Below are 88,782 nucleotides of genomic sequence, written 5' to 3' on the forward strand. Positions count from 1 at the left end.
GTGGTGACAAACTACCACCAGCGCTGCCTGACGCACTATTTTGACACCAAAGCCTATCCGCAGACGTGGGAATATTTCAGTAGACTGGATGAGAACATGGCGTCTGCTGCGATGGTGCTGGCCTCGACGGGGTCAGCGGCAACGGCACAGGGCATGGTGGCGAGCAATGAAGACAGGGTTCCTTCTTCGGCGTGGTACGTTACGGGCGAAATCAATGGCCGGCAGTTTTCAGGGTGGCTGGGCGCGCCCTATTGCCGGGAAGGTGAGGAAGTGGAACTGATTGCCGCGCCGGCGGGAGAGGAGTACCTGGTATATGCCCTTGTCCGGCCGCATGCACGCTCGCTGACCATGCCGCCGTGGTGTTACCAGGGAATACGACGGGCACGAATAGACGCGATGAAAGTCCCCATTTCGGTCGTTATTTTGTTAATTATTACGATGTTGGTAGTGTTTATTTACCAGGACGGCTGGGTTGTTACTGAAAAAATAGTGAGCGGGGTAACGATGTTCCTGACCATGGGGACCTTTCTGTATATCCTGCCCGCAATATGGACGATCTGGCGACGACATCCTTTTCCGAAAGAACAGTTGACGGAAGAGATATTGACTGTTGCTGGCTGGGATAATGTGACCAATATTGACCTTCTGAAACACGACAAGAAAAAGATAAAAGAATTTAAGAAACAAGGACGATCTATTCGATTACTTAAATCAGGATGGTGGTTTTATTACTATTAGACGAATTTTATTTGCGGGTTTAATTTTAAAGCTAATATTTATTGCCAGGTAGGATGTTATTATCTGATCTTTATCTGATTATATAGATGTGTTGGATAATCTTTTGTTTTTTTCAAAGGATTATATCTGAATGGTTATATTTTTATAGTGAGGATTTATGTTTCTAGGCTTAGTCAGACTCAATGATCCATTAAGTAGTGGTGGTAAAGTAATTTCAGTTTCGTCAACGATAATTGTCGATGGTTTAGGTGTCGCATTGCTTGGTGATACTGTTATATGTCCAATTCCATTTCATGGAGTAAATAAGATAATCCAGGGGGCTACAGAGTGGATCTCAGATGGAAAACCAGTAGCTGTGCATAAATGCATGTGTCAATGCGGTTGTTACGTCATCTCAACTCTTCCCTGTAGCGGGATTTGGTAAGTTAAAATGAGTTGGAATATCCCAGGTAAGAAGAAAACACAACCCGTGCCTTCTATAAGGTGGGGGCGTGATAGTGGTGTTTTTATCTTATTGCTAATAACTATTGTTCTGCTATTCACTCTGTTCTATTATATTACTCATAATAGTGATTTTCTTTATTATGCTTTTGCAATATCGCTAAGTGTTTTTTTAATATTCATTATATACTTAGGAATTAGGTTATTTCAACTCGGTGTATCCCTTGAAAAAAATGAAATGATATCAACGGAAAGTTCTAATATTGATTGTGAGTGGTCTGAATGGGCATCTGATTATATAAGTATTGTAGATTACAGCTATCTCTTTCCAGAAGAATCGCAGATACCTCATTTACTTGAAGTCAATGAGTTCAATGCCATTGGAGCCAGGGCGTTACATTTTCCAGAATCGATTAATTCTACTGTTTTATTCCATGAGTTATTGGCTCCCATGAGAGCTAGATTAATTGATATTACTTCTGAAAAAGGTCTGGTTATTAGCTTTATTGTTGGTCAGATGTCAGGGACTTCAGCATGGCAGTCTTTTTTATTGGCCTGGAAACGACTTGGGCTCTCTGATGATATAATTAAAAATAGTGAATTTATCTTGCATGATTATGTATTAAATATTAATGAATGGCTAAGTGTTACAGAGGATAAATTCAGATTAATTATTGTAGGGGAAAAATCAACGGAAATCAAAGATAATCACCATGGAACGGGTGATGGGATGTGTGCTTTTCTTTTTGCTCCGCCGATGTTAGTTAATCAGAATAATATTTTCGAGAAAGCAAGGTTGTATAGGTCTATCTCTACGAATGGAGGTGAACTGCTCAAAGACCTTAACGATCTTATTTTTTATCAGGCCAGGGTTGGGATAATAGACAATTTATTGATAGGCAAACATAGCGATAAAAAAGATGTGGCTAAGGTGGCAGTTCTTCTTAATGAGCATAATAACAACCTTGAGCAATATTATGCAGAGTTATATATCGGCATTCACGGAGAGTTTGATATATGGATGATGTTAATGTTCTCTTTGTTAAATGGACAAAACGTGAGTGCTGTTGATCTAATATTATCGGAATCGGATGAAAGAATTATATTGTCGAGGGTTAAAAAAATTAGAAATCAGGAATAGATATATGAAGAAGTCCACCTTGTTGCTGCTATTTGGTCGGTTATGTATTTTAGTTGTCGTTGGTTTGATATGCTATGTAGTTCTTTTTTACTACGGAGAGTATTTGGGGGTGAGGACCCAATCAACAAGGATAATAGTCGTTACAACTGTTTTAATAGCACTATGTTATATTTTTAAATTATGGCAGTTGAATGCGCTGAAATCAGTATTGATATCGTATGTTCCATTGTTAAAATATAAATCAATTGTTTATTCTTTTTTGCCATGGAAATCAGCTGATAAGACAAATGTTGGAAATAATATAACTACCACATTGGATAGTAATATATTCATTAACTTCCATACTACACTTAAAGATAACTATGGCCGCCTCTGGCGCGCCAAAACGCGTATCCTGCTGGTGATGGGGGATGCCTCCCAGGTTGATCAATTAGTACCTAAACTCACCTCTCAACGCTGGGTTGAAGGGGATGGCGTGGTGTTAATGTGGGGAGGTACGCTCACTGAAGCGCCAGATGCCTCGTTGTTTGATGCGATACGCAAGCTGCATCGGCGTCCGCTGGATGGGATTGTATGGGTAACCCCCACTTTTCAGCACCAGGATACACTGGTTCAATCGGCACCTGTTGTCTCTTTAACCGCAGAACAAATAGATAATGCCGCCCGCCATCTTCAGGCTGTTTTTACCACGCTCCGCTGGCGAGTACCGTTATACCTTTGGTCGCTGAATGGCGCTCAATTCGTCCGGGATGACGTAACCCTGCACTCTGCGACATGTTTGTTCCCTGCAGGATGCACCACGGCTTTATGTCGTTCGCAGTTGACCTCGTTGGCAATGCAGATGGCGGAGCAGGGTACGCAGCAGGTTACGCGCAATATCCGCGATAATTTCTTACTGAAAATGGCTAATTTGCTGATGCCTGGCGCAGAAGCCATCAGCGAATCGTTGTCCACTTTTTTCAGCCCGCATCGGCCTCTGCCGCTGGCGGCGGTAATCATGAGCCTGTATGCGGAAGATACTTCATCGCTCATCGCGCATGCCTGGATGCGTGATGAGCGCTGGCGTGCGCTGCTTGATTCACTCCCTGCGTTACCTGCTGAACTAAAGGCACAGCGTACAGGCCGTTCAGGGATGCGCGTGTTGGCCGTCTGTACAGCCGGTTTGATGCTGCTATGGGGGGCGGGAATGGTGGTATCTTTTCTGGCTAATCGCAATCTGATTGGCGAAAGTCTGGACCAGGCGAGCCTGGCAGGCGGTGCGGATAAACCGCTCGCCGAGCGTCTTACGGCGCTGTCTGCTCTGCAGCAAACGCCAGGCATGCTTCGCTGGCGTCAGCAGAATGGGACGCCGTGGTACTACCGTTTCGGCTTAAGCCAAAATGATGCTCTGCTGGATGCACTATGGCCGCGCTATACGCGTATCGCTATTCCGCTCCTGCGTGATGAAGCCGCCCAACATCTTACCCAGGAATTAACGGCTTTAACCCGACTGGCTCCAGACAGCCCGCAGTTTGCCGCCCAGGCAAAGATCGCCTACAACCAGTTGAAAATGTATCTGATGCTTTCGCGGCCTGAGCAGATGGAGGCGTCATTTTTTAGTCAGGCGCTGATGCAAGACTGGCCGGAGCGAGCGGGTATTTCGCGCGCATCATGGCAGGGCGTTGGCCCTGGGCTCTGGCAATTCTGGGGAGAGAACCTTCAGGCGCATCCTGAATGGAAGATAGCAGCCGATAAAAATCTTATTAGCCAGGTGCGAACGCTGTTAATTCGTCAGATGGGGATCCGCAATGGCGAAGCCGCCCTGTATCAGAAAATCATTGAACAGGTAACGCCGCATTACACCGATCTTCGTCTGGAAGACATGACCGGCGATACCCGGGCAGAGCACGTATTTTATACCCACAGTTCGGTTGCTGGCGTGTATACCCGCAAAGCCTGGGAAGAGGAGGTTTTGCCCGCCATTGAGAAAATCGTAAACAACCGTCGGGAAGAAATGGATCAGGTGCTGGGAGATGATACGCATTCTGCAAGTGACCCTCTCTCTCCACAGGCCTTAAAGGTGCGTCTTAGCGAGCGTTACTTCACGGATTTTGCCGACAACTGGCTGGATTTTCTCAACAGTATTCGCTGGAAGCGCACCCAGACGCTAAGTGATGCTATCGATCAACTCACGTTGATTGCAGATATCCGTCAGTCTCCTCTGGTTGCGTTAATGAATACGCTCGCCGTTCAGGGACGAACAGGGTTAACCGGAGAAGCGCTGTCGGACTCACTGGTGAAGTCGGCAAAGGATCTATTTAACACCAAAGAAAATCAAATCATTGACCAACATGCGCGGGAAGAAGGCCCTATGGCGAGTACCTTCTCGCCAATCCTGGCATTGATGGATGAACAATCGGCTGGGCAGGATATCAGTCATCTGAGTCTGCAAACCTACCTGACCCGGGTAACGCAGGTCAGGCTGAAACTCCAGCAGATTACTAACGCAGCCGATCCGCAAGGCATGAGCCAGGCCTTGGCGCAAACGGTGTTTCAGGGTAAAACCATCGATCTCACCACCACGCGTGACTATGGCAATCTGGTGGCTGCCAGTCTGGGGCAAGCATGGAGTGGATTTGGTCAAACTATGTTTGTTCAGCCACTGGAGCAGTCATGGCAGCAGGTGTTGCAACCCACCGCGGCGGGCCTGAATGCGCAATGGAAGGCGCTGATTGTGAATGACTGGAACACCGCGTTCGGCGGACGTTATCCGTTTCGCGATGTTGGCAGCGAGGCTTCTCTGCCGCTGCTGGCGCAATATCTGCGAAGCGATAATGGCCGAATCCCGCATTTTCTCGAAAGTCATTTAAGCGGTGTGCTGCATAAACAGGGAAGTCACTGGGTTGCCGACACGGTGAATGCTCAGGGGCTGGAGTTTAATCCGGCGTTTCTCGAGGCGATGGACCAACTCAGTCAAATTGCGGATGTCGCATTTATTCGTGGAGAAGCCGGGATGCGTTTTGAACTGCGTCCCGGAACGGCGCGGGACGTGATGCAGACTGACCTCGTGCTGGATGGGCAGAAACTCACTTACGTTAATCAGATGCCAGCGTGGAAAAACGTTGTCTGGCCTGCTGATACGCAAGCGTCAGGGGCAACCCTAAGCTGGGTGAGCACCAATTCGGGAACCCGAATCTACTCAGATAACCCCGGTACCTGGGGGTGGATCCGACTGCTTGAGAAAGCGGAGATAACCGATAACGCTGGCGTGAGTAGCGGTTTTAACCTGCGCTGGACTGCGCAGGATGGATTGCCGCTGAACTACACCCTGCGAACTGAAGCCGGTGAAGGTCCGCTCGCATTACTCAAACTCCGCGACTTTGAACTACCAGAAGCAATTTTTGTTGTTAGCGGCAAGATTTCCTCAGAGGAAGAAGAATGAGCGCTCTGAAACGTCTATTGGCTGCCAGCACGGCTTCGCCAGATGAACAACAGCAACTAATGGAACAGGCGCAAACGCAGACTGCGCTATGGCAAAACTGGCTATTGCCCATTTCAGCTGCCAACCCCGGTGGTGAAGATCCAGGCTATGACGATGATTTTCAGCATATGCGAGAGGAGGTGAATAAACTTTCTGGCGCACAAACGGATCTCATCATTGAGCTTGCGGAAAAAATCCTGATCCACACCTGTAAGGATGTCCGTGTTGTCACGTACTACACATGGGCGCGTTTGCATCAGGATGGTGAGTCCGGCCTGGCGGATGGTCTGATTTTGCTGGCTGGCCTGATGCAGCAATATGGCGATTCTCTCCATCCTTTAAGAGCCAACAGCCATAAGGCCGCCCTTGAATGGCTGGCAGGCGGGAGGATGCTGGATAGTCTGGCGCGTTTTCCCGAAGTTTCACGACCTGACGCGCAACGGATCGCCGGTGCGCTGATGCTGCTTGAGCAGCAGTTTAGCCAGCGAGAGGAGAGTATTCGTCCTGGGCTTGGGGGGCTGTATAGCGCGCTGGAGAACCGTCTGGTCCAATCTGGCGGGGCTCAGGCATTGGTGCCGCAAAATATCAGTGCTCAACCCAGTCGGCACAGCGCAGAAACCCCCGTCCTCAAAGGTATTGCCTCTGGCCGTGAGCTGCTGGAGCAGGCGCGGGTGTTGGCGAAATACTTAAGCGATCAGCCGGATGGTTGGCTGGCGGCGCATCATTTGATGAAAAGCGTGCGGCTCGATACGGTCAGCCAGCTTCCACCGCCAGATGGCGCCGGACGTACGCGCCTGGTACCGCCCAAGAGTGATTATCGCGCGCAGCTCAAACGTCTGTATTTGCAGCAAAGTTGGACTGAACTGATTGAGTTAACGGACAGCTTATTTGTTGAGGGAGTGAATCATTTCTGGCTGGACGTGCAATGGTACCTTCATCAGGCATTAATGAGGGCGGGATCGCCTTGGGATAAAAATGCCGGGATTATTATCAGCGATCTGAAAATGCTGCTACATCGGATGCCGGGTCTGGAAACGCTGGCGTTTAACGATGGGACTCCCTTTGCCGATGATGTCACGCGTGAGTGGATAGCCCGTGACGTGCTACAGGAAAGTGACTGGCATACTGAAAAAGTCGCTGCGGCTAGTGCAGGAACGGACGACGATATTCTGCTTCTTGAAAGCGAAGCTTTGACGTTAGCGGATAGCGAAGGCGTTGAAGCCGCGCTCGCCTGGGTTCAGGCACGACCAGGTATTGTTTCACGTCGACAGCGTTGGTTACGCCAGCTGTTGATGGCCCGTCTGACAGAACAATGTGGGCGCAACGATCTCGCGCTGCATTTGCTTGGGGAATTGAATACTACAGCACACTCTCTCACTCTCAAACAATGGGAGCCTGAGCTGCTGTTTGAAGTTAAAGCGCGACGGCTGAAACTTTTGCGTTTAAAAGCCAGCCGCAGTGAAAGTGACAAAGCGCGTCTGGCACCAGAGATGGACTCACTGTTGTCCGGTTTGGTCGCCATTGATCCCGCCAGAGCCGCCGTTTTGTGCGGTTAAAACAAAATAAGCGAACTGTAAAATGGAAGATTTAACTCTGCGTTATTATGACGCGGAAATGCGTTATTTAAGGGAAGCGGCAAAAGAGTTTGCGCAGGCGCATCCGGATCGTGCAGCGATGCTGGATCTGGATAAAGCCGGCATTCCCGATCCCTATGTGGAACGGTTATTTGAAGGTTTTGCATTTTCGATGGGGCGATTGCGCGCCAAAATAGACGATCATCTCCCTGAATTTACCGAAGGGTTGATGAGTCTGCTGTGGCCACATTATTTACGTACCATTCCCTCCTTAAGTATTGTCGAGCTTTTACCAGATATTGATGTGCTAAAAATGAGTGAGCGGATTAACGCGAAGTTTGGCGTATTGTCACAGCCCGTTGGCCCTAAAAAAACGGTATGTCAGTATCGTACTACTCAGCCCGTCACACTTAATCCGCTGTCTGTCGCGGCGGTGAAAATCGATGCCGAACCTGATGGGCGCTCGGTCATCCGTATGCGAATAAAGTGCAATCCACAGATGGACTGGTCGCAAACCGATCTGACGCACCTCAGCCTTTACCTCAGCGGTGACGCGCCGGTGACCCACGCGCTGCACCTTGCTTTGACAAAGCGTCTGGCTTCTCTTTATTTGAGACTCCCCAACAGCGTAGAACGTATTCGACTGGAGGGTTACTTTTCCCCGGGCGGATTTGCCGATGAAGACAGTTTGTGGCCAAAAGGCGATACGGCGTTTGGCGGCTGGCAATTGTTGCTTGAGTATTTTACGTTCCGCGAAAAATTTATGTTTGTCCATCTTAACGGTCTGGAAGAAATATCGTTTCCTGAGGGGATAGACTGCTTTGAAATAGAAGCGATACTGACTCAACAGTGGGATTCTGAGCTTCCTGTGGGGAGTGAAAACATTCGTCTTCATTGTGTTCCGGTTATTAATCTTTTCACTATCGAAGCCGATCCGCTGGTAGTTAATGGTCTGGAAAGCGAATATTTGCTGCGTCCGCGAAGGTTGCAAGATGGCCACACGGAAATTTTTGCAGTCGATGCGGTTTCAGGATCACAGCGAACGCGTAACGCCGTTTATGCCCCTTTCACCAGTTTTCGCCACAAGGGAGGCATGATGCGCCGTAATGCACCTGAGCGTTATTACCATACTCGTGTCAGACGCGGCGTATCCGGATTATATGATACATGGCTGATCCTCGGGGGAGATGCCTGGGAGCGGGATCGCCTTGCTGAGTATGAAACCTTGTCTTTGAAAGTGACCGGAACAAACGGTCAGCTACCGCGGCGAGCTTTGCAAAGTACATTGCTCAATCGTTGTGAGCAGATACTCCAGACGCCGCTTGCCGTTCGCAATCTGTCTAAACCGACGCTACCTGCTTACCCTCCCGCTGAGGATCGTTTTCACTGGCGAGTGTTGAGTCACCTGGGATCCAGCTTTCTGAATATGATGGCCAGCGCTGAAGTGCTTAAAGGAACGTTGTCTCTCTATAACTGGCAGGATGATGAACTTAATTATCGTCGTCTGGATGCGATCATGGATGTTCAACAACATGAAATACAGCGCTTTGAAAAAGGATTTCTACTCCGTGGTGTGGACATCGAAGTAACGCTTGATGAAAACGGATTTACAGGCGAAGGCGATATTCATCTGTTTGGTGAAATGCTTAACCGCTTTTTTGCATTGTATGCGGATATTCATTTGTTTAATCAGCTTACTTTAATCATACAGCCGGCAGGGAAAAGCTTGCGATGGAAAGAGAATCACAATCAGCGACTACCCGGTTGCTAACGAGCCTTGGCGAACACCTACCCCGTACTAATTTTTATCGTTTCTGTCAGTTGCTGGAACAGTGGGATCCACAAGCGCCCTGTCCCGGAAGCCAACAAAGCCCACGTTTCGATACCATTCGTTTTCGCCCTCATCCGGGGATGGGATTCCCGGCGGGTGAAATAAAAAGTGCAGAATATGATCCGCAGCAACCCACACTTCCACCAACGGTTCGTGTCACTTTTATGGGGCTGTATGGCGTGGAATCGCCGCTGCCGACAACCTATCAGGATGATATTGCCCAGCGTCAGGAAGGTGCGGACGTTGCCGCTGAGTTTCTGGATATTTTTAACCATCGCTTAATTACGCAGTTTTATCGAATCTGGCGTAAATACAGCTATCCAGCGACTTTTCGACCAGGCGGAACAGATGAAACATCACAATATTTGCTGGGGTTGACTGGGCTGGGAATTCAGGGGTGCGCCATACAAACAGCTACCCCGATATCGCGCTTTTTGGCGCTGCTGGGAATAATGAGAATGCCAACGCGTACGGCAGAAGGTATATCCGCGCTGGTTTCTTTATTATCGCCAACAACAAATACCACCGTGGCCCCTCATGATAAACGCTTAATCCTGCTGGATAAGGCGTTAAAAATGAGTGTGCGGCAACCCGTTAGCCTCCATTCTCGTCCGGTGATGGGAAGTAGCGCCGTAGATATTAACAGTCAGGTGCTAATTACGCTTACAACGGACGTTCCTGATGAAGCTCGCGAATGGTTACCGGGTGGCCAGCTTTACCATGATTTTCTCGCGCTGATGCATGTTTATTTAGGTGCCAGAGTGAATGCGAGACTGCAATTACGCATTCCTCGATCGGTGCTTCCGGATGCTCATCTTACCAGTAATAAAAGCGAGCACGCAGTTCAGCTTGGCCGCACGGCTGTGATGCGTCTGGATAACCAGGAAGCTAAGAATCAATTTATAACAATTAAGCTTGGGCTTTGGCAGAGCCTTACTCAACATGTTCAACGGAGGGAAGCCGATGAGACTGGCGATTATCGCTATTAATTTTGCCGTAATAACCGGAATGGTCAGTTTAGTTACTGGGTGTGGTCTGACACAAAAAGTATCTGAAGGTACCGTGTCATTAACGAAGTCGATTTTTTATAAGGAAATTAAAACCCTGCATTTGGATCTTTCCGCCAGAGAAGCCGCAAATAAAAATGCGCAGGGCATAGCGCTTTCGACGGTCGTGCGTATTTACCAACTCAAAGATCGAAAAGCATTTGACTCGGCTAATTATCAGTCCTTATTTGCGCAAGATAGTACGGTGGTGAAAGCAGATTTATTGGCTCAGAAAGATGTTAGGGTACGACCAGGTGAAAGCGTAGCTGTCGATATTCCATTCGAAAACGAAGCGCAATATGTTGCCGTGGCGGGAATGTTTATTTCTCCCGATCAGTCTGAAGATTCATGGCGTGTGGTATTACGTCGTGAAGATCTCGATCCTGATAAGGCGCGAGTGATTGAATTAAATTCTCAGGCTCTGGTTCTCCTGATGCCGGAGGATGAGTAATGATTAAACAGCCTTCTCTTTATGACATCTTGCTGGGTAATTTTTCCGGTGGTTTTCCTTTGCTCGCAGTCAGCGAAAATACGCAGGTCATCTTGTCCGTCCTCGATAATATGCAGCGCATTTTGAATACTCGTGCCGGTAGCCTCAAACATTTACCCGATTATGGTCTGCCGGATATGACCAAAATCCTCCAGGGTATGCCGGGAACAGCACATCAGCTTATCAGCACGCTTTCTCAGGTTTTGTTGAAGTATGAACCGCGGCTAAAAGGAATTCAGGTAACGATGCAGGAGCAGGAAACACCGGGACATTTGCGTTATTCCATTGATGCTGAACTGCAAGACCTGGGCATTGTTCGCTATGGCACTGATTTTACCCCTGAGGGGCGGGTTCTGATTCGGCACCTCAAGAGGCAGGGTTGGCTTGAGACTGGAGTGTACTGACATGGAAAAGAATCGCATCAGCACCGGGGGAGATCCACGTGCTTTCATGGAGTTTGGGCAATTACGCGATGAAATTAGCAAGCTGACTCACCCTGCGCGTCCGGACGTTGACTGGCAAAAGGTTGAACAGTTAAGCCTGGCGCTGTTTCGTCATAACGGAGTCGAACTGCAAACACTTGCCTGGTACACCGTCGCCAGAATACGTAATGCGGGACTGGAGGGACTTGCCGAAAGCACGGAACTTCTGGAAGCATTACTGACGCATCACTGGAGTGCAATATGGCCACAGCAAACCCATGCCCGCGTTGAGATCCTGGCATGGTTGTCTGTCCGCTTACAGCAAGAATTGCGTACCCTAACGCTGTCATATGCTGATTTATCAAAAGTGTATCGGGTTGAACAAAGTTTAAAACATGCCTGCGCAGTGCTGCAACGGCTTGAATTGAAAGCGCTTAGTAAAATGGAGGCTGTCGTTACCTGGATGCATAACGCAGCTTTACGCCTGGAGAAGTCTGAAGCGGATTCGGGATCCACCGCTGTGATGATACCGGCTTCAGGTACGACTAATCACGCTGAGAAGTCTTTGCCACAGTTGGTCTTTGTGGTTAATGAAGCATCGTCGCCCGATCAATCAAGCGCAGCGGAGTTTGCTACTCAAAGCGTTCATCGACCCCGGCGAATGTGGTTGGGATTCGCCATCGGTGTCATGGCTACGGCAGTGGTGAGTACAGGCACTTTTCTTGGTATCAGCCCTATGTGGGACGACAGATTTGAACTGGTTCAGCCATTGCCACGGGGGCTGACACCTGAACAATTGTCCACATTGAAACATTCCTCAGATTTGAAAGAGAAGAAACAGGAATTAATCGCCGCAACGCAAGGGCAATTGGACGTTTTACATCGCCTGTCACCTTTGTGGTCAAGAGAATATGCCGCATCATTAGCACAGCAATTAGTCATCCTGTGGCCGGAAGAATCGCAGACTACGGTATTCGCCAGCGGATTACAGAAACAGTTAAACACGGAAGCGTTGCCGGAAAGTGCTCTGCAAAACTGGCATCATGCCCAGCAGGGGCTGGAGGCGTTAACTGCCCAGCTAAATTCGCTTGATGAACGTAAAGGTAAATATCTGACGGGTTCGGAGCTGAAATCAGCCATTTTCACTATCCGCCGCCAGCTTGACCAATCGCCGCCGACAGAAGAGTTATTGCGTCAAATTGATGAGGAGTTAAAAAAGCAGGGAAGTGTATCACCCGCTTTGTATCAGCAACTTGATATGCGGATTAATCAGCTTCTTAATCGTTATGCGCTGTTGAAACAAAGTTCGGTGAGGAGAGAATAGTGACTATTCTCCAAAAGCAAAAACCCGCCTTTTGGGCGGGTTCTTTAAATAGTGATGCCCGAACTCGGACTAACGCTGTAAGCGTTGAACAGCGCGCTTGTCGCGCTGGCCCCGAAGGGGTGAGCCGCTGGCGGCGAATAATCGAACGAAGTTCGATGAAGAGTCCGTTTCGCCAAAAGCAAAAACCCGCCTTTTGGGCGGGTTCTTTAAATAGTGGTGCCCGGACTCGGAATCGAACCAAGGACACGGGGATTTTCAATCCCCTGCTCTACCGACTGAGCTATCCGGGCAACGAGGCGCATTAAAACCGATTCGCTTCGTTTCGTCAACGAAATTTCTTCAAATCAACGCAGACTGCACAATCTATCACCACATTGTTGCTATTGCACGCATTCTCAGGCAAAAAATGCCGTCCACGCGGCGGAAAGCGGCATTGCCAGCAGAAGGGCAGGAAGCATATTCACAACCGCAAACATTTTGATTCCACAAATACGTAAACCGGTTGCCAACAACAGCAGTCCACCTACGGCGCTGAAATCGGCCATCATGGCTGGCGTCGTCAGGGGCAAAATAAGTGCTGCGCAGGTGGCAAGCGTTAGCTGGATTGCCAGCATTGGTACACAAATTGCCGATACCGCGATACCTAATGAACAGGCAAAAATGATGGCCGTGAAGAAATCAAGAAACGACTTCGCGATTAAAATATTCGGGTCGCCGGTCATCCCTTCATGTATCGCCCCGAAGATCCCGGTACCACTGGCGCAAAATAGCACGATGATGGCCACATAGCTCTGGATGAAGGATTCGTGTGTGGTGTTGGCATCCGACCGGGTGAAAAGCTGCTGCGCTTTGGCAACCGCGGTATTGATCCCTTTTTCCAGATAACAGAACTCGCCAATTAATGCACCGACTAACGTAGCCAGGACCATCACCGGTAGGTTAGCGCACTTGATAACCAGCAAAATACCAATTCCCAAAGAGCACAGTCCGAATATGGAGGTCATGGAGGCACGAATGCGTTCCGGTAAATGCTGGCTGAGTAGTGCGCCGAGAACACCACCAAATAAAATGGCGCCAGCATTAATAAAGGGTCCAATTACCACGTTTGCTCCTGCATACCCATTATCGTCTTGATGCTAAAGGCAATTCTCTGGGTAAAATATGTTTTCAGATTGCATTATTATGCCGCGATTGACAGGCGAAATGCTTGTTTATCTGTGAGGTTCAGGCTCCGGATTTTATCTTGCGCCTGAAAGTGAAAGGTGCCATGATTGCGCGAATTTTCTCCTGTCTGAATGGGGCTGCCTGGGATGATATTACTCCCCCTACATCGCCTTCAACATCGCCTTTTTGCGCGACGTTTGCCCCTTCCTGCGACTTATCTTTACGCTCCCACCATGCGGTGAGGGCAGCGCACGCTCACTGCAGGATAACAGTAAAATCAGAGGCTATCTGCTTTTACTGATGTCTGGCGGTCGGGGCTGGTAACCAGTTTGACCTGTCATTTCGTGGGCAAAGCAATGTGGCTTTGTCCGGGACTTTTGATTTTCCCGAAACGGGTTATTGCGCTTATGAAATCAATGAAAATTGCCGCCAGTGGAGAACTGGTTTCTCGTCTGTCCAGCCATCGTCAGGTGGTGTCGCTGGACAGTACTGATTTTACTGACGTTGCGGCAGTCGTCATTACCGTTGCGGATAGCCGCAGCGGGATCCTTGCTTTGCTGAAACGCACCGGTTTTCATATACCCGTGTTTCTGTTCGCAGAGTCGGATGTTGATCTGCCGGCGGGCGTGAATGCGGTCATTCGCGGTCAGGCGCAGGACTGGCTGGAGCTGGAGTCTGCTGCCTGTCAGTATGAAGAAGATTTGCTGCCGCCGTTCTATGACACGTTGACTCAGTATGTCGAGATGGGGAACAGCACATTTGCCTGCCCAGGACATCAACACGGTGAGTTCTTTAAAAAGCATCCCGCGGGGCGCCATTTCTACGAGTTCTTTGGTGAGAATCTGTTTCGCGCGGATATGTGCAACGCCGACGTTAAGCTTGGCGATCTGCTGATTCATGAAGGCTCGGCGAAACATGCGCAGAAATTTGCTGCGAAAGTTTTCCACGCGGATAAAACCTACTTTGTGCTGAACGGGACCTCTGCGGCCAATAAAGTAGTAACCAATGCGCTGCTGACGCGCGGCGATCTGGTGCTATTTGACCGTAATAACCATAAGTCGAACCACCACGGTGCGCTGATCCAGGCGGGTGCGACGCCGGTGTATCTGGAAGCGGCGCGTAATCCGTTTGGCTTTATTGGCGGCATTGACGAGCACTGCTTTGATGAGGAGTATCTGCGCCAGCAACTTCGTGATATTTCGCCGCAAAAGGCAGAACAACCGCGCCCGTTCCGTCTGGCGATCATTCAGCTCGGCACTTATGACGGTACGATCTACAATGCCCGGCAGGTGATCGACAAGATCGGTCATCTGTGTGATTACATCCTGTTTGACTCTGCATGGGTCGGTTACGAGCAATTTATTCCGATGATGGCCGATGGGTCACCGCTGCTGTTGGATCTCGATGCTAACGATCCGGGGATCTTTGTCACCCAGTCGGTACACAAACAGCAGGCCGGATTCTCGCAAACTTCGCAGATCCACAAAAAGGATAACCATATTCGCGGTCAGGCGCGGTTCTGCCCGCATAAGCGTCTGAATAATGCATTTATGCTGCATGCTTCCACCAGTCCGTTTTACCCGCTGTTTGCGGCGCTGGACATTAACGCCAAAATCCATGAAGGCGAGAGCGGCCGTCGGCTATGGGCGGAGTGTGTGACGCTGGGCATTGAGGCCCGTAAAGCGATTCTTACCCGCTGCAAGATGATTCAGCCGTTTATTCCCCCGGTAGTTGATGGCAAACCGTGGGAAAGCTATCCGACGCAGGTGATTGCCAGCGAGCGCCGCTTCTTTAGCTTCGAACCAGGTGCTAAATGGCATGGTTTTTCCGGCTACGCGCGCGACCAGTATTTCGTCGATCCTTGCAAACTGCTGTTAACCACTCCGGGCATTGACTCACAAACCGGGCAATATACCGAGTTTGGTATTCCGGCGACGATTCTGGCGCATTACCTGCGTGAAAACGGCATCGTGCCGGAGAAATGCGACCTTAACTCGATTCTGTTCCTGCTGACCCCGGCAGAAAGCGCAGAGAAACTGGCGCAACTGGTGGCGATGCTGGCGCAGTTTGAGCAGCATATTGAAGACGATACGCCGCTGGCAGATGTGCTGCCCACTATCTTCAACAAGTATCCGGTACGCTATCGGGATTACACGCTGCGTGAACTGTGCCAGGAGATGCACTCACTGTACGTCAGCTTTGATGTGAAAGATCTGCAAAAAGCGATGTTCCGTCAGGAAAGTTTACCTGCCGTGGCGATGAACCCACAGGATGCGAACAGCGCTTTTATCCGTGGTGATGTTGAACTGGTGCGGATTAGTGAAGCAGCTGGCCGCATTGCGGCGGAAGGTGCGCTGCCTTATCCTCCGGGCGTGCTGTGCGTGGTACCGGGCGAAGTATGGGGTGGGGCGGTACAGCAATATTTCCTGGCGCTGGAAGAGGGCGTAAACCTGCTGCCAGGCTTCTCGCCGGAGCTGCAAGGAGTTTACAGTGAAACGGATGCAGACGGTATTAAGCGTCTGTATGGATATGTGGTGAAGTAAGTGCAAAAAAAGCGGGTTACCTTTTGGCAACCCGCTTTTCTCTGCGTAAACGTTAGTGCGCGATAGTCTGGGTGCCTGCTGGAACGCGTACGTGTTTGTATTTAAACAGCGCAACGAAGGCAAAAGCCAGAACCAGCGAGTAACCTGCGAAGATCAACCACACGGTCTGCCAGTCGGTAATACCGTTCAGCGTATAGTGTTCAACGACTTTACCGCTCACCAGTCCGCCCAGAATACAACCGAAGCCGTTGGTCATCATCAGGAACATACCCTGTGCGCTGGCGCGGATTTCAGGGCGTACTTCTTTCTCCACGAACACAGAACCAGAGATGTTGAAGAAGTCGAAGGCGCAGCCGTAAACAATCATCGACAGAACCAGCAGCACGGTACCGAACGGCGTTGGATCGCCGTAGGCAAACAGGCCGAAGCGCAGCATCCACGCCACAATACTGATAAGCATCACGTTCTTAATACCGTAACGGCTTAAGAAGAACGGGATGGTCAGGATAAACAGCGTCTCGGAAATCTGTGAAATCGACATCATCACCGATGCGTGTTCCACGATAAAGCTACCGGAGAACAGCGGGTTGTTATCGAAGCTGTGCAGGAAGGTGTTACCAAACATATTGGTAATCTGCAGCTCTGCGCCCAGCATCATTGAGAAGATGAAGAAAATCGCCATACGCTTGTTTTTAAACAGCGCGAAAGCATCCAGACCGAGCATTGATGTCCAGCTCTGGTTTTTCTGCTGATTGGCAACCGGAATATGCGGCAGCGTCAGGGTGAACAGTACCAGTACCAGGGACAATGTCGCACCGATGTACAGCTGCATATGGCTCAGTTCAAAGCCGGAGAAGCTCACTGCCCACATCGCCAGAATAAAGCCGATGGTGCCCCAGATACGAATTGGCGGGAAGTCAGTAACGATATCCATCCCGGCAGATTGCAGGCGATAGTAGGAGATGGTGTTGATTAGCCCCAGTGTTGGCATATAGGCCAGGGAGTTAAGCAAGATCACAAAGAACATGGCCCCTGGCGTGGTGACTTCGGCTGCGGCAAACAGCGTTCCTGCGCCGACCAGGTGGCAAAGGGCGTAAACCCACTTCGCACTGATCCATTTATCGGCCACGATCCCTAACAGCGTTGGCATAAACACGGCGGCGATCCCCAGCGAGCTATACACCGCGCCAATGGATGCACCATCGAATTTAAGGGTGACAAACATATAGGAGCCGAGGGTAGTGAGCCAACTACCCCATAAGCAGAACTGCAGAAACGAGAGAACTTTCAGCTGCAGCTTAAGATTCATGTTAATTTCCTCACACCGTAATGCGGATGAATGTTTTAAAAGGCACATTTGCCGTGGCTATATGATGTGATTCTATCAATGAGAGGCACTCTTTTTTTGTTACCTGTGACAAATATTTGCAAACAATTTCTGATTGCAAAGCAAAAGAGTGATGGAGTTAACATTTTTGGTGCTTCAGGCCCCCGTTTTAGGGGGCTGAAGAGGAATACATTAGCGGCGTCGATAGGATTTTTGTGCGGAATTGACCTTGTAAAGGTATCGGCGTGATTCAGCAGAGGGATGTCGGGTGGTCAGCGTTTGATAAACGTCACCTGGAGACATGCTGTTAATGATATTCGCGGCCTGAATTTTATCGTTCGAGAACACGCGCAGCACGCTGCCCGCGCCGCCGTTATACGCGGTGATTACCGCATAGCGACGTGAGGTCGGATTATCGATACCACCCAAATAGACATTGTTGAGCATTGCCAGATAGGCCGTACCGGTATCAATGTTGCTGGCCGGGTCAAACAAGAAGCTACGGCTTGGTGTGCCTGAGCGCCCTTGCGAGCGGAACACATCTTTCCCGGCGCTGTGCTGTACCACCTGCATCAGTCCCAGCGCATCGGCATGGCTCACCGCATACGGGTTAAACGAGGATTCGGTTTGCATGATAGCCAGAATCAGCGACTCGTCGACGCCGTACTTACGTGAAGCCTGACGCACCATACCGACGTATTTATGCGCGCGCTTATCAAGGTGGTTCGGCACCAGATTGATCGTCACGCTATAGATGATACGCAGGCCATTGCTGCGGCTTTTAAGTCGTGTTTGCAGCAGGTAGTTGGCAAAGTTGGTGGCACGCCCCTCCCAACGAATGGGCTGGCCGGTATTATCAACCACCTGTCCGTACAGGAATGGCTCTTTGGAAATCTTAATGTCGTCGACATCGGAATAGAGGTCGATAGAACCCGGATCATCGCCCATCAGCAATGTCTTGATAATCGCTCGACGCAGGTGTCCAGCGGGATCTGTCCCGGCAATGGTCTCGACGGTTATCGTACCGTCATCAAAGTTGATGTGGCTGCGGGTTTGATACTGATCGGTATACTTGACGTAGTCCTTCGGACCCGCAATCAGCACTTCCTTAAATCCCCACAAATTCTCAATATTATGGGCAAATTGCCCCATCAGAATATCAAAACCGTTGGTATCCTTGACCCAGGCTTCGTTATAGGAATCGCCTTTTTTGGTCGAACTGGAACAGGAGATGAGCAACGGCGCAATAACGGCAAGCGCGAGAAATTTTTTCATCATTCCGGGAGTGCGTGTTGTGTTTGTTGTTTGCAAGGACCAGATTAAAACGTAGGCCGGATAAGCGCAGCGCCATCCGGCAACGGTTCTTATGATTCTGGCGTATAGCCTTCAATATGCACATCCTTACCTTCAAACAGGAAGTTAATCATCTCCTGTTCCAGTAACTTACGGTGTTCGACGTTCATCATATTGAGTTTTTTCTCGTTAATCAGCATGGTCTGTTTATGCTGCCATTGCGCCCATGCTTCTTTAGAAATCTCGTTATAAATGCGTTTTCCCAGATCGCCCGGGTACAGCTGAAAATCCTGGCCTTCTGCTTCGCGTTGCAGGAAAGTGCAAAAAATCGTTCTGCTCATAAAAAGTCCTCTCTATCGTCCGGTACGTTAAACGTGTGTACCGGCACGTAATTGCTGTAACAAACGCTCCACGGGAGCCGCCAGTCCGACCGACGGCGGTTGCGCTAAGTTATACCAGAGCGCGTTGCCTTCATCCATGCATGAGGTGAATGAAGACACGGGAAGCCACATAGGCACAATATCTAAGTGGAAATGGCTAAAGGTATGGCGAAACGCATTAAGTTGAGTCAGATTATCTGCGTTAATTTGTCGTTGCGCCAGCCAGTTGCGCAGTCCATCTTCGTCGTCAAACTGCGGAAAACAGTATAAACCACCCCATAAGCCGCTGGGCGGTCGCTGTGTAAGCAGCACTTCGTCATCATGCTGCATCAGTAAAAAATAGCCCGTTCGTTCCGGTAGCGTCTGTTTGGGCTTTTTACCGGGATACAGCGCCCAACTTGCATTGGCGCTCGCCACACAGCCATTTTCCAACGGACACAGGGAACATTTAGGTTTTGAGCGCGTACAGACCATGGCGCCTAAATCCATCATCGCCTGATTAAAACGCTCAACACCCTGGGCCGGCGTAACTTGCTCACTCAGCTCCCACAGCTTCTTTTCGACCTCTTTTTTACCCGGCCAGTCGCTTACAGCATAACAGCGAGCCAGCACGCGTTTGACGTTACCGTCGAGAATCGGAAAATGCTGACCCAGAGAGAGAGAAAGGATCGCGCCTGCGGTTGAACGTCCGACGCCAGGTAGGGCGGCTACTTCATCAAAGGTTTGCGGAAATATACCGCTATGCAGCGTCACAACCTGCTGCGCGGCTTTATGCAGATTACGCGCACGGGCGTAATAACCCAGCCCGGTCCACAAATGCAGAACTTCATCCAGCGGCGCATGGGCTAAATCCGTTACCGTTGGGAAGCGCGCCATAAAGCGCTCAAAATAAGGGATAACGGTCGCAACCTGAGTTTGTTGCAGCATTACCTCAGAGAGCCATACTTTGTAAGGCGTCTTGTCAATTTGCCAGGGCAGCGTTTTCCGCCCGTATTTGTCGTACCAGCTCAAAACCTGAGCCGAAAATTGAGACGCTTGCATGATTACCGTTTCATTATTGCCGGGGGCAAGATTGCAGCACAGCGGCAACGGGGTGTAAACCGGAACTTTCCGCTGCTCACTTTCTTCCTTTACTTGCATCCGGCAACTAACTTTGGATAATGCCCGTTTTCAGAACTCAAACACAGCAGACTAAACTTTTATGAAGAACGACGTCATTTCACCGGAATTTGATGAAAACGGCCGCCCTCTGCGCCGGATTCGTAGTTTTGTTCGTCGCCAGGGGCGACTGACGAAAGGGCAGGAACACGCGCTGGAAAACTACTGGCCGGTGATGGGCGTTGAGTTCAGCGAAGAGCCTGTAGATTTCGCAGAACTGTTTGGCCGTGACGCGCCAGTCACGCTGGAAATCGGTTTTGGTATGGGAGCGTCGCTGGTTGCAATGGCGAAAGCGCGTCCGGAACAGAATTTCCTCGGCATTGAGGTTCACTCACCGGGCGTTGGTGCGTGTCTGGCTTCAGCCCATGAAGAGGGTGTCGAGAACCTGCGCGTCATGTGCCATGATGCCGTTGAAGTCCTGCATAAAATGATTCCTGACAATTCTTTATCTATGGTTCAGCTGTTTTTCCCTGACCCGTGGCATAAAGCACGTCATAATAAACGCCGTATCGTTCAGGTACCGTTTGCTGAGCATATCTTAAGTAAGCTGAAGCTGGGCGGCGTGTTCCATATGGCGACCGACTGGGAAGCGTATGCGGAGCACATGCTTGAAGTGATGTCCTCGATTGACGGGTATAAAAACCAGTCAGAGAGTAACGATTATGTACCGCGCCCGGAATCGCGCCCGGTAACCAAATTTGAACAACGTGGTCATCGTCTTGGCCACGGCGTATGGGACTTAATGTTCGAGAGGGTGAAATAATGGCAAAGAACCGTAGCCGTCGTCTGCGTAAAAAGATGCACATCGAAGAATTCCAGGAAGTAGGATTTTCGGTTGCATGGCGTTTCCCGGAAGGTACATCTGGAGAGCAGGTCGATCAAATCGTTGATGACTTTATCAATGAAGTCATCGAACCGAACAAGCTGGCTTTTGACGGCAGCGGCTATCTGGCCTGGGAAGGTCTGATCTGTCTGCAGGAAATCGGCAAATGCACCGAAGAACACCAGGCAATCGTGCGTAAGTGGCTGGAAGAGCACAAACTCGAAGAAGTGCGTACCAGCGAACTTTTCGATATTTGGTGGGACTAAGTAGCACAGGGTCGGCAAATGCCGACCCGATTTGTATTGAGGAAAAGATATGATGCGCAAAACGCTGCTGGCGGCAGTCCTAACGTTCACGGCGATGGCCGCACATGCAGATTACCAGTGCAGCGTCACCCCGCGTGACGATGTGATTTTGAGCCCACAAACGGTGCAGGTGAAGGGCGAGAATGGCGACCTGGTTATTACCCAGGCTGGCGATGTCACCTTCAACGGTAAACAGTACAACCTGAACGCCGCACAGCGTGAGCAGGCCAAAGATTATCAGGCGGCGTTGCGTAGCAGCCTGCCGTGGATCGACGAAGGTGCCAGAGCGCGCGTAGAGAAAGGTCGCGTGGCGCTGGACAAAATCATCGCCAAAGAGGTCGGTGAAAGCAGCAACATGCGTGGCCGCTTAACCAAGCTGGATGCGCAATTGAAAGAGCAGATGAACCGCATCATCGAGCATCGAACTGATGGCCTGACTTTCCATTATAAGGCGATTGATCAGGTCCGCGCGGACGGACAACAGCTGGTGAATCAGGCGATGGGCGGCATTTTGCAGGACAGCATCAACGAGATGGGAGCTAAAGCCGTGCTCAAAGGCGGTGGTAATCCACTGCAGGGCGTACTCGGAAGCCTCGGTGGTTTGCAGACCTCAATTCAGAACGAATGGAAGAATCAGGAACAAGACTTCCAGCAGTTTGGCAAAGATGTCTGTTCCCGCGTTGTGACGCTGGAAAACGATCGTAAAACGCTGGTTAGCACTCTGAAATAATCTTCACCTCTTATTAACGGCACAGAAACATTCTGTGCCGTTTTATTTTGTATATTTCTGTTTTTTTGATATCCATCTCTAAGAACGGCAATTTGGTGGAGATATAAATCTGGTTAATTGGAACTCGTCACATTATTCATCTGTAGGATAGACATAATGCTGCAAATTCAAGTAACTGGAGAAATAACATGGAGTTTTTCAAGAAAACGGCACTTGCCGCACTGGTTATGGGTTTCAGCGGCGCGGCGCTTGCACTGCCAAACATCACCATTTTAGCGACCGGTGGGACGATTGCCGGCGGCGGTGATTCCGCGACAAAATCTAACTACACGGCAGGCAAGGTTGGCGTAGAAAATCTGGTTGAGGCCGTACCTCAATTGAAAGATATCGCTGTCGTTAAAGGCGAGCAGGTGGTGAATATCGGCTCCCAGGATATGAATGACGAAGTCTGGTTAACGCTGGCGAAAAAGATTAATACCGAGTGTGATAAAACCGACGGCTTCGTGGTAACACATGGTACGGATACCATGGAAGAAACCGCCTATTTCCTCGACCTGACCGTCAAGTGCAACAAGCCGGTGGTGCTGGTCGGCGCAATGCGTCCGTCTACGGGTATGAGCGCTGATGGCCCGTTCAACTTGTATAACGCGGTAGTAACTGCCGCAGACAAAGCCTCTGCCAACCGCGGAGTGCTGGTGGTGATGAACGACACCGTTATGGATGGTCGTGACGTGACTAAAACCAACACTACCGACGTCGCTACCTTCAAATCCGTTAACTACGGCCCGCTGGGTTACATCCATAACGGTAAAATCGACTACCAGCGTACGCCTGCGCGTAAGCACACCACGTCTACTCCGTTCGATGTGTCTAAGCTGACCGAACTGCCGAAAGTTGGGATTGTTTATAACTACGCTAATGCCTCCGATCTGCCGGCAAAAGCGCTGGTGGATGCGGGTTACGCCGGGATCGTCAGTGCGGGTGTAGGTAACGGTAACCTGTATAAAACCATTTTCGATACGCTGGCAACCGCCGCGCATAAAGGTACCGTTGTAGTGCGTTCATCTCGTGTACCAACGGGCGCCACTACACAGGATGCAGAAGTTGATGATGCAAAATACGGATTTGTGGCTTCAGGTTCCCTGAACCCGCAAAAAGCACGTGTTCTGCTGCAGCTTGCGCTGACTCAAACCAAGGATCCTAAGCAGATCCAGGAAATGTTTAATCAGTATTAATCGATGAAGGTGGCTGCGCTTACCGCCCTAACCCTGTAGGCCGGATAAGACGCAGCCGCCATCCGGCAATTTTCCTGATGGCGCTACGCTTATCAGGCCTACGTTCACCAGCCATCACTCCGCCAGAAACAGCTCCAGCAGCGAGTTCAAGAACAGCTTACCGTGTTGGGTAATCTGCCAGTACTCATCGCATTCACTCAGGTAGCCCTGGGAAATAGCCTCATCGATCTGTCGACGAATAACGTCTTCGGTAAGACCGGTATATTGCGTAAACTCCGCGCGAGGCGCGGCTTCCAGCAGCCGGAAACGATTCATGAAGAACTCGAACGGCTTATCGGCTTCGGCAACATCGCGCTGGCTTTCGAGATAACGCCCTTGCATATACCCACGCGGATGCCGTGTTTTGGTGGTGCGCAGGATGCGTCCGTCAGGGAATGTGATCTTACCGTGTGCGCCGCAGCCAATGCCAAGATAGTCGCCAAAACGCCAGTAGTTAAGGTTGTGCTGACACTGATAACCCGGTCTGGCGTAGGCTGAGGTTTCGTACTGCTGATATCCCGCGGCGGTCAGTAGCTGGTGGCCTTGCTCAAAAATATCCCACAGCGCGTCATCGTCCGGTAAAACCGGCGGTCGGGAACCGAACAGCGTGTTGGGTTCGATGGTCAACTGATACCAGGAAAGATGCGGTGGGTTGAGCGCGATTGCCTGCTGTAAATCACCCAGCGCCTCTTCCAGCGTCTGATCCGGCAAACCATGCATCAGGTCGAGATTAAAGCTGCGTAGCCCCAGACCGCTCGCCAGGTGTGCTGCTCGTTTGGCTTCTTCCGGCCCGTGAATACGTCCCAGACGTTCGAGTTTGGTGGAGCTAAAGCTCTGTACGCCAATCGAGATACGGTTGACGCCAGCGCGTTGATAATCCACAAAGCGATCGGCTTCCACCGTCCCGGGATTCGCCTCCATGGTGATTTCTGCATCTTCGGCCAGATTCAGCCGTGCTCGCACGCCGTCGAGCAGCGTTTGCATCGCCGGGCCAGAAAGCAGGCTCGGCGTGCCACCACCGATAAAAATCGTCTTTACTTCACGGCCCTGGGCATGGGCCACCTCAGTATCCAGATCGCTCAGCAGATGCTGCACATAGTCATCATGAGGGACTTCGCCCTTTAGCGCATGCGAGTTGAAGTCGCAGTACGGGCATTTCTGCACGCACCACGGAATGTGAATATAAAGACTTAGCGGCGGAAGCTTAACCATTACGCAGGGCATCCAGCAGCAGCTTTAGCGCCTGTCCGCGGTGAGAAATTGCACTCTTTTCTTCACGGGTCAGTTCGGCTGCGGTTTTCCCTTCAGACGGCACAAAGAAGATCGGGTCGTAGCCAAAACCACCGTTTCCGGCAGGTTCACGGGTAATCACGCCCGGCCAGCTTCCGTGGCAAACAACAGGCGTTGGATCGTCTGCATGGCGCATATACACCAGCACGCAGTGGAACTGCGCCTGGCGCTTGTCATCAGGAATATCCTGCAGGGTGTGAAGCAGTTTTTCCAGGTTCTGCTGATCGGTCGCATCTTCGCCGGAATAGCGGGCTGAATAGATACCCGGCGCGCCGCCAAGGGCATTTACTGCCAGACCTGAGTCATCAGCAATGGCCGGTAAGCCGGTAATTTGCGCGGCATGACGCGCCTTCAGAATGGCGTTCTCAATAAACGTCAGCCCGGTCTCGTCTGCAGAATCAACACCCAGTTCCGTTTGGGCAACAACATCAAGACCGAAATCACTCAGAAGAGAGGCTAGTTCACGCACTTTACCGGCATTGCCGGTCGCGAGGACAACTTTTTGCATGGGATACCTAATCAGTTAACGCCGCAATTTCGGGCGGGATCTGTTGCGGATGAATGATTTTAACCTGTTTGTGACGACCAAGCTCGCCCTTCTCAATGACGACCTGGCTTTTTGCAACACGGAACTGTTTGCCGAGAAACTTCACCAGATGGCTATTGGCCTGGCCATCTACCGGTGGGGCGGTAATGGCGACTTTAACTTCGTCGCCATGTAAACCCACAATACTGTCACGGCTGGCTTTAGGCTGAATGTAGAGCCGTAAAACCAGACCGTCGTCGCAGGGTGTAACGGCACTCATAGCGCCATCCACAGCCCCGGCAGCAGCATGTTGCCTGTCGCCTGTAACACTTCCGCGATGCCCATGTTAATAACGTAGAGCAGCAGAACCAGAATCATTGGGGAGAAATCGATCCCGCCCATGCCTGGAAGTATGCGACGGATAGGACGTAGCAGCGGATCTGCCAGTTGAATCAGCACGTACTCTACAGGACTGCGGCCCTGGCTGACCCAGCTCATAATCGCCATCACAAGCAGCACCCAGAAAATCAGCAGCCCGATAGTCTTCAGGACAATCAGTACGGCGGCGATCCAGATGATCGGCTGGAACGTGACCACCTTAAACAGCACGATTGCTTTGATAAAGCTGAGAACGAGCGCAACTAATGCCGAGGCGCTGTCGATCGGTCCCATCGGGGGAATAATGCGGCGTAACGGCCCAATGATGGGCTGAGTGATTTTCACTATAAACTGCGAGAACGGGTTGTAAAAATCGCAGCGAGACCATTGCATCCACACGCGCAGCAGCAGCGCCATGGTATACAGCTCAATTACCGTTGAGAGCAGGAAGGTCAACGTATTCATGGTGTTCCTTAGTTTTCCTTATTTTTTAGTGTAATCACGAGCACCAAAAATGGCAGTGCCAATGCGCACCATCGTGCTACCCGCCGCGATGGCGGCATCCATATCATCAGACATTCCCAGTGAGAGAGTGTCGATGCCTGGGTAGCGTGTTTTCAACCCGGCAAATGCTACCGCCATTTGCTGTGCAACTTCAAACTGCCTTACATAATCTGACTCTGGAGCCGGAATCGCCATCAGACCACGCAGGGTAATGCGCGGCAGTGCAGCGACTTCAGCGGCCAGTGCATCAAGCTCTGCCAGCGGAATGCCTGACTTACTGTTCTCATCGCTGATATTAATTTGAATCAGTACATTGAGCGGCGGCAATTCCGCCGGGCGCTGTTCGCTCAGACGGGCAGCGATACGCAGACGGTCGATCGTATGGCACCAGTCAAAGTGCTCGGCGACCAGACGACTTTTGTTGGACTGCAGCGGGCCGATAAAGTGCCACTGCAGATCGTTGACGCCTTTTTCCTGGAAGTAGCGGATTTTATCCACCCCTTCCTGCACATAGTTTTCACCGAAGGCACGCTGCCCTGCGGTAATGGCTTCTTCGATGGCGCTCGCAGGTTTGGTTTTACTGACTGCAAGCAACGTAACTTCTTCTGAAGACCGCCCGCAACTCGTCGCGGCGGCTGAGATTTTGTCCCGGACATGTGCCAGGTTATGCGCGATATCGTTCATTTTCCGAGGATGTTCATATGAATATGGAAGAAATAGTGGCCCTTAGTGTAAAGCATAACGTGTCGGATCTACACCTGTGCAATGCATGGCCTGCGCGCTGGCGCATACGTGGAAAAGTCGAAATCGCACCCTTTACTACGCCTGACGTGGAGAATCTGCTGATGTGCTGGCTCAATGAGCAACAACAGGTACAGTGGCAGGAACAGGGGCAGCTGGATTTTGCTATTGCGCTGGCAGGTTCCCAGCGGCTGCGCGCCAGTGCTTTTGTTCATCAACAGGGAACCTCGCTGGCGCTAAGATTGCTCCCGCTTGATTGTCCACGTTTAGACGATCTCCAGACCCCTGACGTCATACCTGAACTGCTGCGCAGTGAAAATGGGTTAATTCTGGTGACAGGCGCTACCGGTAGCGGTAAATCAACGACCCTGGCGGCGATGGTGGCATATCTTAACCAGCACGTTGCGGGACATATTTTGACGCTGGAAGATCCCATTGAATATCGCTACACCAGCCAGCGTTGTCTTATTCACCAACGGGAGGTGGGCGTACACTGCGCTTCTTTTGCCGCCGGTTTACGCGGCGCGCTGCGTGAAGATCCCGACGTCATTTTGCTGGGCGAACTGCGCGACGCGGAAACTATTCGCCTGGCGTTAACGGCAGCGGAGACCGGGCATCTGGTGCTGGCAACGTTACATACGCGAGGGGCGGCGCAGGCCATCGCGCGGCTGGTGGATACCTTTCCCGCACAGGAGAAAGATCCGGTGCGTAATCAGCTGGCAGACAGCCTACGGGCGGTACTTTCGCAAAAGCTGGAGGAAGATAAGTTGGGAGGACGCGTGGCGCTATTTGAGCTGCTCGTCAACACGCCAGCCGTGGGCAATTTGATTCGTGAAGGGAAAACGCATCAGCTACCCGGCGTAATTCAAACCGGGCAACAGACAGGTATGCAGACGTTTACGCAGAGCCAGCAGCAGCGCCAGGCGCAGGGTCGGCTTTAGTAGCCCTGCTCGAAATAGCTTTCGAGAATAATAACGGCAGAAGCGGAGTCCACTTTGCCTTTATTCAACGCCCGGTATCCGCCTTGTTCGAACAGGCCGGAGCGGGCCTCGACGGTGCTCAAGCGTTCATCGTGCAGCGTTACGGTTACGCCAAAGCGACCGTGAATACGGTTAGCGAACTTACGCGCGCGTGCGGTAAGGGGCTGTTCTGTGCCATCCATGTTGAGTGGTAGGCCGACAATGATTTCATCCGGCTGCCATTCTTTCAGCAGGCGTTCAATCAAACTCCAGTCTGGCGTACCGTCCTGCGCCTTAATGGCGGGCAACGGTCTGGCCGTACCGGTAATGCGCTGACCAACAGCAACACCAATACTTTTCGTACCAAAATCAAAAGAGAGTAATGTTCCGCTCATCAGGCATGTCCCGCCACGCCAGGCATGGTCTGAATATCTATCCCGATAAGCTTCGCCGCATCGCGCCAGCGGTCGGCAATCGGCGTTTTGAATAAGATGTTGAGGTCTGCGGGCGCCGTGAGCCAGGCGTTATCCAGTAGCTCTTGTTCCAGTTGACCTTTTTCCCATGATGAATAACCCAGAGCAACCAGCACTTCGGACGGTTGTTCTTGCGTGCCCAGGGTTTCTAGTACATCGCGGGAGGTTGTGATGATGGTGTTATCTGAGATGCGAATACTGGAGGCAAAGCGTGACGGTGGAGTGTGGAGAATAAATCCACGGTCTTCCGCCAGCGGGCCGCCGAGCATCACTGGTTTATCCAGACGAATGGCCGGATCGCGTTCTTCTGGGGTAATCTTCAGCTTTTCCAGAATCCCTTCAATTTGTAAGTTTTCCAGAGGCTTATTGACGATAATCCCCATTGCTCCGTTCTCATTATGTTCACAGATGTACACCACGGAACGGCGGAAAATCGGATCCTGGAGAGCAGGCATGGCAATCAGAAAGTGATGCTGTAAATTCATTGTCAGAGGTTCTGTTTCCTGGTTCAAAAAAGCAACAGAGCCCAGTATGTGGGCAAAGCTCGAAGATGTCACCCTCTGAAGATAGCATTGCCGGATGACGGCTTCGCCTAATCCGGCCTGCGGGGTGCAATTCCAGGCCGGATAAGACGCGATAGCGTCGCTATCCGGCAACGTATTTATTTCTGTAAACGCGCCTCAATGGCATCCATCAGCATACCGGTAATCGAAACCGGGAACTCCGCTTCAATTTCACGAATACAGGTTGGGCTGGTAACGTTAATTTCCGTCAGACGATCGCCAATGATATCCAGACCGACAAAAATCAAACCTTTCGCTTTCAGCGTTGGTCCAATGCGACGTGCAATTTCCCAGTCGCTGTCGGTCAATGGACGCGGCTCGCCACGACCGCCAGCGGCCAGGTTACCACGGGTTTCGCCGCCTTGCGGAATACGCGCCAGGCAATAAGGAACGGGTTCGCCATCGACCACCAGGACGCGTTTATCGCCATCTTTAATTGCTGGCAGATAGTTCTGCGCCATGCAGTAGCGGGTACCGTGCTCGGTCAGCGTTTCAGCAATGACGCCAAGGTTCGGGTCGCCTTCCTTCACACGGAAAATAGATGCGCCGCCCATACCATCCAGCGGTTTGAGAATGATGTCGCTGTGTTTTTGCCAGAAGGCTTTCAGCTGCGCTTTGTTACGCGTGACCAGCGTTTCCGGCGTCAGGTCGGCAAACCATGCGGTGAACAGCTTTTCGTTGCAGTCGCGCAGGCTCTGCGGTTTGTTGACGATCAGCGTCCCTTTTTCTTCTGCACGTTCCAGAATATAGGTTGCGTAGATGAACTCGGTATCAAATGGCGGATCCTTACGCATCAGAATAACGTCCAGGTCTGCCAGCGGGAGATCCTGCTCGCTCTTGAACTCATACCATTTGTCGTAGTTCTGCTCTACGCTCAGGGTACGCGTATGGGCGCGGGCTTCACCGTTGATCAGATAAAGATCGGCCATCTCCATATAATGAATTTCGTAACCGCGACGTTGCGCTTCCAGCAGCATAGCGAAGCTGGAATCTTTCTTGATGTTGATGCTTGCGATGGGATCCATCACGATGCCGAGCTTGATCATTTTCTTCTCCGTTTATGCCTTAGCCCAGATCGCCAAAACGCACCTGTAGCGCAGTAATGGCGGTGAGCGCGGTTGTCTCAGTACGCAGAACGCGAGGTCCTAACAGAATATCAGTAAACTGATAACGTGCGGTCATGGCAATTTCATCTGCCGACAACCCGCCTTCCGGGCCAATCAGCAAGCGGATGCGTTCCACCGGCAGCGGCAGCGTATTGATGCTGGCGCTGGCGCGCGGATGCAGGTTCAGTTTCAGACCTTCGTCCTGTTCCGCGCACCATGCTTCCAAATCCATTGCCGGGCGAATTTCGGGCACCCGGTTACGACCGCACTGTTCGCAGGCGGCAATGGCGATTTTCTGCCACTGCTGGAGCTTCTTGTTCAGGCGTTCACTGTCCAGTTTAACGCCGCAGCGCTCAGAAAAAAGTGGCGTAATGAGGCTTACACCCAGTTCGATCGATTTCTGGATAGTGAATTCCATTTTTTCACCGCGCGACATCACCTGACCCAGGTGGATGTGCAACGGCGACTCACGATCGTCGAGTTCAGCGTTAAGTACCTTCACGTCCACGCTTTTTTTACTGGCGTGGGTGATTTCAGCGTCGAATACCTGATTGCTGCCATCAAACAGCTGTAGCGCCTGGCCCGGTCCCATACGCAGCACGCGGCCGATATGGTTGGCTGCATCTTCACACAGTGAAATTTGGCTGCCGGAAGTGATTGGCTCAGGGTGATAAATGCGAGGAATGCGCATAGTTAAACATCCGCGTCATGGCCCTGGGCTGCGAAAGGCCAGGGCATGGTTAAAAATATTGACGCTAGTGTAGGTTAGCTCTTTTGCGCCTGGCAAGCGCGTTGCACATATGGGTTATGGTTCCCCTGTACCTTTGCAATGCGTTCGTCGCGCTCACACTCCCAGTCGGTGACCGGATATTGCTTATTCCAGGCGTTAAAAAGCTGAGTTTGCTGGCGGGAGAGCGTCAGATCGTACTGGTCGCGCATGTAAAAATAGGTACGAGCAATGGCACCGCGGGCGCGGGCCGGCGGCTCGGCAACTTTCTCTTTGAAGTCGACCTTCATGGCGCATTGCCCATACTGACCCTCGCCACCGTTCCACTGGCTGTACATGAAGTTAGCGCGATCGCCATTTACCTCACCCACCGCAGGTTGCAGGTTATGCATGTCGCTTTCCATCTTACGATAGACCGGATCTTTGGCGCAGTTTTTACGCCCTCCGTCCTGCCAGCACTGACGCTGATGACCAAATTGCCAGGCGGGGACAACGTGCTCCCATTCAATTCGACTGGCGCGGTTTTCATTTTTTCGCACTTTATAGCCGCAGGATTCGAGGTCAACGACCCCTTTTTTGCCTTGCCAGTTAATTTTACAACCGCAGTAGAAATCGCCCGGCGCATCGGCGTTAACCTTGACGCCTGCTGCTTTTGCCTGAGAAAAACTGTTGATGCCTTCGGCTAAAACCGGGCCTGAAAACGCAGCGGCTAACAGGGCCGCAGCAAAAGAAAAATGACGGTACATCACAAACTCCGTGTCAAAACGAGCCCGCAACGTAGCGAAAGTTATTCCAGTATGCAATCAGTTAGGTCAGAAAAGTTCCTGATAATTCTGAAGATTATTCTGCAACCAGTGGCTCGCCGCAGTGAACACAGCGGTAGGTGGCCTCACCGCGCACAACGCGGTTATGGCGGCGGACGGTCAGTTGGTGCTCCTGACACTTACAGCGGTAAGTAAAGGTCTTGCGCTGCACCGATTGCAGTTCGAACTGATGCGTGCGCCGGGCCGGTACGCCCAGCACGCTTTCCATCATCCATTTCCATTCTTTCCCGTGTGGCGGCACGCGCCCAAAGTGCTTCCACACCAGTAAATGCGCCAGTTCATGGGGCACCACTTCGTTAATGAATGCGTCGACGTTTTCCATCAGCAGGACGGGATTAAGGCGAATTTCATAGGTTTGTAGCCACGCAGTGCCCGCGGCGGTGCCGCGCTGTTGGTAAACCAGCTTTGGCTCCGGATATTGGCGTTCGAGCTTGAGATTGGCCTGGGCGAGTTTTTCCCGCAGGCTACGCATAACGGCTTGCTGGATGGCGATAGGGAGACGGGAGGTTTTCATAACGCCAGAGGATAGTGCGACAGGGAAGGGACTGCAAGAGGAAGGCTTCCTCCCACTGAGGGAGGAAGCCTTTGGTGATTAGTCGTGTGCGCCAATTTCGCGCAGTTTACGACCTTTCATCAGGTTACGCTCAATGTGTTCCAGAGAGACGTTTTTAGTTTCAGGGATCAGCCACAGAGTCAGGAAGATGAACAGTACGTTCAGGCCGCCGTAGACCCAGAAGGTGTTGGCGCTGCCCAGCGAGTTCAGCATCGTCAGGAAGGTTGCGCCGACGATCATGTTGGCAATCCAGTTGGTTGCAGTAGAGCAGGTGATGCCGAAATCGCGGCCTTTCAGCGGCTGGATTTCAGAGCACAGTACCCAAATCAGCGGACCGGCGCTCATGGCAAAGCCAACGATAAACATCAGCAGCATCAGTACTGCGAAGTATTGTGCGGATGCCGAGTGAATCCCCACGTGCATCATTGTACCCAGCACGCCCATACCAACGGCCATCACGATAAAGCCAAGGATCAGCGTAGGCTTGCGGCCCCAACGGTCAACCAGGCCAATGGCGATAAAGGTTGCCAGCACGTTGGTCAGACCGACGATAACAGTCCCCCACATCTGCTCGGTGGTGTTGGTGTAGCCCGCCAGCTCAAAGATTTTCGGTGCGTAATACATGATGACGTTCATCCCGGTGAACTGCTGCATCACCTGCAACAGAACGCCAAGGAATACCGCACGACGGAAGTTGCTGTTTTCTTTAAACAGCGCCCAGCCGCTCTGCTTCACCTGCAGACTTTCACGGATTTCATCCAGCTCGCGTTTGGCTTCTGCGCTGGTGTCACGCAGACGCAACAGGACGCGTTCGGCATCAACAAAACGACGTTTAGCTGCAAACCAACGTGGGCTGTCCGGCAGGAAGATAACGCCAACCAGCAGCAGCAGGGCAGGGATGATGATTACACCCAGCATCCAGCGCCATGCGCCGCTGTAGCTAAACGCTGTATCGGAAAGATACGCGCCCAAAATACCGATGGTGATCATCAGCTGATACATGGAGATCATGCTGCCACGAATCTTTTCCGGGGCAATTTCAGACAGGTACAGCGGCGCGGTATAAGACGCAACACCTACAGCCAGACCGAGCAGCACGCGGGAAACCAGCAGGACTTCAACGTTTGGCGCAGCGGCGGAGAACAGTGAACCCGCAACAAACAAGATCGCACCGATCATCAGGCTTTTTTTGCGTCCCAGTTTGAAGGAGAGCCAACCGCTGCCGACAGCACCTACCGCCGCACCAAACATCATGGAACTCACCACCCATTCCTGAGTGTGCGGGGTAATTTGAAACTCGTCGGTGATGAACGGTAAAGCACCGGCAATAACACCGATATCCAGGCCAAAAAGTAATCCAGCCAGGGCTGCCAGAAAGCAGACAAAAAATGTCATGGCTTTGTTGGAACGCCCCGTTTTTTTATTGTCAGGCATGATGCCCTCCGGTTGGGTAGCTAGTTTTGTTGATGTTAAGGGTAGGTGAGTACGGCGTAAAAAAATGCGAATCACATCACATTAGTGTAATCGCTTACACTGTCATTCATGCGGGTTATTAGTTAATTCATTGAAAGTTAACGTTATTTACTGGGGTTAAATAATGTTTGTCGTCTGAATTTAAGACAATGATGAAAGATAATGTAACAGTGATGCAAGTGTGCTGGCTAAGAGATGTTAATTCAAGGTAGAGGGAAATATTGTGTGATGTAATCGCTTTCATTTTCATTTAAAGCAATAGTAATCAGCGCGGTTTGGTGATGGATGTGGGAGAGGAAATAGGTATAAAAAAAGACCAGCGCGAGGCTGGTCTTCATAAGCGTTAAGTCTGGTTTAAATTACTTCAGACCGGCAGCGTCGCGCAGCAACTGTGCTTTGTCGGTTTTTTCCCATGGGAAATGTTCGCGACCAAAGTGACCGTAAGCAGCGGTTTCTTTGTAAATCGGGTGCAGCAGATCCAGCATCTGAATCAGGCCATACGGGCGCAAGTCGAAGAACTCACGCACCAAAAGGGTCAGCTGCTCTGAAGGCACTTTTTCAGTACCGAACGTTTCCACCATGATAGATGTCGGTTCCGCCACGCCGATTGCGTAGGAAACCTGAATCTCACAACGGTCAGCCAGGCCTGCGGCAACGATGTTTTTCGCTACGTAACGGGCTGCATAGGCTGCGGAACGGTCAACTTTAGACGGATCTTTACCAGAGAATGCACCGCCGCCGTGACGCGCCATGCCGCCGTAGGTATCAACGATGATTTTACGACCGGTCAGACCGCAGTCGCCCATCGGGCCGCCGATAACGAAACGACCAGTTGGGTTGATGAAGAATTTGGTCGAAGCGGTCAGCCATTCAGTCGGCAGTACCGGCTTGATGATCTCTTCCATAACGGCTTCTTGCAGCGATTTCTGGTCGATATCTTCAGAGTGCTGAGTAGACAGAACAACCGCATCAATACCGACGATTTTGCCGTCGTCATACTGGAAGGTTACCTGGCTTTTTGCATCCGGACGCAGCCAGGATAAGGTGCCGTTTTTACGCACTTCAGCCTGACGCTGCACCAGACGGTGAGCATAGGTAATAGGTGCTGGCATCAGCACGTCGGTTTCGTTGGTTGCATAACCAAACATCAGGCCCTGGTCGCCTGCGCCCTGTTCCAGCGGATCGGCACGGTCAACACCCTGGTTGATGTCCGGAGACTGTTTACCAATCGCGCTCAGTACCGCGCAAGAGTTGGCGTCAAAGCCCATGTCGGAATGCACATAGCCAATTTCGCGAACCGTGTTACGGGTGATCTCTTCGATATCAACCCATGCGCTGGTGGTGATCTCACCGCCAACTAAAACCATACCGGTTTTGACGTAGGTTTCGCAGGCAACGCGTGCTTTTGGATCCTGTTCCAGGATTGCATCCAGCACAGCATCAGAGATTTGGTCAGCGATTTTGTCAGGATGCCCTTCTGATACGGACTCGGACGTAAAAAGGTGTTTTGCCATATTTAATTTCACCTAAGGAGAATTTGGTTAGCTCAAACTGTCGAGTGGAATAGCCATGTGTAGAAGATTCTACCATGAGTCTGCAGATGACGGACACTGGCAGTCTGAGTGTTAATCGGTATAGATGGATTAACATCTGGACGGCTATTTTAGGACAGTTCTTCGCCTGATTTCCAGCTTTTTTTGATTGAGGTCGCATTGTACTGAAAATGTAACTGGAAATTTTTCCTGACGGTGCTGGCAATGTGCATATTTATCTTTTGCTTTTTGACTTTCTTATCGGTATAAAACGCGGCGCGCGGCTCATATCCGTCATACTTCAAGTTGCATGTGCGTTGGCAATACTCGCCCCGTCCCAGTCACTTACTCATGTAAGCTCCCGGGGACTCTCTGCGTTGCCGCCTTCCCACAACTCGAATTATTTAGGATAGATAAAAGCACACGACGTTTTCATCGTGTTGCCACTTCCAGCCGGGTTAAAACTTTAGCTTTGGCTTGTGGGTTCGTTCCGTAAGGAGCAACCGTGGAGGTGATACGAGATAATGAACCGTTGTATTCTGCAGAATCTGTCGCACCGTTCTGGTGTACATATGTCCCCCGCAATCTGCATCTCTGCTTTGCATACCTGTCGATGTTATATACACAAAATCATTTATGCTGCGTCGAGGCGGCAAGTGAATGAGTCCCCTGAACGTACGAGTAGTACGTGACTGGGGCGAATGAGCGTAGCCAACAAAGAGGCTGCATGAAGGATGAAGTGTATACCCATCTCGGCGTATCTCAGGACTCAAGAGCCGGTAACGGTCACTAAGAACTGAACAAGGGCGCTCTTGGTAAACAAGAGTTTTCTCGTGGTTTCGCCGAACCGTCAGCATTAAGTTCGGTTACGTGTTTACATTGATATGAAAAAGAAACCGGTCGCACAGTCGGAGCGTCAGCACTATCTGCTGCAAATTCTGCCTGTATTTGGGTTGTTATCGCGTCTTCGGATTGCGATAGTAGTCAACTGTTTTACACTTGTTAATAAAATTTGAGGTTCGCTATGTCTGACGACATTTCTTTGGGTTCGCCTTCGTCAGCAGGCGAACACGGTGTACTACGCTCCATGCAGGAGGTTGCAATGAGTTCCCAGGAAGCCAGCAAGATGCTGCGTACTTACAATATTGCCTGGTGGGGTAATAACTACTACGACGTCAATGAACTGGGTCACATCAGCGTGTGCCCGGATCCGGACGTACCCGAAGCGCGCGTTGACCTTGCTGAGTTGGTGAAAGCCCGTGAAGCGCAGGGCCAGCGTTTGCCTGCATTGTTCTGCTTCCCGCAGATCCTGCAACACCGTCTGCGTTCGATTAACGCCGCGTTTAAACGTGCCCGTGAATCTTACGGTTACAACGGTGACTATTTTCTCGTTTACCCGATCAAGGTCAACCAGCACCGTCGCGTGATTGAATCGCTGATCCACTCTGGCGAACCGCTGGGGCTGGAAGCGGGTTCCAAAGCTGAACTGATGGCCGTTCTGGCCCATGCCGGAATGACCCGTAGCGTGATCGTGTGTAACGGTTATAAAGACCGCGAATATATCCGTCTGGCGCTGATTGGCGAGAAGATGGGCCATAAGGTCTATCTGGTCATCGAGAAGATGTCTGAAATCGCTATCGTGCTGGATGAAGCTGAACGCCTGAATGTCGTTCCGCGTCTGGGCGTGCGTGCGCGTCTGGCGTCGCAGGGCTCTGGCAAGTGGCAGTCCTCCGGCGGGGAAAAATCGAAATTCGGCCTGGCGGCAAACCAGGTGCTGCAACTGGTCGAAATTCTGCGCGAGCGCGGTCGTCTGGACAGCATTCAGTTGCTGCACTTCCACCTTGGCTCGCAGATGGCGAATATTCGTGATATCGCCACCGGCGTACGTGAATCGGCGCGTTTCTACGTTGAGCTGCACAAGCTTGGCGTCAATATCCAGTGCTTCGACGTGGGCGGTGGTCTGGGCGTGGATTACGAAGGTACCCGTTCGCAGTCTGACTGTTCTGTAAACTACGGCCTGAACGAATATGCCAACAACATCATCTGGGCTATTGGCGACGCCTGTGAAGAACACGGCCTGCCTCATCCGACGGTAATCACCGAGTCTGGCCGCGCGGTTACCGCGCACCATACCGTGCTGGTATCTAACATTATCGGCGTTGAGCGTAGTGAACACACAGAAGCAACGCCTCCGGCTGACGATGCGCCGCGTGCTCTGCAAAGCATGTGGGAAACCTGGCAAGAAATGCATGAACCGGGAACTCGCCGTTCGCTGCGTGAATGGCTGCACGACAGCCAGATGGATCTGCACGATATTCACGTTGGTTACTCTTCAGGTACCTTTAGCCTGCAAGAGCGCGCGTGGGCTGAGCAGCTTTATCTGAACATGTGCCATGAAGTGCAGAAACAACTCGACCCGAGCAACCGCGCGCATCGCCCGATTATCGACGAGCTGCAGGAGCGTATGGCGGATAAGATTTACGTCAACTTCTCGCTGTTCCAGTCGATGCCGGATGCGTGGGGGATCGATCAATTGTTCCCGGTAATGCCGCTGGAAGGACTGAACCAGGTACCTGAGCGCCGTGCGGTGCTGTTGGATATCACCTGTGACTCTGATGGCGCTATCGACCACTATGTTGACGGTGATGGCATTGCGACCACTATGCCGATGCCGGAATACGACCCGGAGAACCCGCCGATGCTGGGCTTCTTTATGGTGGGGGCGTACCAGGAGATCCTCGGCAACATGCACAACCTTTTTGGTGATACCGAAGCGGTTGACGTGTTCGTCTTCCCTGACGGCAGTGTGGAAGTTGAGCTGTCTGATGAAGGGGATACCGTGGCGGATATGTTGCAGTACGTGCAACTGGATCCGAACACCCTGCTGACGCAGTTCCGTGACCAGGTGAAAAACACCGATCTGGATACCGAGCTGCAGCAACAGTTCCTCGAAGAGTTTGAGGCCGGTCTGTACGGTTATACTTATCTGGAAGATGAGTAACGATAAATGCCTGCTGGCGCTACGCTTACCGGGCCTACGAAAGTAGGTCGGATAAGGCGAAGCCGCATTTGTGGCACTTACTTGAATCCGTACAAAATAACGGCGATAATTTGCCGTAAATATGCAGCTACCAAATCAATCCCTTCCTCGTCGGGCTTAACGACGCGGAGGGGATTTTTTTTCATCGATTTTTAAAGAGGTCAGTACATGAGCACCTTAGGTCATCAATACGACAACTCCCTGGTTTCTAACGCCTTTGGTTTTTTACGTCTGCCGATGAACTTCATGCCATACGAAAGCGACGCCGATTGGGTGATCACCGGCGTACCGTTTGATATGGCAACGTCTGGTCGTGCGGGCGGGCGTCATGGTCCGGCGGCAATCCGTCAGGTTTCCACTAACCTGGCGTGGGAACACAACCGCTTCCCGTGGAACTTCGATATGCGCGAGCGCCTGAACGTGGTGGACTGCGGCGATCTGGTTTATGCCTTCGGTGATGCGCGTGAAATGAGTGAAAAACTGCAGGCTCATGCTGAGAAGCTGCTTTCTGCCGGTAAGCGGATGCTCTCCTTCGGCGGCGACCACTTCGTCACGCTGCCGCTGTTGCGCGCGCACGCTAAGCATTTTGGTAAAATGGCGCTGGTGCACTTTGATGCCCACACAGATACCTACGCGAACGGCTGCGAATTCGACCACGGCACCATGTTCTACACGGCGCCGAACGAAGGGCTGATCGATCCGAATCACTCTGTGCAGATTGGTATTCGTACCGAATTCGACAAAGACAACGGCTTTACCGTGCTGGATGCCTGCCAGGTGAACGATCGCAGCGTAGATGACATCATCGCCCAGGTTAAGCAGATTGTCGGTGATATGCCGGTGTATCTGACCTTTGATATCGACTGTCTGGATCCAGCGTTTGCGCCGGGTACCGGTACGCCAGTGATTGGCGGTCTGACTTCCGATCGCGCGATCAAGCTGGTACGTGGTCTGAAAGATCTGAACATCGTCGGGATGGACGTTGTTGAAGTGGCTCCGGCTTACGATCAGTCAGAGATCACCGCGCTGGCAGCGGCTACGCTGGCTCTGGAAATGCTGTACATCCAGGCAGCGAAAAAAGGCGAATAAGTTGTTTTGCCGGATGGCGCTAACGCTTATCCGGCCTACAGCTGGTTGATGTTTGTAGGCCGGATAAGGCGTTCACGCCGCATCCGGCACGATTAACGGTTATTTGATCCCGTCAGCGCTCATGCGATCGCGAATATGTTGCGCACGTTCTGCGGATGCCGGGTGATCGTCAAACATTGAGCTTTGACGTCCAGCTTCCAGTTTGGCCAGTTTCTCAAAGCTGGTGGCTAAACCTGCCGGATTGATCCCGCGTTTGCGCAACAAATCATACGAGTAATCATCCGCCTCGGATTCCTGACGCTGGGAGAACTGCGAGTTCACCAGTTTCTCGCCAAGATCGCCCAATTGCGACTGCGACAGGCTGCCGACAATGCCGCCAGCGGATGCCGCCGCTGCACGTACGGCGTTAGTACCCAGCGCAACCTGCATACCTTTTTTCACGTGACCCAGCGCGACGTGGCCCATTTCATGGCCGATTACCGCTTCGACTTCGTTGTCGGTCATCATATCCATCAGGCCGCTGTACACGCGGATACAGCCGTTTGCCATGGCAAAGGCATTCACATCTTTCGCCATATAGACTTTGTAGTTCACCGGCTGGCCGTTTATGTTATCGCCAAGCGCGGCGGCGATTTTGCCAAGACGCGTTGCGTACTCGCTGCTGGCCGGAGCGATAGTAGCCTTGCTGTCCATATCTTTACAGGCCTGATCGCTCAGCGCTTTTACCTGAGCATCGCTCAGACTGTAGGCCTGAAAAGCCTCCGCGCCAGAAGAAAGCAGTCCGTTGGAGTCCATGTTCTGGCAGCCGGTCAATGCCGCAGCCATGCTCGTAGCAAGCAGTAAAGCGCGAATTTTCATTTTTTCTCTTCCGCACAAAGTCAGGATTATTCTAAAAATTACGTCGTTTGCAGGTGAACCGACGCTCGGCCTAAGTATAAAGAAAAGAACAATACGCGGGCGAGAAGATTGCGCAACTTGCGCGCATGATCCAGAGATTTCTGAAGCGGCAAAAGGATGCTCCATGTACATGACACGCGGCTTGGGTTACATTGTTGGCACTTTTTTCCGGCGTAGCCCAAAACGCGCTGTCGTCAAGTCGTTAAGGGCTCAGCCTTCATTATCCGATCTGGAGTCAAAATGTCCTCACGTAAAGAGCTTGCCAATGCTATTCGTGCGCTGAGCATGGACGCAGTACAGAAAGCCAAATCCGGTCACCCGGGTGCCCCGATGGGTATGGCTGACATTGCCGAAGTCCTGTGGCGTGATTTCCTGAACCACAACCCGACTAACCCGTCCTGGGCTGACCGTGACCGCTTCGTGCTGTCCAACGGCCACGGCTCCATGCTGATTTATAGCCTGCTGCACCTCACCGGCTACGATCTGCCGATGTCCGAGCTGCAGAACTTCCGTCAGCTGCACTCCAAAACTCCGGGTCACCCGGAAGTGGGTTACACCGCGGGTGTTGAAACCACTACAGGTCCTCTGGGTCAGGGCATTGCGAATGCAGTGGGTATGGCTATCGCTGAAAAAACGCTGGCGGCGCAGTTTAACCGTCCAGGTCACGACATCGTTGACCACTTCACCTATGCTTTCATGGGCGACGGCTGCATGATGGAAGGTATCTCTCACGAGGTATGTTCCCTGGCTGGTACGCTGAAGCTGGGTAAACTGGTTGCGTTCTACGATGACAACGGCATCTCTATCGATGGCCACGTTGAAGGCTGGTTCACCGATGACACCGCGAAGCGTTTTGAAGCTTACGGCTGGCATGTGGTTCGTGGCGTTGATGGCCACGATGCTGACGCCATTAAACGTGCAGTAGAAGAAGCACGCGCAGTGACCGACAAACCGTCCCTGCTGATGTGCAAAACCATCATCGGTTTCGGTTCTCCGAACAAAGCGGGTACTCACGACTCTCACGGTGCACCGCTGGGCGATGCAGAAATCGCACTGACCCGTGAACAGCTGGGCTGGAAATACGCACCGTTCGAAATCCCGTCTGAAATCTACGCGCAGTGGGATGCGAAAGAAGCCGGTCAGGCAAAAGAAGCTGCATGGAACGAGAAGTTCGCTGCTTATGCGAAAGCCTACCCGCAGGAAGCGGCTGAATTTACCCGTCGTATGAAAGGTGAAATGCCGTCTGACTTCGACGCAAAAGCGAACGAGTTCATTGCTAAGCTGCAAGCTAATCCGGCGAAAATCGCCAGCCGTAAAGCTTCTCAGAACGCGATTGAAGCCTTCGGTCCTCTGCTGCCTGAATTCCTCGGCGGCTCCGCTGACCTGGCACCGTCTAACCTGACGCTGTGGTCTGGTTCGAAAGCGATTAACGAAGATACTGCCGGTAACTACATCCATTACGGCGTGCGTGAATTTGGTATGACCGCGATTGCCAACGGTATCTCGCTGCACGGTGGTTTCCTGCCGTATACCTCCACCTTCCTGATGTTCGTGGAATATGCCCGTAACGCGGTGCGTATGGCTGCGCTGATGAAACAGCGTCAGGTCATGGTCTACACCCACGACTCCATCGGTCTGGGCGAAGACGGCCCGACTCACCAGCCGGTAGAGCAGGTTGCTTCTCTGCGTGTGACCCCGAACATGAGCACATGGCGTCCGTGTGACCAGGTTGAATCCGCCGTTGCGTGGAAATACGGCGTTGAGCGTCAGGACGGCCCGACCGCGCTGATCCTCTCCCGCCAGAACCTGGCACAGCAGGAGCGTACCGAAGAGCAGCTGGCAAACATCGCTCGCGGTGGTTACGTGCTTAAAGACTGCGACGGTCAGCCGGAACTGATCTTCATCGCTACCGGTTCTGAAGTTGAGCTGGCTGTGGCTGCGTGGGACAAACTGACTGCCGAAGGCGTGAAGGCTCGCGTGGTTTCCATGCCGTCTACCGACGCGTTCGACAAACAGGATGCCGCTTACCGTGAGTCTGTGCTGCCGAAAGCGGTTTCCGCTCGCGTTGCAGTGGAAGCAGGTATCGCTGACTACTGGTTCAAATACGTGGGCCTGAACGGCGCAATCGTCGGTATGACCACCTTTGGTGAGTCTGCTCCGGCAGAGTTGCTGTTTGAAGAGTTCGGCTTCACCGTAGACAACGTTGTCGCGAAAGCAAAAGAACTGCTGTAATTTCGATTACAGGTGAAAACGGGTCGCTCAGGCGGCCCGTTTTTTTTTGCTTTTCCGGAACGCGCCGCGCGTTGCGCAATCGCACGGCGCAGTCTGCTATCCAGACCGTCTGCGGCATCGTTGAAGGGCTCCGGGACTCGGACCTCGCGCTGGTGATTAGATGTAGGTTAGGGGGCTTTCTGATTTAAATCAGGGTGTGTAACACGACAACGAAATAATTTTGCTACGGTTATTCGTCATTCTGGAATATGGAATAAATTTAGCGTTGAAGGGCGTTAAAATGTGACGCAAGTCAGATAACTGTGTTCTGTTGCTGGACAATCATTCCTTTTATTCCGCGTTTCGCTTATTCTAGCTGAAGCGTTTCAGTCGATTAAATGTTCGACAATTAACCAATTAGTCGCAGTTTGCGACAGGTAAGGTTTCCCTGAGCGATTTGCTGCATTACTCTGTCTGCCACATCGTTTCTGAGAAATCCTTGCAGGAGACCTATGACCGTACGCGTAGCGATTAATGGTTTCGGTCGCATCGGACGCAACGTGGTTCGTGCTTTGTATGAATCCGGGCGTCGGGCGGAAATCACCGTGGTGGCAATCAACGAACTTGCGGATGCTGCAGGCATGGCGCATTTGTTGAAATATGACACCAGCCATGGACGTTTTGCCTGGGATGTTCGTCAGGAACGTGACCAGCTCATGGTTGGCGATGACGCTATCCGCATTCTGCATGAGCGAACACTCGATGCACTTCCATGGCGCGAACTGGGTGTCGACATCGTGCTGGATTGTACGGGGGTCTTCGGCAATCGCGAACACGGCGAGGCGCATATTGCCGCTGGTGCAAAAAAAGTGCTCTTTTCACATCCTGGTAGTCACGACATCGACGCAACCGTTGTGTATGGCGTTAATCAGGATCAGCTGCGCGCTGAGCACCGGATCGTTTCCAACGCTTCCTGCACCACGAATTGCATAATACCCGTCATTAAATTGCTGGATGATGCTTACGGCATTGAGTCTGGTACCGTCACCACGATCCACTCTGCGATGCACGATCAGCAGGTTATTGATGCTTATCATCCTGACCTGCGTCGCACGCGAGCGGCCAGCCAGTCGATTATTCCGGTTGATACCAAACTGGCGGCGGGCATCACGCGAATTTTCCCGCAGTTTAACGATCGTTTTGAAGCGATAGCGGTGCGTGTACCAACCATAAATGTGACGGCGATCGACTTAAGCGTGACGGTGAAAAAACCAGTAAAAGCCAGTGAAGTCAACCAGTTGCTGCAAAAAGCAGCACAAGGTGCATTTCATGGTATAGTTGACTATACGGAATTACCGTTGGTCTCTGTAGATTTTAACCACGACCCGCACAGCGCCATCGTTGATGGTACGCAAACGCGTGTGAGTGGCGCTCACCTGATCAAAACGCTGGTCTGGTGTGATAATGAATGGGGCTTTGCTAACCGTATGCTCGACACTACGTTAGCGATGGCTGCTATTGGTTTCAGGCTCGACGCTTGAGCGTCGACAAAACTTTATGAATCAACGAGAGGATTCACCATGTCTGTAATTAAGATGACCGATCTGGATCTGGCTGGTAAACGCGTTTTTATCCGTGCGGACCTGAACGTACCAGTTAAAGAAGGGAAAGTAACCAGCGATGCGCGTATCCGTGCTTCTCTGCCGACCATCGAACTGGCCCTGAAACAGGGTGCGAAAGTGATGGTAACTTCCCACCTGGGTCGTCCTACCGAAGGCGAGTACAACGAAGAATTCTCTCTGCTGCCGGTTGTTAACTACCTGAAAGACAAACTGTCTGCTCCGGTTCGCCTGGTAAAAGATTACCTGGACGGCGTTGAAGTCGCTGCCGGTGAACTGGTAGTTCTGGAAAACGTTCGCTTCAACAAAGGCGAGAAGAAAGACGACGAAGCACTGTCCAAAAAATATGCTGCGCTGTGCGACGTATTCGTAATGGACGCTTTCGGTACAGCTCACCGTGCACAGGCTTCTACTCACGGTATCGGTAAATTCGCTGATGTAGCTTGCGCAGGCCCGCTGCTGGCTGCTGAGCTGGATGCGCTGGGTAAAGCACTGAAAGAACCTGCTCGTCCGATGGTTGCTATCGTTGGCGGTTCTAAAGTTTCCACCAAACTGACCGTTCTGGATTCTCTGTCAAAAATCGCTGACCAGCTGATCGTTGGCGGTGGTATCGCGAACACCTTCGTTGCCGCTCAAGGCCACAACGTGGGTAAATCCCTGTACGAAGCTGACCTGGTTGACGAAGCTAAGCGTCTGCTGACCACTTGTGACATCCCGGTCCCGACCGACGTTCGCGTAGCGACTGAATTCTCTGAAACTGCACCGGCTACTCTGAAGTCCGTTAGCGATGTGAAAGAAGACGAGCAGATCCTGGACATCGGCGACGCTTCTGCACAGCAGCTGGCTGACATCCTGAAGAATGCGAAAACCATTCTGTGGAACGGCCCGGTTGGCGTGTTCGAGTTCCCGAACTTCCGCAAAGGTACTGAAATCGTTGCTAACGCTATCGCAGACAGCGAAGCGTTCTCTATCGCAGGCGGCGGTGACACCCTGGCAGCAATCGACTTGTTCGGCATTGCTGACAAAATCTCCTACATCTCCACTGGCGGCGGCGCTTTCCTCGAATTCGTGGAAGGTAAAGTATTGCCAGCAGTAGCGATGCTCGAAGAGCGCGCTAAAAAGTAAGCATTTAATGGGCAGGGAAACCTGCCCAATTATTAGCGCGCTTTAGAGCGCGCGCCCTTTCCAAGGCCGAAGATACAGGATTCGTAATATGTCTAAAATTTTTGATTTCGTAAAACCAGGCGTAATCACTGGTGATGACGTACAGAAAGTTTTCCAGGTAGCAAAAGAAAACAACTTTGCTCTGCCAGCTGTTAACTGCGTGGGTACCGACTCCATCAACGCCGTTCTGGAAACCGCTGCAAAAGTTAAAGCGCCGGTAATCGTACAGTTCTCCAACGGTGGTGCTTCTTTCATCGCGGGTAAAGGCGTGAAGTCTGACGTTCCTCAGGGCGCTGCAATCCTGGGTGCTATCTCTGGCGCGCATCACGTTCACCAGATGGCTGAACACTACGGTGTTCCGGTTATCCTGCACACTGACCACTGCGCGAAGAAACTGCTGCCGTGGATCGACGGTCTGCTGGACGCGGGTGAAAAACACTTCGCAGCAACCGGCAAACCGCTGTTCTCTTCTCACATGATCGACCTGTCTGAAGAGTCTCTGGAAGAGAACATCGAAATCTGCTCCAAATACCTGGCGCGCATGTCCAAAATGGGCATGACCCTGGAAATCGAACTGGGTTGCACCGGTGGCGAAGAAGACGGCGTGGACAACAGCCACATGGACGCTTCTGCACTGTACACCCAGCCGGAAGACGTTGATTACGCATACACCGAGCTGAGCAAAATCAGCCCGCGTTTCACCATCGCAGCTTCCTTCGGTAACGTTCACGGCGTTTACAAGCCGGGTAACGTTGTTCTGACCCCGACCATCCTGCGCGACTCTCAGGACTATGTTTCTAAGAAACATAACCTGCCGCACAACAGCCTGAACTTCGTCTTCCACGGCGGTTCCGGTTCTACTGCTCAGGAAATCAAAGACTCCGTAAGCTACGGCGTAGTGAAAATGAACATCGACACCGATACCCAATGGGCTACCTGGGAAGGCGTTCTGAACTACTACAAAGCGAACGAAGCTTACCTGCAGGGCCAGCTGGGCAACCCGAAAGGCGAAGATCAGCCGAACAAGAAATACTACGATCCGCGCGTATGGCTGCGTGCTGGTCAGGCAACCATGATCACCCGTCTGGAACAGGCTTTCAAAGAACTGAACGCGGTTGATGTTCTGTAATTTACGCCGTTCTACGTGACATGAGGCCCGCAAATGCGGGCCTTTTTTATTGCCATTTCAATATGCTGCTGGCAGAGAATTCTGTGATCTGTTTGGCAAAATCCAGGTTTATTGTTTACCCTTGTCAGATTGCCAGTCCCGTTGGGACGGCTTTATTTTTCCCATTTGGGTAAGCAAAAAAGGAATATTGAATGGAAGATTTGAATGTTGTCGACAGCATAAATGGTGCGGGCACCTGGCTGGTCCGCAATCAGGAGCTGCTGTTAAGCTATGCCGTCAACATCGTTGCGGCCATCGCCATTGTCATTATCGGTATGATTGTGGCGCGCATCGTATCAAACACCGTTAACCGCCTGATGGTGGCACGTAAAATTGATGCAACCGTTGCTGACTTCCTCTCTGCACTGGTGCGTTACGGTATTATCGCGTTCACGCTGATTGCCGCTCTGGGCCGAGTTGGGGTACAAACCGCTTCTGTGATTGCCGTTCTCGGTGCCGCAGGTTTAGCCGTTGGTCTGGCGCTGCAAGGTTCGCTGTCCAACCTCGCTGCTGGCGTGCTGCTGGTGATGTTCCGTCCGTTCCGCGCAGGTGAGTATGTAGACCTCGGAGGCGTAGCGGGAACCGTACTCAACGTGCAGATTTTCTCCACGACTATGCGTACCGTAGACGGTAAGATTGTGGTGATCCCAAACGGTAAAATCATTGCCGGGAACATCATTAACTTCTCTCGTGAGCCGGTTCGTCGTAACGAATTTATCATCGGCGTGGCTTACGACTCCGATATCGATCAGGTGAAAAAAATCCTCACCGATATCATTCAGTCTGACGAGCGTATCCTTAAAGATCGTGAAATGACGGTGCGCCTGAATGAGCTGGGCGCTTCCTCGATTAATTTTGTGGTACGCGTCTGGAGCAACAGTAGCGATCTGCAAAGCGTTTACTGGGACGTACTGGAGCGTATTAAACGCGAGTTTGACGCCAATGGTATCAGCTTCCCGTACCCGCAGATGGATGTGAACTTCAAGCGTGTGAAAGAGAGCGCGGCAGAGTAATCGCGTGCCCGGTGGCGCTATCGCTTACCGGGCCCACAGGTTTTATAGGCCGGATAAGGCGTCAGCCGTCATCCGGCATTTCCCCCTCCCCCCGTGGTATTAATTCTTCTTATCCCTGATTAAAATTATCCATTTCCGCTAATGTTTTCCCCGCGCTATAGTCTGCTCCTAAGAGAAACAGTTCGGGATGATTAACGTGTTATCGTATTATTTTCAAGGGCTTGCACTTGGTGCGGCTATGATACTTCCTCTCGGTCCGCAAAACGCCTTCGTGATGAATCAGGGGATCCGTCGCCAGTATCACATCATGATTGCTTTACTCTGCGCTATCAGCGACTTAGTGCTGATTTGCGCGGGGATCTTTGGCGGTAGCGCCTTGCTGATGCAGTCACCATGGCTGATGGCGCTTGTCACTTGGGGTGGGGTGGCATTTTTACTCTGGTACGGTTTCGGGGCGTTAAAAACGGCGATGAGCAGTAACCTGGAACTGGCCAGCGCCGAGGTGATGAAGCAGGGCCGCTGGAAAATTATCGCTACTATGCTGGCGGTGACATGGCTCAACCCCCATGTTTACCTGGATACCTTTGTGGTGCTGGGGAGTCTGGGAGGCCAACTGGACGTTGAGCCTAAGCGCTGGTTTGCGCTGGGTACCGTCAGCGCTTCGTTCCTGTGGTTCTTCGGCCTGGCATTGCTGGCGGCCTGGCTCGCTCCGCGTTTGCGCACTGCTAAAGCACAGCGGATCATCAATACCCTGGTAGGATTGGTGATGTGGTTTATCGCTTTTCAGTTGGCAAAAGAAGGTGTTGCGCACGTTCATGCGTTGTTCAACTAAGTGTTGTCTGATGGACAACGCAGCGAGATCGGCTAAGCTTGCCTGCATGTGCCCTGAGTTTCGGGGTAATTAATGAAACATGGAGGAACGACCGTGAAGTTCAAAATAATGGCCCTGGCGGCATTAGTCGGATTCAGCGCACTATCGGTACAGGCAAATGAGTTGCCAAATGGACCGCACATCGTGACTTCCGGAACGGCAAGCGTGGATGCGACACCAGACATCGCTACTCTGGCGATTGAAGTGAACGTAGCTGCAAAGGATGCGGCTTCAGCGAAGAAACAGGCTGATGAGCGCGTGGCACAATATCTGTCCTTCCTTGAACAGAACCAGATAGCGAAGAAAGATATTAGCGCGGCAAACCTGCGCACCCAGCCGGACTACGACTACCAGAATGGTAAAAGCGTCCTTAAAGGCTATCGTGCGGTACGTACCGTTGAGGTCACGCTGCGTCAGTTGGACAAACTCAATGCGCTGCTCGATGGTGCACTGAAGGCCGGTCTGAATGAGATCCGTTCGGTATCGCTTGGCGTTGCCCAGCCGGATACTTACAAAGATAAAGCGCGTAAAGCAGCAATTGATGATGCTATTCATCAGGCTGAGCAGTTAGCTGCGGGCTTTAACAGCAAATTGGGGCCCGTTTACAGCGTGCGTTACCATGTTTCCAATTATCAACCGAGCCCGATGGTACGGATGATGAAAGCAGATGCAGCGCCTGCGACATCCGCTCAGGAAACCTACGAACAGCCGGTTATTCAGTTTGACGATCAGGTTGATGTGGTCTTCCAGATTGAGCCGACGGCGGGGCAACCAGCAGCAACGCCAGCCAAAACCCAGTAATCATTGCAGACCCGGCTTTCCAGCCGGGTTTTTTCTGTGAGCAACTGTAAAAATGAGACCCCACATCCAGTCTTTTTTTTCGCCGTAATGAGGATAGGCCATAGCGATTTTTAAGGGGACGCTATGGATATTTTTATCTCGAAAAAGATGCGTAATTTCATTCTGCTGGCGCAAACCAATAACATCGCCAGAGCGGCAGAAAAAATACATATGACCGCATCGCCTTTCGGTAAAAGCATTGCCGCACTGGAGGATCAAATCGGCTATACGCTGTTTACCCGCAAAGATAACAACATCAGCCTGAATAAAGCCGGACAGGAACTGTATCAGAAGCTGTTTCCCGTTTATCAGCGCCTTTCTGCCATTGATAACGAAATCCATAACGCCTCTCGCCGCTCGCGGGAAATCGTCATCGGGATCGACAATACCTACCCAACGATTATTTTTGACCAGTTGATTAGCCTTGGTGACAAGTATGACGGCGTGACGGCTCAGGCCGTTGAATTCAGCGAGAATGGGGTTATTGATAACCTGTTCGATCGCAAACTGGATTTTATTATCTCGCCGCAGCACGTTTCCCCCCGCGTCCAGGAACTGGAGAATCTGGCGATTAGCGAGCTGCCTCCGCTGCGTCTGGGGTTTCTCGTTTCCCGGCGCTACGAAGAAAAACAGCCGCAGGATCTGCTGCGCGAGCTGCCCTGGCTGCAAATGCGCTTCCAGAATCGCGCCAACTTTGAGGCGATGCTGGATGCATACATGCGACCCTGCGGGATCAACCCGACGATTATCTACCGTCCGTACAGCTTTATGGCCAAGATCAGCGCGGTAGAGCGCGGGCAGTTTTTGACGGTGATTCCTCACTTCGCCTGGCGGCTGGTGAACCCGTCGACGCTAAAGTATTTCGATGCGCCCGGCAGCCCCATGTATATGCAGGAGTTTCTCTATTCGCTGAAAAACCATCGTTATACCGCCACCATGCTTCAGCATATTGCTGAAGATCGTGACGGTGGCGCAAGTTAACCGAGCATCGATCCTGTTTCGAGAAGATTACGATGCAGATCGAACGCATGGCTGAGATCGTGATGGATATGTCCGCCGGGTGCTTTCTCCAGATAGCGGTGCAGATAATCCCGGTAAAGAGGGTGCGCACAGTTATCGATAATCGTGTGCGCCCGCTGCATCGGAGATAGCCCACGCAGATCGGCAATCCCTTGTTCGGTCACGATCACTTTAACGCTATGTTCGCTGTGGTCGACATGGCTGCACATCGGTACGATGGTGGAGATTTTCCCGCCTTTGGCAATCGACGGCGCCATAAAGATAGACAGGTAGGCATTGCGCTCGAAATCCCCGCTGCCGCCGATGCCATTCATCAGGTTCACCCCCGCAACGTGCGTGGAATTGGCATGGCCGTAGATATCAAACTCCAGACCGACGTTGAGCGCAATAACCCCCAGCCGACGGATGATCTCTGGGTTATTGGAGATCTCCTGCGGGCGCAGCACAATCCGGCTGGCGAAGAAGTCCATGTTGTCGTAAATCTTCTGTAGCGACGGGGCTGAAATGGTCAGGCTGGAGGCGCTGGCACCTGTTATCTTGCCCGTTTCCAGCAGATGCACCACCGACTCCTGCAACACCTCCGAATACATCATAAAGGGCGGGATATCCGGGTTCTCGCCCAGTCGCGCCATTACCGCGTTGTTGATATTGCCCACGCCGCTTTGTAAGGGTAGAAACTCAGCTGGAATACGTTTGTGAGCCATTTCTGCCAGCAGGAAAGTGACGACGTTATCGGCAATTTGCTGGCTGACCGGATTGGTTTTATCCGCCGCATTTCCGGCATCGGGCAGCTCGGTATCCACCACCGCAACCACCTTTTTGGGGTCTATCTGTACGCACTGACTGCCTACGCGATCCATGGTATGAAAAATGGGTACGCTGTTACGCCGTGGTGGCGCACCGGGTATCACGATGTCGGCAAACTCCGCCACACGCGGATTATGGTAATGATTCAGCTCGATTATCACCTTTTTCGCCCGCAGCAGCCAGGTGGGTGCATTGCCAATACCGCTGGAAAGCCAAATCCGGCCATCTGGCGCGATAGCGGAGGCTTCAATGACGGCAACATCGATTTCGCCAAAAAAACCGTAATTAACCATTTGCGCCACTTCACTCAAATGGAGATCGACAAACCTCACCTGGCCCTGATTAATTTTCTCGCGCAGGCCCGATGACGTTTGATAAGGCGCACGCCAGGAAACGGCATCCGCCGCGGATAGAACATCATCAGCGGCGGCACCAATTGATGCTCCGGTCAGCAGGCGGATCTGAAAAGGCTGCCCGTTCTGATGCTGTTCGCAGGCGCGTTGGGCAATTGCGCTGGGTAACGCTTTGGGTGAACCCGCAGGGGTAAAGCCGCTAAACGCCACCATATCATCGTGCTGGATAATTTCTGCCGCCTGTTCGGCGCTCATCCGTTTCATGGCCGTCTCCTTCCTCGGACGTGATTAATGGCCAACAAAATTAGGTTTACGTTTTTCCATAAACGCGTTCATCCCTTCCTGATAATCCTCGCTGTCGTACACCGCGCGGCGCATGCCCTGAATACGCTCGAACTCATCGGAATTCATGGTGTGCGCTTCACCCAGCACGCGAAGTTCTTCTTTGATGACGGCGATGGCCAGCGGTGCTTTTTCCGAGATGTGGTGCGCCATTTGCAGAGTGAAATCTTCCAGTTCCTCGACGGGCACGACATGGTTAAGGATCCCGACCGCCATGGCGCGTTGAGCGGTGATGGGTGAAGCGGTAAAAATCAGCTCTTTAACGATGTGAAAACCAGCGTCGCGGGTCAGGTTGTGGATGCCCACCAGGTTATACGGTACGCCAAGGTTGACTGGGGTCATTGAGAAGGTGGACGTTTCAGCGGCGATGATGAGATCGGAACTCATGATCATTTCAAACGCGCCGCCCCAGACGCTGCCTTCGACCATGGAGATCACCGGTTTCGGATATTTTTGGATCATACGGGTTATCTGACGCAGCGGATCGTCATAGGAGAGCGGATCGCGACGTCCGGTCGGGAGTTCATGAATATCATGCCCGGCAGAAAACACTTTGGCCCCGCTCGGGGCGCGCAGAATGATGCAGCGAATGTCCGCACGATTGAGATCGCTCAGCGCCTGCATCAGATCGTCAATAAACACTTTACTCAGGGCATTGAGCTTGCGGGCGTAATTGAACTCAATAACCGCGACTTTCTGGATGATGACCACGTTGACGTATTGATAAGACATAATGTTCTCTTTATTGAAAGTAATGATGCTGAATAAATTCGCTGATGTGCCGCAGACCGGTGCGTGGCGAAAGATCATTGTTTTTGACGGCCTGTAGCGTCTGCTGGAAATAGCGGTCGAAATCAGTGCGGGCAAACAACAGATGCAGGGCTTCTTCTTCAGCCTGCTGGTGTAACCAGTCCACCGCCTGCTGCTGGCGAACTTTTCCCAGTTTACCGCTGGCGGTCAGGCACGTTTTAAAATCGGTTATTGCTTGCCAGACCTCCTCAATGCCGCGTTTTTCCAGGGCGCTACAGGTTAATACCCGCGGCTGCCACTCGTCATATTTACGACGCAGAATATGCAGGGCGGATTCGTACATATGGCGGGCGATGGCCACGCTGGTATGGTTATCACCGTCGTCCTTATTGATGACGACCAGATCCGCCATTTCCATCAGGCCTTTTTTGATGCCCTGTAAATCGTCGCCACCGCCAGCGATTTGCAGTGAGATAAAGCAATCCACCATGCCTGCGACTTCGGTTTCTGACTGCCCTACGCCGACGGTTTCTACAATCACCACGTCAAAGCCAGCCGCTTCGCACAGCAGCATTAATTCCCGGGCGCGCTGACTGGCACCGCCTAAATGACCGCTGGAAGGGACCGGTCGAATAAACGCAGATTCGGCGCGGGCCAGCTCCGTCATGCGGGTTTTATCGCCAAGAATGCTGCCGCCGCTGACCGGGCTGCTGGGATCGACGGCGATCACCGCTACCCGTAATCCGTGGCGGATAAGCAACATGCCGAATGCTTCCAGGAAAGTGCTTTTGCCCGCGCCCGGCGTACCGGTGATCCCTAAGCGCAGGGCGTTACCGGTGAACGGCATAATCGCGTCCAGCAATTGCGTACTCAGCGGCTGGTGGCGCGGGTGGTTGCTTTCGACCAGCGTCATCGCCTGGGCGAGCGTAGCCCGTTCACCGAGTCGCAAACGACGGACGGTATCTTCAAGCGTGGCGGCGTTAATCATGATGCTGACTGATACGGGTTAACACATCGCGGACGCTGTCGAGCATTGGCGTGCCGGGGCCATAAATGGCTGCCACGCCATGTTCGTGCAGGAAAGCGTAATCCTGCGGCGGAATAACACCTCCTGCTACCACGCAGATATCTTCACGCCCCCATTTTTTGAGTGCGGTAACCAGTTCCGGGATCAGCGTTTTATGGCCGGCGGCCAGCGATGAGGCACCAATCACATGCACATCGTTTTCTACCGCCAGGCGGGCGATCTCTTCCGGTGTGGAGAACATCGGGCTGAGATCGACATCAAAGCCGAGATCGGAGTAGGCGCTGGCGATCACCTTCGCGCCGCGATCGTGGCCGTCCTGACCCATCTTGGCGATCAGAATACGCGGGCGGCGGCCATTTTCCGCGAGGAACTGTTCGGTTTGCGCAACGATGGTATCGAACTCATCGGCGGATTTATCAGACTGATGATAGCTTTGCGCAATCACTCCGGTGACGCACTGGCTGGGAACCAGATACCGATCAAAAGCGACTTCCAGCGCATCGGAGATTTCACCCAGCGTGGCGCGAACGCGGGCGGCGTTGACGGCAGCAGCCAGCAGGTTTTCATTATGTTGCGCGGCGTGGGTCAGCGCGGATAGCGCGGTCTTGACGGCATCGTTGTTGCGGGTGGTGCGGATATGTTTCAGCGAGGCAATCTGCTCGTTGCGCACCTTCACGTTGTCGATCTCCAGTACCGACGTCTCGTCTTCTTTATCCAGCTTGTACTTATTGACGCCGACGATAACGCGCTTACCCTGGTCGATCAGCGACTGTTCACGCGCGGAAGCTTCTTCGATCATCCGTTTAGGGAGCCCGGCTTCGATCGCTTTCGCCATGCCGCCTGCCTCATCAATCTGTTTGATGATCGTGCGTGCCTGCTTCACGATTTGATCGGTGAGTGACTCGACGTAATACGATCCGGCCAGCGGATCGACGGTGCGGCAGATCTCTGATTCTTCCTGAATGATGATTTGCGTATTACGCGCAATACGGGCGGAGAAATCGGTGGGCAGACCGAGCGCTTCATCAAAGGCGTTGGTATGCAGCGACTGGGTACCGCCAAGCGTAGCGCCGAGTGCTTCAATGGTAGTACGCACCACGTTGTTGTACGGGTCCTGCTCGGTCAGGCTCCAGCCGGACGTCTGGCAGTGGGTACGCAGAGCGAGAGATTTCGGGTTGGTCGCACCAAAGCTACTGACCGCTTCACTCCACAAATAGCGCGCTGCGCGCAGCATGGCGACGTTCATAAACAGATCCATGCCGATACCGAAGAAGAACGACAGGCGCGGGGCGAAGTCATCAATTTTTAGTCCGGCGGAGAGTGCGGCTTTGATGTATTCAATACCGTCTGCCAGCGTAAACGCTACCTGCTGCACGCAGTTCGCTCCGGCTTCACCCATGTGATAGCCGCTGATGCTGATGGTGTTAAAGCGCGGCATGTTGCCGGAGCACCAGGCGATGATGTCGGCGATAATGCGCATGGACGGTTTTGGTGGATAAATGTAGGTGTTGCGGCACAGGTACTCTTTCAGAATATCGTTCTGAATGGTTCCGGTGAGTTGTTCCGGCGTTACGCCTTGTTCTTCTGCAGCGACGATATAAAACGCCAGCACCGGTAGAACCGCGCCGTTCATGGTCATCGATACCGACATCTTATCCAGCGGGATCTGGTCGAACAGTATCTTCATATCTTCGACGGTATCGATCGCCACGCCCGCTTTGCCGACGTCACCCGCCACGCGCGGGTTGTCAGAGTCATATCCGCGATGGGTGGCAAGGTCAAAGGCGACGGAAAGCCCTTTTTGCCCGGCGGCGAGGTTGCGGCGGTAAAAGGCGTTGGACTCTTTGGCGGTAGAGAAACCAGCGTATTGACGAATGGTCCACGGCTGCGCGGTATACATGGTGGCGCGCGGGCCACGCACATAAGGCGGCAGACCGGGAAGGGTGCCCGTGACTTCCAGATTATCGAGGTCTTCTTCGGTGTACAGCGGCTTGATGGCAATCCCTTCCGCCGTCTGTCTTTCCAGCGACTCGACGGTTTTTTCCCGTCGACTGAGTTCTTTATTGGCGAGTGTTTGCCACTCCTGCACGTTTGCCATTTTTTGCTCCGTATTACGCAATAAGTTGAATCTTTGCGAATACGGTGAGCTTTTTCATTTGGCTTGTCGCCAGCAAAAAATAGCCAACAGGGCGTCGTTTTTTGCCGCGTGGCGTGTTTGATTTTGTGATTTATTTCAAAGACGTGGCGGGAATAGCATGAAAAGAGGGTAAAAGACTTGTCGGCCGGATAGGGCGTTACGCCACCATCCGGCACTCAGAGGTTATGAGCGGTTTAATCCTGACGCAGTACGTTGTGACCATAGGCCAGCAGCGCATCGGTGACGTTGCGCATCATGCGGCTTTCCGGCGCAAAACGGTGCCAGTACAGCATCCGGCGCTGGAACAGGCCCGGCGTTAAGTCGATAAGTTCGCCGCTTTCCAGTTCTTTCTCAATCTGCAAGTGGGGGATCATGCAGCAGGTCGTTCCCTGACGCGCCAATTGAACAAAGGCTTCAGACGAGTTAACGATATGGCACGGCACGCTGCCCGGCGGCAGGTCGAAGTTTTGTTGCAGGAACGCCTGGTGCATATCATCAAGATGGTCAAACGCTACCGCTGGGGCTTTCAGCAGGGCAGAGCGGGTGACGCCGTTAGGGAAATAACGCTCGGCGAAAGGTTTAGAGCCAACAAACAGGTAGTCCAGCGCGCCGAGTTTATCCACCAGACAGCTTGGCAGCGCCTGATGTTGAATACTCACCGCACCGACCACTTCACCACGACGCAGACGTTCCTGAGTTCGGGTTTCATCCTCAACCTGCAGGTTCAGCCGAATCGGCGAATTTGCCAGTACCGGAGCCAGCGCCGGAAGCAACCAGGTCGCCAGACTGTCGGCGTTCACCGCCAGTGAGAGCAGCAGCGGCGTCGAACCGGTTTGTTCATCACCCAGCCACTCGTCTTCCAGCAGTTCAACCTGACGCAAAAGCGCCAGTAGTTTTTGCCCCTGTTCGGTTGGGCGTGGTGGTACGGTACGCACCAGCAGCGGTTGTCCGAACATATTCTCAAGCTGTTTTATGCGCTGTGAAACCGCGGATTGCGTGATGCACAGCTTTTGCGCCGCGCGTTCAAATCCTCGTTCACGAATAACCGCATCCAGTGCTTGTAGTGTTCTGTAGTCCGGACGTTTCATTGCTTTGACGCACTCCTGAAAATTTTGCTTGTTCTGCACTATGACACAAATTTAGGTTGGGTAAAGACGAAATCCGCCGCTTGCGAGCGGGTGTGGGGACATTTTTCTGCACAATGTTCTATAATGCGCGTGAATTTTCCCACCATATTCACACCACAGGCGAAACGATCATGACGCAGGATGAACTGAAAAAAGCAGTAGGATGGGCGGCACTTCAGTATGTACAGCCCGGTACCATTGTGGGCGTAGGTACAGGTTCAACAGCCGCACACTTTATTGATGCGCTGGGCACAATGAAAGGTCAGATTGAAGGTGCGGTATCCAGTTCGGACGCTTCAACCGAAAAACTCAAAAGCCTCGGTATCCACGTGTTCGATCTTAACGAAGTGGACAGCCTCGGCGTATACGTTGACGGCGCGGATGAAATCAACGGCCACATGCAGATGATCAAGGGCGGCGGCGCAGCGTTGACCCGTGAAAAAATTATTGCTTCCGTGGCGAAGAAATTTATCTGTATTGCCGACGCGTCCAAAGAAGTCGATATTCTCGGTAACTTCCCGCTGCCGGTTGAAGTGATCCCAATGGCGCGCAGCGCAGTGGCTCGCCAGTTGGTGAAGCTGGGCGGTCGTCCTGAATACCGTCAGGGTGTAGTGACGGACAATGGTAACGTGATCCTTGATGTACACGGTCTGGAGATCCTCGATGCCATCGCGATGGAAAACGCCATCAATGCGATTCCGGGCGTGGTAACCGTCGGTCTGTTTGCCAACCGTGGTGCGGATGTCGCGCTGATCGGTACGCCAGACGGCGTGAAAACTATCGTAAAATGATCTGACGGGAGTGTCTTCTCCCGTTAAAAAAATTTTGGCAGGGCAAATTTGGTGACTTGTGTCACGTTTATAATATTGTCCTGCCGATCTCTCCAAAGAAAAAGTTATCGCCAGTATTTTCCTCTGACATTTCTCTCTGAATGACATTTCTTCAGCACGGCGACGCAAACGTTCATATTGCCGCAATATTATTTTTTGATATGTTGAAGAGACGGATGAAAATCCCACACACAACACATCAGTTTGAACAAAAAAAGACAGGGTCGGGGAAATGGCAAAGGTATCACTGGAGAAAGATAAGATTAAATTTCTGCTGGTTGAAGGCGTGCATCAAAAAGCGCTCGAAAGCCTTCGTGCAGCAGGTTATACCAACATCGAGTTTCATAAAGGCGCTCTGGACACTGAACAACTGAAAGAGTCCATCCGTGATGCCCACTTCATTGGCCTGCGATCCCGTACCCATCTGACTGAAGATGTGATTGACGCCGCAGAGAAACTGGTCGCGATTGGCTGCTTCTGTATCGGCACCAACCAGGTTGATCTCAGCGCTGCGGCAAAGCGCGGGATCCCCGTGTTTAATGCGCCATTCTCTAACACGCGTTCCGTTGCGGAACTGGTGATTGGCGAACTGCTGCTCCTGCTACGCGGCGTACCCGAAGCAAACGCCAAAGCACACCGCGGCGTGTGGAATAAACTGGCTACCGGCTCGTTTGAAGCGCGTGGCAAAAAACTGGGGATCATCGGCTACGGCCACATTGGTACTCAGCTAGGCATTCTGGCGGAATCGCTGGGGATGCACGTCTATTTCTATGATATTGAAAATAAACTCCCGCTCGGCAACGCCACGCAGGTGCAGCATCTTTCCGACCTGCTCAATATGAGCGACGTGGTCAGTTTGCACGTACCGGAAAATGCCTCCACCAAAAATCTGATGGGCGCGCGTGAGATTGCCTTGATGAAACCAGGCGCACTGCTGATTAACGCCGCACGCGGCACAGTTGTTGATATTCCTGCGCTGTGCGACGCGTTAGCGACCAAGCACCTGGCAGGGGCAGCAATCGACGTATTCCCAACCGAGCCGGCAACCAACAGCGATCCTTTCACTTCGCCGCTGTGTGATTTCGACAACGTGATCCTGACGCCGCACATTGGTGGTTCAACGCTGGAAGCACAGGAAAACATCGGTCTGGAAGTGGCTGGGAAACTGACCAAGTATTCCGACAACGGCTCTACGCTGTCTGCAGTTAACTTCCCGGAAGTTTCGCTGCCGCTGCACGGCGGTCGTCGTCTGATGCACATTCACGAAAACCGTCCGGGCGTACTGACTGCGCTGAACCAGATTTTTGCCGAGCAGGGCGTCAACATTGCCGCGCAGTATCTGCAGACTTCCGCACAGGTAGGTTACGTGGTTATTGATATTGAAGCGGATGAAGATGTGGCAGAGAAAGCGCTGCTGGCGATGAAAGCCCTTCCGGGAACCATTCGCGCTCGTCTGCTGTACTGATTTCCTCTACATGGGCAGGCGGTTGACCTGCCCATCTTTCCTCTGATTTCCCGGCCTCAAAATCTCTTCCTGTCACGCATACATTCTGTTTTCGAGCCTTGCCGCAATTGGCAAAAAAAGCTACCACTCCCAGATTTTGGATGGCGTCACCACCGCAGGCAGTGGGATATCCCATTCTTCGACAGGCAGCTTTTCCACTCGCTGACAATCGTGCGCGTAGCCTACGGGCTGGATCTTATGCTGCTGCCAGTTTTGCAACGTACGGTCATAAAATCCACCGCCCATACCCAGGCGTTGCCCGACCTCATCAAACGCCACTAACGGCGTAATCAGTATATCCAGTTGTGAGAGCGGCAATACGTCACGTACATCAAGTCGTGGTTCCTGGATCTTTAAGCGATTGGTTACCAGGTCGCTGTGCGGATGATAGTGCAGGAACAGCAGGTTGCCAGGGCTGAAGGGATGAAGAACCGGAAGATAGACGCGCTTGCCCGCTCGCCACAGCTGATCTATTAGCGGCTGGGTATCGAGTTCGCCATCGAACGAGAGGAATACCGCCACCGTATGAGCGAGTACAACAGGGGGAAAGCTGAGCATTCGGGTCGCGGCTTGCTGACCGTATTGTCGTTGCTGTTCGGAGGTAAGCGCACGACGACGCTGCCGAATCAGTTGACGGATTTCTTGCCGGGATAAAGGGAGTTCAGAAAGTAATGTCATGGCTGTTGCCAGGTAGAAGGGAATCTCCGAGATGCCGCCGCAGGCTGTAACCCTTGAACCCTTGGTTCAAGGTGAATGCGTCGTCACAGTTTTAAGGCTTCTCGGACGGGCCGAGCATGCTCACCAACCGTGGAGCGCCACATTCTTGTGGTATGAAATATCGGCTCAGGGGACTGGCCCGCTTGCAAACATCTCAGAGAAATTTTGTCTTCACGGTCACTCTACCACAGTAAACCGAAAAGTGTTATTCAAAGTTTTGGCCCGTTTTTTCGGTTATGCGACCCTGATCAAGCAACGCCTGTTCGATGGTCTGTTGTAGCATCCGAATACGTTGTTCCATGCTCGCCGCGTACTCACGCGTCTTCGCTTTTTCCTGAGTTAATTCATAGCTGATGTTCAACGCGGCGATGAAAACCAACTGCTCAGTATTTGTGACTCTAGTGCGAACTTTCAGATCTTGCAATCGCTGATTGAGATCGTCCGCAGCCTGATTCAACGCATCCCTTTGTTCAGGCGGGCAATTCACTCGCAGTGAACGGCCAAATATTTGGATATCGACGGGTTGTGCAGACATGCCACCTTCCTGCTGATTGACTGCGCTGCCTTCGTCTCCAGACCGTGGGTCCGCGAAGGGGCGACACTATAGCTACCCTGGTATCAAGATACAAGCCCTTTTCTGGTCCACCAGGGTCCAAAGTGGTAGCATACCATGAATATTCCTCCCTTTGATGACGAATGCTTATGTCTATACAGAACGAAATGCCTGGTTACAACGAAGTTAGCCAGTTTTTGAACCAACAAGGGGCTGGATTAACCCCGGCCGAAATGCACGGCTTGATAAGCGGAATGATTTGCGGCGGAAATAACGACAGCTCATGGCAGCCGCTGCTGCACGACCTGACGAACGAAGGTCTGGCCTTTGGTCACGAGCTGGCTCAGGCGCTGCTGAAAATGCACTCAGCCACCAGTGATGCCCTCGAAGACGACGGCTTCCTTTTTCAGCTTTATCTGCCTGAAGGGGATGACGTCAGCGTGTTCGATCGCGCCGATGCGCTGGCGGGATGGGTAAACCACTTTTTACTGGGCCTTGGCGTCACGCAACCGAAGCTCGACAAAGTGACCGGCGAAACCGGGGAAGCGATTGACGACCTGCGCAATATCGCTCAATTGGGATATGACGAAGACGAAGATCAGGAAGAGCTGGAAATGTCGCTCGAAGAGATCATCGAATACGTGCGCGTAGCCGCCTTGCTGTGTCATGACACGTTTACGCGTCAGCAGCCGACCGCGCCGGAAGTCCGTAAACCGACTCTGCACTAAGAACGAAACGCAAAGGAGAGTGTGATGAGCGAGATATCTCAGCAAGAATTCCAGCGTCGTCGCCAGGCTTTACTGGCACAAATGCAGCCCGGCAGCGCCGCGCTGATTTTTGCCGCACCGGAAACGACGCGTAGCGCGGACAGTGAATACCCTTACCGCCAAAGCAGTGATTTCTGGTACTTCACCGGTTTTAACGAACCTGAAGCCGTGCTGGTGCTGATCAAAAGTGATGACACTCATAACCACAGCGTTTTGTTCAATCGGGTTCGCGATCTGACGGCGGAGATCTGGTTTGGCCGCCGTCTGGGCCAGGATGCTGCCCCGGCAAAACTTGGCGTTGACCGGGCGCTGGCCTTCAGTGAAATCAATCAACAGCTGTATTTGCTGCTCAATGGTCTGGACGCGGTATACCACGCCCAGGGCGAGTATGCCTGGGCCGACGAGATTGTGTGCACGGCGCTGGATAAACTGCGCAAAGGCTCCAGACAAAATCTGCACGCGCCTGCCGCGATTATCGACTGGCGTCCGATGGTGCATGAAATGCGCCTGTTCAAATCACCGGAAGAAATCGCGGTCATGCGTCGTGCCGGAGAAATCACCGCACTGGCGCATACCCGCGCGATGGAAAAATGCCGTCCGGGAATGTTTGAATACCAGTTAGAAGGGGAGATTCACCATGAATTTACCCGTCATGGCGCGCGTTATCCGTCCTATAACACGATTGTCGGCAGCGGTGAAAACGGCTGTATCCTGCATTACACCGAAAATGAAAGTGAAATGCGCGATGGCGATTTGGTGCTGATTGACGCTGGCTGTGAATACAAAGGCTATGCGGGTGACATTACGCGTACCTTCCCGGTAAACGGTAAATTTACCCCAGCACAGCGTGAAATCTACGATATCGTACTGGAATCCTTAGAGACCAGCCTGCGTCTGTATCGTCCCGGAACGTCCATTCAGGAAGTCACTGGCGAAGTGGTGCGTATCATGATTACGGGCCTGGTGCAGCTTGGCATTCTGCACGGTGATGTCGATCAGTTGATTACCGAAAATGCGCACCGCCCATTCTTTATGCATGGTCTAAGTCACTGGCTGGGTCTGGATGTGCACGACGTCGGCGTTTATGGTCAGGACCGCTCACGTATTCTTGAGCCGGGAATGGTACTCACCGTCGAACCGGGACTGTATATCGCGCCGGATGCTGATGTACCACCGGCTTATCGTGGTATCGGCATTCGTATTGAGGATGACATCCTCATCACCGAGGACGGCAATGAAAACCTGACCGCCAGCGTAGTGAAGAAAGCTGATGACATTGAAGCCTTAATGGCTGCGGCGCGACTGCAATGAGTGTGATTATCGTTGGTGGTGGTATGGTTGGCGCGACGCTGGCGCTGGCCATTTCTCAGCTCAGCCATGGGACTCTGCCGGTTCATCTGATAGAAGCGAGCGAACCTGAAACTGACCGCCATCCCGGGTTTGACGCCCGGGCGATCGCGCTGGCGGCAGGAACCTGCCAACAGCTGGCGCGAATTGGCGTATGGCAGGCGATTGCCGATTGCGCAACGGCCATTAAAACGGTTCACGTCAGCGATCGCGGCCATGCCGGATTTGTGACGCTGGATGCGCAGGAATACCGTATTCCAGCTCTGGGCCAGGTGGTAGAACTGCACGACGTCGGGCTGCGTCTGTTTGCGCTGCTGCGCAAAGCACCGGGTGTCACATTGCACTGCCCCGACCGCGTAGCCAGCGTGTCGCGCACGCAGGAGCGCGTTGAAGTGACGCTGGAGAATGGTGAAATGATTACCGGTCGCCTGCTGGTGGCTGCTGACGGCACGCGTTCCGCACTGGCGACTGCCTGCGGTGTTGACTGGCTGCAACAGCCTTATGAGCAACTGGCGGTGATTGCCAACGTCACGACCTCTGTACCGCACGACGGGCGAGCGTTTGAACGCTTCACGCAATATGGCCCGCTGGCAATGCTGCCAATGTCTGACGGTCGCTGCTCGCTGGTGTGGTGCTATCCACTGGAGCAGCGTGATGAGATCATGACCTGGTCCGACGAACAGTTTTGCCGTGAACTACAAACCGCTTTTGGCTGGCGACTGGGACGTATTACCCAGGCTGGTAAACGCAGCGCTTATCCGCTTTCGTTAACTACGGCGCTGAAAGCGATTACCCATCGTACCGTGCTGGTAGGGAACGCCGCCCAGACGCTGCATCCCATTGCCGGGCAAGGTTTCAACCTTGGCCTGCGCGATGTAATGAGCCTTGCTGAGACGCTGACGCAGGCGCAAAACGGCGCGGAAGATGTCGGTGATTATGCGGTGCTGGCACGTTATCAGCAGCGCCGCGAGCGCGATCGCGAGACGACGATTGGTGTGACCAACAATTTAGTGTATTTGTTTGCCAATCACTGGGCCCCGCTGGTTGTTGGGCGCAATGTCGGGTTGATGGCGATGGAATTATTCACCCCTGCGCGCGATGCGCTGGCGGAGCGGACCCTGGGTTGGGTTGCACGATAAATATGACCTGTAGGTCGGATAAGGCAACGCCGACATCCGGCAAGGGTCCCCGCAAAAATGCCTGATGGCGCTGCGCTTATCAGGCCTACGGATTACAGGTTTCGAGGTATAAACAGTGCAAAGTGTTGATGTAGCAATTGTTGGTGGCGGCATGGTGGGACTGGCGGTTGCCTGCGGCCTGCAGGGCAGCGGGTTGCGCGTTGCGGTGTTAGAACAACATGTTCCGCAGCCGTTGGCGGCGGATGCTCCTCCTCAGCTTCGCGTTTCGGCCATTAATGCAGCCAGCGAAAAACTGCTTACCCGTCTTGGCGTCTGGTCCGACATTGTTGCTCGTCGCGCTTGCTGCTACCACGGCATGGAAGTCTGGGACAAAGACAGCTTTGGACGTATTGCGTTTGATGACCAGAGCATGGGCTACAGCCATTTGGGTCACATCGTTGAAAACTCAGAAATCCATTATGCGCTGTGGCAAAAGGCGCAGCGTTCAGCGGATATTACGATGATGGCGCCTGCTGAAATACAGCAGGTGGCCTGGGGCGAGAACGAGGCATTTCTGAGCCTCAAAGATGGCACAATGCTGACGGCGCGTCTGGTCGTCGGTGCCGATGGCGCTAATTCCTGGCTGCGCAATAAAGCGGACATTCCGCTCACCTTCTGGGACTACCGTCATCATGCGCTGGTGGCGACTATCCGTACGCAGGAAGCTCACGGTGCGGTTGCGCGTCAGGCGTTTCATGGCGAGGGGATTCTGGCATTCCTGCCACTCAGCGATCCGCACCTGTGCTCTATCGTCTGGTCGCTCTCGCCGCAGGAAGCAGAACGTATGCAGCAGGCAAGCGTTGACGAGTTTAATCAGGCGCTGAATATCGCCTTTGATAATCGTCTGGGGCTGTGCAGCCTTGAAAGCGAACGTCAGGCGTTTCCGCTGACGGGACGTTATGCCCGCCAGTTCGCGGCCCATCGTCTGGCGCTGGTGGGGGATGCGGCGCATACCATCCACCCGCTGGCGGGTCAGGGGGTTAACCTTGGCTTTATGGATGCGGCGGAACTGATCGATGAGCTTAAGCGGCTACAGCGTCAGGGAAAAGATATTGGTCAGTATCTCTATTTACGCCGCTACGAGCGCAGCCGTAAGCATAGCGCAGCGCTGATGCTGGCGGGGATGCAGGGTTTCCGTGAACTGTTTGCAGGCGAGAATCCGGCGAAAAAACTGCTACGTGATATCGGTCTGAAACTGGCCGATACCCTGCCGGGCGTAAAACCACAACTCATCCGTCAGGCGATGGGACTGAACGATCTTCCCGAGTGGTTACGTTAGTGTCCGTAAGGACAATCTTAAGAGTTTGAGACCCGTCACACTTTCCTCTCCCGGCCTGCGCGTCGGGGGGCTTCTCTCATTTGAAATAATCTAATTTCACGCCTTTTTTCGCATTAGTTTTTCTAATTTTACGTTTTTTTCATAACGCCATTTTTGACATTTTTTCCACATTTAATATGGATTGGTGCTGTAATTTTGCGCTTATATTCGTTTGTTGTTCTGATTAATTGTTATGTGTATGGAGTTTTATTCTGTTAGCGATCTGGCTGTTTTTCGCCATAAGCTAATGTGATGGTTAATTTTGACTTATGGTTTAGCGTCTGTTTCGGTGGTAAGTTCAGGACAAAGAGAACGTTTGCGTCGTAGCCCCTGGAGCGGCTGCGGTGCTGGGTTTCGTGGCGAAAATTTCACCGCGAAAGAGTTGGTAGCCCCGCTTATTCAACGAGGAAAAGATGGCTCAACAGACTCCTTTGTACGAACAACACACGCTATGTGGCGCGCGCATGGTCGATTTCCATGGCTGGATGATGCCACTGCATTACGGTTCTCAGCTCGATGAACACCATGCTGTTCGCACCGACGCCGGAATGTTTGATGTGTCGCATATGACCATCGTCGACCTGCGCGGTAGCCGCACCCGGGAGTTCTTGCGTTATCTGCTGGCAAACGACGTCGCGAAGCTAACGAAGACGGGTAAAGCCCTCTACTCCGGGATGCTCAACGCTTCGGGCGGCGTGATAGATGACCTGATTGTCTACTACTTCACTGAAGATTTCTTCCGCCTCGTTGTAAACTCCGCCACCCGCGAAAAAGACCTCTCCTGGATTACCCAACACGCTGAACCTTACGCCATCGACATCACTGTTCGTGACGACCTGTCGCTGATTGCGGTGCAGGGTCCAAACGCGCAGGAAAAAGCAGCTACGTTGTTTACTGACGAGCAGCGTCATGCGGTTGAAGGCATGAAGCCGTTTTTCGGCGTTCAGGCAGGTGATTTGTTTATCGCAACCACCGGTTATACCGGCGAAGCAGGTTATGAAATTGCCATGCCGAATGAAAAGGCGGCAGATTTCTGGCGTGCGCTGGTTCAGGCTGGTGTCAAACCTTGCGGTCTCGGCGCGCGTGACACCCTGCGTCTGGAAGCGGGTATGAACCTGTATGGCCAGGAGATGGACGAAGGTATTTCTCCGCTGGCGGCCAACATGGGCTGGACCATCGCGTGGGAACCGGCTGACCGCGACTTTATTGGTCGTGAAGCGCTGGAAATGCAGCGTGAAAAAGGCCACGAACAGCTGGTCGGGCTGGTGATGACTGAGAAGGGCGTGCTGCGTAATGAACTGCCGGTGCGTTTCACCGATGCTTCTGGCAACCAGCATGAAGGCATTATCACCAGTGGCACATTCTCCCCAACCCTGGGTTACAGCATCGCGTTGGCGCGTGTGCCTGCGGGTATCGGTGAGACTGCGATCGTACAGATCCGTAACCGTGAAATGCCGGTAAAAGTGACTAAACCTGTTTTTGTGCGTAACGGCAAAGCCGTCGCGTAATTCATCCTTTTTTGGAGATTGATTGATGAGCAACGTACCTGCAGAACTGAAATACAGCAAAGAACACGAATGGCTGCGCAAAGAAGCTGACGGCTCTTACACCGTTGGTATCACCGAACACGCTCAGGAGCTGTTAGGTGACATGGTTTTCGTTGACCTGCCAGAAGTTGGCGCCACCGTCAGCGCGGGCGATGATTGCGCCGTTGCGGAGTCCGTAAAAGCGGCATCCGATATCTATGCGCCAGTAGGCGGTGAGATTGTTGCGGTTAACGATGCGCTCAGCGACTCCCCGGAACTGGTCAACAGCGAGCCGTATGCGGGTGGCTGGATTTTCAAAATCAAAGCCAGCGATGAAAGCGAAATTGAATCGCTGTTGGATGCGACCGCATACGAAGCTTTGTTAGAAGACGAGTAAATACGCTTTTGCCGGATGGCGCTGCGCTTATCCGGCCTACAAAGCATGCGTAGGCCCGGTAAGCGCTAGCGCCACCGGGCACGTAGACAGAGACCATCACGATTCACTGCACGTTTCAGGAACCATCGCCCATGACACAGACGTTAAGCCAGCTTGAAAACAGCGGCGCTTTCATTGAACGCCACATCGGACCGGACGCCGCGCAGCAGCAAGAGATGCTGAATGCGGTTGGCGCCGAGTCGTTAAACGCGCTGATCGGCCAGATTGTGCCGAAAGACATTCAGCTCGCAACCCCGCCACAGGTGGGCGAGGCGGCGACCGAATACGCTGCGCTGGCTGAATTAAAAGCCATCGCCGGGCGTAACAAGCGCTTCACGTCCTACATTGGCATGGGCTACACCGCCGTGCAGTTGCCACCGGTTATTCTGCGTAACATGCTGGAAAACCCAGGCTGGTACACCGCATATACGCCGTATCAGCCGGAAGTCTCCCAGGGACGACTGGAAGCTTTGCTGAACTTCCAACAGGTCACACTGGACCTGACGGGCCTGGATATGGCTTCTGCTTCTCTGCTGGATGAAGCCACTGCGGCTGCTGAAGCCATGGCGATGGCCAAACGTGTCAGCAAACTGAAAAATGCCAACCGTTTCTTTGTGGCGGCTGATGTTCACCCGCAAACGCTGGACGTGGTTCGCACCCGTGCAGAAACCTTTGGCTTTGACGTCATTGTTGATGACGCGGCGAAAGCACTGGATCACCAGGATGTGTTTGGCGTGCTGTTGCAGCAGGTTGGCACCACCGGTGAAGTACACGACTACAGCAAACTGATTGCCGAGCTGAAATCCCGTAAAGTTGTGGTCAGTGTCGCTGCCGACTTTATGGCGCTGGTACTGCTGACTGCACCGGGCAAACAGGGCGCGGATATTGTTTTCGGCTCTGCGCAACGCTTCGGCGTTCCGATGGGTTACGGCGGCCCACACGCGGCATTCTTCGCCGCTAAAGACGAATTCAAACGCTCCATGCCAGGCCGTATTATCGGCGTATCGAAAGATGCGGCGGGCAATACCGCACTGCGCATGGCGATGCAGACTCGCGAGCAGCATATCCGCCGCGAGAAAGCGAACTCCAACATTTGTACCTCGCAGGTTCTGCTGGCCAACATCGCCAGCCTGTATGCCGTTTATCATGGTCCGGTTGGCCTGAAACGTATCGCTAATCGCATCCACCGCCTGACTGATATTCTGGCGGCCGGTCTGCAGCAGAAAGGGCTGAAGCTGCGCCATGCGCACTACTTCGACACTCTGTGTGTTGAAGTGGCCGACAAAGCGGCTGTGCTGGCGCGTGCCGAAGCGGCAGAAATCAACCTGCGTAGCGATATCCATAACGCGGTAGGTATTACGCTTGATGAAACCACCACCCGTGAAAACGTGGTGCAGTTGTTCAATGTTCTGCTGGGCGACAGCCACGGTTTGAATATAGATACGCTGGATAAAGATGTGGCGCTCGACAGCCGTTCCATTCAGGACAGCATGCTGCGTGACGATGCGATCCTCAGCCATCCGGTGTTTAATCGCTATCACAGCGAAACCGAGATGATGCGCTACATGCACTCGCTGGAGCGCAAAGATCTGGCGCTGAACCAGGCAATGATCCCGCTGGGTTCTTGCACCATGAAGCTGAACGCTGCCGCCGAGATGATCCCTATCACCTGGCCGGAATTCGCTGAACTTCACCCGTTCTGCCCGCCAGAGCAGGCAGAAGGTTATCACCAGATGATCGGCCAGCTTTCCGAGTGGCTGGTAAAACTGACCGGTTATGACGCCGTCTGCATGCAGCCGAACTCCGGCGCGCAGGGCGAGTATGCGGGTCTGCTGGCGATTCGTCACTATCACGAAAGCCGTAACGAAGGCCATCGCGATATCTGTCTGATCCCGGCTTCTGCCCACGGCACCAATCCGGCATCCGCACAGATGGCGGGGATGCAGGTAGTGGTTGTCGCCTGTGATAAGAACGGCAACATTGACCTGGACGATCTGCGAGCAAAAGCAGAACAACATGCTGCGAACCTCTCCTGCATCATGGTGACCTATCCGTCTACTCACGGCGTGTATGAAGAAACGATCCGTGAAGTGTGCGACGTTGTACACCAGTTTGGCGGCCAGGTTTACCTTGATGGCGCGAACATGAACGCTCAGGTTGGGATCACCACGCCAGGCTTTATCGGCGCAGATGTCTCGCACCTCAACCTGCATAAAACATTCTGCATTCCGCACGGCGGCGGCGGCCCAGGTATGGGACCGATTGGCGTCAAATCACATTTGGCACCGTTCGTACCGGGTCACAGCGTAGTGCAGATTGAAGGAATGCTCACCCGTCAGGGCGCAGTTTCTGCGGCGCCGTTCGGTAGCGCATCTATTCTGCCAATCAGCTGGATGTACATCCGTATGATGGGCGCAGAAGGTCTGAAGCAGGCAAGCCAGGTGGCGATCCTTAATGCTAACTACATTGCCAGCCGTCTGAAAGATGCTTATCCGGTACTGTATACCGGTCGCGACGGTCGCGTGGCGCATGAATGTATTCTCGACATTCGCCCACTGAAAGAAGAGACCGGCATTAGCGAACTGGATATTGCCAAGCGTCTGATCGATTACGGTTTCCATGCGCCGACTATGTCATTCCCGGTCGCGGGTACCCTGATGGTTGAACCGACTGAATCTGAAAGCAAAGTGGAACTTGATCGCTTTATCAATGCGATGCTGGCAATCCGCGCTGAAATCGATCGCGTGAAAGCCGGTGAATGGTCACTGGAAGATAACCCGCTGGTTAACTCGCCGCACACGCAAAACGAGCTTGTCGCGGAGTGGAATCACGGTTATAGCCGCGAAATCGCCGTCTTCCCGGCTGGTGTGGCGAACAAATACTGGCCGACCGTGAAACGCCTTGATGATGTTTACGGTGACCGTAACCTGTTCTGCTCCTGCGTGCCGATGAGCGAATATCAGTAACTTTTCCGCGCAGTAAAGCTTTTGTAGGCCGGGTAAGGCGAAGTCGCCTCCCGGCTTTTTCATATCTGGAGGTATCCATGGGAATCGCACTGGTTACTGGCGGCAGTCGTGGCATCGGGCGGGCAACCGCGCTGCAGTTAGCGCAAGAGGGTTACACGGTTGCGGTTAACTTTCATCACAATATCCGTGCGGCAACGGAGGTGGTGAATACCATTGTCGCTGCCGGGGGAAAGGCGTTTGCTCTACGGGCTGATATCAGCGATGAAAGCCAGGTTGTGGCAATGTTTGAATCTATTGACCGCGAAGGTGAACCACTGACTGCGTTAGTGAATAATGCCGGGATTTTGTTTGAACAGAGCACGGTGGAAAGCCTAACCGCTGAAAGAATTAACCGCGTGCTGGCGACCAATGTTACCGGCTATTTTTTGTGTTGTCGGGAAGCGGTAAAGCGGATGTCGTTCAAACACGGAGGGCAAGGCGGGGCGATTGTAAATGTCTCTTCGGCTGCATCGCGGCTTGGTGCGCCATTCGAATATGTTGATTACGCAGCCTCAAAAGGCGCTGTGGACACGCTCACCACCGGCCTTGCGCTGGAGGTTGCGGCGCAAGGGATCCGCGTAAACTGCGTGCGACCTGGTCTTATCTACACTGAAATGCACGCATCAGGCGGCGAGCCGGGAAGGGTCGATCGCGTGAAATCGATGTTGCCTATGCAGCGCGGCGGACAACCGGAGGAGGTCGCGCAGGCGATTACCTGGCTGCTGAGCGAGAAGGCGTCCTACGTAACGGGAAGTTTTCTGGAACTGGCTGGCGGGAAGTAGGATTTAATCGCCGGATGGCGCTATGCTTATCCAGCCTACGGGAATTTAATCTGTAGGCTGGAAAAGGCGTTTACGCCGCCATCCGGCAAAAAATCAAAGTTTCTCGCCGTTGCTGGCAATCACCTCTTTGTACCAGTTAAAACTTTTCTTGCGTGAACGCGACATATCGCCGGTGCCGTCGTCGTGTTTGTTCACGTAGATAAAGCCGTAACGTTTGCTGTACTGACCGGTGGTGAACGAGACACAGTCGATGCAGCCCCACGGCGTGTAGCCCATCAGGTCTACGCCATCATAGGTTACCGCTTTCATCATCTCTTCAACGTGGGCGCGCAAATAGTCGATGCGATAGTCGTCGTTGATGCTGCCGTCTTCTTCCACTTTGTCGTAGGCACCAAATCCGTTTTCTACGATAAATAGCGGTTTCTGATAGCGCTCATACAGTTCACATAAGGCGTAACGCAGACCGACCGGATCAATCTGCCAGCCCCAGTCGGACGCTTTTACGTGCGGGTTCGGTACGCTGCCCTCAAAACCAGAAATGGCATCGCCGCTGCCGCCTTCCGCTTTTACCGCGTTGGTCATGTAGTAACTGAATCCGAGATAGTCACAGGTGCCTTCACGCAGGATTTGCTCATCTCCGGCTTCCATTCGGATATTGAATTCGCGGCGTTCCCACTCGTTCAGTACATATGATGGATAGTAGCCGCGCAGTTGAACGTCGGTGAAAACGTAGCGCTCACGCATTGATTCCTGCGCGAACATCACATCTTCAGGCTTACAGGAGAACGGGTACAGTGGCACCATCGCCAGCATGCAGCCGACTTTCATTTCCGGGTTGATGCGGTGTGCGGCTTTCACTGCCAGAGCACTGGCCACGAACTGGTGATGCAGCACCTGGTACATGGTTTCTTCCGGGTTTTCATGCTCGGTATACACCACGCCGGAGCAGCAATAACCAAACAGCGGTGCGCGCCAGTTGCGCTGGTTATTGATCTCGTTAAAGGTCATCCAGTATTTGACCTTGTGCTTGTAGCGCTCAAAAACGACTTCAGCGAATCGGACAAAGAAATCGACGACTTTACGATTGGTCCAGCTACCGTACTGTTGAACAAGGTACAGCGGCATTTCAAAGTGGGAAAGGGTGATGACCGGTTCGATGTTGTACTTCAGCAGTTCATCGAACATGTCGTCGTAGAACTTTAGCCCTTCTTCATTCGGCTGGCTTTCATCCCCTTTGGGGAAGATACGGGTCCAGGCGATTGAGGTGCGGAAGCATTTGAAGCCCATCTCAGCAAACAGCTTGATGTCTTCTTTGTAATGACCGTAAAAATCGACAGCTTCGTGGTTGGGGTAGTACTTACCGGGTTCAACTTCCTGAGTGATTTCTCGCGGAACGCCGTGTGCCCCTCCGGTCAGTACGTCGCAAATGCTGGGGCCTTTGCCACCTTTGTTCCAGCCGCCTTCAACCTGGTGCGCCGCAACCGCGCCACCCCATAAAAAATCTTTTGGTAAGGTAAGTTTTTTCATCTGCGCTCAGTCTCAAATTAATACAATCTGATTTTGAGTCTAACAAAGGAAAGATAAATGTCACGATATAACAAAATAGCGCTAATGTGATTTGTTACATCCAAAAAACAGATTGTTTTTTTACGCTATTCTTTTCGCCAACTTGCGGCCGAGTGACTCCAGAATATAAATAACAGGGATTTGCGTGGTTATATCGTATACCCCGGCAATGCGCGTCTGTGGAACGTGCCAGGAGAGATTAAAGTCAGCCAATTTGGCCAGCCGCGAATGTTCATGACTGGTGACAGACAGGACCTTACAGTTATGCAGGCTGAACTGGCTGGCAAAGCGCAGGATCTCTTCTGTTTCACCGGAAACAGAAAGCACGATCGCCAGCGCGTTTCTGGCCATGTCATTCGTTACCGGGAAATAAGGATCATCAATGTGATTACTGAATTTTCCAACGTTTGAGAAAAAACGTGCGCCATATTTGGCTAAGGCTCCGGATGTTCCCGCTCCGACGAATATAATACGTTCGGAAGATAATATAATATCAACAGCCTGATCGAGCAGATTATCGAACTCATCGTTATTAACGCCTTTAAAGAAGCTGATAATTTCGCTGGCACCGAAATTAGCCTGTTGCGGTTCATTCTGCTCTAAATATAATTTGAAGCGCACGCGAAATTCTGAGTAACCTTCACACTTAAGCTTGCGGCAAAAGCGCAGTACGGTGGTAGTGGAAACACCCACGGCATCGGCCAGTTCGCGAATGGTCATGTACATGACTTTGTCACGGTTTTTGATGACATAGTTGTAGACCAGCATCTCAAGATTGTTGAGACTGGCGATGGCAGCGTGGGAGAACATACTCACAATGGCAAAACTCACTCATCAGACTTCATCTACAGGGAATAATAACATGCAGCCAAATGACATCACTTTTTTTCAGCGTTTCCAGGATGACATTCTGGCCGGACGCAAGACCATCACTATTCGTGACGAGTCCGAATCACACTTCAAAGCCGGGGACATTTTACGGGTTGGGCGCTTCGAAGATGACGGTTACTTCTGCACGATTGAGGTTGTAGGCACCTCAACCGTCACGCTGGATACGCTGACGGATAAACATGCCCGGCAGGAAAACATGACGCTTGAAGAACTTAAACATGTCATTGCCGAGATTTATCCGGATCAGACGCAATTTTATGTGATTGATTTTAAATGCCTTTGATTTTAATGGTACGCATGTTAGCTGAAATTTAAAATCTAACACTATGATTTTTAATGATAAATATTTATCTGGTAATTATTTTAGCTAACAGGTGTTCACTGGAACCATTCTCAGTTACGCTAGAGGAGCAATCACGATAGGGTTCGTTTCTCGGGAGTAAGTTATGGTTCAGAAGCCATTAATCGCGCAGGGATATTCGCTGGCAGAGGAAATAGCCAACAGCATCAGTCACGGTATCGGGCTGGTGTTTGGGATTGTCGGACTGGTGTTATTGCTGGTCCAGGCAGTGGATACCAACGCCAGCGCTATGGCGATTACCAGCTATAGCCTGTACGGCGGCAGCATGATCCTGCTGTTCCTCGCCTCAACTTTGTATCACGCGATCCCCCATCAGAGAGCGAAAGTCTGGCTGAAAAAATTCGACCACTGTGCGATTTATCTGCTGATTGCCGGGACCTATACACCATTTCTGCTGGTAGGGCTTGATTCGCCGCTGGCACGTGGGCTGATGATTGTTATCTGGAGCCTGGCGCTGATCGGTATTTTATTCAAACTAACCATTGCGCACCGGTTTAAGGTTCTGTCACTGGTAACCTACCTGACGATGGGCTGGCTTTCGCTGATTGTTGTGTATCAACTGGCGGTTAAGTTGGCGGCGGGAGGCGTGACGTTGCTGGCTGTTGGCGGTGTGGTGTATTCGCTGGGCGTAATTTTCTACGTCTGTAAGCGTATTCCTTACAACCATGCGATCTGGCACGGCTTTGTGCTGGGCGGCAGCGTTTGCCACTTCCTGGCGATCTATCTGTATGTGGGATAACACGCATAGATTCAGTGTAATCCCGGGGGCGGCGTAAACGCCTCGCCCGGACTGTATTTTATAGGCCGGACAAGCCAACGCCGCAATCCGGTAGCCTGTGCCGAATTGCCTGATGGCGCTGCGCTTATCAGGCCTACCAATTACTCTTCGTCTAACGAATATGGCAGCGGTACGATATGCAGCGTTTTCGCGTCTTCACGAACGCGGAACACGCTGTCGGCCTCCATGTCGTTATTCATCACAACCTGCACCAGTATCTGACCATCAGCCAGTTGTACTGCGGCGAGTACGGTGCCGGTACGGCGCCAGTTCTCGCCCATTTTCAGCTCCAGGTCTTCACCCGCTTCCGGTACTCGACCGGCGGCACCCGCCAAAGTCCACATGGCGCGTTTGTTGGCTCCGCGGAATTTTGCACGAGCCACCATTTCCTGACCGGTGTAGCAGCCTTTTTTAAAGCTGATCCCGCCCAGAGCCTGCAGATTGGTAGCCTGTGGAATAAACTGTGCACTGTTGGCTGTATCAATAACGGGGATACCCGCTTCGATATCCAGCGCCAGCCACTGCTGGCTGTTATTTAACTCAGCTTCGCCACGCAGCTTTTCAACCAAGGTTTCTGCTGTGGTGGCATCAACGATCAGCAGAAAACGTTCGGCAGGGTGTTCGAACCACAATACCGTGGAGGCACCTTCGGTAATGACCTGCTTATCACTGTTCGGCAATTCGCTAAAGAGATTGGCCAGCGCTGCACGTGCCTGGAATCCCGCTACGCCCAGCAGTACTCGTTCATCGTCCGGGGCAATCACCACCTTCGAGAAGACCGCATATTTTTTCAGCTCGCTGAGCTGCGCATCACGCAGGCTACGGCGCTCAAGCCATGCAAAACCGTCGCCCTGGCGGAACAGACGCAGGTTGCTCCACATTTTACCTTTGGCGTCACAATGTGCAGCCAACAGGTGCTGATGCTCGGTCATCTGGCTGACATCCGCCGTGACCTGACCCTGAATATACTTCTCACTGTCGACACCGGTGATGGTGGCGAGCGCCCAGTCATCGAGCGTCATTAGCGTCAGAGGCAAACGCGTTGACGCGAAAGGCTGGCGAGGAGGAAAAGATGTAAAAGCCATAATAATGTCCTGATTTGCTTAACGCAGTGATAATGACTAATGGTAAAAGAGCTATGGCCCATTGCAAGCGGTTTAAACAGGCTATTTGTGCCATATGTTGCGCTTTGCGAGGAGACATCCAAAAATGGTGAATCCTTTGGCTTAATAAGGTTTTATTTAGCGAGCGAGCTTCAGTTTACTGATATTCCCGTAAAAAGAGCGGGAAAAACACGTTACAATAGCGGGATACTTCGTTTTCGCGAGACAGGGAGAAGAACATGGATATTAACAACAAAGCACGTATTCATTGGGCATGCCGCCGCGGTATGCGCGAGCTGGACATCTCGATCATGCCGTTTTTCGAACATGAATATGACAGCTTAAGTGACGAAGAAAAACGTATCTTTATCCGTCTGCTAGAATGTGATGATCCAGATTTATTTAACTGGTTGATGAATCATGGGAAACCAGCTGATGAGCAGCTGGAACAGATGGTGCGACTTATCCAGACACGGAATCGGGAACGTGGTCCAGTGGCAATCTGATTTACGCGTATCATGGCGCGCGCAGTGGCTTTCACTGCTAATTCATGGGCTGGTCGCGGTATTTATTTTATTGATGCCCTGGCCATTGAGCTACACCCCATTATGGCTGGTTTTGCTCTCTCTGGTGGTGTTCGATAGCGTTCGCAGTCAGCGTAGAATCAACGCCTGTCAGGGTGAGATTCGGCTGTTGATGGATGGCCGTCTGCGCTGGCAAGGGCAAGAGTGGTCTATCGTTAGCGCCCCCTGGATGGTTAAAACAGGCATGATGCTGCGTTTGCGATCTGATGCCGGAAAACGTCAACATTTGTGGCTGGCAGCAGACAGTATGGATGATGCAGAGTGGCGGGATTTACGGCGGTTGATGCTGCAAAAGGCGAAGCAAGGGTAACGCATGACGCATGCCTGATGGCGCGCAGCTTGAAGGCCTACAGTTAGGTGCGTCATGCAGGCCGGATAAGGCATTTACGCCGTCATCCGGCAAATCGGTTATCAGGACCAGTGCTCGGCCATTTCCCCAAGAATTTGCTCGCACCAGGCCTGAATGCGTTCATCGCTGAGATCGTACTGGTTCGTCTCATCCAGCGCCAGGCCAACAAACAGTTGTCCATCAGCAATGACGGGTTTATCGCTGGTGAATTCGTAGCCTTCTGTGGGCCAGTAGCCGACAAACTTTACACCTTTGGTGATCAGTTTATCGTGCAGCATACCCAACGCATCCAGGAACCATTCGCCGTATCCCAACTGATCGCCCATACCGTAAAGTGCGACAATCTTGCCTTCCAGGTTGAGGTCGTCCAGTTGCTCCCAGATCGCTTCCCAGTCCTCCTGAATTTCACCGAAATCCCAGGTTGGAATGCCCAAAATGAGCACGTCATATTGCTCCATTAGGGTCGGGGAATCGTCTTTGAGGTTGTGCAGTGTCACCAGTTCGGGACCCAGGATATCGCGGATTTTTTCTGCTGCCATTTCGGTGTAGCAGGTGCTGGAACCGTAAAAAAGACCCATGTTCATGACGTAAACATCTCAATTCTGCTGTAGCGTTGCGGGTAGTGTAACAGAATCGCCGCATTCTCGGCACAATGAGGCATAATGCATCAAAAATGAGAGTGGAATAAGGGGCGCGAGTGGAACAGGATCTGGCGCGCATCGAGCAGTTTCTTGATGCCCTGTGGCTGGAACGAAATCTGGCGGAAAACACATTAAGTGCGTATCGTCGCGATCTGACCATGCTTGTGGAATGGTTACATCACCGCGGCGCTTCGCTTGCGACCGCGCAAAGTGATGATCTGCAAGCCTTGCTGGCTGAGCGGATGGATGGAGGGTATAAAGCCACCAGTTCCGCACGTTTGCTCAGTGCGACGCGACGTTTTTTTCAGCATCTGTACCGCGAAAAATATCGTGAAGATGACCCCAGCGCCTCGCTTGCATCACCTAAACTTCCGCAGCGCCTGCCTAAAGATCTCAGCGAAGCACAGGTTGAGCGGCTGCTACAAGCGCCGCTTGTTGAGCAACCGCTGGAGCTACGCGACAAAGCCATGCTGGAAGTGCTGTATGCAACAGGCCTGCGCGTGTCTGAACTGGTAGGACTGGCGATGAGTGACGTCAGCCTGCGTCAGGGTGTGGTACGGGTGATCGGTAAAGGTAACAAAGAGCGCCTTGTCCCGTTGGGTGAGGAGGCTGTGTACTGGCTGGAAACATACCTGGAGCATGGGCGTCCATGGTTGCTCAACGGCGTATCGATTGATGTGCTGTTTCCTAGTCAGCGGGCGCAACAGATGACCCGTCAGACCTTCTGGCATCGTATCAAACACTATGCTGTGTTGGCGGGAATCGACAGCGAAAAGCTGTCACCGCACGTCCTGCGGCACGCGTTTGCCACGCATCTGCTTAACCATGGCGCAGACCTGCGCGTGGTGCAGATGCTACTGGGGCATAGCGATCTCTCGACAACGCAAATTTATACTCATGTCGCAACGGAGCGCTTGCGGCAACTACATCAACAGCATCACCCGCGAGCGTGAGTGCTGACAGGATAGGATAGGCTATGAAAAAACGTTTTATGATGTTCACCCTGCTGGCGACGGCGTTTTCCGGCATGGTACATGCAGACGACGCGGCAATTCGTCAGTCATTAGCAAAGCTGGGTGTGCAGAGCACCGAGATTCAACCTGCTCCGGTTGCGGGCATGAAAACTGTACTGACCAATAGCGGCGTGCTGTACGTTACCGAAGACGGTAAACATATTATTCAGGGACCGATGTACGACGTGAGCGGCGCAAGTCCGGTGAATGTCACCAACCAACTGCTGATGAAACATCTGAACGCGCTGGAAAAAGAGATGATCATCTACAAAGCGCCGCAGGAAAAACACGTCATTACCGTTTTCACCGACATCACTTGTGGTTACTGCCACAAGCTGCATGAAGAGATGAAAGATTACAATGCGTTGGGGATCACCGTACGTTATCTGGCCTTCCCACGTCAGGGGCTGGACAGTCAGGCTGAGCAGGACATGAAGTCTATCTGGTGTGCTAAGGACAAAAACAAAGCCTTTGACGACGCGATGACAGGCAAGGGCGTGAAAGCGGCGACCTGTGATGTGGATATCGCTAACCACTATGCGCTGGGCGTACAGTTTGGCGTCAGCGGTACACCGGCGATTGTGCTGAGCAATGGCTATGTCGTACCTGGTTATCAGGGCCCGAAAGAGATGAAAGAATTCCTCGACGCACATGCAAAACAGACCAGCGGTAAATAATTCGCGTGAAACAACAGATACAACTTCGTCGGCGTGAGGCCGACGAGACAGCCGAGTTACCTGCCGACTTGCCGCCACTGCTGCGCCGTTTATACGCCAGTCGCGGCGTGCGCAGCGCGCAGGAACTTGAACGTAGCGTGAAAGGAATGCTGCCGTGGCAGCATTTAAACGGTGTCGAAAAGGCGGTTGAGATCCTCTACAACGCCTTTCGTGCGGGAACTCGCATCATCGTTGTCGGCGATTTCGATGCCGATGGCGCGACCAGCACGGCGCTAAGCATCCTGGCGATGCGCGCGTTGGGCTGCAGTAACGTTGACTACCTGGTGCCAAATCGTTTTGAGGACGGTTATGGTTTAAGCCCGGAAGTCGTTGATCAGGCCCATGCCCGTGGTGCTCAGCTGATTGTTACCGTAGACAACGGCATCTCGTCTCACATGGGTGTCGAGCATGCCAGAACGTTGGGGATCCCGGTCGTTGTAACCGATCACCACCTGCCAGGGGATACGCTGCCGGGCGCAGAGGCGATCATCAATCCTAACCTGCACGACTGTGAGTTCCCGTCGAAATCGCTGGCAGGCGTTGGTGTAGCTTTCTATCTGATGCTGGCGCTGCGCACTTTCCTGCGTGACAAAGGCTGGTTTGATGAGCGAGGCATTGCACCGCCGAACCTGGCTGATTTGCTCGATCTGGTTGCGCTTGGCACGGTGGCGGACGTGGTCCCGCTGGATGCCAATAACCGCATTCTGACGTGGCAAGGCTTAAGCCGTATCCGCGCCGGAAAATGCCGCCCAGGTATTAAAGCGCTGCTGGAGATTTCCAATCGCGACCCCCTAAAGCTGGCAGCCAGTGATTTAGGTTTTGCCCTCGGGCCACGGCTGAATGCGGCAGGGCGTCTGGACGATATGTCCGTTGGCGTAGCGCTGTTGTTGTGCGACAACATTGGTGAAGCGCGCGTGCTGGCCAATGAGCTGGACGCACTCAACCAGACGCGCAAAGAAATTGAGCAGGGTATGCAGGCAGAAGCGCTGACCCTGTGTGAAAAGCTGGAACGCAGTAGCGATACGCTACCTGGCGGTCTGGCTATGTATCATCCCGAGTGGCATCAGGGCGTAGTGGGGATTCTGGCATCGCGTATTAAAGAGCGATTCCATCGCCCGGTGATAGCGTTTGCCCCGGCAGGTGACGGTACCCTCAAAGGATCCGGGCGTTCGATTCAGGGGCTGCACATGCGCGATGCGCTGGAGCGCCTGGACACCCTTTATCCGGGCATGATCCTCAAGTTTGGCGGTCACGCCATGGCGGCGGGCTTATCGCTTGAAGAGGCGCAGTTTGAGCGTTTCCAGCAGCGTTTTGGCGAACTGGTAACCGAGTGGTTGGATCCCGCCTTACTGCAAGGTGAAGTGGTGTCGGATGGCCCACTGAACGCGTCGGAGATGACCATGGAGGTCGCGCAAATGCTGCGCGATGCCGGACCGTGGGGACAAATGTTCCCGGAACCGCTGTTTGACGGGCATTTCCGTTTGCTCCAGCAGCGTCTGGTCGGTGAGCGTCATCTGAAGGTAATGGTCGAGCCCGTAGGCGGTGGTCCACTGCTGGACGGTATTGCGTTTAATGTCGATACCACCTGCTGGCCGGACAACGGCGTGCGCGAAGTTCAGCTTGCCTACAAACTGGATATTAATGAGTTTCGCGGCAACCGCAGCTTGCAGATTATAATCGACAATATCTGGCCACTTTAGCGTCACTAATCGCTATAAAAAAGGGCGTGGATTAGTTACAATCCCGCTCTTATCACCGCATTTTGACTAGTCCAATAAAAGAAATCAGACAATGTTTGAAATTAATCCGGTAAATAACCGCATTCAGGACCTCACGGAGCGCTCTGACGTTCTTAGGGGGTATCTTTGACTATGATGCCAAGAAAGAGCGTCTGGAAGAAGTAAACGCCGAGCTGGAACAGCCGGACGTATGGAACGAACCCGAACGCGCGCAGGCGCTGGGTAAAGAGCGTTCTTCTCTTGAGGCCATCGTCGATACGCTCGATCAGATGAGCCAGGGCCTGGAAGATGTCTCCGGCCTGTTGGAGCTGGCTGTAGAAGCCGACGACGAAGAAACCTTTAACGAAGCCGTAGCAGAACTCGACACGCTGGAAGATAAGCTGGCCCAGCTGGAATTCCGTCGTATGTTCTCCGGTGAATATGACAGCGCAGATTGCTATCTCGATATTCAGGCAGGTTCTGGCGGTACGGAAGCGCAGGACTGGGCAAGCATGCTGATGCGCATGTATCTGCGTTGGGCTGAAGCGCGCGGCTTTAAGACCGAAATTATTGAAGAATCTGAAGGTGAAGTGGCGGGTATTAAATCCGTGACCATCCGAATTGCTGGCGAATATGCGTACGGTTGGCTGCGTACTGAAACCGGTGTACACCGTCTGGTTCGTAAGAGTCCGTTCGACTCCGGCGGTCGTCGCCATACGTCGTTCAGTTCTGCGTTTGTTTATCCGGAAGTTGACGATGATATTGATATCGATATCAACCCGGCGGACCTGCGTATTGACGTTTACCGTGCCTCCGGTGCGGGTGGTCAGCACGTTAACCGTACGGAATCTGCGGTGCGTATTACCCACATCCCGACCGGGATTGTGACGCAGTGTCAGAACGACCGTTCACAGCACAAGAACAAAGACCAGGCCATGAAGCAGATGAAAGCGAAGCTTTATGAACTGGAAATGCAGAAGAAGAATGCCGAGAAACAGGCGATGGAAGACAATAAGTCAGATATCGGCTGGGGTAGCCAGATTCGTTCTTATGTCCTTGATGACTCCCGCATCAAAGATCTGCGTACCGGGGTTGAAACCCGTAACACGCAGGCGGTGCTGGATGGCAGCCTGGATCAATTTATCGAAGCAAGTTTGAAAGCAGGGTTATGAGGAACCAACATGTCTGAACAACACGTACAGGGCGCTGACGCGGTAGCCGACCTTAACAATGAACTGAAAACGCGCCGTGAGAAGCTGGCGAGCCTGCGTGAGCAGGGGATCCCGTTCCCGAACGATTTCCGTCGCGATCATACCTCAGACCAACTGCATGCTGACTTCGACGCGAAAGAAAACGAAGAGCTGGAAGCGCTGAACATTGAGGTATCCGTTGCTGGCCGTATGATGACCCGTCGTATTATGGGTAAAGCATCATTCGTTACGCTGCAGGACGTTGGCGGCCGTATTCAGCTGTACGTAGCTCGCGACGACCTGCCGGAAGGCGTCTACAACGAGCAGTTCAAGAAATGGGATCTGGGCGATATCCTCGGCGCGAAAGGTAAGTTGTTCAAGACCAAGACCGGTGAGTTGTCTATCCACTGCACCGAACTGCGTCTGCTGACCAAAGCACTGCGCCCGCTGCCGGACAAATTCCACGGTCTGCAGGATCAGGAAGCGCGCTATCGTCAACGTTACCTGGATCTCATCTCTAACGATGAATCCCGCAATACCTTTAAAGTGCGTTCACAGATTATGGCTGGCATCCGTCAGTTCATGGTTGCTCGTGGCTTTATGGAAGTAGAAACCCCGATGATGCAGGTGATCCCTGGCGGTGCGGCAGCGCGTCCGTTTATCACCCATCATAACGCGTTGGATCTGGACATGTACCTGCGTATCGCGCCGGAACTGTACCTCAAGCGTCTGGTGGTTGGCGGCTTCGAACGCGTATTCGAAATTAACCGTAACTTCCGTAACGAAGGCATCTCTGTTCGCCATAATCCAGAGTTCACCATGATGGAACTCTACATGGCTTATGCGGACTACAAAGATCTGATCGAACTGACCGAATCGCTGTTCCGTACGCTGGCGCAGAACGTTCTGGGAACGACTGAAGTGCCTTATGGTGAAGAAGTCTTCGACTTCGGTAAGCCGTTCGAAAAACTGACCATGCGCGAAGCGATTCAGAAATACCGCCCGGAAACCAACATGGCCGATCTGGATAACTTCGACTCTGCAAAAGCGATTGCTGAATCTATCGGCATCAAAGTTGAGAAGAGCTGGGGTCTGGGCCGTATCGTGACCGAGATCTTTGAAGAAGTTGCGGAAGCGCACCTGATTCAACCGACCTTCATTACCGAGTACCCGGCAGAAGTTTCTCCGCTGGCGCGTCGTAATGATGAAAACCCGGAAATCACTGACCGCTTCGAATTCTTCATCGGTGGACGTGAAATCGGTAACGGTTTCAGCGAGCTGAACGATGCGGAAGATCAGGCGCAGCGTTTCCAGGATCAGGTTAACGCTAAAGATGCGGGCGATGACGAAGCAATGTTCTATGACGAAGACTACGTTACGGCTCTGGAACACGGTCTGCCGCCGACTGCGGGTCTGGGCATTGGTATCGACCGTATGGTTATGCTGTTCACCAACAGCCATACCATCCGCGACGTGATCCTGTTCCCGGCAATGCGCCCGGTTAAGTAAGATGTGAAATGCCGGATGGCGGCTGATGCCTTATCCGGCCTACGTGGAGACGATTCGTAGGCCGGATAAAACGCGTTTGCGTTGCCATCCGGCAATCAATTACGGTTAGCAAACTCGCGCAATAATTCTCGTGCTTTATCATTCGATGCCTGCATTACCATCCACGGGCTAAAAGCCCACGGCGTCGCGTCAATCCCGCTTAAGACATCCTCAAGACTGCTCCACTGGCAATCCATCACTTCATCTGGGTTTAGCTGTAGCTCACTGACGATATGTGCGGCATAAACCGGGCACACTTCGTTTTCCACAATTCCACTCGGGTCTGTAGCGCGATAACGAAAGTCAGCATATACGGGGCTGAGCGAGTCGATGTCTGCACCCAGTTCGAAGCGAGCCCGGCGGACAATAGCGTCTTCGTGGGTTTCACCCAGCTGCGGGTGACCACACACAGAGTTGGTCCAGACGCCAGGCCAGGCTTTTTTGTGCAGCGAGCGGCGGGTGACCAGCAGTTGGCCCTGCTCGTTAAATATCCAGCACGAGAAAGCGGAATGCAGGGGAGTTGTGGCGGTATGCGCCGCATATTTTTCCAGCGTTCCGCAGGGTTGGTCCTGCTCATTCAATAAAATGACATGTTCCTGTCGCATAGCGTCCACCATCAATCTTAAGCACCCATATTATATGCTTAATTAAGTCAGATTGATTAACAGAGGGTGTGAAATGCCAGGACCGACGGTTCGTTGCGCGATATGATTTGGCATCCGGTTTCTGGCTGCTATGATAAAGCGTCTGAAAATGTTGCGAGGTATTGTTTTGAGTGCAGGACGCCTGAAGAAAAATGGCCTGGGTATCGTGATGTTGCTGTGTGTCGGTCTGCTGTTAGCAGGGTGTTCCGGGAGCAAGTCGTCTGATACAGGAAGTTATTCCGGCTCCGTGTATACCGTGAAGCGGGGGGATACGCTATACCGTATTTCGCGCGCTACCGGGACCAGCGTGAAAGAGATCGCCCGCCTGAATAATATTTCACCGCCCTATACCATTGAAGTAGGGCAAAAACTGAAGGTCAGCGGTGGCGCGAAAACCAGTTCTAACTCTGGCAAAACAACCAAGAAATCCTCAACCAAAACGGCAGCGGTCAGACCGTCTTCGTCCGTACCGCAGTCTTCCTGGCCACCAGTAGGGCAACGTTGCTGGCAGTGGCCTGCCAGCGGTAAGGTGATCCTGCCTTATTCAACCGCGGACGGCGGCAATAAGGGCATTGATATCTCAGCTGCGCGCGGTACACCGATTTATGCCGCCGGCGCCGGGAAGGTGGTTTACGTCGGTAATCAGCTGCGGGGCTATGGTAATCTCATCATGATTAAGCACAGTGAGGACTACATCACTGCGTATGCGCATAATGACACCATGCTGGTGAACAACGGTCAAAACGTGAAGGCCGGGCAGAAAATCGCGACGATGGGCAGCTCGGATGCGACTACGGTGCGGCTGCATTTCCAAATCCGCTATCGGGCGACAGCTATCGATCCACTGCGTTATTTGCCGCCGCAGGGCAGTAAGCCAAAATGCTGACGGTGATTTAATCGCCAGTCAGTCGGTTAGTCCCTTGCCAAGAAGAGCGTAAGGTTTATAATCCCTTACGCTCTTCGATGCGGGCGTAGTTCAATGGTAGAACGAGAGCTTCCCAAGCTCTATACGAGGGTTCGATTCCCTTCGCCCGCTCCAGCTATTTCCACTCTAAAATATTCTTTAGAATCAATAAGCTAAAAGCGGATGTAACCAGTGTTACCTTTAAAGGTACCCACGGGGCTACTCATTGCTGCTGCGATCTGGTATGTGGTTAGGGAGCATATCAAATAGCTGGCGGTGGTTCCACGTTCTTACCGCGATAGCCCAACAACGAACAAAAAGCCGAGCGCCCGGCATAACTCCTACAGCTTTCAGTGAAGCGCATTTTTGCCGATGCTCCCACATGCCACACGTCGAGATGACGTTGCAGGGAATAAACAGGTTTTATGGTGGTTACGGTACTTGCAAACCATATGCAAGCTCTGCCAGCGTCTCAGCCACGCTCCCGAAAGGGTACACGGCGATCCTGATAAACTTCACTGTCTGACATAACCCCCGATGAAGTCGCTACGCTCCGCACGTTGTCTTACCACCAACGGGCTTTATGGCTTGTATTGTCTGAAATCTTGTAATGAGTTAATTCTCAAGGCTTCTCGATATTTACTAAAGTACCAAAAGGCCACGACTGAAAAGTACTGTATTCAGGCGAGGGGGTGTCCCCCACCCAAAGGAAGCCTTTCCCCCGTGTGCCTTTCGGATCTGGGTGGCTGTGGAACGCTACTACAAACGCTCTGTGTGTTCTGCTGGGGATTCACCTTGCTGGTCTATCAGAATTCACGTACAGACGCTTGTTCAGCTTCTGAGCGAGGTTGTTCGTGCGTGGGTACAGTGCCGTTTGTTATGTGCGGTGCACCTGAGGGGTTATAGGGTGCAGCGTAGTGTAGGGGGTCTATTGGTGACAGCACAGATATGCGGTGCAGCTTCCTGTATCAACCTGCGGCATTCTTCAATTAGTGAAGAGGTTTGCTTCTCTCTCTCTGTATAGTGTTGAACTGTTTACTTGTTGATTTTAAAGAAGTTTACTCTCTTTTTATTCCGGTAGTTTATAGCGATTATGTGATTGCACTACACCAGTTGTGTTAATAGTTCTCTTTGCCCTTTTCCTGAAAGGCTTCGCGGTATCAATAGCTAGGATTGTTATGGATTTTTATGCGGCTAATCGTAGGTGCTGGTCTGGTATCGACAATCGTTCGTTAAGTGATACTAGAATTAGGTATCATGATTGGCATCATTAAAATAGCCATTGACATTAAGTGATTCCAATACATACGATGATACCGTTAATTGATACCAGTCAAGGGAGCATACACGATGAGAACATTTGCATATTGTCGAGTTTCAACCACCGAGCAGACAACCGAGAATCAATTGCTTGCTATTCATAATGCGGGCTACGAGATACCTGATGCCCGAGTAGTGCAAGAGCAAGTATCCGGTGGCGTGCCTGCTATGCAGCGTGATGGTTTTAAGTCACTGGTAGAGCATAAGCTAGAGAGCGGGGATGTTCTTGTTGTGTTGAAGTTGGATCGCTTAGGCCGTGACAATATCGATGTGCAGCAGACTATTGAAATGCTCATGCAGAAGGGCGTTAAAGTGGTATCACTTGATTTGCCTGTGTCAGACCTATCCAGCTCCGAGGGTAAATTAATGTTACGGATGTTTTCTGCCTTTGCTGAGTTCGAGAAAGACCGTATCCGGGAGCGCACTCAGGAAGGGCTAAGGCGTGCGAAAGCTCAGGGCGTTAAGTTGGGCAGGCCCGAGGCTAAGGACACGACTGTGAGTGTACAGCGATGTAGGGAGGGTGGCCTGAGTCAGTCAGCGGCAGCAAAACAACTAGGTATCGGGATTGCAACGGTTAAACGGCACTGGAATAAACACATCTAAATGGTTTATCCAATTCTGCTGCCTTAACTTAAGCTTCTGTAAGTAATTGAATTTACTATGTGGTAATTAGAACCTCACTTGTAAGGGGAAGGAAGCGAGTACCGACTAGGGTTGTAGAAATCCTGTCTTACAAACGATGGTAATTAGAATATCACTCTCTAGGGAAGGAGGCGAAGTCCGCACAAAACGCTTTCACACCCTCCTGTAATTCTCCGTGGCACGTGTGCTCGGGGTAAATCCATTGGTGCAACCTCAGACTTAATCCCAGCACCACACCCCGCACCGTAACCAAAGGAGAAATATGTTTCAGACCGATGATCTGCCAAACCAGTTCGACGACACTCCCACCGATTTAAAAAACACTGACCGCATTATGTGGGGCGCATTCAAGAGGGGTTACGTCCCAACGGCTAACGACCTTCAAGCCCCATCAATGAAGGCGCTGTACGAACGCTACAGAGCGCAGCACGGACGAGATGATTTAAAGGCTGCGATAGCTGAGAAGCTACGCGCAGAGAGCGCTATACGACGTATTGCCATGCAGAACCCCAATCGTATTAGCCTAAACCAATCCCAAGTCACCCACGCAGTAAGAACCTCACTAGACGTTTACTGCACTGGCGAGACTCGACCATCGGTACAAATCGTGCGTGATCTGTTACCCGGAAAGGATGTTAAGCCCGTGATGAATAGACCTCAGCAGCGTAAACGTATGAAGAAAGCCCTCAAAGCCAATGCAAGCCATCCGGCTGTAGTTACCGCACAAAAGCAGGGAAACCCTATTCGTATGGATGCCGATACATTGTCGAGTGGCCTGCTGAGCTTACAGAACGCGGCTATGGTAGTGCGTAAGCTGGATGAGCATGAGAAGCGCCTGGGTGATATGGAGTCCCGCCTGAAAGAGCTGGAAGCATTCAAGGCTAACACCGAGAAGCGCCACGCTATTGAGGACTCAGGACAGACACCAGAGCAACGGGTACTTGAGCTGCGTAAACAGGGTTTAGGCTACAAAGCTATCAGCACTGCTACCGGAACGTCACAGAGCACCGTACGTAACTGGATTAAGGCACACGGTCTGTAATCGGAGGGGTGTCAGATTTGGCACCCTTTGGCACCCCCATAAACCCCAAAAAGTCTTACTTCCTAAAGGAAGTATATAGCTACACCTCTCCCTGTCATGTCATACTCAACAACACTTCTAAGAAGCGTCTCAATAAATCACCGCATATTATACATGGTGAGAACGGCTTTGTTGAATAAATCGAACTTTTGCTGAGTTGAAGGATCAGATCACGCATCTTCCCGACAACGCAGACCGTTCCGTGGCAAAGCAAAAGTTCAAAATCACCAACTGGCCCACCTACAATAAAGCCCTCATCAACCGTGGCTCCATAACTTTCTGGCTGGATGATGAAGCTATTCAGGCCTGGTATGAGTCGACAACGCCTTCATCACGGGGAAGACCTCAGCGCTATTCTGATCTCGCCATCACCACCGTTCTGGTCATTAAACGCGTGTTCAGGTTGACCCTGCGGGCTGCACAGGGTTTTATTGATTCCATTTTTACACTGATGAATGTTCCGTTGCGCTGCCCGAATTACACCAGTGTCAGCAAGCGCGCAAAGTCGGTTAATGTCAGTTTCAAAACGTTCACCCGGGGTGAAATCGCGCATCTGGTGATTGATTCCACCGGGCTGAAGGTCTTTGGTGAAGGCGAATGGAAAGTCAAAAAACACGGCAAAGAACGCCGTCGTATATGGCGAAAGTTGCATCTGGCAGTTGACAGCAACACACATGAAATCATCTGTGCAGACCTGTCGCTGAACAATGTGACGGACTCAGAAGCCTTCCCGGGTCTTATCCGGCAGACTCACAGAAAAATCAGGGCAGCATCGGCAGACGGCGCTTACGACACCCGGCTCTGTCACGATGAACTGCGGCGTAAGAAAATCAGCGCGCTTATCCCTCCCCGAAAAGGTGCGGGTTACTGGCCCGGTGAATATGCAGACCGTAACCGTGCAGTGGCTAATCAGCGAATGACCGGGAGTAATGCGCGGTGGAAATGGACAACAGATTACAACCGTCGCTCGATAGCGGAAACGGCGATGTACCGGGTAAAACAGCTGTTCGGGGGTTCACTGACGCTGCGTGACTACGATGGTCAGGTTGCGGAGGCTATGGCCCTGGTACGAGCGCTGAACAAAATGACGAAAGCAGGTATGCCTGAAAGCGTGCGTATTGCCTGAAAACACAACCCGCTACGGGGGAGACTTACCCGAAATCTGATTTATTCAACAAAGCC

At 52.3% G+C, this 88,782-nt stretch carries 81 protein-coding genes, 2 tRNA genes, 1 other RNA gene and 1 pseudogene; 52 read left to right on the forward strand and 33 right to left on the reverse strand.

All coding sequences use genetic code 11. The features are described from left to right. From OGY71_RS20290 to OGY71_RS20335, 10 genes are all read left to right on the forward strand, one after another. Positions 1-738 (forward strand): putative type VI secretion system effector (locus OGY71_RS20290; RefSeq protein WP_286613621.1); only part of this gene is annotated, 738 nt, incomplete at its 5' end. Positions 739-895: 157 nt separating this feature from the next. Continuing rightward, entirely contained in the window at positions 896-1,162 is a 267-nt protein-coding gene (locus OGY71_RS20295; protein WP_286613624.1) for a PAAR domain-containing protein, read from the forward strand. A 6-nt stretch (positions 1,163-1,168) separates the two neighbouring features. Beyond that, positions 1,169-2,320: a hypothetical protein gene (locus OGY71_RS20300; protein WP_193134697.1), complete on the forward strand. Its 1,152-nt coding sequence runs from the start codon at positions 1,169-1,171 to the stop codon at positions 2,318-2,320. Between the two features lie 4 nt (positions 2,321-2,324). Further along, positions 2,325-5,741 (forward strand): ImcF-related family protein, encoded by a 3,417-nt coding sequence (locus tag OGY71_RS20305; protein WP_410198770.1) that lies wholly within the window; start codon positions 2,325-2,327, stop codon positions 5,739-5,741. After that, complete coding sequence (tssA, locus tag OGY71_RS20310) at positions 5,738-7,336, forward strand: type VI secretion system protein TssA (RefSeq protein ID WP_286613630.1); 1,599 nt, start codon at positions 5,738-5,740, stop codon at positions 7,334-7,336. Before OGY71_RS20305 ends, tssA begins: the two co-directional genes overlap by 4 nt. Positions 7,337-7,358: 22 nt before the next feature. Continuing rightward, positions 7,359-9,125: a type VI secretion system baseplate subunit TssF gene (gene tssF, locus OGY71_RS20315; protein ID WP_257662094.1), complete on the forward strand. Its 1,767-nt coding sequence runs from the start codon at positions 7,359-7,361 to the stop codon at positions 9,123-9,125. Then, positions 9,086-10,174: a type VI secretion system baseplate subunit TssG gene (gene tssG / locus OGY71_RS20320; RefSeq protein WP_267440673.1), complete on the forward strand. Its 1,089-nt coding sequence runs from the start codon at positions 9,086-9,088 to the stop codon at positions 10,172-10,174. Before tssF ends, tssG begins: the two co-directional genes overlap by 40 nt. Then, positions 10,149-10,682, forward strand: a complete 534-nt coding sequence (gene tssJ, locus OGY71_RS20325) for a type VI secretion system lipoprotein TssJ (RefSeq protein ID WP_126957934.1) — start codon at positions 10,149-10,151, stop codon at positions 10,680-10,682. The genes tssG and tssJ overlap by 26 nt, the downstream gene beginning before the upstream one ends. Then, positions 10,682-11,125, forward strand: coding sequence for a type VI secretion system baseplate subunit TssE (tssE, locus tag OGY71_RS20330; protein ID WP_286613634.1), 444 nt, complete (start codon positions 10,682-10,684; stop codon positions 11,123-11,125). Before tssJ ends, tssE begins: the two co-directional genes overlap by 1 nt. A 1-nt stretch (position 11,126) precedes the next feature. Continuing rightward, positions 11,127-12,467, forward strand: a complete 1,341-nt coding sequence (locus OGY71_RS20335; RefSeq protein ID WP_200921191.1) for a VasL domain-containing protein — start codon at positions 11,127-11,129, stop codon at positions 12,465-12,467. Between the two features lie 214 nt (positions 12,468-12,681). Here OGY71_RS20335 and OGY71_RS20340 read toward each other — a convergent pair. Together OGY71_RS20340 and OGY71_RS20345 are read right to left on the reverse strand one after the other, a co-directional pair. After that, positions 12,682-12,757, reverse strand: a tRNA-Phe gene (locus OGY71_RS20340). Positions 12,758-12,862: 105 nt separating this feature from the next. Continuing rightward, entirely contained in the window at positions 12,863-13,570 is a 708-nt protein-coding gene (locus OGY71_RS20345; RefSeq protein ID WP_003825390.1) for a DUF554 domain-containing protein, read from the reverse strand. A gap of 468 nt (positions 13,571-14,038) precedes the next feature. Here OGY71_RS20345 and OGY71_RS20350 point away from each other — a divergent pair, with 468 nt between their 5' ends. After that, a complete protein-coding gene (locus OGY71_RS20350; RefSeq protein ID WP_286613638.1) occupies positions 14,039-16,174 on the forward strand; it encodes an ornithine decarboxylase in 2,136 nt (711 codons plus the stop codon). A 52-nt stretch (positions 16,175-16,226) separates the two neighbouring features. On the opposite strand, the gene OGY71_RS20355 is transcribed toward OGY71_RS20350, so the two are convergent. The 4 genes from OGY71_RS20355 to mutY form a co-directional block, all read right to left on the reverse strand. Further along, on the reverse strand, positions 16,227-17,483 hold the full coding sequence (locus tag OGY71_RS20355; RefSeq protein ID WP_008785778.1) for a nucleoside permease: 1,257 nt from the start codon (positions 17,481-17,483) through the stop codon (positions 16,227-16,229). 210 nt (positions 17,484-17,693) lie between these two features. Continuing rightward, entirely contained in the window at positions 17,694-18,779 is a 1,086-nt protein-coding gene (mltC, locus tag OGY71_RS20360; RefSeq protein ID WP_008785777.1) for a membrane-bound lytic murein transglycosylase MltC, read from the reverse strand. A gap of 86 nt (positions 18,780-18,865) precedes the next feature. After that, the gene (locus OGY71_RS20365) at positions 18,866-19,135 is read right to left on the reverse strand and encodes an oxidative damage protection protein (RefSeq protein WP_003027126.1); all 270 of its coding nucleotides are present in this window, start codon (positions 19,133-19,135) and stop codon (positions 18,866-18,868) included. Between the two features lie 27 nt (positions 19,136-19,162). Continuing rightward, the gene (mutY, locus tag OGY71_RS20370; RefSeq protein WP_032934106.1) at positions 19,163-20,215 is read right to left on the reverse strand and encodes an A/G-specific adenine glycosylase; all 1,053 of its coding nucleotides are present in this window, start codon (positions 20,213-20,215) and stop codon (positions 19,163-19,165) included. A 160-nt stretch (positions 20,216-20,375) separates the two neighbouring features. On the opposite strand from mutY, the gene trmB reads away from it, so the two are divergent. The 4 genes from trmB to ansB all read left to right on the forward strand — a co-directional run bounded on the left by trmB (position 20,376) and on the right by ansB (position 23,425). Next, positions 20,376-21,095: a tRNA (guanosine(46)-N7)-methyltransferase TrmB gene (trmB, locus tag OGY71_RS20375; RefSeq protein WP_003825406.1), complete on the forward strand. Its 720-nt coding sequence runs from the start codon at positions 20,376-20,378 to the stop codon at positions 21,093-21,095. Further along, positions 21,095-21,421 carry a YggL family protein gene (locus OGY71_RS20380; protein WP_003027115.1) on the forward strand — a complete coding sequence of 109 codons (327 nt, stop codon included), beginning with the start codon at positions 21,095-21,097 and terminating at the stop codon, positions 21,419-21,421. The genes trmB and OGY71_RS20380 overlap by 1 nt, the downstream gene beginning before the upstream one ends. A gap of 49 nt (positions 21,422-21,470) precedes the next feature. After that, positions 21,471-22,190 (forward strand): YggN family protein, encoded by a 720-nt coding sequence (locus tag OGY71_RS20385; RefSeq protein WP_003825409.1) that lies wholly within the window; start codon positions 21,471-21,473, stop codon positions 22,188-22,190. Positions 22,191-22,378: 188 nt separating this feature from the next. Continuing rightward, complete coding sequence (ansB, locus tag OGY71_RS20390) at positions 22,379-23,425, forward strand: L-asparaginase 2 (protein ID WP_003027108.1); 1,047 nt, start codon at positions 22,379-22,381, stop codon at positions 23,423-23,425. A 114-nt stretch (positions 23,426-23,539) separates the two neighbouring features. On the opposite strand, the gene hemW is transcribed toward ansB, so the two are convergent. The 5 genes from hemW to OGY71_RS20415 are packed head-to-tail and all read right to left on the reverse strand — an operon-like array spanning position 23,540 to position 26,846. Beyond that, a complete protein-coding gene (gene hemW / locus OGY71_RS20395) occupies positions 23,540-24,676 on the reverse strand; it encodes a radical SAM family heme chaperone HemW (RefSeq protein WP_048236736.1) in 1,137 nt (378 codons plus the stop codon). Continuing rightward, positions 24,669-25,262 carry an XTP/dITP diphosphatase gene (locus OGY71_RS20400; RefSeq protein WP_003825414.1) on the reverse strand — a complete coding sequence of 198 codons (594 nt, stop codon included), beginning with the start codon at positions 25,260-25,262 and terminating at the stop codon, positions 24,669-24,671. Before OGY71_RS20400 ends, hemW begins: the two co-directional genes overlap by 8 nt. Positions 25,263-25,269: 7 nt before the next feature. Continuing rightward, a complete protein-coding gene (gene yggU / locus OGY71_RS20405) occupies positions 25,270-25,560 on the reverse strand; it encodes a DUF167 family protein YggU (RefSeq protein WP_003027101.1) in 291 nt (96 codons plus the stop codon). Next, positions 25,557-26,123, reverse strand: coding sequence for a YggT family protein (locus OGY71_RS20410; RefSeq protein WP_003825417.1), 567 nt, complete (start codon positions 26,121-26,123; stop codon positions 25,557-25,559). Before OGY71_RS20410 ends, yggU begins: the two co-directional genes overlap by 4 nt. Positions 26,124-26,141: 18 nt before the next feature. Beyond that, positions 26,142-26,846, reverse strand: coding sequence for a YggS family pyridoxal phosphate-dependent enzyme (locus OGY71_RS20415; RefSeq protein ID WP_003825418.1), 705 nt, complete (start codon positions 26,844-26,846; stop codon positions 26,142-26,144). Between the two features lie 17 nt (positions 26,847-26,863). Between OGY71_RS20415 and OGY71_RS20420 the strand changes: the two genes are divergently transcribed. After that, positions 26,864-27,844: a type IV pilus twitching motility protein PilT gene (locus OGY71_RS20420; protein ID WP_003825426.1), complete on the forward strand. Its 981-nt coding sequence runs from the start codon at positions 26,864-26,866 to the stop codon at positions 27,842-27,844. Here the strand turns inward: OGY71_RS20420 and ruvX are convergent. The 8 genes from ruvX to metK form a co-directional block, all read right to left on the reverse strand. After that, the gene (ruvX, locus tag OGY71_RS20425) at positions 27,841-28,257 is read right to left on the reverse strand and encodes a Holliday junction resolvase RuvX (RefSeq protein WP_003825428.1); all 417 of its coding nucleotides are present in this window, start codon (positions 28,255-28,257) and stop codon (positions 27,841-27,843) included. The two genes, OGY71_RS20420 and ruvX, sit on opposite strands and share 4 nt — an antisense overlap. Further along, positions 28,257-28,820: a YqgE/AlgH family protein gene (locus tag OGY71_RS20430; RefSeq protein ID WP_003027086.1), complete on the reverse strand. Its 564-nt coding sequence runs from the start codon at positions 28,818-28,820 to the stop codon at positions 28,257-28,259. The genes ruvX and OGY71_RS20430 overlap by 1 nt, the downstream gene beginning before the upstream one ends. A 176-nt stretch (positions 28,821-28,996) precedes the next feature. Continuing rightward, positions 28,997-29,944, reverse strand: a complete 948-nt coding sequence (gene gshB, locus OGY71_RS20435) for a glutathione synthase (RefSeq protein ID WP_003027083.1) — start codon at positions 29,942-29,944, stop codon at positions 28,997-28,999. Positions 29,945-29,963: 19 nt separating this feature from the next. Continuing rightward, positions 29,964-30,695 carry a 16S rRNA (uracil(1498)-N(3))-methyltransferase gene (gene rsmE, locus OGY71_RS20440; RefSeq protein WP_008785768.1) on the reverse strand — a complete coding sequence of 244 codons (732 nt, stop codon included), beginning with the start codon at positions 30,693-30,695 and terminating at the stop codon, positions 29,964-29,966. A gap of 74 nt (positions 30,696-30,769) precedes the next feature. Then, a complete protein-coding gene (gene endA, locus OGY71_RS20445; RefSeq protein WP_008785767.1) occupies positions 30,770-31,477 on the reverse strand; it encodes a deoxyribonuclease I in 708 nt (235 codons plus the stop codon). 94 nt (positions 31,478-31,571) lie between these two features. Further along, positions 31,572-32,069, reverse strand: coding sequence for a SprT family zinc-dependent metalloprotease (locus tag OGY71_RS20450; protein WP_003825440.1), 498 nt, complete (start codon positions 32,067-32,069; stop codon positions 31,572-31,574). A gap of 78 nt (positions 32,070-32,147) precedes the next feature. Then, complete coding sequence (gene galP / locus OGY71_RS20455) at positions 32,148-33,542, reverse strand: galactose/proton symporter (RefSeq protein WP_008785766.1); 1,395 nt, start codon at positions 33,540-33,542, stop codon at positions 32,148-32,150. 398 nt (positions 33,543-33,940) lie between these two features. Then, a complete protein-coding gene (gene metK, locus OGY71_RS20460; RefSeq protein ID WP_020996311.1) occupies positions 33,941-35,095 on the reverse strand; it encodes a methionine adenosyltransferase in 1,155 nt (384 codons plus the stop codon). Between the two features lie 542 nt (positions 35,096-35,637). Here metK and yqgG point away from each other — a divergent pair. The 4 genes and pseudogenes from yqgG to speB form a co-directional block, all read left to right on the forward strand. Then, a pseudogene (gene yqgG / locus OGY71_RS20465) lies at positions 35,638-35,739 on the forward strand (small protein YqgG); the annotation flags it as partial. Positions 35,740-35,997: 258 nt separating this feature from the next. Then, positions 35,998-36,129, forward strand: a complete 132-nt coding sequence (gene yqgB, locus OGY71_RS20470) for an acid stress response protein YqgB (RefSeq protein WP_003027062.1) — start codon at positions 35,998-36,000, stop codon at positions 36,127-36,129. An 8-nt stretch (positions 36,130-36,137) separates the two neighbouring features. After that, positions 36,138-38,114 (forward strand): biosynthetic arginine decarboxylase, encoded by a 1,977-nt coding sequence (speA, locus tag OGY71_RS20475; RefSeq protein WP_071692619.1) that lies wholly within the window; start codon positions 36,138-36,140, stop codon positions 38,112-38,114. 207 nt (positions 38,115-38,321) lie between these two features. Then, a complete protein-coding gene (speB, locus tag OGY71_RS20480; RefSeq protein WP_003825449.1) occupies positions 38,322-39,242 on the forward strand; it encodes an agmatinase in 921 nt (306 codons plus the stop codon). 99 nt (positions 39,243-39,341) lie between these two features. Here the strand turns inward: speB and loiP are convergent, their stop codons facing one another. Then, entirely contained in the window at positions 39,342-40,100 is a 759-nt protein-coding gene (gene loiP, locus OGY71_RS20485; protein WP_003825452.1) for a metalloprotease LoiP, read from the reverse strand. A gap of 279 nt (positions 40,101-40,379) precedes the next feature. Here loiP and tkt point away from each other — a divergent pair, with 279 nt between their 5' ends. The 8 genes from tkt (at position 40,380) to srsR (ending at position 50,006) form a co-directional block, all read left to right on the forward strand. Continuing rightward, entirely contained in the window at positions 40,380-42,371 is a 1,992-nt protein-coding gene (gene tkt, locus OGY71_RS20490; protein WP_003825453.1) for a transketolase, read from the forward strand. Between the two features lie 491 nt (positions 42,372-42,862). After that, positions 42,863-43,891 carry an erythrose-4-phosphate dehydrogenase gene (epd, locus tag OGY71_RS20495; protein ID WP_003825455.1) on the forward strand — a complete coding sequence of 343 codons (1,029 nt, stop codon included), beginning with the start codon at positions 42,863-42,865 and terminating at the stop codon, positions 43,889-43,891. A 39-nt stretch (positions 43,892-43,930) separates the two neighbouring features. Further along, on the forward strand, positions 43,931-45,094 hold the full coding sequence (gene pgk / locus OGY71_RS20500; RefSeq protein ID WP_003027032.1) for a phosphoglycerate kinase: 1,164 nt from the start codon (positions 43,931-43,933) through the stop codon (positions 45,092-45,094). A gap of 88 nt (positions 45,095-45,182) precedes the next feature. Then, the gene (fbaA, locus tag OGY71_RS20505) at positions 45,183-46,262 is read left to right on the forward strand and encodes a class II fructose-bisphosphate aldolase (protein WP_003027029.1); all 1,080 of its coding nucleotides are present in this window, start codon (positions 45,183-45,185) and stop codon (positions 46,260-46,262) included. A 191-nt stretch (positions 46,263-46,453) separates the two neighbouring features. Continuing rightward, positions 46,454-47,314, forward strand: a complete 861-nt coding sequence (locus OGY71_RS20510) for a small-conductance mechanosensitive channel MscS (protein ID WP_003825461.1) — start codon at positions 46,454-46,456, stop codon at positions 47,312-47,314. 196 nt (positions 47,315-47,510) lie between these two features. Beyond that, positions 47,511-48,146: an arginine exporter ArgO gene (argO, locus tag OGY71_RS20515; protein ID WP_003027005.1), complete on the forward strand. Its 636-nt coding sequence runs from the start codon at positions 47,511-47,513 to the stop codon at positions 48,144-48,146. A 93-nt stretch (positions 48,147-48,239) separates the two neighbouring features. Continuing rightward, positions 48,240-48,986, forward strand: a complete 747-nt coding sequence (locus tag OGY71_RS20520; protein WP_003825465.1) for an oxidative stress defense protein — start codon at positions 48,240-48,242, stop codon at positions 48,984-48,986. A 123-nt stretch (positions 48,987-49,109) separates the two neighbouring features. Then, a complete protein-coding gene (gene srsR, locus OGY71_RS20525; RefSeq protein WP_003825467.1) occupies positions 49,110-50,006 on the forward strand; it encodes a LysR family transcriptional regulator SrsR in 897 nt (298 codons plus the stop codon). On the opposite strand, the gene scpC is transcribed toward srsR, so the two are convergent. From scpC to argP, 5 genes are all read right to left on the reverse strand, one after another. After that, positions 50,003-51,469 carry a succinyl-CoA:acetate CoA-transferase ScpC gene (scpC, locus tag OGY71_RS20530; RefSeq protein ID WP_286613642.1) on the reverse strand — a complete coding sequence of 489 codons (1,467 nt, stop codon included), beginning with the start codon at positions 51,467-51,469 and terminating at the stop codon, positions 50,003-50,005. The two genes, srsR and scpC, sit on opposite strands and share 4 nt — an antisense overlap. Before the next feature lie 24 nt (positions 51,470-51,493). After that, positions 51,494-52,279 (reverse strand): methylmalonyl-CoA decarboxylase, encoded by a 786-nt coding sequence (gene scpB / locus OGY71_RS20535; protein WP_003825473.1) that lies wholly within the window; start codon positions 52,277-52,279, stop codon positions 51,494-51,496. A 10-nt stretch (positions 52,280-52,289) separates the two neighbouring features. Beyond that, a complete protein-coding gene (gene meaB, locus OGY71_RS20540) occupies positions 52,290-53,285 on the reverse strand; it encodes a methylmalonyl Co-A mutase-associated GTPase MeaB (RefSeq protein WP_003825474.1) in 996 nt (331 codons plus the stop codon). After that, a complete protein-coding gene (gene scpA / locus OGY71_RS20545; RefSeq protein ID WP_206160005.1) occupies positions 53,278-55,422 on the reverse strand; it encodes a methylmalonyl-CoA mutase in 2,145 nt (714 codons plus the stop codon). Before scpA ends, meaB begins: the two co-directional genes overlap by 8 nt. Positions 55,423-55,655: 233 nt before the next feature. Continuing rightward, on the reverse strand, positions 55,656-56,549 hold the full coding sequence (gene argP, locus OGY71_RS20550) for a DNA-binding transcriptional regulator ArgP (RefSeq protein ID WP_003825477.1): 894 nt from the start codon (positions 56,547-56,549) through the stop codon (positions 55,656-55,658). A 170-nt stretch (positions 56,550-56,719) separates the two neighbouring features. Between argP and rpiA the strand changes: the two genes are divergently transcribed. Together rpiA and serA are read left to right on the forward strand one after the other, a co-directional pair. Next, the gene (gene rpiA, locus OGY71_RS20555; protein WP_003825479.1) at positions 56,720-57,379 is read left to right on the forward strand and encodes a ribose-5-phosphate isomerase RpiA; all 660 of its coding nucleotides are present in this window, start codon (positions 56,720-56,722) and stop codon (positions 57,377-57,379) included. 271 nt (positions 57,380-57,650) lie between these two features. Further along, positions 57,651-58,883, forward strand: a complete 1,233-nt coding sequence (gene serA / locus OGY71_RS20560) for a phosphoglycerate dehydrogenase (RefSeq protein WP_003825480.1) — start codon at positions 57,651-57,653, stop codon at positions 58,881-58,883. 120 nt (positions 58,884-59,003) lie between these two features. Here serA and OGY71_RS20565 read toward each other — a convergent pair whose 3' ends face one another. The 3 genes from OGY71_RS20565 to zapA form a co-directional block, all read right to left on the reverse strand. Then, positions 59,004-59,600: a 5-formyltetrahydrofolate cyclo-ligase gene (locus OGY71_RS20565; RefSeq protein WP_063940907.1), complete on the reverse strand. Its 597-nt coding sequence runs from the start codon at positions 59,598-59,600 to the stop codon at positions 59,004-59,006. Between the two features lie 19 nt (positions 59,601-59,619). Beyond that, a non-coding RNA gene (ssrS, locus tag OGY71_RS20570) (6S RNA) lies at positions 59,620-59,803 on the reverse strand. 41 nt (positions 59,804-59,844) lie between these two features. Then, on the reverse strand, positions 59,845-60,174 hold the full coding sequence (gene zapA, locus OGY71_RS20575) for a cell division protein ZapA (protein WP_003026980.1): 330 nt from the start codon (positions 60,172-60,174) through the stop codon (positions 59,845-59,847). A 167-nt stretch (positions 60,175-60,341) separates the two neighbouring features. Here zapA and OGY71_RS20580 point away from each other — a divergent pair, with 167 nt between their 5' ends. From OGY71_RS20580 to OGY71_RS20615, 8 genes are all read left to right on the forward strand, one after another. Beyond that, the gene (locus tag OGY71_RS20580; protein ID WP_003026978.1) at positions 60,342-60,920 is read left to right on the forward strand and encodes a YecA/YgfB family protein; all 579 of its coding nucleotides are present in this window, start codon (positions 60,342-60,344) and stop codon (positions 60,918-60,920) included. Positions 60,921-60,944: 24 nt separating this feature from the next. Then, positions 60,945-62,270 (forward strand): Xaa-Pro aminopeptidase, encoded by a 1,326-nt coding sequence (pepP, locus tag OGY71_RS20585; protein ID WP_063940908.1) that lies wholly within the window; start codon positions 60,945-60,947, stop codon positions 62,268-62,270. Next, positions 62,267-63,445, forward strand: a complete 1,179-nt coding sequence (gene ubiH, locus OGY71_RS20590) for a 2-octaprenyl-6-methoxyphenyl hydroxylase (protein ID WP_286613644.1) — start codon at positions 62,267-62,269, stop codon at positions 63,443-63,445. Before pepP ends, ubiH begins: the two co-directional genes overlap by 4 nt. Positions 63,446-63,560: 115 nt before the next feature. Then, entirely contained in the window at positions 63,561-64,763 is a 1,203-nt protein-coding gene (ubiI, locus tag OGY71_RS20595; RefSeq protein WP_063940909.1) for an FAD-dependent 2-octaprenylphenol hydroxylase, read from the forward strand. 452 nt (positions 64,764-65,215) lie between these two features. Then, on the forward strand, positions 65,216-66,310 hold the full coding sequence (gcvT, locus tag OGY71_RS20600) for a glycine cleavage system aminomethyltransferase GcvT (RefSeq protein WP_003825494.1): 1,095 nt from the start codon (positions 65,216-65,218) through the stop codon (positions 66,308-66,310). A 25-nt stretch (positions 66,311-66,335) separates the two neighbouring features. Further along, the gene (gene gcvH, locus OGY71_RS20605) at positions 66,336-66,725 is read left to right on the forward strand and encodes a glycine cleavage system protein GcvH (RefSeq protein ID WP_003026965.1); all 390 of its coding nucleotides are present in this window, start codon (positions 66,336-66,338) and stop codon (positions 66,723-66,725) included. A 131-nt stretch (positions 66,726-66,856) separates the two neighbouring features. Next, a complete protein-coding gene (gene gcvP / locus OGY71_RS20610; RefSeq protein ID WP_003825499.1) occupies positions 66,857-69,730 on the forward strand; it encodes an aminomethyl-transferring glycine dehydrogenase in 2,874 nt (957 codons plus the stop codon). Positions 69,731-69,807: 77 nt separating this feature from the next. Next, a complete protein-coding gene (locus tag OGY71_RS20615) occupies positions 69,808-70,551 on the forward strand; it encodes an SDR family oxidoreductase (protein WP_003825501.1) in 744 nt (247 codons plus the stop codon). Between the two features lie 93 nt (positions 70,552-70,644). On the opposite strand, the gene bglA is transcribed toward OGY71_RS20615, so the two are convergent. Together bglA and OGY71_RS20625 are read right to left on the reverse strand one after the other, a co-directional pair. Further along, complete coding sequence (gene bglA / locus OGY71_RS20620) at positions 70,645-72,078, reverse strand: 6-phospho-beta-glucosidase BglA (RefSeq protein WP_126956613.1); 1,434 nt, start codon at positions 72,076-72,078, stop codon at positions 70,645-70,647. A gap of 120 nt (positions 72,079-72,198) precedes the next feature. Further along, positions 72,199-72,927, reverse strand: coding sequence for a MurR/RpiR family transcriptional regulator (locus OGY71_RS20625; RefSeq protein ID WP_008785744.1), 729 nt, complete (start codon positions 72,925-72,927; stop codon positions 72,199-72,201). 52 nt (positions 72,928-72,979) lie between these two features. On the opposite strand from OGY71_RS20625, the gene yqfB reads away from it, so the two are divergent. Both yqfB and trhA read left to right on the forward strand, forming a co-directional pair. Beyond that, positions 72,980-73,291: a N(4)-acetylcytidine aminohydrolase gene (gene yqfB / locus OGY71_RS20630; protein ID WP_003825508.1), complete on the forward strand. Its 312-nt coding sequence runs from the start codon at positions 72,980-72,982 to the stop codon at positions 73,289-73,291. Positions 73,292-73,454: 163 nt separating this feature from the next. After that, positions 73,455-74,108 (forward strand): PAQR family membrane homeostasis protein TrhA, encoded by a 654-nt coding sequence (gene trhA / locus OGY71_RS20635; protein WP_003825509.1) that lies wholly within the window; start codon positions 73,455-73,457, stop codon positions 74,106-74,108. Positions 74,109-74,248: 140 nt separating this feature from the next. Here trhA and ygfZ read toward each other — a convergent pair whose 3' ends face one another. Further along, a complete protein-coding gene (gene ygfZ / locus OGY71_RS20640; RefSeq protein ID WP_003825512.1) occupies positions 74,249-75,232 on the reverse strand; it encodes a tRNA-modifying protein YgfZ in 984 nt (327 codons plus the stop codon). A 257-nt stretch (positions 75,233-75,489) separates the two neighbouring features. On the opposite strand from ygfZ, the gene sdhE reads away from it, so the two are divergent. Both sdhE and OGY71_RS20650 read left to right on the forward strand, forming a co-directional pair. Then, entirely contained in the window at positions 75,490-75,756 is a 267-nt protein-coding gene (sdhE, locus tag OGY71_RS20645; protein WP_003825514.1) for an FAD assembly factor SdhE, read from the forward strand. Then, positions 75,737-76,144 carry a protein YgfX gene (locus OGY71_RS20650; protein WP_003825515.1) on the forward strand — a complete coding sequence of 136 codons (408 nt, stop codon included), beginning with the start codon at positions 75,737-75,739 and terminating at the stop codon, positions 76,142-76,144. The genes sdhE and OGY71_RS20650 overlap by 20 nt, the downstream gene beginning before the upstream one ends. Positions 76,145-76,245: 101 nt before the next feature. On the opposite strand, the gene fldB is transcribed toward OGY71_RS20650, so the two are convergent. Beyond that, a complete protein-coding gene (gene fldB / locus OGY71_RS20655) occupies positions 76,246-76,767 on the reverse strand; it encodes a flavodoxin FldB (protein ID WP_003825517.1) in 522 nt (173 codons plus the stop codon). A gap of 113 nt (positions 76,768-76,880) precedes the next feature. On the opposite strand from fldB, the gene xerD reads away from it, so the two are divergent. The 5 genes from xerD to lysS all read left to right on the forward strand — a co-directional run bounded on the left by xerD (position 76,881) and on the right by lysS (position 82,970). Further along, entirely contained in the window at positions 76,881-77,777 is an 897-nt protein-coding gene (gene xerD / locus OGY71_RS20660; protein ID WP_063940914.1) for a site-specific tyrosine recombinase XerD, read from the forward strand. Positions 77,778-77,800: 23 nt separating this feature from the next. Continuing rightward, a complete protein-coding gene (gene dsbC / locus OGY71_RS20665) occupies positions 77,801-78,514 on the forward strand; it encodes a bifunctional protein-disulfide isomerase/oxidoreductase DsbC (protein WP_003825520.1) in 714 nt (237 codons plus the stop codon). A 5-nt stretch (positions 78,515-78,519) separates the two neighbouring features. After that, positions 78,520-80,253 (forward strand): single-stranded-DNA-specific exonuclease RecJ, encoded by a 1,734-nt coding sequence (gene recJ, locus OGY71_RS20670; protein ID WP_149334912.1) that lies wholly within the window; start codon positions 78,520-78,522, stop codon positions 80,251-80,253. 91 nt (positions 80,254-80,344) lie between these two features. Beyond that, a protein-coding gene (gene prfB, locus OGY71_RS20675) for a peptide chain release factor 2 (protein ID WP_100194817.1) occupies positions 80,345-81,443 on the forward strand; the annotation gives its coding sequence in 2 pieces (ribosomal slippage) (positions 80,345-80,419 and positions 80,421-81,443; 1,098 coding nt in all). Between the two features lie 9 nt (positions 81,444-81,452). Continuing rightward, positions 81,453-82,970 (forward strand): lysine--tRNA ligase, encoded by a 1,518-nt coding sequence (lysS, locus tag OGY71_RS20680; protein ID WP_003026911.1) that lies wholly within the window; start codon positions 81,453-81,455, stop codon positions 82,968-82,970. 95 nt (positions 82,971-83,065) lie between these two features. Here the strand turns inward: lysS and idi are convergent, their stop codons facing one another. Beyond that, the gene (gene idi, locus OGY71_RS20685; RefSeq protein WP_003825528.1) at positions 83,066-83,614 is read right to left on the reverse strand and encodes an isopentenyl-diphosphate Delta-isomerase; all 549 of its coding nucleotides are present in this window, start codon (positions 83,612-83,614) and stop codon (positions 83,066-83,068) included. A 166-nt stretch (positions 83,615-83,780) separates the two neighbouring features. Here idi and actS point away from each other — a divergent pair, with 166 nt between their 5' ends. From actS to OGY71_RS20710, 5 genes are all read left to right on the forward strand, one after another. Beyond that, positions 83,781-84,539 carry an amidase activator ActS gene (gene actS, locus OGY71_RS20690; RefSeq protein WP_032945492.1) on the forward strand — a complete coding sequence of 253 codons (759 nt, stop codon included), beginning with the start codon at positions 83,781-83,783 and terminating at the stop codon, positions 84,537-84,539. Between the two features lie 79 nt (positions 84,540-84,618). After that, positions 84,619-84,692: transfer RNA gene (locus tag OGY71_RS20695), tRNA-Gly, on the forward strand. 1,215 nt (positions 84,693-85,907) lie between these two features. Then, a complete protein-coding gene (locus OGY71_RS20700; protein WP_016154337.1) occupies positions 85,908-86,480 on the forward strand; it encodes a recombinase family protein in 573 nt (190 codons plus the stop codon). 685 nt (positions 86,481-87,165) lie between these two features. Next, positions 87,166-87,561 (forward strand): helix-turn-helix domain-containing protein, encoded by a 396-nt coding sequence (locus OGY71_RS20705; RefSeq protein ID WP_233471464.1) that lies wholly within the window; start codon positions 87,166-87,168, stop codon positions 87,559-87,561. A 196-nt stretch (positions 87,562-87,757) separates the two neighbouring features. Then, a complete protein-coding gene (locus OGY71_RS20710) occupies positions 87,758-88,726 on the forward strand; it encodes an IS5 family transposase (RefSeq protein WP_077483231.1) in 969 nt (322 codons plus the stop codon). The last annotated feature ends 56 nt before the right edge of the window (positions 88,727-88,782 follow it).

The sequence above is a fragment of the Citrobacter sp. Cpo109 genome (assembly GCF_030332565.1).
GTDB lineage: Bacteria > Pseudomonadota > Gammaproteobacteria > Enterobacterales > Enterobacteriaceae > Citrobacter > Citrobacter portucalensis.

Coding starts and splice junctions, on each gene's coding strand:
- OGY71_RS20295 (WP_286613624.1), top strand. CDS start 896: ATGTTTCTAGGCTTAGTCAGACTCAATGATCCATTAAGTAGTGGTGGT.
- OGY71_RS20300 (WP_193134697.1), top strand. CDS start 1,169: ATGAGTTGGAATATCCCAGGTAAGAAGAAAACACAACCCGTGCCTTCT.
- OGY71_RS20305 (WP_410198770.1), top strand. CDS start 2,325: ATGAAGAAGTCCACCTTGTTGCTGCTATTTGGTCGGTTATGTATTTTA.
- tssA (WP_286613630.1), top strand. CDS start 5,738: ATGAGCGCTCTGAAACGTCTATTGGCTGCCAGCACGGCTTCGCCAGAT.
- tssF (WP_257662094.1), top strand. CDS start 7,359: ATGGAAGATTTAACTCTGCGTTATTATGACGCGGAAATGCGTTATTTA.
- tssG (WP_267440673.1), top strand. CDS start 9,086: ATGGAAAGAGAATCACAATCAGCGACTACCCGGTTGCTAACGAGCCTT.
- tssJ (WP_126957934.1), top strand. CDS start 10,149: ATGAGACTGGCGATTATCGCTATTAATTTTGCCGTAATAACCGGAATG.
- tssE (WP_286613634.1), top strand. CDS start 10,682: ATGATTAAACAGCCTTCTCTTTATGACATCTTGCTGGGTAATTTTTCC.
- OGY71_RS20335 (WP_200921191.1), top strand. CDS start 11,127: ATGGAAAAGAATCGCATCAGCACCGGGGGAGATCCACGTGCTTTCATG.
- OGY71_RS20350 (WP_286613638.1), top strand. CDS start 14,039: ATGAAATCAATGAAAATTGCCGCCAGTGGAGAACTGGTTTCTCGTCTG.
- OGY71_RS20355 (WP_008785778.1), bottom strand. CDS start 17,483: ATGAATCTTAAGCTGCAGCTGAAAGTTCTCTCGTTTCTGCAGTTCTGC.
- mltC (WP_008785777.1), bottom strand. CDS start 18,779: ATGATGAAAAAATTTCTCGCGCTTGCCGTTATTGCGCCGTTGCTCATC.
- OGY71_RS20365 (WP_003027126.1), bottom strand. CDS start 19,135: ATGAGCAGAACGATTTTTTGCACTTTCCTGCAACGCGAAGCAGAAGGC.
- mutY (WP_032934106.1), bottom strand. CDS start 20,215: ATGCAAGCGTCTCAATTTTCGGCTCAGGTTTTGAGCTGGTACGACAAA.
- trmB (WP_003825406.1), top strand. CDS start 20,376: ATGAAGAACGACGTCATTTCACCGGAATTTGATGAAAACGGCCGCCCT.
- OGY71_RS20380 (WP_003027115.1), top strand. CDS start 21,095: ATGGCAAAGAACCGTAGCCGTCGTCTGCGTAAAAAGATGCACATCGAA.
- OGY71_RS20385 (WP_003825409.1), top strand. CDS start 21,471: ATGATGCGCAAAACGCTGCTGGCGGCAGTCCTAACGTTCACGGCGATG.
- ansB (WP_003027108.1), top strand. CDS start 22,379: ATGGAGTTTTTCAAGAAAACGGCACTTGCCGCACTGGTTATGGGTTTC.
- hemW (WP_048236736.1), bottom strand. CDS start 24,676: ATGGTTAAGCTTCCGCCGCTAAGTCTTTATATTCACATTCCGTGGTGC.
- OGY71_RS20400 (WP_003825414.1), bottom strand. CDS start 25,262: ATGCAAAAAGTTGTCCTCGCGACCGGCAATGCCGGTAAAGTGCGTGAA.
- yggU (WP_003027101.1), bottom strand. CDS start 25,560: ATGAGTGCCGTTACACCCTGCGACGACGGTCTGGTTTTACGGCTCTAC.
- OGY71_RS20410 (WP_003825417.1), bottom strand. CDS start 26,123: ATGAATACGTTGACCTTCCTGCTCTCAACGGTAATTGAGCTGTATACC.
- OGY71_RS20415 (WP_003825418.1), bottom strand. CDS start 26,846: ATGAACGATATCGCGCATAACCTGGCACATGTCCGGGACAAAATCTCA.
- OGY71_RS20420 (WP_003825426.1), top strand. CDS start 26,864: ATGAATATGGAAGAAATAGTGGCCCTTAGTGTAAAGCATAACGTGTCG.
- ruvX (WP_003825428.1), bottom strand. CDS start 28,257: ATGAGCGGAACATTACTCTCTTTTGATTTTGGTACGAAAAGTATTGGT.
- OGY71_RS20430 (WP_003027086.1), bottom strand. CDS start 28,820: ATGAATTTACAGCATCACTTTCTGATTGCCATGCCTGCTCTCCAGGAT.
- gshB (WP_003027083.1), bottom strand. CDS start 29,944: ATGATCAAGCTCGGCATCGTGATGGATCCCATCGCAAGCATCAACATC.
- rsmE (WP_008785768.1), bottom strand. CDS start 30,695: ATGCGCATTCCTCGCATTTATCACCCTGAGCCAATCACTTCCGGCAGC.
- endA (WP_008785767.1), bottom strand. CDS start 31,477: ATGTACCGTCATTTTTCTTTTGCTGCGGCCCTGTTAGCCGCTGCGTTT.
- OGY71_RS20450 (WP_003825440.1), bottom strand. CDS start 32,069: ATGAAAACCTCCCGTCTCCCTATCGCCATCCAGCAAGCCGTTATGCGT.
- galP (WP_008785766.1), bottom strand. CDS start 33,542: ATGCCTGACAATAAAAAAACGGGGCGTTCCAACAAAGCCATGACATTT.
- metK (WP_020996311.1), bottom strand. CDS start 35,095: ATGGCAAAACACCTTTTTACGTCCGAGTCCGTATCAGAAGGGCATCCT.
- yqgB (WP_003027062.1), top strand. CDS start 35,998: ATGAAAAAGAAACCGGTCGCACAGTCGGAGCGTCAGCACTATCTGCTG.
- speA (WP_071692619.1), top strand. CDS start 36,138: ATGTCTGACGACATTTCTTTGGGTTCGCCTTCGTCAGCAGGCGAACAC.
- speB (WP_003825449.1), top strand. CDS start 38,322: ATGAGCACCTTAGGTCATCAATACGACAACTCCCTGGTTTCTAACGCC.
- loiP (WP_003825452.1), bottom strand. CDS start 40,100: ATGAAAATTCGCGCTTTACTGCTTGCTACGAGCATGGCTGCGGCATTG.
- tkt (WP_003825453.1), top strand. CDS start 40,380: ATGTCCTCACGTAAAGAGCTTGCCAATGCTATTCGTGCGCTGAGCATG.
- epd (WP_003825455.1), top strand. CDS start 42,863: ATGACCGTACGCGTAGCGATTAATGGTTTCGGTCGCATCGGACGCAAC.
- pgk (WP_003027032.1), top strand. CDS start 43,931: ATGTCTGTAATTAAGATGACCGATCTGGATCTGGCTGGTAAACGCGTT.
- fbaA (WP_003027029.1), top strand. CDS start 45,183: ATGTCTAAAATTTTTGATTTCGTAAAACCAGGCGTAATCACTGGTGAT.
- OGY71_RS20510 (WP_003825461.1), top strand. CDS start 46,454: ATGGAAGATTTGAATGTTGTCGACAGCATAAATGGTGCGGGCACCTGG.
- srsR (WP_003825467.1), top strand. CDS start 49,110: ATGGATATTTTTATCTCGAAAAAGATGCGTAATTTCATTCTGCTGGCG.
- scpC (WP_286613642.1), bottom strand. CDS start 51,469: ATGAAACGGATGAGCGCCGAACAGGCGGCAGAAATTATCCAGCACGAT.
- scpB (WP_003825473.1), bottom strand. CDS start 52,279: ATGTCTTATCAATACGTCAACGTGGTCATCATCCAGAAAGTCGCGGTT.
- meaB (WP_003825474.1), bottom strand. CDS start 53,285: ATGATTAACGCCGCCACGCTTGAAGATACCGTCCGTCGTTTGCGACTC.
- scpA (WP_206160005.1), bottom strand. CDS start 55,422: ATGGCAAACGTGCAGGAGTGGCAAACACTCGCCAATAAAGAACTCAGT.
- argP (WP_003825477.1), bottom strand. CDS start 56,549: ATGAAACGTCCGGACTACAGAACACTACAAGCACTGGATGCGGTTATT.
- rpiA (WP_003825479.1), top strand. CDS start 56,720: ATGACGCAGGATGAACTGAAAAAAGCAGTAGGATGGGCGGCACTTCAG.
- serA (WP_003825480.1), top strand. CDS start 57,651: ATGGCAAAGGTATCACTGGAGAAAGATAAGATTAAATTTCTGCTGGTT.
- OGY71_RS20565 (WP_063940907.1), bottom strand. CDS start 59,600: ATGACATTACTTTCTGAACTCCCTTTATCCCGGCAAGAAATCCGTCAA.
- zapA (WP_003026980.1), bottom strand. CDS start 60,174: ATGTCTGCACAACCCGTCGATATCCAAATATTTGGCCGTTCACTGCGA.
- OGY71_RS20580 (WP_003026978.1), top strand. CDS start 60,342: ATGTCTATACAGAACGAAATGCCTGGTTACAACGAAGTTAGCCAGTTT.
- pepP (WP_063940908.1), top strand. CDS start 60,945: ATGAGCGAGATATCTCAGCAAGAATTCCAGCGTCGTCGCCAGGCTTTA.
- ubiH (WP_286613644.1), top strand. CDS start 62,267: ATGAGTGTGATTATCGTTGGTGGTGGTATGGTTGGCGCGACGCTGGCG.
- gcvT (WP_003825494.1), top strand. CDS start 65,216: ATGGCTCAACAGACTCCTTTGTACGAACAACACACGCTATGTGGCGCG.
- gcvH (WP_003026965.1), top strand. CDS start 66,336: ATGAGCAACGTACCTGCAGAACTGAAATACAGCAAAGAACACGAATGG.
- gcvP (WP_003825499.1), top strand. CDS start 66,857: ATGACACAGACGTTAAGCCAGCTTGAAAACAGCGGCGCTTTCATTGAA.
- OGY71_RS20615 (WP_003825501.1), top strand. CDS start 69,808: ATGGGAATCGCACTGGTTACTGGCGGCAGTCGTGGCATCGGGCGGGCA.
- bglA (WP_126956613.1), bottom strand. CDS start 72,078: ATGAAAAAACTTACCTTACCAAAAGATTTTTTATGGGGTGGCGCGGTT.
- OGY71_RS20625 (WP_008785744.1), bottom strand. CDS start 72,927: ATGTTCTCCCACGCTGCCATCGCCAGTCTCAACAATCTTGAGATGCTG.
- yqfB (WP_003825508.1), top strand. CDS start 72,980: ATGCAGCCAAATGACATCACTTTTTTTCAGCGTTTCCAGGATGACATT.
- trhA (WP_003825509.1), top strand. CDS start 73,455: ATGGTTCAGAAGCCATTAATCGCGCAGGGATATTCGCTGGCAGAGGAA.
- ygfZ (WP_003825512.1), bottom strand. CDS start 75,232: ATGGCTTTTACATCTTTTCCTCCTCGCCAGCCTTTCGCGTCAACGCGT.
- sdhE (WP_003825514.1), top strand. CDS start 75,490: ATGGATATTAACAACAAAGCACGTATTCATTGGGCATGCCGCCGCGGT.
- fldB (WP_003825517.1), bottom strand. CDS start 76,767: ATGAACATGGGTCTTTTTTACGGTTCCAGCACCTGCTACACCGAAATG.
- dsbC (WP_003825520.1), top strand. CDS start 77,801: ATGAAAAAACGTTTTATGATGTTCACCCTGCTGGCGACGGCGTTTTCC.
- lysS (WP_003026911.1), top strand. CDS start 81,453: ATGTCTGAACAACACGTACAGGGCGCTGACGCGGTAGCCGACCTTAAC.
- idi (WP_003825528.1), bottom strand. CDS start 83,614: ATGCGACAGGAACATGTCATTTTATTGAATGAGCAGGACCAACCCTGC.
- OGY71_RS20700 (WP_016154337.1), top strand. CDS start 85,908: ATGAGAACATTTGCATATTGTCGAGTTTCAACCACCGAGCAGACAACC.
- OGY71_RS20705 (WP_233471464.1), top strand. CDS start 87,166: ATGAATAGACCTCAGCAGCGTAAACGTATGAAGAAAGCCCTCAAAGCC.